The sequence below is a fragment of the Kitasatospora sp. NPDC089797 genome, from assembly GCF_040684795.1.
Classification (GTDB): domain Bacteria; phylum Actinomycetota; class Actinomycetes; order Streptomycetales; family Streptomycetaceae; genus Kitasatospora.
The window spans coordinates 113,912-209,643 of record NZ_JBFBGS010000009.1 but is presented as its reverse complement, the minus strand read 5'-3'; the positions used below and the strand labels follow the sequence as shown (position 1 = coordinate 209,643).

At 73.3% G+C, this 95,732-nt stretch carries 79 protein-coding genes, 2 tRNA genes and 2 pseudogenes (1 of these 83 cut by a window edge); 42 read left to right on the top strand and 41 right to left on the bottom strand.

What is annotated here, in order from left to right:
* Positions 1 to 55: 55 nt before the first annotated feature.
* The 7 genes from trxA to AB0O91_RS09890 all read right to left on the bottom strand — a co-directional run bounded on the left by trxA (position 56) and on the right by AB0O91_RS09890 (position 10,798).
* Positions 56 to 382: a thioredoxin gene (gene trxA / locus AB0O91_RS09920; protein ID WP_363429804.1), complete on the bottom strand. Its 327-nt coding sequence runs from the start codon at positions 380 to 382 to the stop codon at positions 56 to 58.
* Between the two features lie 136 nt (positions 383 to 518).
* Complete coding sequence (gene trxB / locus AB0O91_RS09915; RefSeq protein ID WP_363429802.1) at positions 519 to 1,484, bottom strand: thioredoxin-disulfide reductase; 966 nt, start codon at positions 1,482 to 1,484, stop codon at positions 519 to 521.
* 204 nt (positions 1,485 to 1,688) lie between these two features.
* Positions 1,689 to 2,699, bottom strand: coding sequence for a hypothetical protein (locus tag AB0O91_RS09910; protein WP_363429800.1), 1,011 nt, complete (start codon positions 2,697 to 2,699; stop codon positions 1,689 to 1,691).
* Positions 2,696 to 3,433: an RNA polymerase sigma factor SigM gene (gene sigM / locus AB0O91_RS09905; RefSeq protein WP_363429798.1), complete on the bottom strand. Its 738-nt coding sequence runs from the start codon at positions 3,431 to 3,433 to the stop codon at positions 2,696 to 2,698. Before sigM ends, AB0O91_RS09910 begins: the two co-directional genes overlap by 4 nt.
* A gap of 48 nt (positions 3,434 to 3,481) precedes the next feature.
* Positions 3,482 to 5,458 carry a protein kinase family protein gene (locus AB0O91_RS09900; protein WP_363429796.1) on the bottom strand — a complete coding sequence of 659 codons (1,977 nt, stop codon included), beginning with the start codon at positions 5,456 to 5,458 and terminating at the stop codon, positions 3,482 to 3,484.
* Between the two features lie 308 nt (positions 5,459 to 5,766).
* A complete protein-coding gene (murJ, locus tag AB0O91_RS09895) occupies positions 5,767 to 8,223 on the bottom strand; it encodes a murein biosynthesis integral membrane protein MurJ (protein WP_363429794.1) in 2,457 nt (818 codons plus the stop codon).
* Positions 8,224 to 8,281: 58 nt separating this feature from the next.
* The gene (locus tag AB0O91_RS09890; RefSeq protein ID WP_363429792.1) at positions 8,282 to 10,798 is read right to left on the bottom strand and encodes a DUF6049 family protein; all 2,517 of its coding nucleotides are present in this window, start codon (positions 10,796 to 10,798) and stop codon (positions 8,282 to 8,284) included.
* A 363-nt stretch (positions 10,799 to 11,161) separates the two neighbouring features.
* Between AB0O91_RS09890 and AB0O91_RS09885 the strand changes: the two genes are divergently transcribed.
* Positions 11,162 to 12,589: a CCA tRNA nucleotidyltransferase gene (locus AB0O91_RS09885; RefSeq protein WP_363429824.1), complete on the top strand. Its 1,428-nt coding sequence runs from the start codon at positions 11,162 to 11,164 to the stop codon at positions 12,587 to 12,589.
* A gap of 55 nt (positions 12,590 to 12,644) precedes the next feature.
* On the opposite strand, the gene AB0O91_RS09880 is transcribed toward AB0O91_RS09885, so the two are convergent.
* From AB0O91_RS09880 to AB0O91_RS09860, 5 genes are all read right to left on the bottom strand, one after another.
* On the bottom strand, positions 12,645 to 13,685 hold the full coding sequence (locus AB0O91_RS09880) for a hypothetical protein (RefSeq protein ID WP_363429790.1): 1,041 nt from the start codon (positions 13,683 to 13,685) through the stop codon (positions 12,645 to 12,647).
* Between the two features lie 34 nt (positions 13,686 to 13,719).
* On the bottom strand, positions 13,720 to 14,328 hold the full coding sequence (locus tag AB0O91_RS09875) for a hypothetical protein (protein WP_363429788.1): 609 nt from the start codon (positions 14,326 to 14,328) through the stop codon (positions 13,720 to 13,722).
* Positions 14,329 to 14,462: 134 nt separating this feature from the next.
* Positions 14,463 to 15,797 (bottom strand): MFS transporter, encoded by a 1,335-nt coding sequence (locus AB0O91_RS09870; protein ID WP_363429786.1) that lies wholly within the window; start codon positions 15,795 to 15,797, stop codon positions 14,463 to 14,465.
* Positions 15,798 to 15,930: 133 nt separating this feature from the next.
* Complete coding sequence (locus tag AB0O91_RS09865) at positions 15,931 to 17,013, bottom strand: inositol-3-phosphate synthase (protein ID WP_363429784.1); 1,083 nt, start codon at positions 17,011 to 17,013, stop codon at positions 15,931 to 15,933.
* Positions 17,014 to 17,142: 129 nt separating this feature from the next.
* The gene (locus tag AB0O91_RS09860; protein ID WP_363429782.1) at positions 17,143 to 17,838 is read right to left on the bottom strand and encodes a helix-turn-helix transcriptional regulator; all 696 of its coding nucleotides are present in this window, start codon (positions 17,836 to 17,838) and stop codon (positions 17,143 to 17,145) included.
* A gap of 353 nt (positions 17,839 to 18,191) precedes the next feature.
* On the opposite strand from AB0O91_RS09860, the gene AB0O91_RS09855 reads away from it, so the two are divergent.
* Both AB0O91_RS09855 and AB0O91_RS09850 read left to right on the top strand, forming a co-directional pair.
* On the top strand, positions 18,192 to 20,924 hold the full coding sequence (locus AB0O91_RS09855) for a transglycosylase domain-containing protein (RefSeq protein ID WP_363429780.1): 2,733 nt from the start codon (positions 18,192 to 18,194) through the stop codon (positions 20,922 to 20,924).
* A 174-nt stretch (positions 20,925 to 21,098) separates the two neighbouring features.
* Positions 21,099 to 22,679 carry a glycosyltransferase 87 family protein gene (locus AB0O91_RS09850; protein ID WP_363429778.1) on the top strand — a complete coding sequence of 527 codons (1,581 nt, stop codon included), beginning with the start codon at positions 21,099 to 21,101 and terminating at the stop codon, positions 22,677 to 22,679.
* A 10-nt stretch (positions 22,680 to 22,689) separates the two neighbouring features.
* On the opposite strand, the gene AB0O91_RS09845 is transcribed toward AB0O91_RS09850, so the two are convergent.
* From AB0O91_RS09845 to AB0O91_RS09835, 3 genes are all read right to left on the bottom strand, one after another.
* Positions 22,690 to 23,724, bottom strand: coding sequence for an alanine racemase (locus AB0O91_RS09845; RefSeq protein ID WP_363429776.1), 1,035 nt, complete (start codon positions 23,722 to 23,724; stop codon positions 22,690 to 22,692).
* A gap of 13 nt (positions 23,725 to 23,737) precedes the next feature.
* Entirely contained in the window at positions 23,738 to 24,856 is a 1,119-nt protein-coding gene (locus AB0O91_RS09840) for a peptidoglycan bridge formation glycyltransferase FemA/FemB family protein (protein WP_363429774.1), read from the bottom strand.
* Positions 24,857 to 25,024: 168 nt separating this feature from the next.
* The gene (locus AB0O91_RS09835; RefSeq protein ID WP_350506555.1) at positions 25,025 to 25,324 is read right to left on the bottom strand and encodes a hypothetical protein; all 300 of its coding nucleotides are present in this window, start codon (positions 25,322 to 25,324) and stop codon (positions 25,025 to 25,027) included.
* Between the two features lie 320 nt (positions 25,325 to 25,644).
* Here AB0O91_RS09835 and rpsF point away from each other — a divergent pair, with 320 nt between their 5' ends.
* From rpsF to rplI, 4 genes are all read left to right on the top strand, one after another.
* Positions 25,645 to 25,935: a 30S ribosomal protein S6 gene (gene rpsF, locus AB0O91_RS09830; RefSeq protein ID WP_188302420.1), complete on the top strand. Its 291-nt coding sequence runs from the start codon at positions 25,645 to 25,647 to the stop codon at positions 25,933 to 25,935.
* 96 nt (positions 25,936 to 26,031) lie between these two features.
* The gene (locus tag AB0O91_RS09825; protein ID WP_363429771.1) at positions 26,032 to 26,643 is read left to right on the top strand and encodes a single-stranded DNA-binding protein; all 612 of its coding nucleotides are present in this window, start codon (positions 26,032 to 26,034) and stop codon (positions 26,641 to 26,643) included.
* Positions 26,644 to 26,722: 79 nt separating this feature from the next.
* Positions 26,723 to 26,959, top strand: a complete 237-nt coding sequence (rpsR, locus tag AB0O91_RS09820) for a 30S ribosomal protein S18 (RefSeq protein ID WP_030059640.1) — start codon at positions 26,723 to 26,725, stop codon at positions 26,957 to 26,959.
* 17 nt (positions 26,960 to 26,976) lie between these two features.
* Positions 26,977 to 27,423, top strand: coding sequence for a 50S ribosomal protein L9 (gene rplI, locus AB0O91_RS09815; protein ID WP_363429769.1), 447 nt, complete (start codon positions 26,977 to 26,979; stop codon positions 27,421 to 27,423).
* Between the two features lie 129 nt (positions 27,424 to 27,552).
* On the opposite strand, the gene AB0O91_RS09810 is transcribed toward rplI, so the two are convergent.
* Positions 27,553 to 28,953 carry an MATE family efflux transporter gene (locus AB0O91_RS09810; protein WP_363429767.1) on the bottom strand — a complete coding sequence of 467 codons (1,401 nt, stop codon included), beginning with the start codon at positions 28,951 to 28,953 and terminating at the stop codon, positions 27,553 to 27,555.
* A 453-nt stretch (positions 28,954 to 29,406) separates the two neighbouring features.
* Between AB0O91_RS09810 and dnaB the strand changes: the two genes are divergently transcribed.
* Together dnaB and AB0O91_RS09800 are read left to right on the top strand one after the other, a co-directional pair.
* Positions 29,407 to 31,020, top strand: a complete 1,614-nt coding sequence (gene dnaB / locus AB0O91_RS09805) for a replicative DNA helicase (protein ID WP_363429765.1) — start codon at positions 29,407 to 29,409, stop codon at positions 31,018 to 31,020.
* A gap of 154 nt (positions 31,021 to 31,174) precedes the next feature.
* On the top strand, positions 31,175 to 32,605 hold the full coding sequence (locus AB0O91_RS09800) for an acyltransferase (protein WP_363429763.1): 1,431 nt from the start codon (positions 31,175 to 31,177) through the stop codon (positions 32,603 to 32,605).
* A gap of 82 nt (positions 32,606 to 32,687) precedes the next feature.
* Here the strand turns inward: AB0O91_RS09800 and manA are convergent, their stop codons facing one another.
* Positions 32,688 to 33,866: a mannose-6-phosphate isomerase, class I gene (gene manA / locus AB0O91_RS09795; RefSeq protein ID WP_363429761.1), complete on the bottom strand. Its 1,179-nt coding sequence runs from the start codon at positions 33,864 to 33,866 to the stop codon at positions 32,688 to 32,690.
* Between the two features lie 341 nt (positions 33,867 to 34,207).
* Here manA and AB0O91_RS09790 point away from each other — a divergent pair, with 341 nt between their 5' ends.
* From AB0O91_RS09790 to AB0O91_RS09740, 11 genes and pseudogenes are all read left to right on the top strand, one after another.
* Complete coding sequence (locus tag AB0O91_RS09790) at positions 34,208 to 34,975, top strand: polyprenol monophosphomannose synthase (protein WP_363429759.1); 768 nt, start codon at positions 34,208 to 34,210, stop codon at positions 34,973 to 34,975.
* Positions 34,976 to 35,135: 160 nt separating this feature from the next.
* Positions 35,136 to 36,152 carry an MBL fold metallo-hydrolase gene (locus AB0O91_RS09785; protein ID WP_363429757.1) on the top strand — a complete coding sequence of 339 codons (1,017 nt, stop codon included), beginning with the start codon at positions 35,136 to 35,138 and terminating at the stop codon, positions 36,150 to 36,152.
* Positions 36,153 to 36,169: 17 nt separating this feature from the next.
* Positions 36,170 to 36,742, top strand: a pseudogene (locus AB0O91_RS09780) (NTP transferase domain-containing protein); the annotation flags it as partial.
* A gap of 116 nt (positions 36,743 to 36,858) precedes the next feature.
* Positions 36,859 to 37,158, top strand: a pseudogene (locus tag AB0O91_RS09775) (DUF6457 domain-containing protein); the annotation flags it as partial.
* Positions 37,155 to 38,363: a molybdopterin molybdotransferase MoeA gene (locus AB0O91_RS09770; protein ID WP_363429755.1), complete on the top strand. Its 1,209-nt coding sequence runs from the start codon at positions 37,155 to 37,157 to the stop codon at positions 38,361 to 38,363. The pseudogene AB0O91_RS09775 and the gene AB0O91_RS09770, both read left to right, overlap by 4 nt.
* 22 nt (positions 38,364 to 38,385) lie before the next feature.
* A complete protein-coding gene (locus tag AB0O91_RS09765; protein ID WP_363429753.1) occupies positions 38,386 to 39,444 on the top strand; it encodes a potassium channel family protein in 1,059 nt (352 codons plus the stop codon).
* 36 nt (positions 39,445 to 39,480) lie between these two features.
* Complete coding sequence (locus AB0O91_RS09760) at positions 39,481 to 40,458, top strand: NAD(P)H-quinone oxidoreductase (protein ID WP_363429751.1); 978 nt, start codon at positions 39,481 to 39,483, stop codon at positions 40,456 to 40,458.
* A 159-nt stretch (positions 40,459 to 40,617) separates the two neighbouring features.
* Positions 40,618 to 41,466: a hypothetical protein gene (locus AB0O91_RS09755; RefSeq protein WP_363429749.1), complete on the top strand. Its 849-nt coding sequence runs from the start codon at positions 40,618 to 40,620 to the stop codon at positions 41,464 to 41,466.
* A gap of 309 nt (positions 41,467 to 41,775) precedes the next feature.
* Positions 41,776 to 42,390 carry a bacterial proteasome activator family protein gene (locus AB0O91_RS09750; protein WP_363429747.1) on the top strand — a complete coding sequence of 205 codons (615 nt, stop codon included), beginning with the start codon at positions 41,776 to 41,778 and terminating at the stop codon, positions 42,388 to 42,390.
* A 266-nt stretch (positions 42,391 to 42,656) separates the two neighbouring features.
* Positions 42,657 to 44,093: a protein kinase gene (locus AB0O91_RS09745; protein ID WP_363429745.1), complete on the top strand. Its 1,437-nt coding sequence runs from the start codon at positions 42,657 to 42,659 to the stop codon at positions 44,091 to 44,093.
* Between the two features lie 275 nt (positions 44,094 to 44,368).
* Entirely contained in the window at positions 44,369 to 45,997 is a 1,629-nt protein-coding gene (locus tag AB0O91_RS09740) for a protein kinase (RefSeq protein WP_363429822.1), read from the top strand.
* Positions 45,998 to 46,001: 4 nt separating this feature from the next.
* Here the strand turns inward: AB0O91_RS09740 and AB0O91_RS09735 are convergent, their stop codons facing one another.
* On the bottom strand, positions 46,002 to 47,102 hold the full coding sequence (locus AB0O91_RS09735; protein WP_363429743.1) for a phosphotransferase: 1,101 nt from the start codon (positions 47,100 to 47,102) through the stop codon (positions 46,002 to 46,004).
* A 64-nt stretch (positions 47,103 to 47,166) separates the two neighbouring features.
* Positions 47,167 to 47,826, bottom strand: coding sequence for a response regulator transcription factor (locus AB0O91_RS09730; RefSeq protein WP_363429741.1), 660 nt, complete (start codon positions 47,824 to 47,826; stop codon positions 47,167 to 47,169).
* Positions 47,827 to 48,246: 420 nt separating this feature from the next.
* Here AB0O91_RS09730 and pdhA point away from each other — a divergent pair, with 420 nt between their 5' ends.
* From pdhA to AB0O91_RS09715, 3 genes are read left to right on the top strand one after another with little or no spacing between them, the layout of a single operon-like run.
* Positions 48,247 to 49,407 carry a pyruvate dehydrogenase (acetyl-transferring) E1 component subunit alpha gene (gene pdhA, locus AB0O91_RS09725; RefSeq protein ID WP_363429739.1) on the top strand — a complete coding sequence of 387 codons (1,161 nt, stop codon included), beginning with the start codon at positions 48,247 to 48,249 and terminating at the stop codon, positions 49,405 to 49,407.
* Positions 49,404 to 50,381 (top strand): alpha-ketoacid dehydrogenase subunit beta, encoded by a 978-nt coding sequence (locus tag AB0O91_RS09720; RefSeq protein ID WP_363429820.1) that lies wholly within the window; start codon positions 49,404 to 49,406, stop codon positions 50,379 to 50,381. Before pdhA ends, AB0O91_RS09720 begins: the two co-directional genes overlap by 4 nt.
* A 15-nt stretch (positions 50,382 to 50,396) precedes the next feature.
* Positions 50,397 to 51,821, top strand: coding sequence for a dihydrolipoamide acetyltransferase family protein (locus tag AB0O91_RS09715; RefSeq protein ID WP_363429737.1), 1,425 nt, complete (start codon positions 50,397 to 50,399; stop codon positions 51,819 to 51,821).
* 87 nt (positions 51,822 to 51,908) lie between these two features.
* On the opposite strand, the gene AB0O91_RS09710 is transcribed toward AB0O91_RS09715, so the two are convergent.
* A complete protein-coding gene (locus AB0O91_RS09710; RefSeq protein ID WP_363429735.1) occupies positions 51,909 to 52,820 on the bottom strand; it encodes a hypothetical protein in 912 nt (303 codons plus the stop codon).
* Between the two features lie 200 nt (positions 52,821 to 53,020).
* Here AB0O91_RS09710 and AB0O91_RS09705 point away from each other — a divergent pair, with 200 nt between their 5' ends.
* The 3 genes from AB0O91_RS09705 to AB0O91_RS09695 all read left to right on the top strand — a co-directional run bounded on the left by AB0O91_RS09705 (position 53,021) and on the right by AB0O91_RS09695 (position 57,144).
* Complete coding sequence (locus tag AB0O91_RS09705; RefSeq protein WP_363429733.1) at positions 53,021 to 54,253, top strand: benzoate/H(+) symporter BenE family transporter; 1,233 nt, start codon at positions 53,021 to 53,023, stop codon at positions 54,251 to 54,253.
* 158 nt (positions 54,254 to 54,411) lie between these two features.
* Positions 54,412 to 55,644 carry a M64 family metallopeptidase gene (locus tag AB0O91_RS09700; protein WP_363429731.1) on the top strand — a complete coding sequence of 411 codons (1,233 nt, stop codon included), beginning with the start codon at positions 54,412 to 54,414 and terminating at the stop codon, positions 55,642 to 55,644.
* Between the two features lie 117 nt (positions 55,645 to 55,761).
* Positions 55,762 to 57,144 (top strand): MFS transporter, encoded by a 1,383-nt coding sequence (locus AB0O91_RS09695; protein ID WP_363429729.1) that lies wholly within the window; start codon positions 55,762 to 55,764, stop codon positions 57,142 to 57,144.
* Between the two features lie 59 nt (positions 57,145 to 57,203).
* Here the strand turns inward: AB0O91_RS09695 and AB0O91_RS09690 are convergent, their stop codons facing one another.
* The gene (locus tag AB0O91_RS09690; RefSeq protein ID WP_363429727.1) at positions 57,204 to 58,052 is read right to left on the bottom strand and encodes a Bro-N domain-containing protein; all 849 of its coding nucleotides are present in this window, start codon (positions 58,050 to 58,052) and stop codon (positions 57,204 to 57,206) included.
* 158 nt (positions 58,053 to 58,210) lie between these two features.
* Positions 58,211 to 59,032, bottom strand: coding sequence for a maleylpyruvate isomerase family mycothiol-dependent enzyme (locus AB0O91_RS09685; RefSeq protein WP_363429725.1), 822 nt, complete (start codon positions 59,030 to 59,032; stop codon positions 58,211 to 58,213).
* A gap of 173 nt (positions 59,033 to 59,205) precedes the next feature.
* Between AB0O91_RS09685 and AB0O91_RS09680 the strand changes: the two genes are divergently transcribed.
* From AB0O91_RS09680 to AB0O91_RS09670, 3 genes are all read left to right on the top strand, one after another.
* The gene (locus tag AB0O91_RS09680; protein ID WP_363429723.1) at positions 59,206 to 60,003 is read left to right on the top strand and encodes a carbon-nitrogen family hydrolase; all 798 of its coding nucleotides are present in this window, start codon (positions 59,206 to 59,208) and stop codon (positions 60,001 to 60,003) included.
* A gap of 136 nt (positions 60,004 to 60,139) precedes the next feature.
* Positions 60,140 to 61,207, top strand: a complete 1,068-nt coding sequence (locus AB0O91_RS09675; RefSeq protein ID WP_363429721.1) for a GntR family transcriptional regulator — start codon at positions 60,140 to 60,142, stop codon at positions 61,205 to 61,207.
* A 112-nt stretch (positions 61,208 to 61,319) separates the two neighbouring features.
* Positions 61,320 to 61,967, top strand: coding sequence for a hypothetical protein (locus AB0O91_RS09670; protein WP_363429719.1), 648 nt, complete (start codon positions 61,320 to 61,322; stop codon positions 61,965 to 61,967).
* A gap of 66 nt (positions 61,968 to 62,033) precedes the next feature.
* Here the strand turns inward: AB0O91_RS09670 and AB0O91_RS09665 are convergent, their stop codons facing one another.
* Complete coding sequence (locus tag AB0O91_RS09665; RefSeq protein ID WP_363429717.1) at positions 62,034 to 62,819, bottom strand: SLATT domain-containing protein; 786 nt, start codon at positions 62,817 to 62,819, stop codon at positions 62,034 to 62,036.
* Positions 62,820 to 63,185: 366 nt separating this feature from the next.
* Between AB0O91_RS09665 and purD the strand changes: the two genes are divergently transcribed.
* From purD to AB0O91_RS09645, 4 genes are all read left to right on the top strand, one after another.
* Complete coding sequence (purD, locus tag AB0O91_RS09660) at positions 63,186 to 64,433, top strand: phosphoribosylamine--glycine ligase (RefSeq protein WP_363429715.1); 1,248 nt, start codon at positions 63,186 to 63,188, stop codon at positions 64,431 to 64,433.
* A 687-nt stretch (positions 64,434 to 65,120) separates the two neighbouring features.
* The gene (locus AB0O91_RS09655) at positions 65,121 to 66,701 is read left to right on the top strand and encodes a hypothetical protein (RefSeq protein ID WP_363429713.1); all 1,581 of its coding nucleotides are present in this window, start codon (positions 65,121 to 65,123) and stop codon (positions 66,699 to 66,701) included.
* A 282-nt stretch (positions 66,702 to 66,983) separates the two neighbouring features.
* On the top strand, positions 66,984 to 68,522 hold the full coding sequence (locus AB0O91_RS09650; RefSeq protein ID WP_363429711.1) for a N,N-dimethylformamidase beta subunit family domain-containing protein: 1,539 nt from the start codon (positions 66,984 to 66,986) through the stop codon (positions 68,520 to 68,522).
* A gap of 132 nt (positions 68,523 to 68,654) precedes the next feature.
* Positions 68,655 to 69,554 carry a phosphoribosylaminoimidazolesuccinocarboxamide synthase gene (locus AB0O91_RS09645; RefSeq protein WP_363429709.1) on the top strand — a complete coding sequence of 300 codons (900 nt, stop codon included), beginning with the start codon at positions 68,655 to 68,657 and terminating at the stop codon, positions 69,552 to 69,554.
* A 25-nt stretch (positions 69,555 to 69,579) separates the two neighbouring features.
* Here AB0O91_RS09645 and AB0O91_RS09640 read toward each other — a convergent pair whose 3' ends face one another.
* The 7 genes from AB0O91_RS09640 to AB0O91_RS09610 all read right to left on the bottom strand — a co-directional run bounded on the left by AB0O91_RS09640 (position 69,580) and on the right by AB0O91_RS09610 (position 74,194).
* The gene (locus AB0O91_RS09640; protein ID WP_363429707.1) at positions 69,580 to 70,203 is read right to left on the bottom strand and encodes a response regulator transcription factor; all 624 of its coding nucleotides are present in this window, start codon (positions 70,201 to 70,203) and stop codon (positions 69,580 to 69,582) included.
* 14 nt (positions 70,204 to 70,217) lie between these two features.
* Entirely contained in the window at positions 70,218 to 71,447 is a 1,230-nt protein-coding gene (locus AB0O91_RS09635; RefSeq protein ID WP_363429705.1) for a histidine kinase, read from the bottom strand.
* Positions 71,448 to 71,539: 92 nt separating this feature from the next.
* Positions 71,540 to 72,379 carry an ABC transporter permease gene (locus AB0O91_RS09630; RefSeq protein ID WP_363429703.1) on the bottom strand — a complete coding sequence of 280 codons (840 nt, stop codon included), beginning with the start codon at positions 72,377 to 72,379 and terminating at the stop codon, positions 71,540 to 71,542.
* Entirely contained in the window at positions 72,376 to 73,377 is a 1,002-nt protein-coding gene (locus tag AB0O91_RS09625; protein ID WP_363429701.1) for an ABC transporter ATP-binding protein, read from the bottom strand. Before AB0O91_RS09625 ends, AB0O91_RS09630 begins: the two co-directional genes overlap by 4 nt.
* Positions 73,378 to 73,547: 170 nt before the next feature.
* Positions 73,548 to 73,623: transfer RNA gene (locus tag AB0O91_RS09620), tRNA-Gly, on the bottom strand.
* Positions 73,624 to 73,663: 40 nt separating this feature from the next.
* A tRNA-Gly gene (locus AB0O91_RS09615) sits at positions 73,664 to 73,736 on the bottom strand.
* A 140-nt stretch (positions 73,737 to 73,876) separates the two neighbouring features.
* Complete coding sequence (locus tag AB0O91_RS09610; RefSeq protein ID WP_030056585.1) at positions 73,877 to 74,194, bottom strand: Lsr2 family protein; 318 nt, start codon at positions 74,192 to 74,194, stop codon at positions 73,877 to 73,879.
* Between the two features lie 468 nt (positions 74,195 to 74,662).
* Between AB0O91_RS09610 and purS the strand changes: the two genes are divergently transcribed.
* The 4 genes from purS to AB0O91_RS09590 all read left to right on the top strand — a co-directional run bounded on the left by purS (position 74,663) and on the right by AB0O91_RS09590 (position 78,753).
* Entirely contained in the window at positions 74,663 to 74,947 is a 285-nt protein-coding gene (purS, locus tag AB0O91_RS09605) for a phosphoribosylformylglycinamidine synthase subunit PurS (RefSeq protein ID WP_363429699.1), read from the top strand.
* Positions 74,944 to 75,621 (top strand): phosphoribosylformylglycinamidine synthase subunit PurQ, encoded by a 678-nt coding sequence (gene purQ, locus AB0O91_RS09600; RefSeq protein ID WP_363429697.1) that lies wholly within the window; start codon positions 74,944 to 74,946, stop codon positions 75,619 to 75,621. The genes purS and purQ overlap by 4 nt, the downstream gene beginning before the upstream one ends.
* Positions 75,621 to 77,876: a phosphoribosylformylglycinamidine synthase subunit PurL gene (purL, locus tag AB0O91_RS09595; RefSeq protein ID WP_363429694.1), complete on the top strand. Its 2,256-nt coding sequence runs from the start codon at positions 75,621 to 75,623 to the stop codon at positions 77,874 to 77,876. Before purQ ends, purL begins: the two co-directional genes overlap by 1 nt.
* Before the next feature lie 64 nt (positions 77,877 to 77,940).
* On the top strand, positions 77,941 to 78,753 hold the full coding sequence (locus AB0O91_RS09590; RefSeq protein WP_363429692.1) for a sterol carrier family protein: 813 nt from the start codon (positions 77,941 to 77,943) through the stop codon (positions 78,751 to 78,753).
* Between the two features lie 5 nt (positions 78,754 to 78,758).
* Here AB0O91_RS09590 and AB0O91_RS09585 read toward each other — a convergent pair whose 3' ends face one another.
* Entirely contained in the window at positions 78,759 to 79,466 is a 708-nt protein-coding gene (locus AB0O91_RS09585; RefSeq protein WP_363429690.1) for a hypothetical protein, read from the bottom strand.
* 69 nt (positions 79,467 to 79,535) lie between these two features.
* Positions 79,536 to 80,327, bottom strand: a complete 792-nt coding sequence (locus AB0O91_RS09580) for a DUF3152 domain-containing protein (RefSeq protein WP_363429688.1) — start codon at positions 80,325 to 80,327, stop codon at positions 79,536 to 79,538.
* Between the two features lie 241 nt (positions 80,328 to 80,568).
* Here AB0O91_RS09580 and AB0O91_RS09575 point away from each other — a divergent pair, with 241 nt between their 5' ends.
* Positions 80,569 to 81,000, top strand: coding sequence for a DUF3151 domain-containing protein (locus tag AB0O91_RS09575; protein ID WP_363429686.1), 432 nt, complete (start codon positions 80,569 to 80,571; stop codon positions 80,998 to 81,000).
* Between the two features lie 151 nt (positions 81,001 to 81,151).
* Here AB0O91_RS09575 and fbaA read toward each other — a convergent pair whose 3' ends face one another.
* Positions 81,152 to 82,174: a class II fructose-bisphosphate aldolase gene (fbaA, locus tag AB0O91_RS09570; protein WP_363429684.1), complete on the bottom strand. Its 1,023-nt coding sequence runs from the start codon at positions 82,172 to 82,174 to the stop codon at positions 81,152 to 81,154.
* A 374-nt stretch (positions 82,175 to 82,548) separates the two neighbouring features.
* Here fbaA and AB0O91_RS09565 point away from each other — a divergent pair, with 374 nt between their 5' ends.
* Positions 82,549 to 83,268 carry a VTT domain-containing protein gene (locus AB0O91_RS09565; RefSeq protein ID WP_363429682.1) on the top strand — a complete coding sequence of 240 codons (720 nt, stop codon included), beginning with the start codon at positions 82,549 to 82,551 and terminating at the stop codon, positions 83,266 to 83,268.
* Positions 83,269 to 83,432: 164 nt separating this feature from the next.
* On the opposite strand, the gene pyrE is transcribed toward AB0O91_RS09565, so the two are convergent.
* From pyrE to AB0O91_RS09545, 4 genes are all read right to left on the bottom strand, one after another.
* Positions 83,433 to 83,969 (bottom strand): orotate phosphoribosyltransferase, encoded by a 537-nt coding sequence (gene pyrE / locus AB0O91_RS09560; protein ID WP_363429680.1) that lies wholly within the window; start codon positions 83,967 to 83,969, stop codon positions 83,433 to 83,435.
* Positions 83,970 to 84,012: 43 nt separating this feature from the next.
* Complete coding sequence (locus AB0O91_RS09555; protein WP_363429678.1) at positions 84,013 to 85,161, bottom strand: hypothetical protein; 1,149 nt, start codon at positions 85,159 to 85,161, stop codon at positions 84,013 to 84,015.
* Positions 85,162 to 85,239: 78 nt separating this feature from the next.
* Entirely contained in the window at positions 85,240 to 86,832 is a 1,593-nt protein-coding gene (locus AB0O91_RS09550) for a polyamine aminopropyltransferase (protein WP_363429818.1), read from the bottom strand.
* Positions 86,833 to 87,130: 298 nt separating this feature from the next.
* The gene (locus AB0O91_RS09545; protein ID WP_363429676.1) at positions 87,131 to 87,658 is read right to left on the bottom strand and encodes a DUF2617 family protein; all 528 of its coding nucleotides are present in this window, start codon (positions 87,656 to 87,658) and stop codon (positions 87,131 to 87,133) included.
* A 723-nt stretch (positions 87,659 to 88,381) separates the two neighbouring features.
* Between AB0O91_RS09545 and AB0O91_RS09540 the strand changes: the two genes are divergently transcribed.
* Positions 88,382 to 88,636 (top strand): hypothetical protein, encoded by a 255-nt coding sequence (locus AB0O91_RS09540; RefSeq protein WP_363429674.1) that lies wholly within the window; start codon positions 88,382 to 88,384, stop codon positions 88,634 to 88,636.
* Between the two features lie 71 nt (positions 88,637 to 88,707).
* On the opposite strand, the gene AB0O91_RS09535 is transcribed toward AB0O91_RS09540, so the two are convergent.
* A complete protein-coding gene (locus AB0O91_RS09535; RefSeq protein WP_363429672.1) occupies positions 88,708 to 89,871 on the bottom strand; it encodes a pyridoxal phosphate-dependent aminotransferase in 1,164 nt (387 codons plus the stop codon).
* A 204-nt stretch (positions 89,872 to 90,075) separates the two neighbouring features.
* Positions 90,076 to 90,630, bottom strand: a complete 555-nt coding sequence (locus tag AB0O91_RS09530) for a YbjN domain-containing protein (RefSeq protein ID WP_363429670.1) — start codon at positions 90,628 to 90,630, stop codon at positions 90,076 to 90,078.
* Positions 90,631 to 91,073: 443 nt separating this feature from the next.
* On the opposite strand from AB0O91_RS09530, the gene AB0O91_RS09525 reads away from it, so the two are divergent.
* On the top strand, positions 91,074 to 91,340 hold the full coding sequence (locus AB0O91_RS09525; protein WP_363429668.1) for a helix-turn-helix transcriptional regulator: 267 nt from the start codon (positions 91,074 to 91,076) through the stop codon (positions 91,338 to 91,340).
* Between the two features lie 161 nt (positions 91,341 to 91,501).
* On the opposite strand, the gene clpB is transcribed toward AB0O91_RS09525, so the two are convergent.
* Complete coding sequence (gene clpB / locus AB0O91_RS09520; protein ID WP_363429666.1) at positions 91,502 to 94,108, bottom strand: ATP-dependent chaperone ClpB; 2,607 nt, start codon at positions 94,106 to 94,108, stop codon at positions 91,502 to 91,504.
* 144 nt (positions 94,109 to 94,252) lie between these two features.
* Positions 94,253 to 95,293, bottom strand: coding sequence for a LysR family transcriptional regulator (locus AB0O91_RS09515; protein WP_363429664.1), 1,041 nt, complete (start codon positions 95,291 to 95,293; stop codon positions 94,253 to 94,255).
* Between the two features lie 70 nt (positions 95,294 to 95,363).
* Here AB0O91_RS09515 and AB0O91_RS09510 point away from each other — a divergent pair, with 70 nt between their 5' ends.
* On the top strand, positions 95,364 to 95,732 hold the 5' portion of the coding sequence (locus AB0O91_RS09510) for a TDT family transporter (RefSeq protein ID WP_363429662.1). It continues 846 nt past the right edge of the window; 369 of the gene's 1,215 nt are visible here — the first part of the coding sequence; its start codon is at positions 95,364 to 95,366; its stop codon lies off the right edge, out of view.

Below are 95,732 nucleotides of genomic sequence, written 5' to 3'. Positions count from 1 at the left end.
GGCGGGGCTCCCCCGTCGGGGAGCCCCGCCGTCGACCGGCCGATGAGCGGAGGACCTAGATCAGGCCGTCCAGCTCGCGCAGCAGCGCGGCCTTCGGACGGGCACCGGTGATCTGCTTCACCGGCTGGCCGCCCTTGTACAGGATCAGGGTCGGGATCGAGATGACGTTGTACTCGGCGGCGGTCACCTGGTTGGCGTCCACGTCGAGCTTGGCGATGGTCAGCTTGTCGCCGTGCTCGTCCGCGATCTCCTCCAGGATCGGGGCGACCTGGCGGCACGGGCCGCACCAGGTGGCCCAGAAGTCGACCAGTACGGGCTTGTCGCTCTCCAGGACGTCGGACTTGAACGTCGCGTCGGTGACGGTGGTGGTGGCGCCGGCCACGGGAACTCCTCGGGTTCGGACGGAGGGGGCTGCTGCCAGGTGAACAACGGGCGGGCCCGTTCTGTTTCTGCCTGGCCGGGGCGGGGGTGTTTCACGTGGAACACCCCCGCGGGGAGGGTCGGTCGGTGCGGGGAGGTCAGACCGCGACGGCGGCGGTCTTGTGCTCCGCGTCGTCCAGCGCGGCCAGGTAGCGCTCGGCGTCCAGCGCGGCGGAGCAGCCGGTGCCGGAGGCGGTGATCGCCTGGCGGTAGGTGTGGTCGACGACGTCGCCGGCGCCGAACACGCCCTCGAGGTTGGTCCGGGTCGAGGGGGACTCGACCTTCAGGTAGCCCTCGGCGTCGAGCTCCAGCTGGCCCTTGAACAGGTCGGTGCGCGGGTCGTGGCCGATCGCGATGAACAGGCCGGTGACGGCCAGCTCGCGGGTCTCGCCGTTGGTGGTGTCGCGCAGGGTGACGCCGGTCAGCTTCGGGTCGCCGTGGATGGCCTCGACCGCGCTGTCCCACTCGAAGCGGATCTTCGGGTCGGCGAAGGCACGCTCCTGCATCGCCTTGGAGGCGCGCAGGCTGTCGCGGCGGTGGATGATCGTGACGCTCTTGGCGAAGCGGGAGAGGAAGGTCGCCTCCTCCAGGGCGGTGTCGCCGCCGCCGACCACCGCGATGTCCTGGTCGCGGAAGAAGAAGCCGTCGCAGGTCGCGCACCAGGAGACGCCGCGACCGGAGAGCTTGTCCTCGTTCGGCAGGCCGAGCTTGCGGTGCTGGGAGCCGGTGGTGACGATCACGGCACGGGCCTTGTGCACGTTGCCCTCGGAGTCCGTGACGGTCTTGATGTCACCGGTGAGGTCGACCGCGACGATGTCGTCCGGGATCAGCTCGGCGCCGAAGCGCTCGGCCTGCGCCCGCATGTTGTCCATCAGCTCGGGGCCCATGATGCCGTCCCGGAAGCCGGGGAAGTTCTCCACCTCGGTGGTGTTCATCAGCGCACCACCGGCGGTGACGGCTCCCTCGAAGACCAGCGGCTTGAGGGAGGCACGGGCCGTGTAGAGCGCAGCCGTGTACCCGGCCGGGCCGGAACCGATGATGATCACGTTACGGACGTCGCTCACTGCTTCTCCTGGTTCGCATCGCGACCCGCGTTTGCTGCGGGGAGGGCGGTCCTGCTCCGCCGCCCGGGACAACGACTGACCAGTCTCTCGCATTCCCAGGCGGATCAGTACCAGGTGCCCGGACTCCGGAAGCGGCGTGGCGTCCTGGTCGTCGATCGCATGGGAACGGCTGCTCGGCTTCCGGGGTCGCTCGGCCGGGGGCGTTCAGTTTCCGGGGACGGTCCGGTGCAGGAGGACCGGGCCGCAGTCGGGGGAGCGCAGGTACACGTCCACGAAACCGGGCCGGCCGGGGGCCGGGTAGACCAGGACGTCGACCGGGGAGCCCTGGTAGCTGCCCCGGTCGGTGGCCAGCGGGGTGCCCGGGGCGGGGGCGCCGCAGGCCGGTGGCGGGGTGCCGGGGGTGCTCGCAGGGGTGCCCGGGCCGGAGAACTCCGGGCGGGCGCCGTCGGCCGGGGCGGCGTCGGACTTGGCGGGGCCGGTGGCGCGCAGTCCGGGTTCGGCACCGGCCCGGGTCAGCAGCTGCCGGACCTGTGCGGCGAGCCGGTCCTCCTGGTAGACGGTGCCGGGGCCGGCCGACTGCGGGGCGCGAACGTCCGGGGCACCGGTGGCGGAGGCGGTCGAGACGGCCGAGGCCGTGGCGGAGCCGGAGTCGTCGGACCGGTTCAGCAGCAGCGCGCCGCCGAGGCCGACGGCGGCCAGCGCGGCGGCGGTGCCGAGCAGCAGGGCGAACCGCCGGCGGCGGGGCCGGGCCCGACCGGGGCCGGAGGCCGCGGCGGGGCGGGACGGCGGCGCGGAGGGGGTGGAAGGGGCCTGGAGGCTCCGGGCGGCCGGGCCCGGGGTGGCCGACCGGTGGGCGGCGGCGGGGGCGCCTCGGGGGCCCTCCGGCGCGTTCTCGGGGGCGTGCTCCTCGGCGTGGCTCTCGGCGTGCTCCGCGGTGTGGTCCGCGGTGGCGTGGGCTTCCTCGGCCAGGGCGGCGGTCAGCCGGGCGGCGATGTCGGCGGGCATCGGTTCGGGCTCGACGGCGCCGAGCAGCGCCTGCACCTCGGCCAGGGCGTCGACGGTCTCGCGGCACTCGGCGCAGCCGGCCAGGTGCCGGTGCAGGGCGTCGGCGGCCGCGGCGGGCTCGACCAGGCCCTCGGCGAGGTCGGCGAGCTTCTCGACGGTGGGGTGGGCGTGGGCGCGGCCGGGTTCGGGGGAGGAGAGGGGGGCGGTCATCGCGTGCTCGCGTCTCCTTCCAACATCGTGCGGCCGGTGCTCGGGCCTGTCCCTGTGACGGTGCGGGGGCCGGTCGGGTTCCCCCGGGTGTCCCGGTGCGGCGGTGGCGCCCCGCGTCCGGAGGCCCCGCGCGCCGGTGTTTCACGTGAAACGTCCCGTCCGTCGGGCGCTTCGCCGCTCTCGCGCAGGTGCCGGACCAGGGGGAGCAGCCGGGCCCGGCCCCGGGCGCAGCGGCTCTTCACCGTGCCCACCGGTACGCCCAGCAGTTCGGCGGCCTCGGCGACCGGGTAGCCCTGCATGTCGACCAGGACCAGCGCGGCCCGCTGCTCGGCGGGCAGTTCGGCGAGCGCCGCGGCGAGTTCTCGGTGCAGTTCGGCCCGGACGACCGGGGAGTCGGCCGGCTCGGCGGCGCCGACCAGGCCGTCCAGCCGCTGCGGGTCCTCGTCCAGCGGGGTGGTGCGCCGGGTGGCACCGCGCCGGGCGCGGTCCAGGCAGGCGTTGACCACGATCCGGTGCAGCCAGGTGGTCACCGCCGAGCGTCCTTGGAAGCCGGCGGCGCCGCGGAAGGCGGAGACCAGGGCGTCCTGGAGGGCGTCGGCGGCCTCCTCGCGGTCGCCCAGGGTGCGCAGGGCGACCGCCCAGAGCCGGTCGCGGTGGCGGTTCACCAGCAGGCCGAAGGCCTCCCGGTCACCGGCGACGTGCCGGGCCAGCAGGGTCGCGTCGTCGTCCGTCACTGTCACCCCTCGGGCCCTTGCCGTCGTTCCGGTGCGCGGATCGTGCGGTCAGCCGGAGACCTTGACCTCGGCGACGTGGCCGCGGTACTTGCCGTCGGGATCCTTGTTCAGAGAGGTCAGCCAGATCAAGAGGTAGCGCGTGGTGACCGGTGAGTCGAGGGTGTAGTCGACGTTGGTCCCGGAGCGGTTCTTGCCGACGACGGTGAAGCCCTCCGGCCTGGCGCTCATCGGGCTGCCGGCGGCGGCACCGGTGGGCACCCGCACCTCCGCGGCCTGCTCCCCGCCCTGGAACAGGACGTTGACGGAGGAGACCGACTGGGGGGAGCCGAGGTCGATCATCAGCCCGGTGCCCGACTTGAGGGCGGGCGGCTTGGGACCGAGCTGGTCCACGTACCAGCCGGTGGTCCAGGCGGTGTTCGGGTCGCCGTCGATGGCGTTCTTCACCGAGTCGGTGCCCTCGGGCCCGTCGCCCAGCGGGTTGTACGACTCCGCGCCCTTGATGGTGAGCGGCACCGGGGTGTGGGCCGTCGAGTGCGCGCTCGGCGCGGTGGAGCTGACGGAGGTCTGCGGGGTGGCGGCGGCCTGCCCGTTGTTGCGCAGGCTGCCGACGAACTGCCAGGAGGCGACGCCGATCGCGCCCAGCGCGACCGTCCAGGCGGTGGCCTTGACCACCCGGCGCAGTCGGCGCTTGGTGCGCCGTGCGGCGGTCGGCCGGGAGGACGGCGGCAGCGGGGCGACGGTGGTGTCGGCGACCCGGGTGGGGTTGGGCGCGGTGGGCAGGGCGTGGGTGTTGTGCCGGGGCGGGGCCTGGAAGACCGGCAGCGCCGGTTCGGGCTGGCGGATCCGGGGCATGGCGGCGATCGCCCGGACCAGCTCCTCCGGGGTGGTGATCGGCTCCGCGTGGTGCGGCGGGTGGTCGGACAGGGCGCGCGCCGCGAGCTCGGACAGGCCCTTGTGGACGCCCGCGCGGACCTGGTCCGGGGCGGCGTTCTGCAGGCCCTTGGGCAGGCCCTTGAGGTCGTAGCGGTCCTCGGGGTACGGCCAGCGGTGGGTGAGTGCGGCGAACAGCAGGGCGCCGATCGCCCGGGTGTCGGTGCGCTGGGCGTCCTCGGTGGAGTCCTCCGGGGGCAGCCCGCGCAGGGCGGCGTCCACCGCGATGCCGTTGATCCGGTACTGGCCGCTGTCGGTGCGCAGCACGCAGCGCGGGGTGAGCCGCAGGTGGGCCTGGCCGCGCCGGTGGGCGGCGGCGACCGCGTCGGCGACCTGGCGGACCATCTGGTACGCCTCGTGCGGCTCCATCGGGCCGTCGGCGAGCAGCTTGGCGAGGTCGGAGGCGTGCGGCAGCCACTCCCGCACGACGAAGACCAGCTCGTTCTCCTGGACGGCGTCCAGCACCTGGACGAAGCGCGGGTCGCCGAGCAGGGCCGCGGACTTGGCGGCGGCCAGCACCTTGCGGGCCCGCTGGTGGCCGGAGGCCATCAGGTGGACGCCGACGGCCCGGCGCAGCTTCTCGTCGACGGCGCGCCAGCTGCTGAAGGTCTCGGTCTGGGAGATGCACTCCTCCAGCCGGTACCGGTTGCCGACCTTGTCGCCGCTGTGCCGCATCGGCGCGGGGAGGGTGCGCGGGAGGGTGGCGGTGTCGCGCGGGTCGACGGTGGGCTGGGGGTCGGTCGGGCGGCGCCGGTCGGGCGCGGCCTCCGGCGCGGGCTTGCGGCCGGCCTTCTTCCCGGCGGAGCCGGCCGCCAGTTCGGCGGCGATCTCCTGGACCGAGAGCGGGGCGGTGATCTCCGAGGTCTCCTCGCTGACGGGGCCCTCCGGGCCGGGCTCCGCAGGAGCGTCCCCGGGGGTGTCCTCGTCGGCGGCCGCGGGAGGGTCTGCGGGGGTGTCCGGGGCGGGCGCGTCGGCGGAGCCCGCCGGGGCGGTCCTCCTGCCCCCGAGCTCGTCGATCGCCGCGGCCAGTGCGGCCTCGTCCGCCGCCGCGTCAGCTGCTGACGTGTCGACGACCGCCTTGGTGCCATCAGCCACCGTGGTCCTGCCTCCCCTTGTGTCGCCCCGGCCTGAGAGAGTCGCTGGAGCGCGCGGATCGGCCGCCCTGTGCTCCAGGACAATTGTGCCCACTCTTCTCCACCGGGTACGACCGCTGAAGGGTCCGCTCGGTTGCACGCGGGTGGAGAGATGTGGTGCAGATCCGACACCGGGCCGCCACCTGGTGGTCCGGGGGGCGGCCCGGCCGCCGGTGGCGGCCCGGAATCCGGCCGGACGGGCCGGGGCGGAGTCCGCCCCGGTTGACGCCCGTTCAGGGCGCCCGCCCGTCCGGCCGGTTGGTCGGTCGGTCAGCGGCCGAGTCGGCCGCGGACCATGCCCAGCATGGCGTTCAGTTCCTCGATCCGCAGGCGCTTCGCGATGAACACGAACACCAGCAGCTGGAGGCCGCCGGCCAGCAGCACCGACAGGACGCTGCCCGCCCAGCCGGCCAGCACCTGCTGGACCGCCAGGCTGACGCCCAGACCGACCACCGCGGCCGGGACGGAGGCGGCGGCCAGCCGGCTGTAGGTCTTGGTGATCCGCTTGGTGTCCAGCCCGCCGATCTTCTTCTTCAGCTTCGGCACCGCGACCATCACTCCGACGGCGTAGGCGAGGCCGTAGCCGAGGGCCATGCCGGTCACGGTCCACTGCGCGGGCAGCGCGACCCAGCAGACCAGTGAGAAGCCCGCCTGGCAGACGGCCACCCAGACGGTGTTGGAGAACGGCGTCCGGGTGTCCTCGTAGGCGTAGAAGCCGCGCAGCATCACGTACTGGGCCGAGTACGGGATCAGCCCGAGCGCGAAGGCCGAGAGCATCAGGCCGACGTTGGTCGCGTTGTCCAGGGCCGTCCCGCCGCCGCCGACCGCGTAGATCGAGCGGCCGATCGCCGGGCCGAGCGCCAGGAACAGGAAGGCCGCCGGGACGACCGCCACGGCCGTGGTGCGCAGCCCGTACGACAGGTCGTCCCGGACCGCTCCGGCGTCCTCGTCGGCCGCCGACCGGGAGAGCCGGGGGAGCACCGCGCTCATGATCGAGACGGTGATGACGGCCTGCGGGAGCTGCCAGATCAGCAGGGCGTTGGAGAAGGCCGACAGGCCGACACCGCCGTGACCGCCCTGCTCGGCGGCGCTGCCGGCGGCGGTGGCCAGCTGGGTGATGACCAGGTAGCCGGCCTGGTTGGCGAGCACGAAGAAGAAGGTCCACTTGGCGAGCCGGGCGGCCTTGCCCAGGCCGTGGCCGCGCCAGTCGAAGCGCGGCCGGAAGTGGAAGTCCGCGGCCCGCAGGTACGGGATCATCGCCAGCGACTGGACCACCAGGCCGAGCAGGGTGCCCAGGCCGAGCAGCCGGACGCCCTCCGGGGAGATGGTCTCCGGGGTGATCTGGGTGCCGTTGTAGCCCCCGTAGACCCAGATGTACGCGCCGAAGGTGAAGATCACCACGATGTTGTTGAGGACCGGGGTCCACATCATCGCGCCGAACCGGCCGCGGGCGTTGAGGATCTGGCCCATCACCACATGGACGCCCATGAAGAAGATGGTCGGCAGGCAGTACCGGGCCAGTGCGACCGTGGTGTCGGCGCGGGCCGGGTTGGTCATCATCGGGTGCGCGATCAGCTGGACCAGCAGGGGCGCCCCGAGCACGGCCAGGAACACCACGCCGCCGAGGCCGACCATCACCAGGGTGAGCAGCCGGTTGGCGTAGGCGGTGCCGCCGTCGTCGTCGTTCTTCATGCTGCGCACCAGCTGCGGCACGAAGACCGCGTTCAGCGCGCCGCCGCCGATCAGGATGTACAGCAGGGTCGGCAGGGTGTTCGCCGCGTTGTACGAGTCACCCATGACCGCGATGCCGATCGCGCCGGCGATGACCATGGTGCGCAGGAAGCCGGTGCCGCGGGAGACCAGGGTGCCGGCCGCCATGATCGCGCTGGAGTTCAGCAGGCTGGCGACCTTGCCACCGCCGGCGGCCGGGGCGGCCTCGGGTGCGGCCGCCGGCCGGGCGGCCTGCTCCTCGGCGAGGTCCGCCAGCGGCTCGACCGCCGGGGGCACCGCCACGGCGGCCACCTGCATGGTGGCCTCCTCCTCGGAGAGCGGCGGGTCGAACTCGATCGGCGGGACGAAGGGGCGCTGCCCGTCCGGGCCGCCGTGCTGCGGGTGCCCCGGGTAGCCGCCCGTCGGCGGGTACGGAGCGGGGGCGACCGGCGGCACCGGAGCGGCCGGGGGCGTCTGCCCGGCCGGCTGGGCCGGGGCGGGCTGGGGCACCGGCGGCTGGGCCGCGGCCTCGGCCGGGCGGCCGCCGAACAGCGCGTCCACGCCGACGTACTCGGTGGTCTCGGTGTCCCACGCGGAGTGCGCCGGGCCCGGCTGCCACTGCGGCTGGGGCTGGCTCCACGGGCCGGGGGCCTGGACGGGCGCCGGGGCCGGGGCGGCCTGCTGCGGCCAGCCGGTCTGCACCGGGGTGTCCCAGCCGGGCTGCACCGGCGGCACCGGGGGCGTGAAGGGCTCGGCCGGCACCGGCGTCGGGTAGCCGCCGCCCTGCGGCGGCAGCTGCGGCGGCACGTCGTACGCGGTGACCGGCGGCGGCGCCGCGGCGGGCCGCCCGGTCTGGAGGCCGTACGGGTCCTGGCCGTCCTGCGCGGTCCGGTACGCCTCCGCGGCGTACGGGTCCTGGGCGTAGGTGTCGGCCACGTACCAGTCGCCGGACGGCGACTCGGCGCCCGGCCGGCTCTCACCGCGGCCCGGCGGCCGCTCCTCGCTGCGCCCGGTCATGTCACCTCTTCGCTGTCGTGGGGGGTGGCCGGCCCGGCGTTGTGGGGGGTCGGCGGTATCAAGGACCAACCTTCTCATCACCGGCGGTCCGATCCCGGCCATCCGGGCTGCTGGCGCGCGGTGTCTGCGCGGGATCGCCGTCCGTGCCGCCGTCCCCGGCGGCCGGCCCGGCGTCGCCGCCCGGGGTGTCCGCGGTGTCGGGGGCCTCCGGCTCCGCGGCGGCGGCGCCCTGCGGGCCGTCCGTCGCCGGGCCGTCGCCGATCGGCTGGTCGCCGTCCTCGTGCGGCTGCCCGCCGTGCCGCTTGCGCTGGCGGACGAAGCGCAGGGCGGCCAGCAGGAGCAGCACGGCGGCGCCGGCGAAGACGTACAGCACCCCGTTGGTCACCGAGGTGACCTCGACGGTGAAGATCTGCGGCTCGCCGTAGGGCCGGGAGTCGGGGCCGGTGGTGTACAGCTGGGCGGTCATCTGGACCGGGCCGTTGCTGCGGGCCTCGGCGTTGAACCGCAGGGTGACGCTCTGCGAGGCCGGCAGGACGAGGGACGCCTCGTCGCCCACCCGCAGTCTGTTCGGCTGGTTCGAGGTGAGCCGCAGTTTCAGGTTGGTGACCGTCTGGGTGAGGTCGTTGCGCACGCTGACCTGCAGCTGGCCGGTGTCCCCGGCCAGGGTGACCACGTTCTTCTTGGGCACCTGGACGGCGTCCCGGAGCTCTATCAGGTACTTGCCGACCCCCGCGCGGTAGGCGTCGCCGGCCGGGGCCTGGGCGCGCCACTCGGTGGACAGCGAGCGGACCATGGCGGCGCTGAACGGGCCGCGCACCCGCTGCGGCAGGGTGAGCACCCGCATCAGGGTGTCCAGGTCGTCCTGGATCTTGTCGGTGCTGCTCAGGGCGGCGGCCGGCAGCTCGGAGGCCCGGACCTGGGTCGGGTAGTCGGCGGGCGACGGGACGGTGGTGTTGGCCTTCGGGTCCGGAGCGGACTGGGCCAGCGCGTCCAGCTTCACCGGGGTCAGCCACCTGTCGGGCGCGGTCGCCGTCTGGAGCGCGTCGGCCAGCACCTTGGCGGTGTTGGCGGTCATCTCGCGGGCCGGCATGACCAGCAGGCCGCGCTGGTTCTGCGGCTGCTCGTGGGTGATCGCGTAGGTCTCGGCGAGGAAGCGCTGGGCCGCCTCGGACTGGTCCTTCGGGGTGTTGAGGTCCTTCTGGAACAGCGCGGAGACCGTGTCGTCGGCGACCACGGCGGTCTGGCCGTTGCCGATCGGGCGCACCGCGGTCAGGGTGTAGTTGACCGAGTCCGGGTCGGGCATGCTCGTGCCGTTGGCCAGCACCAGGCTGCTGCCCGCCAGCCGGGCGATGCCGGTGATCTGCTGGTCGAGGTAGCCCTGGTACGGCCAGGCGACGTCGGAGCGGGTGTCCACGGAGAGCCGGCCCTCGACGGTCAGCCGCCCGGCCGTGGCGGCCTTGTTCAGGGCGGTGCCCATGCCGGCCAGGTCCGAGCCGTTGTGGGCGATCGAGGCGAGGTCCGGGTCGGCGTACGGCAGCGCGATGACCTGGTCGGCCGGCTTGGCGACGGCCGCCCGCAGCTTGGTCAGCCAGGCCTCGGCGGCGGCCGAGGGCTGGCGCTGGACGGTGTTGTCCTCCTTGGCGGGCTTGCCGGAGGCCTCGCTGCCCGGCTTCTGCACCCGGTACTGCTTGGTCATCGCGAACGCGGCGTCCAGCAGGTCCGGGTCGACCACCCAGGTCAGCCCGTTCAGCTTGGAGCCGGTGTCGACCAGCTCGTACAGCCGGCCGCCGGGCGCGAGCTCGGTGGCCAGGCTGTCGTCGCGCAGCACCGGGACGGTCTGGTCGTTCTCGGCGTAGGTCTGTGCGGCCAGCACCGGCGCGTGCACCAGCGGCCAGAGCGTGGTGACCTTCGTCGGCTGGGCCCCGTTGGTGCCCTGGACGTACGGCAGGAAGGTGCGGGCGATGCCCAGCGGCCGGTCGCGCGGGTTGTCGGCGGTCGAACCCCAGGCGTCCACCGCGAGTTCGTAGACGCCGCTGTCGGACAGCCCGAGGTCGCTGACCGCGACGCTGAGGGTGTACGGCTGGCTCTGACCCGGGTTCAGCTCCGGCAGGGCGTACTGCGGGCTGTCCAGCTCCGTCCCGTCCTCGCCCTTCGGGGTGGTCCGGGAGGCGACGCCCTGGAGCTCGCTGCGCCGCTGGAGGGGCTTGCTGGAGACCGGCTTGCGGACCGCCGCGTGGGCGCCCTTGAGCGCCGACTTGCCGGAGTTGGTGACGTGCCCGGTGATGGACACCGTCCCGTTCTGCGCGGCCAGCTGCGGGCTGACCGTGTCGATGGTCACCACCACCGGGTACTCCGCGGTGGCCGCGACGTCGGTGGCCGGGCGGATGTTGCCGCCGGCCGGCAGCGCCATCGCGGGAGCGGCCGTGAACAGGGTCAGGGCGGCCGCGCAGACGGCGGCGAAGCGGCGGGCGCGGCCGCGACGGCGCCGTCCGTCGATGGGGTGCCCGGTGGGATCCGTGGTGCGTCCAGGCTGTCGGTGCGCCCCCAGGCCCGAGTGCCGTGCCGGCTCACTCACTCGATTTCGCCCTCGCCGTTCTGTTCGATCGCTCGCTGCTGATGCTGTCCGCCCGGCGCTGGCGCCCGACGTTCCCCGCTCGACGTTCTTCGCTCGACGCCGTACGCCACCCTGCTGCCGCGGAGGGTTCCGTCGGCACGGCGGTACGCGACACCGCATCCCCGGCTCCGGTGTCCGCGACTCGTCCACCGGCATGGTAACGATCCAGCCAGGCGCGCAGTGTTGCGGGCTCTGGGGTGAGACGCCCAAAACGCGCGGGCGGTTGACCTTCCGGGGCACGTACCCTTGTGAGCCGTGTCCACTGCCAATGAGCCCACCGCGCGCACCGACCGTTCCAGCACCCCCGGACAGGTCGTCCCAGGCCTGAGCGAGGCCCAGACCCTGGGGTTGCAAGAGCTGCTGCGGGTGTCGCCGGTGGCCGACGAGATCGCCCGCCGGTTCCAGGCGGCCGGTCACCGGCTGGCGCTGGTCGGCGGCTCGGTGCGGGACGCGCTGCTCGGCCGGCTCGGCAACGACCTGGACTTCACCACGGACGCCCGGCCGCAGCAGGTGCTCAAGCTGGTCAAGGGCTGGGCGGACGCGGTCTGGGACGTCGGCATCGCCTTCGGCACCGTCGGCGCCCGCAAGGACACCCCCGAGGGGTCCTTCCTGATCGAGATCACCACCTACCGCTCCGAGGCGTACGACCGCACCTCGCGCAAGCCCGAGGTGAGCTACGGCGACACCATCGAGCAGGACCTCGTCCGCCGGGACTTCACGGTCAACGCGATGGCCGTCGACCTGCCCGGCCGCGGCTTCGTCGACCCCCACCACGGCCTGGAGGACCTCGAGGCCCGGGTGCTGCGCACCCCGGCCACCCCCGAGGAGTCCTTCTCCGACGACCCGCTGCGGATGATGCGGGCCGCCCGCTTCGCCGCCCAGCTGGACTTCGAGCCGGCGCCCGAGGTGGTCGCGGCGATGGCCGCGATGGCCGAGCGGATCACCATCGTCTCGGCCGAGCGGGTGCAGGCCGAGCTGAACAAGCTGCTGCTGGCCGAGCACCCGGTGAAGGGCCTGCGGCTGCTGGTCGACACCGGCCTGGCCGGGTACGTGCTGCCGGAGCTGCCCGCGCTGCGGCTGGAGCGCGACGAGCACCACCGGCACAAGGACGTCTACGAGCACTCGCTGACCGTCCTGGAGCAGGCCATCGACCTGGAGCAGGACGGCCCGGACCTCACCCTGCGACTGGCCGCGCTGCTGCACGACATCGGCAAGCCGCGCACCCGCCGCTTCGAGTCGGACGGCCGGGTCTCCTTCCACCACCACGAGGTGGTCGGCGCCAAGATGACCCGCAAGCGGATGCGCGAGCTCAAGTACTCCAAGGAGCTCACCGAGGACGTCTCGCGCCTGGTCGAGCTGCACCTGCGCTTCCACGGCTACGGCGGCGGCGAGTGGACCGACTCCGCGGTGCGCCGCTACGTCGCGGACGCCGGGCCGCTGCTGGTGCGCCTGCACGCGCTGACCCGCTCCGACTGCACCACCCGCAACCGGAAGAAGGCGGCCGCGCTCTCGCGCACCTACGACGGCCTGGAGGAGCGGATCGGCCAGCTGGCCGCACAGGAGGAGCTGGACGCCATCCGCCCGGCGCTGGACGGCAACCAGATCATGGAGCTGCTCGGGCTGAAGCCGGGCCCGCAGGTCGGCAAGGCCTACAAGCACATGCTCGAACTGCGGCTGGAGAACGGGCCGATGGAGCACGAGGACGCGGTCGCGGCGCTGCGGGCCTGGTGGGCCGAGCAGCCGCAGGGCTGACCGTCGCGCGGCGGCCGCCCCCTGCCGGGGAGGCGGCCGCCGCGGGCGTTCCGGCTCAGTTGTTGATGTGCTTCAGGCAGAGCACGTAGTCCAGCGAGGGGAACTTGGTGTAGGTGCGGGTGTAGGTGCTGTCCGACTTCGGCTGCTTCTCGCAGACCTTCTCGTCCGAGGTGGCGAGGTACTTGAAGACCACCTTGTACTGGGCCTTGGGGTCGGTGCAGGCCAGCACGGTGATCTTCGGGTGGTCGTCGGCGGTCGCGCCGCTGCTGTTCTCGTTGCGCAGGCAGTCGCCGACGGCGGCGCTGTCCACGTCGTTCCTGGGAGTGGACGGCGGCACGGTGATGCTCGGCAGCGTGAAGGACGGCACCGGCAGCGGGGTGTGGCTGTAGGTGGGCATCGGCCGGGGCGACGGCGAGAAGACGACGGTGTCGGCCGGTGTCGGCGAGGCGACCGGGGTGCCCGGGTCGTTCTTCGGGCCGATCACACCGGTGACGACCAGGATCCCGGTGGTCAGCATCGCCACCGGCACCAGCAGCATCGCCAGCTGGGGGCGGGCGGTGAGCGGCCGGCCCGGGTCGAGCTGCGGACCGTGGCTGCCCGGGACGGGCGGCGGCAGCCGCTTGATCCGGTGGTGGGCGCCGAGGTTGAGCAGCAGCGTGATCAGGGTCAGCAGTGGCGAGACCCAGCTCCACCAGCCCTGGACGAGCGTCCGGGCGGACATGTCGCGGACGGTGGCCGTCCCGCAGGTGTGGCAGTACGGGCCGTGCATCCGCAGCATCCGCCAGGCGACGATCAGGCCCTGGTGGCCGCGGACGGTGGCGCGCACGGCCGGGAAGCCGCCGCAGAAGCGGCAGTGCTCGCCCTCCGTCGGGGCCGGCGGCGGGTAGCCGTAACCGTAGCCGGGCGGCTGGGCGCCGTAGGGCTGGGCGCCGTACGGCTGGGCCGGCGGCGGGGGGCCCGGGTAGCCGTACCCGGGCGGCGGCGGGGGCGGTGCGCTGTACGGGCCGCCGGCGTACGGGGTGTCGGCGTACGGGTTGCCCTCGCCGGGGGGTGGGCCGTAGGGCTGCTGGGGTGGAGGCGGAGGCGGAACGGACAAGGGATCCCCCGGGGAAACGATGATGGCGGAAGGGTCAGGACTTCTTCACCGGCGGATAGCCGGTGGTGGGGGTCAGGGGGCCGAGGCAGAGCACGTACCGCGTCTTGTTCCAGCGGCGGCCGCTCTTGCCCGAGACGGCGCTGGTGGTCTGCGGGGTCTGCCGGCAGCGGGCCACGTCGGTGGTGCCGGTGAACTTCGACAGGACCTTGTAATTCGCCTTGCTGTCAGTGCAGTTGACGACCTCGACGGCGCGCGGGCCGGTCACCCGGACGCAGTCGCCGGGTTTGGCGCTGTTGACGCTCGGGCCGCTCAGGAAGTAGCCGACCGCGAGCGCGACGCAGCCGCCGACCACGCCGGCGATCCGCAGCTTGGCGCGGGCGCCGCGCTTGGCCGGCGGCTGCGCCGCCGCGGCGGGCCGGGGGTAGCCGTACGGCCCGGTGGGCTCCTGCTGGCCGTACGGTGCCTGGCCGTAAGGGGCCTGGCCGTAGGGCTGCTGGGGGTACGGCACCTGGGGCGGTGCTCCGTACGGCGGCGGGGCGGTCTGCTGCCGGCCGTACGGCGGCTGGGCGTAGTCGGCCGGGGGCGGGCCGAAGCCGGGCGCCGCGGGTGGCGGCGGTCCGTACGGGCCGGTCGGTGTGCTCATCAGATCGTCCCCCGAGGCCGAGTGCTGTCGTTCCGACAGGTTTACGTACCTTAGCGACCCGGTCGGACGCAATCAGTCGGTTCGTCGTACGGGATTTCGGGACGAGGCGGTGGCGATTCCGGTGCCGTCCGGGCTCACCGGGCGTCGCCGGGGAGCGGACCGGACCGCCGGGCCGCCCGGAGGTAGAGCACCGCGGTCAGCGCGTAGACCACGGCCACCCCGACGACCACCGTGACGGAGCGGCCGGACAGCGGCAGCACCAGGGCGGTGACCAGGGCGGCGGCCACGAAGGCGACGTTGAACAGCACGTCGTAGATGGCGAAGACCCGGCCGCGGAACTCGTCCTCGACCGACTCCTGCACCACGGTGTCGGCGCAGATCTTGGTGCCCTGGGTGACCACCCCGAGCAGCAGCGCGGCGAGCAGCGTGGGGACCGGGGCGAAGAACAGGCCCAGCGCCGGGACGAAGACCACCGGGGCGAGCAGGCAGACCGTCATCCAGCCGGCCAGACCGAGCCGGCGGGTGCACCACGGGCTGACCAGCGCGGCGACGAAGAACCCGGCGGCCGACAGACCGACGGCCTGGCCGAGGGTGGCGAGGCCGGCCGCGCTGTCGGTCGGGTCGTTGAAGGTGTACCGGGCGAGCATCACCACCACCACGATCAGCACCCCGTAGCAGAACCGGGCCGCGGTGACGGCGGCCAGCGCGTGCACCGCGGGGCGGCAGTCCCGGACCAGGTGGCGGACGGCGGCGCCGAGTTCGACCGCGGCCCGCACCAGCGCCTGGCCGAGCGCGGGGCGCTCGGCGTGCCGGTCCGGGCCGAGCAGGTCGCGGTCCATCCGGCGGGCGGCCAGCGCCGCCGACAGGTAGAGCAGCGAGGCGACGGTGACCAGCGCGGCGTCCGCCTTCGGCCCGGGGGCCATCAGCTGGTGCAGCAGGAAGCCCAGGCCGCCGCCGGTGGCCGCGGCGACCGTCCCGAGGGTGGGGGAGAGGGCGTTGGCGGTGACCAGCCGGTCCTGCTCGACCACTCGGGGCAGGGCGGCCGAGAGGCCGGCCAGGATGAACCGGTTGAGCGCGGTGACCAGCAGCGCCGAGGCGAAGAACAGCCAGGTCGGCGCCTGGGCCAGGAGCAGCGCGCCGGTGCCCAGCCCCAGCCCGAAGCGGGCCAGGTTGCCGAAGTAGAGCACCTGGCGACGGCGCCAGCGGTCCAGCAGCACCCCGGCGAACGGGCCGATCACCGAGAACGGCAGCAGCATCACGGCCAGCACCGAGGCGATGTCGGCGGGGGAGGACTGCTTCTCGGGGGAGAAGACCACGTAGGCGGCGAGCGAGACCTGGAAGACGCCGTCCGAGAGCTGGGAGAGGACCCGGGCGGTGAGCAGTCGGCGGAAGTCCCGGCCGCGGAGCAGACCGAGGAGCGTGGCGCGGTGCGCGGACTGGTGGGTGCTGCCGTTCTCGGTGATCGCCACCCGCCCAGAGTGCCATGGAACCGGTCGCCGTTTCACGTGAAACATTCGCTGCGGGAACGTGAAGGGCCCACGATCAGGTGATCGTGGGCCCTTCCGGGGAGCTACCGGCTCCGACCGGACGTCAACGCCGTGTTCAGCGCTCGACCTCGCCGCGGATGAACTTCTCGACGTTCTCCTTGGCCTCGTCGTCGAAGTACTGGACCGGCGGGGACTTCATGAAGTACGAGGAGGCCGACAGGATCGGGCCGCCGATGCCGCGGTCCTTGGCGATCTTCGCGGCGCGGACGGCGTCGATGATGACACCGGCGGAGTTCGGGGAGTCCCAGACCTCGAGCTTGTACTCCAGGTTCAGCGGGACGTCGCCGAACGCGCGACCCTCCAGACGGACGTAGGCCCACTTGCGGTCGTCCAGCCAGGCCACGTAGTCCGAGGGACCGATGTGGACGTTCTTGGCGCCCAGCTCGCGGTCGCGGATCTGCGAGGTGACGGCCTGGGTCTTGGAGATCTTCTTGGACTCCAGGCGCTCGCGCTCGAGCATGTTCTTGAAGTCCATGTTGCCGCCGACGTTCAGCTGCATGGTGCGCTCGAGGATGACACCGCGGTCCTCGAACAGCTTGGCCATCACGCGGTGCGTGATGGTCGCGCCGACCTGGGACTTGATGTCGTCACCGACGATCGGCACGCCGGCCTCGGTGAACTTGTCCGCCCACTCCTTGGTGCCCGCGATGAACACCGGCAGGGCGTTCACGAAGGCGACCTTGGCGTCGATGGCGCACTGGGCGTAGAACTTGGCCGCGGCCTCGGAACCGACGGGCAGGTAGCAGACCAGGACGTCGACCTGCTTGTCCTTGAGGACCTGGACGACGTCGGCCGGGGTCTCGTCCGACTCCTCGATGGTCTCCCGGTAGTACTTACCCAGGCCGTCGAGGGTGTGGCCGCGCTGGACGGTCACGCCGGTCGGCGGGACGTCGCAGATCTTGATGGTGTTGTTCTCGCTGTTGCCGATGGCGTCGGCCAGGTCGAAGCCGACCTTCTTGGCGTCGACGTCGAAGGCGGCGACGAACTCCACGTCACGTACGTGGTAGTCACCGAACTGGACGTGCATCAGGCCGGGGACCTTGCCGGCCGGGTCGGCGTCCTTGTAGTACTCGACACCCTGCACCAGCGACGCGGCGCAGTTGCCCACGCCCACGATGGCTACGCGAACCGAACCCATTCCGGTTGCTCCCTGTGATCTCATGAGGGCCGTCGGGGCCGACGGCACTCGTCCTGCTTCTTCGAATGACTGCTTGTACGGGCGCGCGGGGCGCCCACTCCTGCCGCGCGGCACGGGGCTGGCGCGGTGTCAGCGCTCCTGGGCGGAGCGCCCCGGGCGGTCGTACGGTGGCCCGGACGGGTCGGCGGACCCGGTCTCCCGGCCACGGCCGTCCGAAGTCGTGGGGGGTACGGCGGTGTTGCTCCCGCCGACGGAGGGCCGGCCGGTGCGGTTGGCCCGCTCGGTCTCGATCAGCTCGTTGAGCCACCGGACCTCGCGCTCCACCGACTCCAGGCCGTGCCGCTGGAGTTCGACGGTGTAGTCGTCGAACCGCTCGCGGGCCCGGGCCAGTGAACTGCGCATCCGCTCCAGGCGCTCCTCCAGCCGGCTGCGGCGGCCTTCCAGGACGCGCATCCGCACGGCCCGGTCGGTCTGGCCGAAGAAGGCGAAGTGGACGCCGAAGCGCTCGTCCTCCCAGGCGTCCGGACCGGAGTCGGCGAGCAGTTCCTCGAACCGCTGCTTGCCCTCGGGGGAGAGCCGGTAGACGATCTTCGACCGCTTGCCGTTGAGCGCGGTGGCCGGGACGTACTCGACGTCCGGGTTGTCCTCGACCAGGAAACCCTGGGCGACCAGGCTCTTCAGGCACGGGTAGAGCGTTCCGTAGGAGAGCGCCCGCAACGCTCCGAGCAGGATGTTGAGCCGCTTGCGCAGCTCGTAGCCGTGCATCGGGGCGTCGTGGAGCAGCCCGAGAACGGCGAACTCCAACACTCCTGAGCGCCTGCCCACTGTCGTCGTCCTCCTCCCGCTCGGCCACCGGTCCGGCCGCTGCATCGGCGGTATACCGCTTCGATGTATCGGCTCGATATATCGAGAACAGTAAACCCGACCTCCGGAAGGGGCAAGGGGGGCACGCGTGAATGTGATCACAAGCCGACGCGCGGGTGGGGTTGGCAACGGGCGTGTAATGATCTGACGCCGTTTTGCGGTCATTGGCGACTGATGCCCGATTAGGTGGGATTCACCGCTGCGTACGCTGTCGCGTGTGCACGAGGACCAACCTCCGGGGTTAGGGCGGTCCGAGCATCGGACAGGAACCCTGCCTTCAGGCCGACCGGGCCTGGCGAGGAGCGGCTGGAAACATGAGTGAGCGACGGCGAAGGACGCCCAACCCGGGCGGTGACGGGCAGCAGCCCCCGGGAGGCGGCGGCCGTCGGGGAGGCCCCGGCCCCGACGAGCTGGGCTCGGACGGGATGGGCCGTCGACGCCAGCCGGGTGTCCGGGAGACCGCCCAGCAGCCCCGGATGGGCCGTGCCGAGATGCGCAAGGCCGCGCAGAAGAAGGGCAAGGGGGGTGGCCGGCGCGGTGCCGCGGCCGCTTCCGCCGCCGCGGCGGCCGGCCCCGGCAAGAAGCGCTTCATCGACTACCCGCGCTGGGGCAAGACGGGTGTCCGGCGCTGGGTACCGTCCTGGAAGCAGTGGCTGAGCGCCTTCCTGCTGTTCTTCGCCACCGGCGTGGCCGTGGTGTTCTACCTGTACCAGACCACCACCGTCCCGCAGCTCAAGGACCTGGTGCGGGACCAGAACACCATCTACTACTGGGCCGACGGTTCGGAGATGACCCGCAAGGGCGAGACCAACCGGCAGATCGTCGAGCTCAACGACATCAGCCCCAACCTGCAGAACGCCGTCATCTCGGCCGAGAACGAGACCTTCCGCACCGACAGCGGCATCGACCCCAAGGGCATGCTGCGCGCCGTCTACAACATGGCGAAGGGCGGTGAGACCCAGGGCGCCTCGACGATCACCCAGCAGTACGTGAAGAACGCCTACCTGAGCCAGGAGCAGACCCTCAGTCGCAAGCTGAAGGAGTTCTTCATCACGCTGAAGGTCAATCAGACCACCAGCAAGGAGGACATCCTCAAGGGCTACCTCAACACCAGCTGGTTCGGTCGCAACGCCAACGGCGCCCAGGCCGCCGCCCAGGCGTACTACGGGGTCAACGCCAAGGACCTGAACCTCTGCCAGAGCGCCATGCTGGCCGGGCTGTTGAAGGGGGCCAACTACTACGACCCCTCCAAGCCCGCCAACCACGACCGGGCCGTTGATCGCTGGAAGTGGATCCTGGACCGGATGGTGACCACCCACAACACCACGCCGGAGGAGCGGGCGAAGTGCACCACCTTCCCCGAGCCGATCGCGCCGAAGTCCAGCTCCAACATGAACGGTGAGATCAGCTACCTGGTCGACACCGCCAACCAGTACGTGATGACCACCGACAAGTCGATCACCCAGCAGATGATCGACAAGGGCGGTCTGAAGGTCTACACCACCTTCGAGAAGGACAAGGTCGACGCCCTGAAGAAGGCCGTCGACGACGTCAAGGCCGAGAACCTCGACCCGCAGAAGCGTCCCAACAACGACACCTTCGTCCAGTTCGGCGCCGCCAGCATCAAGCCCGGTGACGGCGCGATGGTCGCCATCTACGGCGGTGACGGCGTGGAGAACGGCCACTTCGACAACAACGCCAACGCCGGCGGTGTGCAGGTCGGCTCGACCTTCAAGCCCTTCGTGCTGGCCACCGCGATGCAGACCGGGGTGCTGACCGCGAAGGACGCCGACGGCAAGCCGAAGCGGATCAACGCCGACAGCCGCTACCTCGCCGACGACATGTCCGAGATCCGCAAGCCGGACGGCTCGCTGGTGATCGGCGACGACGGCAAGCCCTACCGGCAGAAGAACGAGGACTCCGGCAAGCGCGGCTACGTCTCCCTGCGGCAGGCCATGCAGTACTCGTACAACGTGCCCTTCGTCCAGCTGAACCAGGACGTCGGCGGCCCGGCGGTGGCCGACATGGCCGTGCAGATGGGCATCAAGCGGGAGAGCCTGGCCGACCCGAAGACCGCGACCTTCCCGCTCGGCACTTCCACCATCAGCCCGATCCGGATGGCCACCGGCTACGGCACCCTGGCCGCCAGCGGCAAGGAGGCCGAGCCCTACTCGGTCACCAAGGTCGAGGTGGACGGCAGGGAGCGCCCAGGCTTCGGCAAGAAGGACGTCAAGGTCGCGCTGGAGCCGGCCGTCGCGGACAACGTCACCGACGTGCTGGTGAACGTGGCCAAGAACGGTACCGGTAGCAAGACCAATACCCTGGGCCGTCCGGTGGCCGGCAAGACCGGTACCACCGACCAGAACAAGTCGGCCTGGTGGGTCGGCTACACCCCGCAGCTGGTGACCAGCGTCGCGATGTGGCGCGAGGACCCGAGCAAGCACGACCGGGAGTCGCTCAACGGCACCGGCGGCATGGAGTCCATCCACGGTGGTGCCATCCCCACCGACATCTTCACCCGGTACATGAAGGCCGCCCTGGCCAACGAGAAGAAGATGGACTTCCCGACCCCCCAGCCGGTCGGCACCGAGGTGGACTCCTCCGGCGCGCCGTCCACGGCCTCCGCGTCGGCCAGCCAGAGCCCGAGCCCCACGGCTACCACCCAGGAGCCCCAGCAGCCGACCCAGGCGCCCAACCAGCCGCAGCCGCCGCAGCCCACCCACGACGGGGGCTGTGTGCCGGGCGTCGACTGCCAGCCGACCGCACCGCCGAGCTCCAGCACCCACAAGCCGAGGCCGTCGGACACCTGCGGCGGCGTCCTGGGCGGCCTCACCTGCCCGTCGACGCCGCCGCCCGGCGGCACCGGGAACGGTGGTACCGGCAACGGCGGTACCGGCAACGGTGGCACGGGCAACGGTGGTACCGGCAACGGTGGTACCGGCAACGGTGGCACGGGCAACGGTGGCACCGGGAACGGCGGGACCGGGGGCAAGCAGACCCCGGGCAGCGCCGGCGGCAGCCTCCAGGGCGGCGGCGCGGCAGGATAGCGGCCCGGTCCGGCCGCTGACGCGGTTCGGACACCCGGAACGGCGGTGGCGGTCCTCCTCGGAGGGCCGCCACCGCCGTTTCGTCACGTTTCGCCGCCGACGCCCCACCGGCACCGCCGGACCACCGTGGGGTCCTCCTCGTCCCGGCGCACCCGGTGCGGCAGGATGTCCGGCATGACGTCGAGCGATCGTGACGAAACCGCGGGCCCGCACGGGCCCGGTGGCGCCGCAGGGCCCACCCCGGCAGCCGTCGCCACGGCCGCGCCACCGGCCGACACCGTGGTCGTCCCGGCCGACGAGGACCGGGTGGCGGCGGCCGGCAGCGAGGTGATCGGCGGCCCGCCCGGCCGCCGGGCGCTGCTCGGCGTCTCCTGGTGGATCCCGGTGCGGGTGCTGGCGCTGGTGGTGATCGTGGTCTCGGCGCTCGGCATGGTGCACAACCTGCCCTGCTACCAGCAGGCCTGGTTCCAGCCGGGGTCGCCGCAGTACATCCACGCCTGCTACAGCGACGTCCCGCACCTGTTCTCCGGCCGCGGCTTCGCGGCCGGGCTGCACCCGTACGTGGACCGGATCCCGGGGACGACGGGGGACCTCCAGTACCTGGAGTACCCGGTGCTGACCGGCCTGTTCATGCAGGTCGCGGCCTGGTTGACGCCCGGCGGCGGCACCGGGCAGGACCAGGAGCAGTGGTTCTGGGCGATCAACGCCGGGATGCTGATGGCCTGCGCGGTGGTCGCCGCGGTCGCGCTCTCGCGCACCCACCGCCGCCGCCCCTGGGACGCGATGCTGTTCGCGCTCTCGCCGATCCTGCTGCTCAACGGCACGATCAACTGGGACCTGCTCGCGGTCGCGCTGGCCGCCGTGGCGACGGCCTGCTGGGCCCGCTCCCGGCCGCTCTGGGCCGGCGTCTTCATCGGCCTGGCCACCGCCGCCAAGCTCTACCCCGTCCTGCTGATCGGCCCGCTGCTGGTGCTCTGCTGGCGGGCCGGGAAGTGGCGCGAGTTCCGGGTGATGCTCGGCGGCGCGGTCGGCTCCTGGCTGCTGGTCAACCTGCCGATCATGCTGGCCAACTGGCAGGGCTGGTCGACGTTCTACGTCTTCAGCAAGCACCGCGGCGAGGACTACGGCTCGTTCTGGCTGATCCTGATGCAGAACCGCGGTGTGGCGCTGGCCGACCTCGACGTCTACATCGGCGTGCTGATGGTGCTGGGCTGCGCGGCCATAGCGTGGCTCGGCCTCTCGGCGCCCCGCCGGCCGCGGTTCGCCCAGCTGGCCTTCCTGGTCGTCGCCCTGTTCGTGCTGGTCAACAAGGTGTACTCGCCGCAGTACGCGCTCTGGCTGCTGCCGCTGGCGGCGCTGGCCCGGCCGCGCTGGCGCGACCTGCTGATCTGGCAGGCCTGCGAGGTGCTCTACACCCTGGGGATCTGGTCCCACCTGGGCTTCGTCACCGGGCCCAAGCAGCACGGGATCGGCGAGCCCTGGTACCACTTCGCGATCGTGCTGCACCTGCTCGGCACGCTCTACCTGGTCGTGCTGGTGGTCCGGGACGCCCTGCACCCGGACCGCGACCCGGTCCGCTGGGACGGCAGCGACGACCCCTCCGGCGGGGTGCTCGACCACGCCCCCGACGTGGTCACGCTGGGCGCCGCCCGGGACCTGCACGAGGAGGAGAGCTACGCCGGATACGCGCCGGCCGGCTCCGAGCAGTGGCTCGACGAGCCACGCGTGCCGGAGCCGGCCGAGAAGACGCCGTAGCGGCCTTCGCCTAGCGGTCCACCACCCGGTCGAAGTGGGTGGTGGTGTGCCGGACCTGGAGGCCCAGCTCCTCGCCGATCGCGGGGGGCGCGGTCTCCCCGTCCAGGAACAGCAGCGAGACCTGCATGTGCGGCGGTTCGGCGAACCAGAGCTGCTTGCCCGCCCAGTGGAACGGCGACTTGGTCTTGTTCACGGTCGCCAGGCCGGCCCGGGCGATGCCCTTGGCGCGGGCGCCCATGCTCGCCACGTACTTGGGCGCCTCCAGGCCGATGCCGTGCGCGGTGCCGCCGGCGACCACCAGGAGGTGGCCGTCGGAGGGCGCCGGGTGCTGGCGGTAGCCGTAGCGGTCGCCCTTGCGGACCGGGGTGGCGTCCAGCACCGTGGCCCGGACCTCCAGCGCGCCGTGGTCGCCCAGCCAGAGCCGGGTGCCGATCCGGGACCGGAAGACGGTGCCCGGGTAGCGCTGGGTCAGCTGGTCCATGCCGGCCGCGCCCAGGTGGCTGACGAAGACGGTGTGCACCGGGATGCCGGCCGCCTTCGCGGTGTCCACCCAGTAGGCGACCTCCTCGACCGGGCTGGAGCCGTCCGGCCGGTCCATCGGCAGGTGCAGGGCCAGGCCCTCGAAGGAGACGCCGTCCAGTTCGGCGGCGACGGTGCGCAGGTCCGCGGCGCTCACGCCGTGCCGGCGCATGGTGGTCATGCACTCCAGCACCACCCGGGCACCGTGCAGCGAGCGCAGCGCGTCCACGCCGGCCACCGTCCGGATCACCCGGGCGTGCGGCAGCGGGAGCACCTCCTCGCCGACCCGGTAGGGGGTGAGCACCAGCAGCTCGCCGCCGTACCACTCGGCGACGTCGGCCGCCTCGTACGCGGTGCCGACGGCCAGCACACCGGTGCCCAGCAGCGTCGCCTCCTCGGCCAGCCGGTGGTTGCCCAGGCCGTAGCCGTTCCCCTTGGCGACCGGCACCAGGCCGGGGAACTCGGCCAGGACGGAGCGCTGGTGGGTCCGCCAGCGTTCGGTGTCGAGGTAGAGCGACAGCGTCATCGGGGCAGCCTCCTCAGCGGCGGGACATGTAGAGGTCGAGGGCCTTGTGCAGCAGCTTGTTCAGCGGGAAGTCCCACTCGCCCAGGTACTCGGCCGCCTGGCCGCCGGTGCCGACCTTGAACTGGATCAGACCGAACAGGTGGTCGTTCTCGTCCAGGGTGTCGCTGATGCCGCGCAGGTCGTACACGCCGCCGCCGAGGGCGTAGGCGTCGCGCATCATCCGCCACTGGATCGCGTTGGAGGGCTTGACCTCGCGCTTGTGGTTGGCCGAGGCGCCGTAGGAGTACCAGACGTGCTCGCCGACCACCAGCATCGTGGTCGCGGCCAGCGGCTCGCCCTCGTGGTAGGCGATGTAGAGCCGCATCCGGTTCTGGTCCTCGGCGGTGAGGGCCTGCCACATCCGCTGGAAGTAGGACAGCGGGCGCGGGGTGAACTTGTCGCGCTCGGCGGTGACCAGGTAGAGCTGGTGGAAGATCGGCAGCTCGTCGTAGCCGCCCTGGTACACCTCGACGCCGCTCTTCTCGGCCTTCTTGATGTTGCGGCGCCAGAGCTGGTTGAAGTTCTTGTGGATGTCGTCCAGCGAGCGGTTGGCCAGCGGCACCTGGAAGACGTAGCGCGGCTGGACGTCGCCGAAGCCGGCGCCGCCGTCCTCGCCCTGCAGCCAGCCGGCCTTGCGCAGCCGGTCCGCGACCTCGAAGGCGCGCGCCTCGTACCAGTCGGCCTCGATGTCGCGCAGGCGCTTGGCCTGCTTGCCGGCGATGGCCTCCTTGATGGTGGGGGCGTTCCACCGGCGGATGACGATCGGCGGGCCCATCTTCACCGAGAAGGCGCCCTGCGACTTGAGGTGGGCGAGCATCGGGGAGAGCCAGCGGTCCAGGTCCCGGTCGAACCAGTCGATCACCGGGCCCTCGGGCAGGTAGGCCAGGTAGCGCTTGACCTTCGGCAGCTGGCGGTACAGGACCAGACCGGCACCGACCAGCTGGTCGGCGTCGTCGAACCAGCCGATCGACTCCGAGCGCCACTCGGCCTTCACGTCGCCCCAGGACGGCACCTGCATGTGGCTGGCCGAGGCGCGGCTCCTGATGAAGGCGAGGTGCTCCTCGCGGGTGATCGTCCTCAGGCGCAGGCTCATTGCTCGGTGCTCCTCGTCGGTCGGGCTGCAGTGGCCCCAGGTTCTCGGGCTGACCCTATCGTCCGGGGCCCCGGCGCCCGCCGCTGCGGGCACGACGGCGCCCCCGTCGGGTACCTGTCTCCTCTGCAGATACGCGACGGGGGCGCCGAGGGTTCCTGGGCGGGGCGTTCAGCCCCAGAGACCGCCCCGGGCGATGCCGAGGTAGAAGCCGATCGCGGAGGCGCCGAGCGTGATCATCAGGACGAAGCGCTCGGCCGTGGTGACCGAGACGAACATGCCCCACAGGCCGGTGACGATCCCGGCCAGGCCGGTCCACGAGCTCAGCAGGTGCAGGTTGTGGAAGAACGAGGTGGTGAAGGCGATCACGCCCAGGACGGCGGTCAGGGCCACCAGGGTGTTCTCGCGGGGGTGCGGGTGGCCGTCGGTGTTCAGCGTGAGCGCGGGCATGCGGTGGACGGACTGGGCCATGAGTCCCACCTCCTGGCGTGGAGACGAACGGGCAGGAATCCCGTTCCGTCCAGATTGCGGCGGTTGGGTCCGTCTCACAACCCCTATGCGTTTTGTTCGGCCGTCCGGGTGCAGGTAGGCTGTGCCGTCTGCACTGGTGTAGTTGTGCCCCCTTGCGCCCTCTTCCGGGTGACGCCCTCGTTCGGGTGGTCGGGGCCCGACTGTCCGACCCGGCCGCTACGGTGGGCCCGGAATCGTCACCGCACCGGTGCCGACGCTACGCACAACCCTCCTGCCACGGAGAGACCGTGGCCGCTGAGTCCAAAGGAGGTGGGTTACTCATGCGTCACTACGAGCTGATGGTCATCCTCGACCCCTCGGTCGAGGAGCGCGCTGTCTCCCCCCTGATCGAGAACTTCCTCACCGTCGTCCGCAACGGCGGCGGCAAGGTCGAGAAGGTCGACACCTGGGGTCGTCGCCGTCTGGCTTACGAGATCAACAAGCAGTCCGAGGGCATCTACTCGGTCATCGACCTCAAGGCCACGCCTGAGGTCGTCAAGGAGCTCGACCGCCAGATGGGCCTGAGCGAGTCGGTTCTGCGGACCAAGGTCCTGCGCCCGGACACCCACTGAGCCACCTCTGAGGCCTTCGGGTCTCGGGTAGCTCGCGTCCGCTGTTTCACGTGAAACAGCGGTGAACGGACATCTTCCCGAGAGGTCATCACCACCATGGCAGGCGAGACCGTCATCACCCTCGTCGGCAATCTCGTCGACGACCCCGAGCTGCGCTTCACCCCGTCGGGTGCGGCGGTCGCGAAGTTCCGCATCGCGTCCACTCCCCGCACCTTCGACCGTCAGACGAACGAGTGGAAGGACGGCGAGAGCCTCTTCCTCACGTGCAACGTCTGGCGTCAGCCGGCGGAGAACGTGGCCGAGTCGCTGCAGCGCGGCATGCGCGTCATCGTGCAGGGCCGACTGCGCCAGCGGTCTTACGAGACCAAGGAAGGCGAGAAGCGGACGGTCTTCGAGGTCGAGGTCGACGAGGTCGGCCCGAGCCTGCGCTCGGCGACCGCCAAGGTCACCCGGGCGAACCGGTCCGGTGGCCCGGGCGGCGGCTCCGGTGGCGGCTTCGGCGGCCAGCAGGGTGGCGGCCAGGGCGGCTGGGGCGGCGGTGGCGGCCAGCAGGGTGGCGGCAACTGGGGTGGCAACTCCGGTGGCGGCCAGTCCGGCCCCTCCGACGACCCGTGGGCGTCCAGCGCTCCGTCCGGTGGAAACCAGGGCGGCGGCGGCTGGGGCGGCGCGCCGTCCGGTGGCGGCTACTCGGAAGAGCCTCCGTTCTAAGAGCTGACAGATTTCGTGCGGCCCGGCCGCAGGCGTCCCCGGACGCCGGTCGGGCCGTGAACCCCAAATGGAGCACACCATGGCGAAGCCGCCTGCTCGCAAGCCGAAGAAGAAGGTTTGCGTCTTCTGCAAGGACAAGGTCAACTACGTTGACTACAAGGACACGAACCTGCTGCGGAAGTACATCTCCGACCGCGGAAAGATCCGTGCCCGCCGGGTCACCGGCAACTGCACCCAGCACCAGCGTGACGTCGCCACGGCCGTGAAGAACAGCCGTGAGATGGCGCTGCTGCCCTACACCAGCACCGCGCGCTAAGAGAGGGTGACCGAGTAATGAAGATCATCCTCACGCACGAGGTGCCGGGTCTCGGCTCCGCCGGCGAGGTCGTCGAGGTCAAGGACGGCTACGCCCGCAACTTCCTGGTTCCGCGTGGCTTCGCCATCCGCTGGACCAAGGGCGGCCAGAAGGACGTCGACGCGATCCGTCGCGCCCGCAAGATCCACGAGATCCAGACCCTCGACGCCGCCAACGACGTCAAGGGCAAGCTCGAGGGCGTCCAGGTCAAGCTGGCCGTTCGCTCGGGCGACGCCGGCCGTCTGTTCGGCTCGGTGACCCAGTCCGACGTCGTCGAGGCCATCAAGGCCGCCGGCGGCCCGGCCGTGGACAAGCGCGCCGTCGCGATCGCCTCGCCGATCAAGACCGTGGGCACCCACAAGGTCTCGGTCAAGCTGCACTCGGACGTCGTGGCCAACCTCGACGTCGCCGTCGTGGCTGCCTGAGTCCCACCAGCAGTGGCCTGAGGGCCGGACTCCCCCCGGGGAGTCCGGCCCTCGGTCGTTCCCGGGCGCCCGGGCCGGGCGGTGCTCGGCGGGCGGTTCGGCCCCGGGCGGTGCTCGGCCCCGGGTGGTTCAGCCCCGGACGGCGCCGGTGACCAGCCAGCGGCCGCCGCGGGCGCGGCCGACCAGGAACACCGCGCGGAGCAGCATGAACAGGTTCATCGCCCACCAGAGGCCGGCCAGCCCGGTGCCGGTGGCGGGCACCGCGAGGGCCACCGGGGCGAACACCGCCAGGGTGGCGAGCGCCGCCCGGGCGAGGTAGGGGCCGTCCCCGGCGCCCATCAGCACGCCGTCCAGCACGAAGACCAGGCCGGCCACCGGCTGGCAGAGCGCGACCAGCAGCAGGGCCGTGTGCAGCTGCCCCTGGACCACCGGGTCCGCGGTGAAGAGCGGGACGAACAGCGGCCGGGCGAGCACCACCAGCAGGCCGAGCACCACCCCCGCGCCCACGCCCCACTCGACCATCCGCCGGGTGGCCGCGCGGGCGCCCGGGGCGTCCGAGGCGCCCAGGTGGCGGCCGATGATGGCCTGCCCGGCGATCGCGATGGCGTCCAGCGCGAAGGCCAGGAAGCCGAACAGCGTCATGGCGATCTGGTGCGCCGCGACCTGGTCGTCGCCGAGCCGGGCGGCCACCGCGGTGGCGAGCATCAGCACCGCGCGCAGGCTGACCGTGCGCACCAGCAGCGGGCCGCCCGCCCGGGCACCGGCCCGGATGCCCGCCGGGTCCGGCCGCAGCGAGGCCCGCTCCCGGCGGGCGCCGCGGACCACGACGACCAGGTAGACGGCCGCCATCCCGGTCTGGGCCAGCACGGTGCCCCAGGCCGAGCCGGCCACCCCGAGCCCGGCGCCGTACACCAGGCCGACGTTCAGGCCGATGTTGGCGGTGAACCCCGCGACGGCGACCAGCAGCGGTGTGCGGGTGTCCTGGAGGCCGCGCAGCACGCCGGTGGCGGCCAGCACCAGGAGCATCGCCGGGATGCCCAGCGAGCTGATCCGCAGGTAGGTCACGGCGTACGGCGCCGCGGTCGGCGAGGCGCCCAGCACCCCGGCTGCCCAGGGGGCCAGCAGCAGGGTGAGCAGGACCACCGGGACGGCCAGGCCGAGGGCCAGCCAGAGGCCGTCGACGCCCTGCTGGACGGCGCCCCGGCGGTCCCCGGCGCCGATCCGGCGGGCCACCGCGGCGGTGGTGGCGTAGGCGAGGAAGACGAACACCCCGGTCGCGGTGGTGAGCGCGGCGGAGGCGACGCCGACGCCGGCGAGCTGGGGGGTGCCGAGGTGGCCGACGATCGCGGAGTCGGCCATCAGGAACAGCGGTTCGGCGACCAGGGCGCCGAAGGCGGGCACCGCCAGGGCGAGGATCTCGCGGTCGTGCCGGCGTCCGGACCGGCGCAGGGGCCCGGGCTCGGGGCCGGAGCCGGGCGCAGGGCCGGGCTCGGTGCCGGGTCTGGGAGGTTCGTCGGTGGCGGCGCTCATGCGCTCCAGGGTACTCATCCACAGGTAATAGCCAAATCCGATGTTCAGCCATTACTCGAATCTGTGAGCGGCGCACTCCGCCCGGTGCGCGCCCACAGCCGTTCGGCGGTGTGTGAAGAATTTCTCATGCACAGGCCCCGTACGAGGTAATCGCAGGTCAATGGATTGACGGTGGACCGATCGTCCGGTTATCCACAGGACCTTCCACAGGGGTGTCCACAGCTTTGCGGCAGTTCTCCACAGCCCGGGGCCGCTCGTCCACACCCCCTGTGGATAACCGCCTTGGCGCAAGGGCGTCCGGCGCCTTAGCGTGGGCGCTTCGCCCGACACTCCCACCCGCCCCGGCGTCCGATTTGTCGGGGCCGTGGCGTACAAAGAGGAGCGGATCCGCTCCACCCAGCCACCGGCAAGGCCCGCTCCAACTTCGCACCACTCGCTGATCGGGGAACACGCGTGACCGGCCCCCAGTACGACGACCACGACGCCCCGCCGCCGGAGGAGGACTGGCAGACCGCCGAGGACCCCTTCCCGGCCGGCGCCTTCGACGACGCCCCGTTCCCGGACGGTCCCGGCGACCGGCTCCCGGTCTCCCGCAACCGCGACGGCCAGGGCGGCGGCGGTCAGGGCAACGGCCAGGGCGGCGGTCGCGGCGAGGGCTTCCGCAAGGGCGGCTTCGGGAAGAACGGCAAGGGCCGGGACGACCGGGACCGCCGGGACGACGAGGGCCGGGGCGGCGTCGACGGCTTCGAGCGGGTCCCCCCGCAGGACCTCGCCGCCGAGCAGTCCGTACTGGGCGGCATGCTGCTGTCCAAGGACGCCATCGCCGACGTGGTCGAGGTGCTCAAGCCGGCCGACTACTACCGGCCCGCGCACGAGATGATCCACGGCGCGATCCTCGACCTGTACGCCCGCGGCGAGCCGGCCGACCCGATCACCGTGGCCGGCGAGCTCACCAAGCGCGGCGAGCTCCAGCGCGTCGGCGGCGCCTCCTACCTGCACACCCTGGTCAACTCCGTCCCGACCGCGGCCAACGCCGAGTACTACGCCCAGATCGTCGCCGAGCGCGGGGTGCTGCGCCGCCTGGTCGAGGCCGGCACCCGGATCGCCGGCATGGGCTACGCGGCCGAGGGCGACGTGGACGAGATCGTCAACGCCGCCCAGGCGGAGATCTACGCCGTCACCGAGCAGCGCACCAACGAGGACTACGCGCCGCTGGCCGACATCATGGAGGGCGCCCTCGACGAGATCGAGGCGATCGGCTCCCGGAACGGCCAGATGTCCGGCGTGCCGACCGGCTTCGCCGACTTCGACGCGCTCACCAACGGGCTGCACCCCGGCCAGATGATCGTCATCGCGGCCCGCCCCGCCATGGGTAAGTCCACCCTCGCGCTGGACTTCGCCCGGGCCTGCTCGATCCACCACAAGCTGCCCAGCGTGATCTTCTCGCTCGAAATGGGCCGCAACGAGATCGCCATGCGCCTGCTGTCCGCCGAGGCCCGGGTCGCGCTGCACCACATGCGCTCCGGCAACATGACGGACGACGACTGGACGCGGGTCGCCCGCCGGATGCCCGACGTCAGCGAGGCGCCGCTGTTCATCGACGACTCGCCGAACCTGTCGATGATGGAGATCCGCGCCAAGTGCCGCCGGCTCAAGCAGCGCAACGACATCAAGCTGATCGTCATCGACTACCTCCAGCTGATGCAGTCCGGCGGCTCCCGCCGGGCCGAGAACCGCCAGCAGGAGGTCTCGGACATGTCCCGGAACCTCAAGCTGCTGGCCAAGGAGCTGGAAGTCCCGGTCATCGCGCTGTCCCAGCTGAACCGTGGTCCCGAGCAGCGCACCGACAAGCGTCCGATGGTCTCCGACCTGCGTGAGTCCGGCTCGATCGAGCAGGACGCCGACATGGTCATCCTGCTGCACCGCGAGGACGCGTACGAGAAGGAGTCCCCGCGCGCGGGCGAGGCCGACCTGATCGTGGCCAAGCACCGTAACGGTCCGACCGCCACCATCACGGTGGCCTTCCAGGGCCACTACTCGCGCTTCGTCGACATGACCAGGGACTGACGGTCCCGCGGCCGCTTCCCCCGGGCGCGGGGCTCCACCGGTCGGTGGCCCCGCGACGGTCCGGCGGCGGTGCCGGGCGGGGCCGACCGGGTGACGGCCGGTCGGGTCGGGCACGGGGAACGGCGGTTCGAGGCGATGGACTACTGTCCCTGCCGTGAAGACGATACGACAGCTGTCCGCCCGCAAGGCCGGGGGAAGCGCGAAGGCCCAGGCCGGCGGGGCGGCCGCCCGGTTGGGCTGGCTCGACGCGCTGCGCGGCGTGGCCGCCCTGGTGGTCGCCCTGCACCACTTCGACGTGCTGAAGCTGCTGCCGGACCGGCTGGCCGCCTTCATCTGGTGGCACGGGGACCTCGGCCTCTACGGCGTGATGCTGTTCTTCCTGGTCAGCGGCTACATCATCCCGGCCTCGCTGGAGCGCCGCGGGAACGTGCGGACGTTCTGGATCGGACGGATCTTCCGGCTCTGGCCGCCGGTGATCATCGGCATAGCGGTGGCGCTGGCCATCATCCCGAAGAACGACGGTTCGGTCGCGCTCTTCGCCACCGGCCACAACTACGTGGCCGTGGCCGCCAACGCGACCATGCTGCAGGACTTCATGGGCGTCTGGAACGGCCTGGGCGTGATGTGGACGCTCAGCTACGAGATGGCGTTCTACTACATGGTCACCGCGCTCTTCGCGGTCGGCCAGCACCGCCGCAGTGGCCCGATCGCGGTGGCCTTCGCCGCCGTGGCGCTGATCTTCGGCACCACGATCGCCTCCCACACGATGACCGTCGACGCGGCCTCGACCCACAACCTGGTCTGGGGCGTCGTGCTGATCGTGCTCTTCGCCTTCGGCTGCGTGCTGAGCGGCCGGGCGAACCTGACCCGGATCGGGGCGATCACGCTCGGCGTACTGGCCTTCGTGCTGATGTACAACAACAGCCGGGCGCCGATGTTCGAGACCCTGATGATCTTCGCGACGATGTTCGCGGGCACCGTCATCTACCGCGCCGAGCGGGGCCAGATCGACCGGCTCCAGGCCCTGATGTGCTGCGGCTTCGTGATCGCCGCCGGTGTGGCGATCGGCTTCTTCTACAACCACAGCGGCATGGAGAACAACACCTGGACCGCCGGGCCGCGGGCCTGGGTCGGTTCCTACCTCGGGGCCTGGATCACCTTCGGCATCGGCTTCGCGCTGCGCAAGCGCCGCTTCCCGAAGCCGCTGACCTGGCTCGGCGGGATCAGCTTCTCGCTCTACCTGCTGCACGTCCCGCTGCTGCACACCCTGCACTACCAGCTGAACGTGCCCAAGGTGCCCGAGACGACCGGCGGGAAGGTGCTCTGGACGGCCGAGTACCTCGCCGTGATCATGGTCGCGAGCTGGCTGATGTACAAGCTGGTGGAGCTCCCGGTGCAGAAGCTGGGCCGCAAGGTGGGCAAGTGGGCCGACCGCCGCTGGCCGGGCGGCGAGCTGCCGCCGCTGGCCTTCGGGACGCCGCCCGCTCCGGCGGTGGCGGCCGGGGCGTCGGTGGGTACCCAGGGCCGGGCCCGGGCCGAGGAGCCGGTGCCGGTCGAGGCCGGCGCGGGGTCGTCGGGCCGCTGACCCGCCGGGCCGGAGAGTCGGGAAGGGCGCACCCCCGCCGGGGGTGCGCCCTTCGTCGTGCGTACGGCCGGTACGGCCGGGGTCAGACCGTGACGGTGGCGCGGAACAGCGTGCCGACCGGGCCGGAGAGGCGGGTCGGGGTGCCGGTGGCGGGGAGGAAGGCGGACTGGCCGCGGTCGAGGTCCAGGACGGTGCCGTCGGCGGCGGTGAGCCGGACGGTGCCCCCGGTGCAGAGCAGGATCTGCGGGGTGCGGCCGTCGATCTGCCGCTCGACGCCGTCCAGCTCGAAGCGGGAGAGCCGGAACTCGTCGATCGGCACGGGGTAGAGCTGCTCGCCGGGGGTGCCGTCGACCCCGACGGGGCGGACCACCCCGGGGGCGCCGGGCTCGAAGAGCACCACCTTCAGCAGCTCCGGCACGTCGATGTGCTTGGGGGTGAGGCCGGCCCGCAGCACGTTGTCCGAGTTGGCCTGCAGCTCCACGCAGACGCCGGAGAGGTAGGCGTGCGGCACCCCGGCGCCCAGGTAGAGCGCCTCGCCGGCCCGCAGCCGGACGTGGTTGAGCAGCAGGCCGGCGATCACGCCGCGGTCGTCCGGGAAGTCCTCGGCGATCCGGGCGTAGGGGGCGAACTCCCCGTCCGGATCGGTGCCGGCCAGCACCTCGACGGTCTGCCGGACGGTCTCCCCGTCCAGGGTGAGGACGGCGGCCAGGGCGCCGCGCAGCGCCTCGGCCTCGTCCTCGACGGACAGCAGGTCGATCACCGGGGCCAGCCCGGGCACCCCGAGGGCGGTCAGCAGCGCGGCCGCGTCGGCGGGCCGGCGGAAACCGCACAGGCCCTCGAACTCGCCCAGGGCGCAGACCATTTCGGGCTTGTGGCTGTCGTCGCGGTAGCTCCGCCCGGGGGCGTCCAGCGGGATGCCGAGGGCGTTCTCGGCGGCGAAGCCGGCCCGGGCCTGGTCGAGCGTGGGGTGGGCCTGGATGGACAGCGGGATGCCCGCGGCGAGCACCTTGAACAGGAACGGCAGGCCCGGGCCGAAGCGGGCCACGCTGGCCGCGCCGAGTTCGCCCTCGGGGTCGGCCGCGATCAGCTCGTCCAGCCGGCGCGGGCCCTCGCCGCGGTCGACGCGGGACGGGTCGCCGGGGTGGGCGCCCATCCACAGTTCGGCCTGCGGTTCGCCGGTGGGTTCCTGGCCCAGCAGCTCGGGCAGGGCCGTGAGCGACCCCCAGGCGTACGGGCGGACGGTGTTGACGAGCCTGTCCATGCGCGCGGTCCTACTCCTTCGCTGACGGGGCGGCCCCGGACGTCCCGGGGTCCGGTTCTCCGGGGCGGGCCCGGCGGTGCGGGCGGTCCGGGCACGGGCAAGGGCATCGACCCTAGCTGACCTGGGTCGCGCGCGGGGAAACGGTGGGCAACAGTGGGGAGTGCCGTGGTCCTACCGGTGGTTCCCGGGCGCGGTAGTAGAATGCCAGGACGCAGTAGTATCCGCCCTCCGCAGCATTCTCCACCGTGGTCATCCCGTCGGCGGGCTGTCGGCCGGGCCGCGTTCCAGAGTGCGGGCGACGGTGTTCTGACACTCCCCGCCATCGGCCGAGAGGTTTGTACGTGACCGTGAACCAGCAGAGTTTTGCTGATCTCGGCAGGGTCCTGGTGATCATCCCGACCTACAACGAGGCGGAGAACGTCGAGCGGATCGTCGGTCGGGTCCGTGTCTCGGTGCCCGAGGCACACGTGCTGGTCGCCGACGACAACAGCCCCGACGGCACCGGTGAGCTGGCCGACAAGCTGGCCGCCGAGGACGTGAACGTCCACGTCATGCACCGCAAGGGCAAGGAGGGCCTGGGCGCCGCCTACCTGGCCGGCTTCCGCTGGGGCATCGACCACGGCTACGACGTCCTGGTCGAGATGGACGCGGACGGCTCGCACCAGCCCGAGGAGCTGGACCGGCTGCTGGGCGCGCTGCGCGGCGCCGACCTGGTGCTCGGCTCGCGCTGGGTGCCGGGCGGCCGGGTGGTGAACTGGCCAAAGTCGCGGCTGCTGCTCTCGCGCGGCGGCTCGACCTACTCGCGGCTGATGCTGGGCGTGCCGATCCGGGACGTCACCGGCGGCTACCGGGCCTTCCGCAAGGAGACCCTGCTGGGCCTGGGCATGGACGAGGTGGCCTCGGCCGGGTACTGCTTCCAGGTCGACCTGGCCTGGCGCACGGTGAAGGCGGGCTTCAAGGTCGCCGAGGTGCCGATCACCTTCGTGGAGCGCGAGCTCGGCGCCTCCAAGATGAGCCGCACCATCGTCGTCGAGGCGCTCTGGCGGGTGACCTCCTGGGGCATCACCGACCGGGTGGCCCGGCTGCGCGGCGGTTCCCGCCGGCCCTGAGCCACGGCCCCGGTGCGCCGGGGGGCCGACCGCCGACCGGGCGGTGTGACCTGTGCCCGAAGGCGCGCCCCGCCGGGCGCGCCTTCCGCGCAATCGGCCGCCGGTGCTCCCATGCTGTAGGGCGCAAGCAGTCCGACCGCCGAACCAGAGGGAGCACCCCGTGACGTCGTCCCCGCCCGAGGAGAGCGCCGGCGCGGAACGGGCGGACGCCGAGCCCGTCGCGGCCGGGAGTGCCGCCGACGCCGGGCGGCCGGCCCGCCCGCTGGAGGTCGCGGTCTTCACCGGGCCCGAGTCGGCCTTCTTCACCACCTCCACGCTGATCCTCGGCGAGCGGACCGCGATCCTGGTCGACGCCCAGCTCACCCGCAGCGCCGGGCGCGAACTGGCCGAGTGGGTGGCGGGCAAGGGCCGCCGGCTGCTCGCCGTCGTGGTCACCCACCAGCACCCGGACCACTACTTCGGCGCGGAGGAGGTGCTCAGGCTCTTCCCGGACGCCCGGCTGCTGGCCGCGCCGGCGGTGGTCGAGGGCATCCGGCGCACCGTCGCGGCGAAGGTCGCCCAGTGGAAGCCGGTCTACGGCGACGACATCCCCGACCACCCGCTGGTCCCCGCCCCGCTGCTGCCGCAGCCGCTGATGCTCGACCAGCAGGTGATCCCGGTGCTGCTGCTCGGGCAGGCCGACTGCGGGGAGTCCACCGTCGTCCACGTGCCGAGCGCCCGGACCGTGATCGCCGGGGACTTCGTCTGCAACGGCACCCACGTGTGGACCGCCGACACCACCCCGGCCCAGCGCACCACCTGGGGCCACAACCTCGGCCGGATCGCCGACCTCGGCGTGGACCGGGTGATCGCCGGGCACCGCGCCCCCGAACAGGGCGACGACGCGGCCCGGGTGCTCGCCTTCACCGGGGAGTACCTCCAGGACTTCGACCGGCTGCTGGCCGAGCACCCGGACGATCCGGAGGCGCTGGTCACGGCGATGAACGAGCGGTACGGGGAGCTGACCCTGCCGTCCTTCCTGGAGCTGGGCGCGGCCGCCAACACCGCCCGGGAGGCCGCCCCGGCGGAGTCCGAGCCGGCCGAGGGGTCCGAGCAGGCCGGGGAATCCGAGGAATCCGGGGAGGACGAGGGGCCCGAGCAGGGCGCGGAAGACGGGACCGACCGGGCGGACGGCTAGCGCGGGATACTGGCCGCATGACGACGCCGTACGACGTGATCGTGCCGGCCGGCGGCGCGGCCCGGAGGCTCGGCGGGGTCGACAAACCCGGCCTCACCGTGGGGGAGACCAGCCTGCTGGACCGGGTGCTCGCCGCCTGCGGGGGCGCCCGGACCACCGTCGTGGTCGGACCGGCCCGGCCGACCGCGCGCCCGGGCGTCCACTGGACCAGGGAGCAGCCGCCCGGCGGCGGACCGGTCGCCGCCGTCGCGGCCGGGCTCGACCTGGTCACCGCCGACCTGGTGCTGCTGCTCGCCGCCGACCTGCCCTTCCTGGACCGGCGCACCGTCGACCGGCTGGCCGCCGCCCTCGACCGGGCCGGGGCCGACGCGGACACCGCCCTGCTGGTCGACGCGGGCGGCCGGGACCAGCCGCTCGCCGCCGCCTACCGCACCGCCCCGCTGCGCGCCGCGCTCGCCGGACTCGGCGACCCGGCCGGACAGCCGCTGCGCCGCCTGGTCGGCGGGCTGGCCGGGCTGCGGGTGGCCGACACGGACAACGTCGCCTACGACTGCGACACCTGGGAGGACCTGGAGCAGGCCCGGCGGCGCGACGGCGGCTGAACCGCCCGGGGCCCGGGGCGGCGGGGCCGACGGACGCCCGGCCTCACCGGGGCGGCCACCGGCCCGTGCGGGAAACGACGCGCCCCGCACACGGGGCGAACACCTCGGCGAAACCGCCGATCAGGCAGCATGGGCGCATGGAGCGCACGCTGGAAGACTGGATCGCCGAGGTCAAGGCCGACCTGGGCATCGACCTGGACGTGGACGTCCGGGGACTGCTCGACCTGGCCCGGGTGGTCGCGCACGGGGTGGCCCGGCCGGCCGCACCGCTGACCGCCTTCCTGATCGGCTACGCGGCCGCGCAGCAGGGCGGCGGCCCGGAGGCCGTCGCCGAGGCGGCCCGGCGCACCGCGGCGCTCGCCGAGCGGTGGACCCCGGCCGACGACGGCCCGGGGGAGCGGTGAGCACGGTCGGGCAGAGCACCGTGACCGCCCCCGCCACCGCGCCCGGCGTGCTGACCTGGCCGCAGGCCCGGGAGCGTGCGCGCCGGGCCGGGCTGCGCCCGCTGCCGGCGGTCGGGCTGCCGCTGGCCGAGACGCTCGGACACGTCCTGGCCGAACCGCTCGCCGCGCTCACCGACCTGCCGGCCTTCGACACCTCCGCGATGGACGGCTGGGCGGTGGCCGGACCGGGCCCGTGGCGGATCTCCGGCCGGGTGCTGGCCGGGCGCACCGAGGTCGGGCCGCTGGCCGACGGCGACGCCGTCGAGATCGCCACCGGCGCCCAACTGCCGCCCGGGGCGACCGCCGTGCTGCGCCGTGAGCACGGTCGCACCGACGGCACCCTGCTGCGCGAGCGCGGTCCGGAGCAGCTGACCACCGGCCAGGACGTCCGCCCGCGCGGCCAGGAGTGCCGCCGGGGCGAGGAGTTGCTGCCCACCGGCACGGTGGTCGGGCCGGCCGTGCTCGGCCTGGCCGCCGCCTGCGGCCACGACCGGCTCGCCGTGCGCCGCCGTCCGGTGGTCCAACTGCTGGTGCTGGGCGATGAGTTGATCGACACCGGAATCCCCGGGCCGGGGGTGGTCCGGGACGCCCTCGGGCCGCTGCTGCCGCCCTGGCTGCGCTCGTCCGGGGCCGAGGTGGCGGAAGTCCGCTGCGTGCGGGACGACTTCGGGCTGCTGCGGGACGCCCTGCGGCACTCCACCGCCGACGTGGTGGTCACCACCGGCGCCACGGCCGCCGGCCCGGTGGACTTCCTGCACCGGGCGCTCGCCGAGGCCGGTGCCCGGCTGCTGGTGGACGGCGTCGCCGTCCGGCCCGGACACCCCATGCTGCTGGCCGAACTCCCGGGCGGGCGCCACCTGGTGGGCCTGCCCGGCAACCCGCTGGCCGCCGTCGCGGCCATGGTCACGCTCGCCCTGCCGCTGCTGCACGCCCGCACCGGACGGGCCGCGACCGCCCCCGCGCCCGCCCCGGCGGCCGTCCCGCTGCCCGGGCACCCCACCGACACCCGCCTCCAGCCGGTGCGGCGCACCGCGGCGGGCGTCGTGCCGCTCGCCTTCGACGGGCCCGCCATGCTGCGCGGTCTCGCCCGGGCCGAGGCGCTGGCCGTGGTCCCGCCCGGCGGGGCGGACCGGGGCGAGACCGTCGAACTGGTGGAGGCACCGTGAACCGGGACCGGGAGGTGGCCGCATGAGCCGGCTGAGGCGGATCGCGGCGCCGGGCACCGAGCCGTGGGCGGACGCCGGGATCGTGCTGCCCGCCCGGCGCACGGCGCCCGCAGTGGCGCAGGTCGGCTCGCGGCTGCTGCTCGCGCTCGCCGTGCTGGTCGCCACCTCGGTGATCGTGTACCTCGACCGGAGCGGCTACCACGACAACGCGGGCGGCGAACTGAGCTTCCTGGACGCGGCGTACTACGCCACCGTGACGCTCTCCACCACCGGCTACGGGGACATCACCCCGTACAGCGACGGCGCCCGGCTCACCAACATCCTGGTGGTCACCCCGCTGCGCGTGCTGTTCCTGATCATCCTGGTCGGCACCACGCTGGAGGTGCTCACCGAACGGACCCGCCTGCAATGGCGGTTGAACCGCTGGAGGTCCACCGTGCGCGAGCACACCGTCGTCATCGGGTTCGGGACGAAGGGGCGCAGCGCCGTCGACACCCTGCTCGGACAGGGCGTGAAGGCGGAGGAGATCGTCGTCGTCGACCCGCAGCGCAAGGTGATCGAGAGCGCCTCGCAGCACGGCCTGGTCGGGGTGGTCGGCGACGCCACCCGCACCGACACCCTGGTGCGGGCGGCCGTTCCCGCCGCGGCCCGGATCGTGGTCGCCCCGGAGCGGGACGACACGGCGGTGCTGGTCACCCTGACGGCGCGCCAGCTAAACAAGGCCGCCACCGTGGTCGCGGCCGTGCGGGAGGACGAGAACGCGCCGCTGCTGCGGCAGAGCGGCGCCGACGTCGTGGTCACCAGCTCCAGTTCGGCCGGGCGGCTGCTCGGGCTGTCGATGCTCAGCCCGCACGCCGGGGCGGTGATGGAGGACCTGCTGACCTACGGGAACGGGCTGGACGTGGTGGAGCGGCCGGTGACCCGGGCCGAGGCCGGGCACAGCCCGCGCGAGTGCGCGGAGTTGGTGGTCGCGGTGGTGCGCGGTCGGCGGGTGCTCAACTACACCGAGCCGGAGGCCGCCGTGCTCCAGCTCACCGACCGGGTGATCGTCATCAAGTCCTCCGGGCCGGGCGGGGCCTGAGCTCCGAACCGCCGTACGGCGCAGTAGGTTCGGGGCATGCATGCGATGACGATTCCCGTACCCGGCGGCCCCGAGGCGCTGGTGTGGACCGAGGTCCCCGATCCGGTGCCCGGTGAGGGCGAGGTCCTGGTCGAGGTGGCGGCCACCGCCGTCAACCGCGCCGACCTGCTCCAGCGGCAGGGCTTCTACAACCCGCCGCCCGGCGCCCCGCCCTACCCGGGGCTGGAGTGCGCCGGGCGGATCGTCGCGCTCGGTCCGGGCGTGGCCGGCTGGGCGGTCGGTGACGAGGTGTGCGCGCTGCTGGCCGGCGGCGGCTACGCGGAGAAGGTGGCGGTGCCGAGCGGGCAGCTGCTGCCGCTGCCGGAAGGGCTGAGCCCGGAGCAGGCCGCGGCGCTGCCGGAGGTGGCCTGCACGGTGTGGTCCAACGTCTTCCTCACCGCGCACCTGCGGCCGGGCGAGACGGTGCTGCTGCACGGCGGTGCCAGCGGGATCGGGACGATGGCGATCCAGCTGGCCAAGGCGGTCGGTGCGCGGGTCGCGGTGACGGCGGGCAGTGCGGAGAAGCTGGCCCGGTGCACCGAGCTGGGTGCGGACATCGTGATCGACTACCGCGAGCAGGACTTCGTCGAGGTGCTCCGGGAGGCCACCGGCGGCGCCGGGGCGGACGTGATCCTGGACATCATGGGCGCCAAGTACCTGCAGCGGAACGTGGACGCGCTGGCGGTCAACGGGCGGCTGGTGGTCATCGGGCTGCAGGGCGGGGCGAAGGGCGAGCTGGACCTCAACGCGCTGCTGCGCAAGCGGGCGGCGGTGATCGCCACCAATCTGCGCGGGCGGCCGCTGGCGGAGAAGGCGGCGATCGTGGCGGCGGTGCGGGAGCACGTGTGGCCGCTGGTCGAGTCCGGGGTGGTGAAGCCGGTGGTGGACCGGGTGCTGCCGCTGACCTCGGCGGGCGACGCGCACCGGGTGCTGGAGGCGGGGGAGCAGGTGGGGAAGGTCGTGCTGACGGCCTGAGTGGTGCCGGACGGGGCCTGAGCGGGGCCGGACAGGGTCTGAGCGGGGCGGCCGGTGGTCCGACGTGCCCGGTCGGTCGGATTGTGTGAGGCTGGTCGGGAGCTGTCCCACCGCCGAACCCGCCCCCGGGCGTGGTCGGCCGTCGGAAGGACTCCGACCGTGGCCGCACCGCTGCACGCCGTCCTCGGGCCGCTGCCCGCCGCGCCGTACCACCGTCGTGACCGCTGTGACCGCTGTGCTGAGCGCCGTGCCCGTGGGGCCCGTCCGGGCGGTCGGGCCCGGACGGTGTTCGCGGCGGCCGTGCTGGGGCTGACGCTCCCGCTGGCCGCCGCCACCCTCGCGGCGGCGGAGCCCGCGCCGAGCGTCTCGGCCCAGGCGGGCGAGCGCCCGGCCCGGGGCGGCGACGAGGCTGCGGACGAGGCCGTGGGCGCGGACGAGTCCGCGGGCCGGGACCGGATCCAGGACGACTCCCAGGGCGTCGACGGGGCCTGGGTCGACGACGGTGCCGACGGCACCGACGGGAGCTGGGACGGCGCCGGGCCGCCCGGGCAGTCGCCCCGGGCCGCGCCGCCGCAGTACCCGGTGCCCGAGCGGTCCCGCCCGGACTTCGCCGAGTTCCGGGCGCACCGCCATCGTCCCGCTTCGGCGCCGGACCAGGCACCGGACCAGGTGCCGGACCAGGCGCCCGGGCAGACGGCGGAGCAGGCGCCGGACCAGGCACCGGACCGGTCCGTCGGGCAGGCCCCCGACCAGCCCCAGGACCAGGCCCAGGACCAGGCCCAGGACCAGGGCGCCGCGGTCGACGGCTCGGACCCGGACGCGTCCGCCCCGGCCGCCGATCCGGACACCGCCGCGGTGGCCGCCGGCCGGCCCGAGGCCGCGATCGTCCCCGCCGTGCTCCCGGCCCGCTGGCAGGACCCCTCCACCCTCCAGCTCCCGCTGGGCGTGGGGCTGGGGCTGATCGGCTGCGGCCTGGGCCTGGTCGGCGTGCGGCTGCGGAAGGGCTGAGGCGCGGGTGCGGGGGTCCGCGGTGCGGGTGTCCGGGGCACGGCGTGGAGATTCGGTGCGGGTTCCCGGCGACCTGCCCGGGGCGCGGGCCGGATTTCGCGGGGTGGTGGGGGAGCCGCCGGGGGCGACCGGGGCGACGGGCGCGACGCGGGGCGGGCGGGGGCGATCGGTCGTGCCGGGCCGGGAACTGAGTATCCGTACGGATTCCCGGGCGGGTGGCGGGGGCGTACCGTCGTCACGGGTGGCGCAGGACGGCGGGACGCACGGGGGCTTCCGCCCGACCAACCCCAGTGAGAGAGAATGTTGTTCATGACGAATCCGATGAACGAGCGCTCGTCGCAGGAGCCCTTCCGGGCCGCCGGCGGGCAGTCGCAGGACGGCCAGAAGGTGCTGATCGTCGGACCGGACGGCCTGCCCGTGGGCCAAGGGTTCGCCGGGGCGCCGATGGACGGGGACGACGACGCGGACGTGCCGCGCGAGCTCCCGGTGACCGAGATGGTCGAGCAGCCCGCGAAGGTCATGCGCATCGGCAGCATGATCAAGCAGCTGCTGGAGGAGGTCCGGGCGGCGCCCCTCGACGAGGCGAGCAGGGTCCGGTTGAAGGACATCCACGCCAGTTCGATCAAGGAGCTGGAGCTCGGGCTGGCCCCGGAGCTGGTGGCCGAGCTGGAGCGGCTCTCGCTGCCGTTCACCGACGACACCATCCCGACCGAGGCCGAGCTGCGGATCGCCCAGGCCCAGCTGGTGGGCTGGCTGGAGGGGCTGTTCCACGGCATCCAGACCGCCCTGTTCGCCCAGCAGATGGCCGCCCGGGCGCAGCTGGAGCAGATGCGGCGCGCGCTGCCGCCCGGTCTGCACGGCGGCGAGCCGGACGAGGAGGACCCGGGGCAGGGCCGCGGCATCCGTTCCGGCCCGTATCTGTAGGTCCGCCGGTCCCGTCGGGGGCGGGACGCACCACGACGATCCGCCCCGGACGGCCGGCCCGCAGCGCGGTGCCGGCGGTCCGGGGGCAGGGGTCGGCCCTGGACCGATCACCGTCGGCGGAAGCCGATACCCTGACCCCTGTCGCTGGCCGGTCGAGCCGCCGCGACAGGGGTTCGCCGGGCCAGCGGGCCGGGCCCACCACGCACGGACGAGACCGAACGTCACGGTTGCGGCAGCACCACCGCGCCGAGGGGGAGCAGAGCACCATGAGCGAGCACGGCAACGCGGCGGTCGAGGGCTCCTCCCTGGGCAACGGCCGCTACGTCCTGCAGCGGCTGCTGGGCGAGGGCGGCATGGCCTCCGTGCACCTCGCCCACGACAGCGTGCTGGACCGGCAGGTCGCGCTGAAGAGCATGCACAGCGAGCTGGGCCGGGACGACTCGTTCAAGGAGCGGTTCCGCCGCGAGGCCCAGGCCGTGGCCCGGCTGGAGCACCCGAACATCGTCACGGTGTACGACAGCGGCGAGGACGTCGCCCCGGACGGTTCCAGCACGCCGTACATCGTCATGCAGCTGATCGACGGCAAGGGCCTGCGCGAGGCGATCAACGAGGCGGTCGTGCAGTACGGCGCGATGCCGACCGAGGAGGCCCTGCGGGTCATCGTCGGGGTGCTGAACGCGCTGGAGGCCTCGCACGACATGGGCCTGGTGCACCGCGACATCAAGCCCGGCAACGTCATGTTCGACCGCAAGGGCAACGTCAAGGTCATGGACTTCGGCATCGCCCGGGCGCTGGAGTCGGGCGTCACCTCGATGACCCAGACCGGCATGGTGGTCGGCACCCCGCAGTACCTGTCGCCCGAGCAGGCGCTCGGCAAGCCGGTGGACGCCCGCTCCGACCTGTACTCGGTCGGCGTGATGCTCTTCGAGATGCTCACCGGCCAGCTGGTCTTCGACGGCGACTCGGCCTTCTCGATCGCCTACAAGCACGTCCAGGAGGAGCCGCCGGCCCCGTCCAGCCTGAACCGCTCGATCACCCCGGTGGTGGACGGGTTCGTGGCCCAGGCGCTGCGCAAGGACCCGGCGCACCGGTTCCAGAGCGCGGCCGCGATGCGGGACGAGGCGGAGCGGCTGATCGCGGAGCTCAGGGGCGGCGGCGCCGGGCACGCGCTGCACGCGAGCTCCCCGCTGGTGATCAAGGAGGGTCCGCGCTCGGTGCACGCGACGCCGCCGCCCCCGCAGGCGCCGCAGACCCCGCACCCGCAGTTCCTCCAGCAGGGGGGAGCGCCGCAGCACCCCCAGCACCCGCAGTACCGGACCCCGCCGCCCGCGTACCGGACCCCGCCGCCCGCCTACCAGCAGCAGCCGCAGTACCGGACGCCGCCGCCGGCCTACCAGACCCCGCGCCCGCAGGCCCCGCAGACGCCGCAGCCGCAGTACCTCCAGTCCGGGGGGCAGCGGCCGATGCACGCGCCCGGGCCGCAGCCGATGCCGCCGTACCAGCAGCCGAAGCCCAGCGGCGGCGGCTGCTCGACGGCCTTCGTGGTGATCGCGATCATCGTCGGCGTGCTGGTGCTGGCCGGCATCATCATCGCGATCGTGGTCAACAAGGCGCAGACCACGACCAACGGCAGGTTCCACTCCGAGCGCCCGGCGGCGGTCGTGCTGGTGGGTCCGCAGGCCGACCGGAACGGGCTGGTCTGACCGTTTCCCGCCGCTTCGCGCGTGTCACGGGTGCGCGTCGGAAGCGGTAGCGTTCGGGGATACGTAGGCGACAGGGCACCGCGATTCCGAGCGACCGCCCGGGGCGAGGAGCGATGGCACAGACGCAGCAGCCGGACGACGAGGCGGGTGCCCGCGCGAACGGACCGACCGGCGGTACGCCGCGGATCCCCGAGCCGGGCAGTGAAGCCGCGACCTCCGCGCTGCCGCCGTTCGGCGGGGTCGGCGGGCTGCACACCCCTGGCCGCGGGGTCCCGATGGGCACGGTCGGGGACGGCCGCTACCGGCTGACCCACCGGCTCGGCCGCGGCGGCATGGCCGAGGTGTTCGCGGCCGAGGACGTGCGGCTGGGCCGCACCGTCGCGGTGAAGCTGCTGCGCGGCGAGCTGGCGCAGGACGAGGTCGCCCGGGTGCGCTTCACCCGTGAGGCGCACGCCGTCGCGGCGCTGAACCACCACTCGATCGTCGCGGTCTACGACACCGGCGAGGAGTACGTCGGGGACGAGTCCACGCCGTACATCGTGATGGAGCTGGTCGAGGGCCGCACCGTCCGCGAGCTGCTGGTGGACGAGGACGCGCCGCCGGTCGACCAGGCGCTGATCATCATCGCGGGGGTGCTGGAGGCGCTGGCCTACAGCCACCGCAACGGCATCGTGCACCGCGACATCAAGCCCGCCAACGTGAGCATCACCAACGCCGGTGCGGTCAAGGTGATGGACTTCGGCATCGCCCGGGCGCTGACCGGCGGGGCCACCACGATGACCCAGACCGGCATGGTCATGGGCACCCCGCAGTACCTGTCGCCGGAGCAGGCGCTGGGCAAGGCGGTCGACCACCGCTCCGACCTGTACGCGGCCGGCTGCATGCTCTACGAACTGCTCACGCTGCGCCCGCCGTTCACCGGCGACACCCCGCTGTCGGTGGTCTACCAGCACGTCCAGGACCCGCCGGTGCCGCCGTCGCAGGCCAACAGCCGGGTGCCGCTCGGCCTGGACCCGCTGGTGCTGCGCTCGCTGGCCAAGAACCCGGACGACCGCTTCCAGGACGCCGACGAGTTCCGCGCCCACGTGCAGCACGCGCTGCGCGAGATGCACGGCGCGGCCGGGGCCGGCTGGGTCGGCACGGCCGCCGGGATGCCCGGCGACACCGGGGCCACCCAGGTGCTCCGGCCGGACCAGGCGGCGGCCACCCAGGCCTTCGGCGCGGTCGGGGCCGGCGACCAGACCTCGGTCATGCCGTACCCGGGGGCCGCGCACACCCCCGCGCCCTACCCGGGGGCGGGCGGCCCGTACGGCGGCCATGACGACCACGACGACCATGACGACCACGGTGACCACGGCGGGCGGCGGCGCGGGCCGTGGGCCTGGGTGGCCGGCGGGGTCGCCGTGCTGGTCGCGGCCGGGGCCGGGATCGCCTTCGCGCTCAGCGGCGGCGACGGGAAGGCGCCCGTCCTGCCCAGCACGCCGGAGCCGGCGGTCAGCGCCCTCGAACCGACCACGCCGGCCCAGAACGGCCAGTCGACCCAGCCGCCGTCGACCTCCGGCAGCCGGCGGCCCTCGCAGCCGGCCGACACCGGGACGTACGGCAGCAGCGGTGGCAACAACGGCGGCAACAACATGTCGCCGTCGCCGAATTCGGGCAAGCACTCGACCTCGCCGTCCCCGACGCCGAGCCACTCGGCCACCGCCAGCACCACGCCGACCGGCGGGACGAGCCCCTCGCCGTCCACGTCGACCGGCGAGGGCACCGGCTCGACCGCGCCGAAGCCGCCGCAGCCGTCGACGACGAAGTCGGCCGGTGGCAGCGGCGGCGGTGGCGCCGCGGGTGGCGCCGCGGGTGGTGCCGGTGGTGCCGGCGGCGGGGGCCCGCAGTCGGCCAACGGCTGACGGATCAGTTGGCGAAGGCGTCCAGGACCTGCTCGTACTCCTGGCACCACCACGCCAACTGGCCCGCGGAGGCGGGGTAGAGCGGGTCGGCCCGGTGGTCGGCCCGCTGGTAGCGCCACTGGAGCATCCAGAAGTCGTTCAGCCGCTCCCACCAGACCCGGTGGACGGCGGCGGCCACCTGCTCGGCGGTGGCGGCGCCGGACGCCCGGTAGGCCTGGGAGTAGCGGCGGACCCGGACCAGGTCCAGGGTGCCGGTGGTGCGGTCGTTGAAGAGCAGGGTGGCGGCCCGGACGGCCTCCTCGGCGCGTGGCTGCGGGCCCAGCTTGTCCCAGTCGAGCACGGCCGCGACCTGCTCGCCGTCCGGCTCCCCCGCGTACAGCAGGTTGAGGCCGTGGAAGTCGCCGTGGGTCCAGCCGGTGGGCGGGGTGGCGAGCGGATCGGGCCGGCGGTGGGCGTGTTCGGCGAGCAGTTCCAGCCGTTCGTCGAGCCGTTGCACCACCAGGGCGTCCAGCGCGCCGTACGGGCGGTGCTCGTGGGCGCGGCGCCGCAGGTCGCGGGCGAGTTCGGCGCTGTCCAGGGGGTCGGCGCTGCGGTAGCCGGCGGGTTGGTCGAGGGGGGCGCAGACCTCGTCGAGTGCGCCGTGCAGTCGGCCGAGCAGCGCGCCGAGTGCGTCGCACTGCGAGGGTTCGAGCTCCGTACCGTGCCGGTGTCGGCCATCGGTCCAGGGGAACAGCGCGAACAGCCGGCCGTCCAGGCCGGCCACCGTCCCGCCGCGTCCGGAGCAGCTCAGCGGGGGTGCCACGGGCAGTCCCAGGGCGTGCAGGTCGGTCATCGCGCGGTGGTGGGCGAGGATCTTCGGACGGTTGGCGGTGGCGGCGTCGACGTAGCACTTCAGGAAGTACGTTCCGGCCTCGGCGGTGACCCGGTAACCCCGGTTCAGCAGGCCTTCGGCGACCGGTTCGGCGGTCAGCAGCCGTCCCACCCGGAAGCGGGCCAGGACCTCGGTGAGTGCGCTGCGCGGGACCGGTGGACTGAGGGTCCCTATCGGCGGGGCGGAGACGTCGGGGCGGGCCGGGGCGCAGGCGAGGGTCTGGCTGAAAGTCACGTGCAGAGGTTATGGCCCCCTGGTGGGGGCCCTTGACAAACCGTCACATGTGTGAAGTGCCGTATCAGTACTGATGATCGGCTTGGTGCCGCGCCACGTACGCCGCCGCCTGGGTGCGTCGCTCCATGCCCATCTTGGCGAGCAGACTGGAGACGTAGTTCTTCACCGTCTTCTCGGCCAGGTGCAACTCGTTGCCGATCTGACGGTTGGTCATCCCCTCGCCGATCAGATCGAGGATCCGTCGTTCCTGCTTGGTGAGTTGGGACAGCCGTTCGTCCTCCTTCTCGCCACCGTCGCGCAGCCGGGCGAGCACCCGGCTGGTGGCGACCGGGTCGAGCAGCGAGCGGCCGGCCGCGACGTCCCGCACGGCGGTGATCAGGTCGGTGCCGCGGATCGCCTTCAGGACGTAGCCGGAGGCGCCCGCCATGATCGAGTCGAACAGCGCCTCGTCGTCCGAGAACGAGGTCAGCATCAGGCACTTGATCCCGGGCAGCCGGGACCGGATCTCCCGGCAGACCTCGACCCCGTTGCCGTCCGGCAGCCGGACGTCGAGCACCGCGACGTCGGGGTGGACCGCCGGGATCCGGGTGAGCGCCTCGGCGGCCGTGCCGGCCTCGCCGACGATCTCGATGTCGTCCTCGACGGAGAGCAGGTCGTGCACGCCCCGTCGGACGACCTCGTGGTCGTCGAGCAGGAACACCCTGATTTGTCCGTTATCAGTCACGTGCAAAGCCTCCCATATCACCCTACATAAGGCCTATCGTGCCCAGCAGGGGGGTGGTGGGTTCCGGCCACACCCGACCGAAACCGATACCGAGAACCCCCTTACGCACGGGCGTCCGCCCGGATAACGTGCGCTGGTGTCCTGAAGGCGCTCGAATTGAGAGCTGCGTCACGCCGACCGTCACCCCCACCCTTCCGACGGCGAGCCGGACGCGGCACCCTCGGGGTTGTCGGCCCTGAACAAGTAGGACGTCCTAGCGCAGGCGCGCCAAGGGCGGACGCTGGGTAACGTTCTCGTGAGGGACGCCGTCGGAACAGGATCACCACCTGCCACGCAGTAGGTGCGCACACCCACGCGCGCCCCGCGAGGCGGTGACCGGACCGGTCACCGGCGACCCCGGGCGGCCGGACAGACCGAGGAGTGAACGTGACCGTCAAAAGCACGGCGAGGGCTCGCAAGAAGGCGGCCCCCGCTGTTCCTGACACCCTCCGCGCCACGGGGACGGACGCCCAGCCGGAGCTCGTCCAGCTGCTCACGCCGGAAGGCGAGCGGGTCGAGCACCCGGACTACCCCCTCACCACCACTCCCGAGGAGCTGCGCTCCCTCTACCGCGACCTGGTGCTGGTGCGCCGGTTCGACGGCGAGGCGACCTCGCTCCAGCGCCAGGGCGAGCTGGGCCTGTGGGCCTCGCTGCTCGGCCAGGAGGCCGCCCAGGTCGGCTCCGGCCGGGCCATGCGCGCCGGCGACTACGCCTTCCCCACCTACCGCGAGCACGGCGTGGCCTGGTGCCGCGACGTCGACCCGCTGAACCTGCTCGGCATGTTCCGCGGTGTGAACCACGGCGGTTGGGACCCGAACGAGAAGAACTTCCACCTGTACACCATCGTGATCGGCGCGCAGACCCTGCACGCCACCGGTTACGCGATGGGCATCACCAAGGACGGCACCGACGACGCGGTGATCGCGTACTTCGGCGACGGCGCCTCCAGTCAGGGCGACGTCAACGAGGCCTTCACCTTCGCCTCGGTCTACAACTCCCCGGTGGTGTTCTTCTGCCAGAACAACCAGTGGGCGATCTCCGAGCCCACCACCACCCAGACCAGGATCCCGCTGTACCGCCGCGCCTCCGGCTTCGGCTTCCCCGGCGTCCGGGTCGACGGCAACGACGTGCTGGCCTGCCTCGCGGTCACCCGCTGGGCGCTCGACCACGCCCGCAACGGCAACGGCCCGGTGCTGATCGAGGCCTTCACCTACCGGATGGGCGCGCACACCACCTCCGACGACCCCACCCGCTACCGGGCCACCGAGGAGACCGAGGCCTGGAAGGCCAAGGACCCGATCCTGCGGCTGCGCACCCTCCTGGAGAAGGAGGGCCTGGCGGACGAGGAGTTCTTCGCCGCCGTCGACGCCGAGAGCGAGCAGCTGGGCCTGCGGGTGCGCGAGGGCGTGCGCAGCATGCCGGACCCGGACCCGACGCTGATCTTCGACCACGTGTACAGCGAGCCGCACGCGCTGGTCGATGAGGAACGGGCCGAGTACGTCGAGTACGCGGCCTCCTTCGAGGCGGGGGAGAACCACTGATGGCCGGTCAGCTGAGCATCGCCAAGGCGCTCAACGAGGCGCTGCGCAAGTCGCTGGAGAACGACCCGAAGACCGTCCTGATGGGCGAGGACATCGGCAAGCTCGGCGGCGTCTTCCGGATCACCGACGGCCTCCAGAAGGACTTCGGCGAGGGCCGGGTGATCGACACCCCGCTCGCCGAGTCCGGCATCCTGGGCACCGCGATCGGCCTCGCGCTGCGCGGCTACCGCCCGGTGGTGGAGATCCAGTTCGACGGTTTCGTCTACCCGGCCTTCGACCAGATCGTCTCCCAGCTGGCCAAGATGCACGCCCGCGCGCTCGGGCACGTCAAGATGCCGGTCACCGTCCGCATCCCGTACGCGGGCGGCATCGGCGCGGTCGAGCACCACAGCGAGTCGCACGAGGCGTACTTCGCGCACACCGCCGGTCTGCGGGTGGTCACCCCGTCCAGCGCGCACGACGCGCACTGGATGCTGCGGCAGGCCGTCGAGTCCGACGACCCGGTCATCTTCCTGGAGCCCAAGCGGCGTTACTGGGACAAGGGCGAGGTCGGGGACGCCCCCGACCTGGGACTGCACCAGGCCCGGATCGTCCGGCCCGGCACCGACGCGACGCTGATCGCCTACGGTCCGATGGTCAAGGTCTGCCTGGAGGCCGCCGCGGCCGCCGAGGAGGACGGCCGCCGGCTGGAGGTCGTCGACCTGCGCTCGCTCTCCCCGGTCGACTTCGCCACCCTGGAGGAGTCCGTGAAGCGCACCGGGCGGGCCGTCGTGGTGCACGAGGCGCCGGTCTTCCTGGGCATGGGCGCCGAACTGGCTGCCCGGCTCACCGAGAAGTGCTTCTACCACCTGGAAGCACCGGTGCTGCGGGTCGGCGGCTACCACTCGCCGTACCCGCCGTCCCGGGTCGAGGAGGCCTTCCTGCCCGACCTGGACCGCGTGCTCGACGCCGTCGACCGCGCGCTCGCGTACTGATACCGGGGAGCGAAGATGACCACCGAAGTTCGCTCGCTCCGCGAGTTCAAGATGCCCGACGTGGGCGAGGGCCTCACCGAGGCCGAGATCCTCAGCTGGTACGTCAAGCCCGGTGACACCGTCACCGACGGGCAGGTCGTCTGCGAGGTGGAGACCGCCAAGGCGGCGGTGGAGCTGCCGATCCCGTTCAACGGGGTCGTCGAGCAGCTCTTCTTCCCGGCGGGTGCGACCGTCGACGTCGGCACCGTGATCATCACGGTGGCGGTCGCGGGGGAGGCGGGGGCCGCGCCGGTCGCCGCTGCCGCGCCCGTCGCCGCCGTGCCGGCTCCGGCGCCGGCCGCCGAGGCGGAGCCGGAGCGGCGGGAGGTGCTGGTCGGGTACGGACCGCGCACCGGCACCGCCCAGCGCCGGGCCCGCCGGACCACCACCAGGACCGTCACCGCGGCCGCGCCGGCCCCGGTCGCGCCGGTGGCCCCGGTCGCCGTACCGGTCGTTCCGCCGGTGGCCGAACCCGCCTCCGATGAGCGGCCGTTGGCCAAGCCGCCGGTGCGCAAGCTGGCCAAGGACCTGGGCATCGACCTGCGGGCCGTCACCCCGACCGGCCGGGACGGTGTGATCACCCGCGAGGACCTGCACGCCTTCGCCGCGGCCCGGTCCACCGCTGCGGCCCCGGCCGTCGAGCCGGTCGCGGTCGAGGCGCCGGAGGCCGTCGTGGCGCCGCTGCCGGTGTCCACCGCGGGTGACGTCCGGGTGCCGATCAAGGGCGTCCGCAAGGCGACCGCACAGGCGATGGTGGCCTCGGCCTTCACCGCCCCGCACGTCACCGAGTTCGTCCAGGTCGACGTGACCCGCACCATGAAGTTCGTCCGCAGGCTCAAGGAGAGCGGCGAACTGGGCCGGGACGTCCGGGTCAGCCCGCTGCTGCTGGTCGCCAAGGCGCTGCTGGTGGCGATCAAGCGGCACCCCGAGATCAACGCCCAGTGGGACGAGGCGGCCCAGGAGATCGTGGTCAAGGGGCAGGTGAACCTCGGCATCGCCGCGGCCACCCCGCGCGGCCTGATCGTCCCGAACATCAAGGACGCCGGGTCCAGGACCCTGTCCGGGCTGGCCACTTCGCTCGGCGAGCTGGTCGAGACCGCCCGGCAGGGCAAGACCTCGCCGGCCGACATGCAGGGCGGCACGGTCACCATCACCAACGTCGGCGTCTTCGGCGTCGACACCGGCACCCCGATCCTCAACCCGGGCGAGGCGGCCATCCTCGCCTTCGGCGCGGTCCGGGAACTGCCGTGGGTGCACAAGGGCAAGGTCGTCCCGCGCCAGGTCACCACGCTCGCGCTCTCCTTCGACCACCGGCTGGTGGACGGGGAGTTGGGCTCCCGGGTGCTGGCCGACGTGGCCGGGCTGCTGGAGTTCCCGAAGCGCCTGATCACCTGGGGCTGACGACCCGCCGGACAGCCGGACACGACGAGGGGCCCTGTTCCGTACCGCCGTACGGAACAGGGCCCCTCCGTCGTACCCGTCGGCCGACTAGCGCTGACGGCGCAGGCGACGGACGGCGAGCAGCACGCCGGCCCCGAGCGCGAGCAGCACGGCGGAGGAGGTGGCGAGGAAGGTGTCGGTCCCGGCGGCGCCGGTGTGGGCGAGCTCCGGGGTGCCGGCCGGGGCGGTGGTCGCGGGGGCGGCGGTCGCGGGGGCGGTGGGGGCGGTGGGGGCGGCCTCGGCGGCGGTCTTCTCGGCGGTGGCGGTCTTCTCGGCGGCGGGCTTGGCCGGCGCGGGCTTGCCGGCCGGAGCCTGCCGGTCCGCGGCGTCGGCGGCGGGCGCGCTCCTGGGGTGGGTGACCTTCATGGTGTGGAGGTCCCAGGACTCCAGCGCGGACTTGTCGTTGGTGGCGTTGGTCACCAGCTTCAGCCCGGTCAGGTCCTTGGACGCGGTGGGGGCGAGGGAGATCCGGAACCAGACGTCCCTGCTCTGGTGGTCGGCCAGCGGCTGCGCCAGCCCGTCGGTCTCGGCGTCGATCCCGATGCAGCCCGCGTCGAGCTTGAGCGGCTCCCAGGCACCGTTCTGCTTGACCTCGATCCGCACGTCCTTGGTGTGCAGGGGGGTGCCGAAGGTGGTGGGGGCGAGGCCCAGCGCCGGGGCGGTCCTGGCGACGTCGGCTCCGGTGCCGTTGGACATCGACAGGCCGAACTCGGTCCAGCTGCCGTCCGTGGCGACGCTCTTGTCGTGGCCGAAGGAGAGGAAGTCCGAGAACGGCTCGGTCGGCTTGGTGGCCGTCTGGGTGCCGTCGTAGCGCTGGTCGCCGCAGGCCCAGCCGGTGTCGGCGGCGATGACCTGGACGCCGCCGGCGAGGACGGTGGCGGCGGCGAGGACGGCGATGCGGCGGCGGCCGGAGAAGGCGCGGTCGTTCTTCGCAAAACGGTTGATAACGGACGTGCGCATGGCGTGACTCCCCAGGGTCATGGCTCTGACGGTGTGGTGAAGACGACCGGCTCCACTCCTGTGAGTGGAAGCGCCCCCCGGCTCCGCCGGTCTCGCTCTCCGTGCCTTCACCCTGATAGACGTCCATCCCCGCAGGGGGTTGCAGGTGGATCGAAAAGTTTTTTCGGGAGCCCCCGCACGGGGTTCGGGATACTGCCGGAATGACGGATGAACTGACGATCAGCCCGGCAACGCGGTCGGGCGAGGGCGGGGAGTGTCGGTCGCTGCGGCGGGACCTCTCGGCGCCGGCACTGCTGGCCGGACTGGTCTGCGTCGCGGTGTCGTTCTCCGGGCCGCTGGTGGTGGTGCTCGCGGCGGCGGCCGCCGGGCGGCTGGACGCGCCGCACACGGCGTCCTGGATCTGGGCGGTGGCGATCGGCAGCGGGGTGAGCGGCTTCGCCCTCAGCTGGTGGACCCGGACGCCGGTGATCACCGCCTGGTCCACCCCGGGCGCCGCGCTGCTGGTGACCAGCCTGGGCGACTACCCGTACCGGGAGGCGGTCGGCGCGTTCCTGGTGAGCGCCGTGGTGGTGACGCTGTTCGGGGTGACCGGCTGGTTCGGCCGGCTGATCGCGGCGGTGCCGGTGGGGATCGTGAACGCGATGCTGGCGGGCATCCTGTTCTCCTTCGGCGCCGGGATCTTCGGCGCCGTGCACAGCGCGCCGGTGCTGGTGGTGGGCAGCTTCGCGGCCTTCCTGCTGGCCAAGCGGTTCGCGCCCCGGTACGCCGTGCCGGTCGCGCTGGTGGTCGGCGGGGTGCTCGCGGCGGTCACCGTCGGGCTGCCGCTGCACCCGGGCGCCGGCGGGCCGACCGTGCCGGTGTTCACGGCGCCGGCGTTCTCCTGGGCCGCGGTGGTGGGCCTGGCGCTGCCGCTGACGATCGTGGTGCTGGCCTCGCAGAACGCGCCGGGCCTCGGGGTGATGCGGGCCTTCGGCTACCGGGCGGACGACCGGCTGCTGATCGGGGCCACCGGCGCGATGTCACTGCTGGTGGCGCCGTTCGGCTCGCCGGGGGTGAACCTGGCGGCGATCACCGCGGCGATCTGCTCGGGCCCGGAGGCCCACCCGGACCCGCGCCGCCGGTACGTCGCCGGGATGTCCTCGGGCGTCCTGTACGTGCTGGTGGGCAGCTTCGGCGGGGTGCTGGTGAGCCTGTTCACCGGGCTGCCGAAGGAACTGATCGCGGTGATCGCCGGGGTCGCGCTGCTGGCCTCGCTGCAGGGCAGCCTGGCGGCGGCGGTGGCCGAGGAGCGCGGGCGGGACGCGGCGGTGGTGACCTTCCTGGCGAGCGCCTCGGGGATGAGCCTGTTCGGCATCGGCTCGGCCTTCTGGGGACTGCTCTTCGGGCTGGGCACCCACCTGCTGCTGGACCGGGGGTGGAGGCGGCGGAGCTGAGCCCCCGTAATTGATTGGTATGACTGGAACGATATGGATCGTTCGGCCAGGTCGGTGACATTTTCGTCCGTTGGTGGGGGCGACACGCCGGTCCGGGTACGTCTCCGCTCCACCACCCGGGCGACACCGGGTGACCGGAGCCCCGAGGACGCACCCGAATGCCTGCTGGCAACCCTGGCCGTCTCGTCCGGAGTCTGGCCGCCCTCGTGCTGGTGTCCACCGCCGTACTCCCGGCCGCCCTGGAACTGGTCGGCCCCTCGCCGTTCGGCGCGATCGGGGCCGGCGTCCCCGCCGACCGGGCGCTGCCGCCGCACACCGCGCTCCGCGCCGACCAGCGGACGGTCGCGGCCGCGCCGACCTTCGACATACGCCGGACCGGGGACCCGACCAACCGGATCACCCTGGTCCTGCTCGGCGACGGCTACACCGCGGACGAACAGGAGGTGTTCCGGCAGCAGGCCGACAAGGCCTGGCACTCGCTGATGGACATCGAGCCGTTCCGCACCTACCAGGGCTTCTTCAACATACGGCGGGTCGAGGTGGTCTCCCCGGTCTCCGGGATAGCCGAGTCCGAGGGCCGCGGCCGCCACCCCGCCACCCCGCTGGGCATGCACTTCTGGTGCGAGGGCACCGCCCGGCTGCTCTGCGCCGACGAGGGCGCCACCGCCCGCTACGCCGGGGACGGCGCCGGGCCGCAGTACCTGATCGCGCTGGCCAACTCGGCCGAGTACGGCGGCGCCGGGGGCACCGGGGTGACCACCCTGGCCGGGGGCAGCCCGGACGCCGGGCGGATCATCCAGCACGAGATCGGCCACACCGTGGGGGACCTCGGCGACGAGTACGACAGCGCCCCGGACGACGCCGACTACCCGAACCTCTCCACCCTCAACGCCGACGACATGCGCAAGAAGCAGACCAAGTGGTGGCGCTGGCTGGGCGCGGTCTCGCCGGACGGCGCCGGCACCGTCGGGGCGTACCGCAGCACCAACGGCCTCTACCGGCCCACCCCCGACTCGGTGATGCGCACCCTGGGCAGTGCCTACAACCTGCCCTCCCGCGAGGCGATCATCGAGGAGCTGTACCGCAAGGTCCGGCCGACCGACGCGCCGTCACCGCCGCCCGGCGAGGTCACCGGACGCCCCCGGCTGGACGTCCGGCCGCTGCCGCTGACCGGCACCCGGCAGCTCGCGGTGGACTGGAAGGTGGACGGCGTCCCGGTCACCCCGCCGCCCGCGGACACCGGCCGGCTGGACACCGCACTGCTGGACCTGGCCCCGGGCCGGACGGCGACGGTGACGGCGACCGTCCGGGACACCACCGACTGGGTGCGGGACGAGGCCTTCCGGGACCGCTACATGACGCGGTCGGTGTCCTGGACGGTCACCGGCTGAGACCGGGCGTCGGTTGGGGGCCGGGCGTCGGCGGGGAATCGGGCGTCGGCGGCGTTCGCGAGCTCACACCCCCGGGATCTGGGCCTCCCATCATGGGATGACTAACCTGGACGGACTATGACCGTGGAGCCCGCTCGTTCAGCCCCGCCCCTGTCCGTTCCCGCTCCCCGAGCCACCACCGAGCCCCCGGCGGCCGGTGCCCCCGCCGCGCCCGCGCCGCCCGGCGTTCCCGCGCCGCCCGGCGTTCCCGCGCCGCCCGGCGGGCGCGCGGCCTGGCTGGCCTGGTCCGTCGGCGCCAGCGTCTACATCCTGGCCGTCATCCACCGCACCAGCCTCGGCGTGGCCGGGCTGGACGCCGCTGAACGCTTCGGCATCGGCGCCTCGGCGCTGTCCACCTTCTCGATCCTCCAGGTGCTGGTCTACGCGGCCATGCAGGTCCCGGTCGGCCTGCTGGTCGACCGGTTCGGGCCGCGCCGGGTGCTGCTGCTCGGCGTGCTGCTGCTGAGCACCGGTCAGCTGGCCTTCGCCTTCAGCTCCTCCTTCGCCCCCGCGCTGGCCTCCCGGGCGGTGCTCGGCTGCGGCGACGCGATGACCTTCATCAGCGTGCTGCGGATAGCCGCCCGCTGGTTCCCGGCCGCGCAGAACCCCTTCGTCGCCCAACTGACCGGCCTGGCCGGGATGGGCGGCAACCTGGTCACCACCGTGGTGCTCGCCCAGGCGCTGCACAGCGAGGGCTGGACCCCGACCTTCACCGCGATCGCGCTGCTCGGCGTGGCGGTGTTCGCGCTGGTCGCGCTGCTCCTCAAGGACGCCCCGGAGGCCGTCCGACCGGTCGACCCGCCGACCGTCCGCCCGAAGATCGGCCGCCAGGTCCGCGACTGCTGGCGGGAGCCGGGCACCCGGCTGGGCCTCTGGGTGCACTTCACCACCCAGTTCCCCGGCAACACCTTCGCCCTGCTCTGGGGCCTGCCCTACCTGGTCCAGGCGCAGGGGATGTCCCGGGCCGAGGCCGGCGGGCTGCTCACCCTGCTGGTGCTCTCCAACATGGCCTGCGGATTCGTCTTCGGCCGACTGCTCTCCCGGAGCGCCCGGACCCGGATGCCGATCGTCTTCGGCGTCCTCGTGTCCACCGCGCTCGGCTGGGCGCTGGTGCTGGCCTGGCCGGGCGGCCACCCGCCGTTCTGGCTGCTGGTCGGGATCATCCTGGTGATGGGCGGCAACGGCCCGGCCTCGCTGGTCGGCCTGGAGTACGCGCGCGCCCGCAACCCGGTGGAACGGCTGGGCACCGCCTCCGGGATCGTCAACATGGGCGGCTTCATCGGCACGATGATCACCCTGCTCGGCGTGGGCGTGCTGCTGGACGGGCTCTCCCCGGTCGGCGCCGGCGAGTACTCGGCCGACGCCTTCCGATGGGCCTTCTGCTGGCAGTACGTGCCGTTGGTGGTGGGGACGCTGATGATCCTGCGGCTGCGGCGGAAGGTGCTTGCGGCCCATCCGTAGGGTTTCCGACCTGCAGAAACATCGAATGCATCACTTTTAATGATGGTTAACGGCCGTTGTCAGCCAAGGCGGCGCAGGACGTCGGCGACCTCCGTCGGGCGACCGTAGAGGCGGGCCCGGTCGATGATGCAGAGGACCGTGCCCTTCGGCGGCACGGTCGGCGACGGAGCCGGGTCGGCCGCCGGGGAGCGCTCCGTCGCGGCGTTCCGGAGCCGGATCAGGTCCACCAGCTTCAGCTTCGGGCACCCCGGAACGATCCGGCTGCCCCGGATCCCGACCCGTTCCCCGCCCGGGCAGGAGAAGTACGCGCCGAACGGCGGCCCGCCGTCCTCCTCCCGGCTCGGCAGGTGGAGGACCATCTCGCCGTGCCGGCAGTGGACCGTCCCGTCCGAGCGGACGGTCAGGCCGGGCCAGTCCTCGTGGTCGATCTCCGCCACGATCTGGACCTGCTGCCCGATCGCGTCGGCCAGGGTCTCCGCCATCCGCCGTTGCTGGGTCGGGACGTCGGTGTCGCCGCGGCGGACGGACGGGAGGAGGTCGCGGGTGACCCACTCCTGGAAGGGGCGTGCACCCGGTTTCCGCGACCGCATGACCAGCGTGTAGAGGCCGGCCTCACTGAGCACGTTGAGATGCGGATTGCCGCGCTCGTAGGGCTTCTCACCTGCAGAAACGTCTTTAGCCTTCGTAGTGGGAAGGCTAAAGAAGCGCGAGTTGACGACCCGTGCCTGGCCCTCGCCGACCACCTGGCGGACGCGGCTGGGGTTGATCCGCCCGAGCACCGCACACACGTCCGCCGTGACGAACCACGGCTCCCCGTCGATCATCACGACGCGGATCGGCTGCCCCGTGACCGGGAAGCTCGACCGCACCAGCACCATCCGTTCCTGCTGTCCCTGTTCGTCGTCCATCAGGACGCTCCTCCTTCTTCCGGGTGACGGTTGGACTACCCGGAGCAACGAGGCCGAACAGGTGAGGTGGCTGGTGCGAGGTTGACGCATGGATGCACGAGTGGTGCCGACCCGGCGCGCGGTCGTGCGTGTACGCCGGGTGGTGCGCGCCGTGGAGGTCAGATGGTGACGGCGAAGTTGGCCAGCACCCGTTCGGCCAGCTCCTGGTCGCCCTCGACGCCCACCGGGCCGGGCCGGCCGCGGCCGCAGGCCAGCCGGACGTACGTCTCCCAGTCCATCGTGAGCTGGACGTCGGGGGCCAGGGAGATCGACTCGTCCACGCTGCCGCGGCCGGCCGCGTCCACCCGCACGGTGCGCAGGAACTCGACCGGGCCGGTCACGTCCACCACCAGGGCCGTCCCGGCCGGGGCGCCGGCGGCGTGGGCGACGGCCTTCGGCAGGGACTGCAGCAGGAAGTCCCGGGCGACCAGGGCGCCGGGGGAGTCCAGGTTGCCCGGGGTCTCCAGGGCCCGGCGCAGGTCCTGCTCGTGCACCCAGACGTCGAAGGCCCGCACCCGGAGCAACTCGTGGTACGGGACGTCCCTGGCCAGCGGACCGGCCGGGAAGCGGGCCGGCTCCAGCGGGGTCTGCTTGGCGTTCCGCAGCGCCCGGGAGCGCCGGATGATCGTGTACTCCAGCTCGCTGGTCATCTCCAGCGCGGTGTGGCAGCGGCGCTTGTCGACCGGCAGCTCGACGTAGCGGGCGAACTCGGTGGTCACGTGGCGAAGGTCACGCGGCAGTGAGTGGATCGGACGGGGGTCGCCGAGCAGCTCGGACTCCACCGCGATCACGTGCGAGACGACGTCCCGGACCGACCAGCCGGAGCACTCGGTGGCCCGGTTCCAGGAGCCTTCGGGGAGGGGGGCCACCAGCTCCGATATGGACTCGATGCTCTGCGTCCACGCCTCCGTGTAAGCCTGCACGGTCTGGTTGTCCGTCACGGGAATCTCCGGCCCTCCGTCAGCTTTCCTACGCTCCGCGCCCGGCCGTCGCGGTCGGCCGGGATGGTCCGGCTTCCGGGCGCGCACGCTAACCGCACGTTACGCTGCCGGAAGACAGCTGGGCAGCGCTTTCGGGTGACGATCGTAGGTCTCTTGCCGTGGACGGTGGTACTGTGCGCGCTTCATTGATCCAACTCGCGGTCTCGGACGCCGAGCCGCCCGCCGAGCGGCGGGCCAGGGTCGCGGCGCTGGTCCGGGCGCAGCAGGGCGCCGATCTGGTGGTGCTGCCGGAGCTGTGGCCGCTCGGCGGCTTCGCCTACGACCTCTGGTCGGACGGCGCCGAGACGTTGGACGGGCCCACCTCGGACGCGATGGCCTCGGCCGCCCGTGCCGCCGGGGTCTGGTTGCACGCCGGTTCGATCGTCGAACGCGACCCGGACGGACCGATCTACAACACCTCGATGCTGTTCGCGCCGGACGGCGAGCTGGTGCACACCTACCGCAAGATCCACCGCTTCGGGTTCGACAGCGGTGAGGCGGTGGTGATGGGCGCCGGGCAGGAGATCGTCACCGCGCCCACCGAGTTCGGCACCCTGGGCCTGGCCACCTGCTACGACCTGCGCTTCCCGGAGCTGTTCCGGGCGCTGCTGGACGCCGGGTCCCAACTGCTGGTGGTCCCGGCGGCCTGGCCGGCCAAGCGGCGCGAGCACTGGACGCTGCTGGCCCGGGCCCGGGCGGTGGAGGAGCAGGCCTTCGTGCTGGCCTGCAACACCGCCGGGACGCACGCCGGGGTCGAGCAGGCCGGGTACAGCATCGTGGTGGACCCGTGGGGCCGGGTGCTGGCCGAGGCGGGGGCGGACGAGGAGGTGCTGACCGTCGAGTTCGACCCGGCCGAGGTGGGCCGGGCGCGGGAGGACTTCCCGGTGCTGCGGGACCGCCTGCTGGGCATTCCGGCGCCCGTCCAGCGGTAGCGGGGGCTTCTTCGGAGGGTTGGTTCGTACCTACGCCGGGCCGGTTTGAGAAGATGAGCACTCGTCGTGTTCCCTGCCGCTGGTCGGCCGGTCCGTCGCGGGTCGGTTCGGCGGCCCGCCCGAGGAGGTCGCGCGCATGTCCGGCACCGGCGCCGGCGACGCCCCCCGCCCCGTCATCCACCGCAACAGCCTGCGCGAGCAGATCGCCGGTGCGCTCCGCGAGGAGATGATGGCCGGCCGGTTGGCGGCCGGCCGCAACTTCACCGTCAAGGAGATCGCCGAGCTCTACGGCGTCTCCGCGACCCCGGCCCGGGAGGCCCTGGTCGACCTGGGCGCGCAGGGGCTGCTGCGGGCCGAGCACCACCGCGGCTTCACCGTGCCGGAGCTGGGGTGGGAGGACTTCCTGGAGATCTTCGAGTCCCGGGTGCTGCTCACCGACAGCTTCTACCGCCAGTTCGCCACCCGCCGGGCGCTGCCCGACCTGACCCGGCTGCCCTCGCTGCACCGCCGGGCCGACGCGGCGGTGCGGGCCGCCCGGGCCGGGAACCTGGACGTGATGGTGGGCTGCGACCGCCGGTTCTGGCAGGAGGTCTCCGCCCTGCTCGGCAACCGCCGGATCGGGCACTACCTGGACTGGCTGCGGGTGCAGTCCTGGATGTTCGCCGCGCCCTACCTGCGCGCGCTGCCCACCCTGGCCGGGGTCTGCTGGGACCGCCACCCCGACCTGGTCGGGGCGATCGGGGACCGCGACCTGGTCGGCGCGCACCGGATCATCTGCGAGTACAACCTGTTCACCGCCCGGCTGCTGGCCGGGCTGGCCGGGCAGCCGCTGGAGTCGGTGACGGTGCTCGGGCTGCTCACCGAGTCCGCCGCCGGGGAGCCGCTGCCGGTCCCGGTCGAGCCGCCGCCGGGCCCGTCGGCCCCGGTCCGGCCGACCGCCGGAGCGGGCCCCGGGGCCGTGCCGGAGTCCGGCTCCGGACCGGAGCCCGGGGCGGCGCCCGGAACCGCTGCGGCGGCCCGTTCGGCACGGCCCGGGCGGGGCGACGAGGTCGGCCGGGAGCTGGGCCGTGAACTGGGCCTCGGCCTCGGTCTGGTGCCGCAACCGCGCTTCGTGCCGCACACCAGGTTCGGCCGGCGGCTGTCCGAACCGCCCCCCGAGACCCCGCAGGGGCGGCCCGATCCGCACCCGGCTCCGGGCCGGTAGGGTGGCGGGCGTCGAACCCGGGGCCCGCACGGACCGTCCGGGTACCGACCCCACCCCCCGTCGTCGTCCCGCCCCGCGGGCGATCCCGCCGTCCGGAGAGGAACTGCCGGCCATGGCCTGCGACCTCTGGCTCGTCCCGTTGGTGGACGTGCTGAGCCACAGCCCCGACAACCCCTTCCGGGACGACCTCGCGCTCTACAACGCGGTGCTGACCTCGCGCGGCCTGCCCGAGGTGCCGGTCTACCACTTCGTCCCCGGGCTGAGCGGGGCGGTCGAGCCGATAGCCGCGTTCGACTACGACTCGCTGCACTTCCTGCGCCGCGCCTACCTGTTGGGCCTCACCGGCCTGGACATCACCCCGGTGGACGCGCTCGGCGGCGACTACGAGCAGCTGCTGGAGATGTTCGAGAGCAGCGCCGAACAGTCCCACCTGGTCTGGCACTTCGACCACGCCGGGGCGTACGTGCCGATCGAGTTCCCGGCCCCGCTGGTGGACGACACGCTGCTCGCCTCCGGCGGTCCGCTCGGCTCCAGCCACGGGCTGCTGCGCGAACTGCAGGCCGTGGCACCGGCCCTGGGCCTCGATCCGGCCAACCCGCCGGCCCCGACCCGGCCGCTCGGCCCGACCGGCCTGGAGCAGCCGTTCGGGCCGCCGATCGACGACCTGCACCCCTTCGCCCGCGAGCGGCACGCCTGGTCGGGCCTGTACGCGGCGGCGACCCGGAGCCTGCAGCAGGGCTCGATGATCGTCTTCGCGTAGCGCCCGGGCCCCGTCCGGCCGCTGTCGCGCCGCCGTCCCGCCGAGGCCGTTCCCACGGCGGCAGTCCTACCGCAGCGGCCCCTCCGGCGGCCGCTGACGCGGCATGGTCGGCCTGGTCCCGGGCGGCGGCAGCACCCGCACCTGGGCGCCCACCCCGGGCTCGGTGCGCCCGCCCCAGGTCCCCGCGGACTGGGTGGGCAGCTGGGTCATCGACGCGCGGAACTCCAGCATCCACTCCGAGGTCTCGGTGCGGACCATGTCCGAGACGTCCTCGCAGAACCGGCGCAGCACCCCGAGACAGCGCTCGGCGGCCTCGCCCGCGGTGCCCTCGGTCGGGCCGAGCACCTCGCGCACGCACTCCGACGCCCAGTCGAACTGGAAGGCCTCCAGCCGTCGTTGCAGCGCCTGCGCGGTGGAGACGTCCCGCATCCAGCCGGAGGTGAGCCCGAAGGCCCGGTCGGTGCCGTAGCAGGCGGCGGAGAGTGCGAGGCCGACGTAGCCCCAACTGGTGCCGTGGGCGAGGGTGCCGGTGAGGTCCACCAGCGGGGCGGTCACCCCGCCGACCGCGAAGCCGGCCGAGCCGAAGCGCAGCAGGCGCGCCCAGCGGCGCTTCCAGATCCGGTCCCGGCGGTACCACTCGATCGCCTCGACCGCCCGCTCCTCGGACCAGCGGTAGAGCTCCTCCAGCCGCTCGGCGGGCTCGCCCCAGTCCCCGAGCGGGAACTGGCGCGCGCTCAGGTCGGTCCGGCGGCGGGTGGAGGCCCGCCGGGCCACGGCTGCGGCGGGCTGGTCCTCCTCACCGATCTCCTTGCCCCAGGCACTCTCCTCGGGCTGCATTTCCGGCTGGCTCACCTGTGGGGCTCCCTGTGGCGGGCGGGCGGCTGGGTCTGTCGGCGCCTCGGCTGACACGACGTCTGCCGGTGGTTGTCCAACAGCACTTCTTACCGCCAAATGGCTGACCGCGGGGCGCTTCCCCCGTGATCGTTACCGGTTTCGGCCACCGGAACCCGAGGTGGGGCGGTTGCGGCGGGCGGCGAGATTTCACCCGTCCGAGCGAGGGCCCGGTGACCCGCCGTCCTGACCCGGGCACCCGCCGCACATCCGGCCCGGTCCGGCTTGGAGGAACCTCCGATGTCGTCGGCGTACGGAGCGCTCCGACTGGAGGATCGGACGGGACCGGAGAGCGGCCGGAACAGGCCACCGACTACGCTGCCTGGCGTGAAGGTCCTCGTCATCGGCGGCGGCGCCCGCGAACACGCCCTGTGCCGCTCCTTGTCCCAAGATCCCTCCGTGACCGAGTTGCACTGTGCCCCGGGCAACGCCGGGATCGCCCAGGTGGCGACGGTCCACCCGGTCGACCAGCTGGACGGCGGCCAGGTGGTCGACCAGGCCGCGAAGCTCGGTGCCGACCTGGTCGTCGTCGGCCCGGAGGCCCCGCTGGTGGCCGGCGTCGCCGACGCCGTGCGCGCGGCCGGCATCCCGGTCTTCGGCCCGTCCGGCGCGGCCGCGCAACTGGAAGGCTCCAAGGCCTTCGCCAAGGACGTGATGGCCGGCGCCGGCGTGCCCACCGCCCGCTCCTACGTCTGCACCACGGCCGAGGAGGCCGCCGAGGCGCTGGACGCCTTCGGCGCCCCGTACGTGGTCAAGGACGACGGCCTGGCGGCCGGCAAGGGCGTCGTGGTCACCTCCGACCGCGCCGCCGCGCTGGCCCACGCCGCCTCCTGCGACCGCGTGGTCATCGAGGAGTATCTGGACGGCCCCGAGGTCTCGCTGTTCGCGATCACCGACGGCACCACCGTGCTGCCGCTCCAGCCCGCGCAGGACTTCAAGCGCGCGCTGGACGGCGACGAGGGCCCCAACACCGGCGGCATGGGCGCCTACTCGCCGCTGCCCTGGGCCCCGGCCGGGCTGGTCCAGGAGGTGCTGGACACCGTCCTGCAGCCGACCGTGGACGAGCTGCGCCGCCGCGGCACCGAGTTCTCCGGCCTGCTGTACGCGGGCCTGGCGCTCACCTCGCGCGGCACCCGGGTGATCGAGTTCAACGCCCGCTTCGGGGACCCGGAGACCCAGGTCGTGCTGGCCCGGCTGCGCACCCCGCTGGCCGGCGTGCTGCTCGCCTCCGCCACCGGCACCCTGGACCAGCTGGAGCCGCTGCGCTGGGACGAGGGGGCGGCCGTCACCGTGGTCGTCGCCTCCGAGGGCTACCCGGCCGCGCCGCGCACCGGCGACCCGATCGAGGGCCTGGCCGAGGCCGAGGCGGACGGCACCGCGTACGTGCTGCACGCCGGCACGGCGGCGGACGGGGACGGCCGGGTGCTCAGTGCCGGCGGCCGCGTCCTGTCCGTCACCGCGACCGGCGCCGACCTGGCCGAGGCGCGCGACCGCGCGTACGCGGCCGTGGACCGGATCTCCCTCAAGGGCGGCCAGCACCGCACCGACATCGCGCTGAAGGCGGCCACCGCCTGAGGCACCCGTGCCCCCGCGGCCCCCGTGCGAACCGCTCGCACGGGGGCCGCACCGCGTCCGGCGGCCCGCACGGGGCGGGCGGGCCCGGAGAGGCTGCGGGGGCGGCGGAGCGACTCCCGGGGGGCCGGAGCAGCGGCCGGGGCACCGGAACGATCCGCAGCGCCCGGGAACAACCCGCAGGGCGCAGCGCCCGCGGCGTTTCCGGGGCGGGGGCGGTTCCCGGCGCCGACGCACCGTTCGGCGGGTGGAATCCAGCCCATCGGGTGATAGCACCCGCATCCGGCTGACGTAACCGGGCGCCCGGCCTTATGGTGCGCTGGATCGCCGTGCGACGGTGCCGTGCGCCGGGGTCGCCGCCGGGTAGCGGCGCGCCCGCGGGGGGATGCTGGACGGCGATCGGCCGGGTGACCGCCCGGTGCTTCGCACCGGACCGGTCGCGGGCGCCGACGGCGTCACCGAACGACCCGTGGCGTCACCGGAACAACCGGGCGGTGTCACCGGGACGAGTGGAAACCGGGCCGATCCGGAACACCCGCCCGGACCGGGGCGTCGAAAATGCCAGTAGCGCCACACAGCATGAACTACCGGGGATCGGACGCCTCCGCTTCCCGGTCGGAACTGATCGTTTCGAGTCGGCTCAGGGCCCGTCGCGGGCGCCCGAGGGCTCCGAAGGGGGTGCCGCACCGTATGGCCGTCGACACCGCGCGCGCTCATGCCCAAGCGGTCCTGCGGATCCGGGGCCTCGCTCTGGCCGCCGCCGTCCTGCCCGCCGCCGTCGCGGTGGTCCTGCTCGCGGGCCGGTTCACCGGCCGGATCGGGGCCCCGGGCTCCTCCGACGGGGCCGGCTGGGACATCGCCCGCTGGGTGGTCTGCGCGGTCGCCGCGCTGACCCTGCTGGTGGCCTGGCTGACCGCCCGCGCCCTGCGCCGGGCCGTCCCGCCGCGGACCCCCGCCGTCCCGGTCGAGCGGGCCGGGGCTCCCGAGCTGTACCGGCTGATCGACGAACTGGCCGACCGGCTGGACGTCCCCGCCCCCTCGGCGGTGGCCCTCACCCCGGACTGCGACAGCTGGCTGGAGGACGTCCCCCCGGCCCGGCGCCCCGGTTCGCGGCGGCCGCACCACCCGCCGACCGCACCGGTGCTGGTGATCGGCTCGCCCTTCCTCTGGTGGATGCGGGCGGGCGAACTGCGCGCCCTGCTCGCCCCCGTGGTGGCCGGCACCGCCGCCTCCGCCGACCCGGAGATCGCCGCCGCCCGCCGCTTCCTGCGCAGCCTGGACGCCTGCCTGGACTCCGGTGCGGGCACCGCGCCCGGCCTCGGCGGCGGCACCCTGGCGGCGCCGCCCGCCCCGCCCCGGCGCGGCCCGGCCGGGCTCGCCGACCGGATCACCCGGCGGATCACCCGCCGGTTGCTGGGCGCCTGCCGCGGCCACTCCGCCGAACTGGAACGCTCCGTCGCGGGCTGGGCCTCCGAACAGGCCCGGACGGTCGACTACGGCCTGCGGATCGCCGCCCAGGAGCAGGTCGGCCTGGCCTACGCCGGCTGGGACCGGCTGCTCACCCGGGTCGCGCTGCCCGCCTGGCGGCTCGGCCGCCACCCCGCGCACCTGAACGCCGGCGTGGTCTCCGCGCTCACCGAGCTGTCCCGCCGGGACCGGCTGGCCGACGGCTACGGCAGCCGGCTCGGCGACCGCCCCGCCTGCGACCTGCTGGAGGAGCCCGGCGCGGTGGACCGGGCGGTCTCCCGGCTCGCCGCCGAGCTGTTCTTCGGCCGCCCGGCCGCCGGTGCCTGGCACGAGCTGGAGTGGGCCGACTACCCGGCCGAGGTGGTGGACGCCGGCTGGCGGGCCCGCGCCGCCGCGCTGCAGGCCGCGCTGGACCGGCCGGCCCCGCAGGCCCGCCCCGGCGCCCCGACCCTGACCCGGCTGCTGGTCCGGCTGGCCGAGGGCGACGGCGAGCAGCTGGCCGCCGCGCTGGCCGCCCAACTGGCCCGCACCACCACCCCGGCCCCGCTGCTGGAGCCCGACCGCACCGGCCGGGACCTGCTGGTCGACCACGTCACCGCGATGGTCTGCTGCGCCGCGGTGGACACCGCCGGGGGCACCCCGGGGCTGGACTGGCTGGACGGCCCGGTGCTGCTGCTCGGCGGCGTCCGCCGCACCGACCTGGCCGCCCCGGTCGCCCAGGCGGTGGAGCAGGCGCAGGACGGCCCGCTGCGGGCCTGGCTGGACGCCGCCGACGTCCGGCTGGAGAAGCCCGTCCGGCTCTGACCTCCTGGTCCGGACGCCCCGGGCCGGACGCCCCGCCGTTGCGCTCCGGACACTCGCGGCGCTGCCGTCCCGGGCGGCGCTCGGCTCCCCGCACGCGCCCCCTGACATCCGGGCCGTCGGTCGTCTCCGCAGGCCGGAGGCGCCGTCCCGGAGGCCCGCGAGATTCCCGACACCAATTGCTACCGTGGGGTGACGGAGCGCCAGCACTGTGTGGTGTATTAGACCGCACGCACATCCGGGGGGCACGTGCCAGCCGGACGGAAGTGCACCTGGGAGGGGCGCGTGGGGACCGAACTCAACCGCCGCTGGGAGTCGGGCACGCACGCCTACAGCGTCTCCGACCCCTTCGGGCAGGGCCCGCTGCCCTGGCTGCGCAGCCCGGACCAGTACCTGGCCGGGGCGGAGGGCGACGTGCCCTGGTACGTCTCGGTGGACGCGCCCGGCCAGCAGCCGCTGGCGGCGGGCGTGCGGTGCAAGCCGCCGGTCGGCACCCCGCAGAGCTCCAACGACGTGGACCAGCAGATCAAGGGCTTCGCCTCGGCCGGGGTGATCCGCCCCGGCGGCTCGGTGGACTTCCGGGTCACCGTCAACCCGCCCCGCGAGTTCACCGTGAGCGTCTACCGGATCGGCCACTACGGGGGCGACGGCGCGCGCCACATGACGGACAGTCCGCTGGTGGCCGGCCTCGCCCAGCCCGCCCCGCTGGTGGTCGACCGGACGGTCTCCTGCCACCACTGGTGGCACTCCTGGCGGTTGCAGATCCCGACGCACTGGAAGCCCGGCGCGTACGTCGCCGTGCTGACCACCGCGGACATGCTGCACCGCAGTCACATCCCGTTCACCGTCAGGGACTTCGTCGACCAGGGGCGCCGGGCCGAGCTGCTCCTGGTGCTCCCGGACGTGACCTGGCAGGCGTACAACCTGTTCCCCGAGGACGGCCGCACCGGCGCCAGCCTCTACCACGCCTGGGACGGCCGGGGCGGGTTGGTCGGCGAGCCCGAGGCCGCCGTCACGGTCTCCTTCGACCGCCCGCACGCCACCGCCGGACTGCCGCTGCACGTCGGCCACGCCTACGACTTCATCCGCTGGGCCGAGCGCTACGGCTACGACCTCTCCTACGCCACCGCCACCGACCTGCACGCCGGCCTGGTGGACCCGTCCGAGCACCGCGCGCTGGTCTTCCCGGGCCACGACGAGTACTGGTCCGAACCGATGCGCCGGGCCGCCGAGCGGGCCCGGGACGGCGGCACCTCGCTGGTCTTCCTGTCCGCCAACACCATGTACTGGCGGGTCGAGTTGACCGCCGCCGCCTCCGGCGAACCGCACCGGCTGCTGAACTGCCGCAAGCGGCAGAAGGCCGGCCCGGGCAGTCCGGCCACCGGGGTGCCGGGCGCGGCCAGCGCGCTCTGGCGGGACGCCGGCGAGCCCGAGCAGCACCTGCTCGGCGTGCAGTACTCGGGCCGGGTCGCCGCGCCCGTCCCGCTGGTCGCCCGGCACACCGCGCACTGGCTCTGGGACGGCACCGGACTGCAGGAGGGGGACGAACTGCCCGGGCTGGTCGCCGGGGAGGCCGACCGGTACTACCCCAAGGTGGCGCTGCCCGAGCACACCGAGCGGGTGCTGCTGGCCCACTCGCCGTACCGGGATCCGGCCGGCCGCACCCGCTACCAGGAGACCTCGCTGTACCGGGCGCCCAGCGGTGCGTACGTCTTCGCGGCCGGCACCTTCGCCTGGTCGCCCGCCCTCGGCCGTCCCGGGCTCACCGACGAGCGGATCCAGCGGGCCACCGCCAATCTGCTGGACCGCCTCTGCAAGAACTGAGTCCGGGCCGCGCGGGAACGGGCCCCGGCTCCCCGGGGACCGGCCCGGGGCGGGCGTGAAAGACTGCGGGGGCAGTGACCTCCCCTTTCGTGGTGCCCCACGCCCGCGAACGACCCCTGAGGACTGAACACCTTGAGCGGATTTGTCACCAAGCCCGAGCCGATCCAGGTACCCGGCCTGGTCCACCTGCACACCGGCAAGGTGCGCGACCTGTACCGCACCGGATCGGGCGAGCTGGTGATGGTGGCCAGCGACCGGATGTCCGCCCACGACTGGGTGCTGCCGAACGAGATCCCGGACAAGGGCCGGGTGCTCACCCAGCTCTCGCTGTGGTGGTTCGAGCGGATCGCCGACATCGTCCCCAACCACGTGATCTCCACCGAGGTCCCGGCCGGTGCCCCCGCCGACTGGAAGGGCCGCACGCTGGTCTGCAAGAGCCTGGACATGATCCCGGTCGAGGCGGTCGCCCGCGGCTACCTGGCCGGCTCCGGCCTCACCGAGTACCAGGAGAGCCGCACGGTCTGCGGCATCGCCCTGCCGGAGGGCCTGGAGAACAGCTCCGAGCTGCCCGCCCCGATCTACACCCCGGCCCTCAAGGCCGAGGTCGGCGAGCACGACGAGAACGTCCCGTACGAGGAGACCGCCCGCCGGATCGGCGCCGAGCTGGCCAACCAGGTCCGGCGCACCACCCTGGACGTCTACGCCCGGGCCCGGGACATCGCCCGCGACCGCGGCATCATCCTGGCCGACACCAAGTTCGAGTTCGGCCTGCTGGACGGCGAGCTGATCATCGGCGACGAGGTGCTCACCCCGGACTCCTCCCGCTACTGGCCGGCCGACGAGTACCGGGCGGGCCGCTCGCAGTCCTCCTTCGACAAGCAGCTGATCCGCGACTGGCTGGTCTCCCCGGCCTCCGGCTGGGACCGCCACGGCGAGCAGCCGCCGCCGGAGCTGCCGGCCGAGGTGGTCGAGCGGACCCGGGCCAAGTACATCGAGGTCTACGAGCGGCTGACCGGCACCAGCTGGGCCTGAGCCGCCGCCGCCCGCGGGTACGGCGTCAGATCCAGCCGTGCTCGCGGGCGATCCGCACCGCCGCGTGCCGGTTCTCCGCGCCCAGCTTGGTGGCGGCCGAGGACAGGTAGTTGCGCACGGTGCCCTGGGACAGCCCGGCCCGATCGGCGATCTCCGCGATCGGGGTGCCGTCCGCGGCCAGCTCCAGGACGTCGGTCTCGCGCGGGGTCAGCGGGGTCTCCCCGGCGCTGATCGCGTCCGCCGCCAGTTCCGGGTCCACGTACCGGCCGCCGGAGCGCACGGTGCGGATGATCCCGGCCAGGTCGGCCGCCGAGACGGTCTTCGGCAGGAAGCCGCGCACCCCGACCTCCAGCGCCCGCTTGAGGTAGCCCGGGCGGCCGTGGCCGGTGACGATCATGCAGCGGCAGTCCGGCAGCAGCCCGCGCAGCTCGGTGGCCACCTCGATGCCGTCCTTGCCCGGCATCTGGAGGTCCAGCACCGCGATGTCCGGCCGGTGGGTCCGGGCCATCGCCAGCGCCTCCGGGCCGGAGCCGGCCTGGGCGACCACCTCGATGTCGTCCTCCAGCGAGAGCAGCGCGGCCAGCGCGCCGCGGATCAGGTGCTCGTCGTCGGCGAGCAGCACGCGGACGGGCGCGGTGTTCTCGGTCATCGGGGGTCCTCTTCTCAGCCCGGCAGCGGGACGGTGGCGAGCATCCGGAAGGTACCGGGTGCGGGGGGCGGGACGGCCAGCTCGCCGTCGTGGGCGGCCAGCCGCTCGCGCAGGCCGCGCAGCCCGGTGCCGCCGCCCTGGGAGGGGAGCGGCGCGGCGGGCACCCCGTCGTTCTCCAGCTCCAGCACCACCCGGCCCGGCTCCCGGCGCAGCCGGATCAGGCAGCGGGCGGCCTCGCTGTGCCGCAGCACGTTGGTGGTGGCCTCCCGGATCACCCAGCCGAGCACCGACTGCACGGGCCGCGGCAGGTCGTCGGCGTCCTCGCCGAGGTCGATCTCGCAGGCGATGTCGGCGGAGCGCAGCACGGCCCGGGCGCCGATCGCCTCGGCGTGCAGGTCGGCGGTGCGGTAGCCGCGGATGACGTCCCGGACCTCGCGCTGCGACTCCTGGGCGATCTTCTGCACCTCGGCCATCTGCTCGGCGGCCTCCGGGCGTCCGCGCTTGGCGAGCTGGACGGCGAGTTCGCTCTTCAGCGCGATGGTGGTGAGGTTGCGGCCCATCACGTCGTGCAGGTCGCGGGAGAACCGCAGCCGTTCCTCGGCGACGGCCAGCCGGGACTGCGCCTCCCGGGCGGCGTCCAGCTCCCAGACGATCGCGGTGATCCAGGCGAAGCTGCGGCAGCTGGCCCCGAGGAAGGCCATCCCGCCCGCCATCACCGTCAGGAATCCGGCCGCCGTGGCCGGGCTGATCCCGGCCGGCACCATCGCCGGGACGACCGCCAGCACCATGCCGAGCCCGACGGGTGCGGACCAGCGCGGGGCCAGTCCCACGCACACCGGGCTGAAACCGAAGACCAGCAGGTAGCCGGCGACGAGTGCGGTGAACGGGAGCTGCACCGGCGTCGCCGTCATGTCGCCGGCCGGTCCCATCAGCAGGACCGTCCAGCAACCGGCCACCACCAGGGCGACGGTGAGGGCGATCCAGCGCCGGTGGTCGGTGGGGCGCCGCAGGTAGTGGTCGAAGGTCACCCGGAAGGTCCGCAGCAGCACCAGGGTGGTGGCGAGGCCGATCAGGAGGGACACCCGGACCGCGGGGCCGTGCCCGGTCGGGCCGGCACCGCCGCCGACCGCGAACAGCACCCCGGGCAGCAGGAACAGGGCCATCAGGTAGAGGCACCAGCGGAGGTAGAACTCGGTGCGCTGAGGCTTGCTCAGCCGTCGCCAGCCGCCGAGCGGTGACCGCATCCTCAACTCTTCCGCCCCCCGTTCGGCCACGATCAGTGCTCCGCCTTCATACCAGAGGCCGTCCGGGGTGGGTCTTCCGGAGTCCGCCCCGGTCAGCGGCGCGGCTCCCAGCGGAAGTAGCGCACCGCGCCCCAGACCGCCAGACCCAGCCAGATGGACCCGGTGACCAGGTGCGGGGCGGCCGCGCCCCAGCTGCCGAGGAAGTCGGTCGGGGCGGCCGAGCCGTCGGTGCCGAACCAGCCGACCCGGATCAGCTGGAAGGCCGGGGTGGTCGGCAGCAGTCGGCAGACGTCGGCCAGCTGCGCTGGCATGACCTCCAGCGGGACGAACAGGCCGGAGCCGAACTGCATGACCAGCAGGACCGGCAGGGTGGTGATGCCCGCGCTCTCGACGGTCCTGGTGAAGGCGCTGGACAGCGCGGCCAGCGCGATCATGGTGGCCAGTGCCAGCAGCAGGCCGAGCAGCATCAGCAGCGGGTTCACCGGCACCGCCAGGTGCAGGCCGAGGCTGCCGCCGACGCCGATCAGGGCGGCCATGGACAGCCCGAGGGTGAGCGAGGGGACGGCGGTGCCGAGCAGGATCTCCAGGTCCCGGGCCTCGCCGGTGCGCAGCCGCTTGAGCACCAGTTCGCCGCGCCGCCCGACGTACGAGGCGGTCAGGTTGTAGTAGACGACGAAGGCCAGGACCATCCCGACCGACCCGTAGACCAGCATCGAGTGGACGTCCAGCCCGGGGTTGGTGTCGGCCTGCTGCTTGAGCACGCCGTGGAGGCTGCCGATCAGCACCACGGGCAGCAGCACGGCGGTGAAGAGCGCGGTGCGGTTGCGCAGCAGCAGGGTGGCCTCGGCGCGGCCGAGGGCGAGCAGGCGGCGGGCGGTGGTGCTCTGCGGGCCGGTGGTGGTGGAACCCTTGACGGGGGCGGCGGTGGTCATCGGGCGGATCCGATCAGGCGGCGGCGGGCGGGACGGACGGGGGCCCGGGGCGGGGCCTGGTGGGCGGCCTCGGCGGCGATGGCGAGGAAGGCCTCCTCCAGCGAGGCGCTGCGGGCGTCCAGGGCGCCGAGCGCGATCCCGTGGTGGCGGGCCCAGCCGAGCAGGTCGGTGAGGGTGTCCTGGAGGCCGGTGCTCTGCACGGTGACCTTGCGGCCGTCGACGGTGAACTCGGCCCCCGCCAGGACGGGCAGCGGGGCCCCGGCGAACTCGGGCAGTTCGAAGGTGATCCGGGAGGGCCGGCCGGCGATCACCTCGGCGACGGTGCCGGTGGTGACGATCCGGCCGCCGTGCATGATGGCCAGCCGGTCGGCGAGCTCCTCGGCCTCCTCCAGGTAGTGGGTGGTGAGCAGCACCGTGGTGCCCTGGGCGCGCAGTTCGCGGACCAGTCGCCAGACGGCGGCGCGCGCCTCCGGGTCGAGGCCGGTGCTGGGCTCGTCCAGGAACAGCACCTCGGGGCGGCCGAGCAGGGCCATCGCGAGGTCGAGCCGGCGCCGTTCGCCGCCGGACAGCTGCTTGACCCGGACGTCGGCGCGGTGGCCGAGCCCGACCAGGTCCAGCGCCTCGGCGACCGGGCGGGCGCCGCTGGTCAGCCCGGCCCAGGCGCGGCCGGTCTCGGCGGCGGTGAGCTCGCCGGGGAAGCCGCCCTCCTGGAGCATGATGCCGATCCGCGGGCGGACGGCGGCGCGCTCCCGGTGGGGGTCGTGGCCGAGCACCCGGACGCTGCCGGCGCCGGGCGCGGCCAGGCCCTCGATGACCTCCATGGTGGAGGTCTTGCCGGCGCCGTTGGTGCCCAGCAGGGCGAACAGCTCGCCGCGGCCGACGGTGAGGTCGACACCGCGGACGGCCTGGTACTCGGTGGCACCGGTGCCGTAGTGGCGGTGCAGGTCGGTGACCTCGATCACGTGGTCGCCGGGGCGGGCGGGCTGGCTCGTTTCCATGTCCCCAAGCCTTCCGCCGCCGGGGCGGTCCGGGCAGTGCGCGCCGTCATCAACGGGCGGTGCGGATCCACGGGTCGGCGATGACAAATGTCATGGGGGGAATGGGCGGGAATGGCGGGGAAGTCACCGGAATACGCAGAAGGCCCCCTCGATCGAGGGGGCCTTCGTACTGGAGCGGACGACGAGATTCGAACTCGCGACCCTCACCTTGGCAAGGTGATGCTCTACCAACTGAGCTACGTCCGCATGGTCAAACTATTGAGTTGTACGGTGCTCGCGCACTGCGAGCGGACGACGAGATTCGAACTCGCGACCCTCACCTTGGCAAGGTGATGCTCTACCAACTGAGCTACGTCCGCATGGTGCTTGATGAGGCACCCGCCGCCTCTTGGGATCTCCCGTTGCGGCGACGAGGAATACTCTACAGCATCGTTCGGGGTGGTCGCCCCACCCTTTCGGTCCAGGCGGGCGGGGCGACCGGGGCACTGCCCCGACGGGATCAGTTCGCCTCGGCGAACGCCTCGTACACGTGCTTGGGGATGCGGCCGCGGGCCGGAAGTTCCATGCCGCGGGACAGGGCCCAGGCGCGCACGGCGGCCGGGTCCGGAGTGAGTGCGGTGCGGCGGAAGGACTTTCCGGTGCGGCTCTGGCGACGGCCGGCGGCGACGAACGGAGCGAGGGCCTCCCGCAGCTTTTCCGCGTTGTCCACGGACAGGTCGATCTCGTACGACTTCCCGTCGACGCCGAAGTGGACGGTTTCCGCGGCGGCGCCGCCGTCCAGGTCGTCGGAGAGCGTGACAACTACACGCTGAGCCATGGGTGTCAATCCTCTCGGGCAATTCGGCAGCCGGTTCGCGGAGTGCGAAGGGCGGCCTGATGTGCACCACGTCGCGCAAGCGCACACGGGCAGGCCTGGTGGCCTGCCGGATACGCGGCACTTACCGCGACAGGTGGCCCTATTCTGCACCCGAAGGGGGTCGAAATCGAAGAGTCCGGCATTCTTTTCCGGATATTCACGAGTCTTCGTGTGACTGTCGGATACCCGAGTGCGGGACGGGAGGATCCGTCCCCAAGTGCCGTATTCGGGTGTTCTTCGGGCATCCCCGTTCGGGGCCCCGAATCCCGGGAAACGGACCGGCCCGGGCGGGGGGTCGGGGGGCCGGATCCCTTGTGGCGTAAGGGTCCTGGGTCTACGCGCGTCACCCGCCCCGGCCAGCAATCCTCCCCCGAACGGCCGGTAGTCTGGAGTTCCCCCGCCTCACCGAAGACACCACCGGGAGTGCCAGTGGCACGCGTCGTAGTCGACGTCATGCTCAAGCCGGAGATCCTCGACCCCCAGGGACAGGCGGTGCAGCGTGCACTGCCCCGTCTCGGATTCACCGGGATCGCCGACGTCCGCCAGGGCAAGCGTTTCGAGCTGGAGCTGGAGGGTCCGGTCGATGACGCCGCGCTCGCCCGTATCCGCGAAGCCGCCGAGACCTTTCTCGCCAACACCGTGATCGAGGACTTCACCGTCCGGGTCGAGGAGACCGAGGTTTCGGCCTCCTCCGTCGCCGGGGGCGTGAAGTGACCACCCGCGTAGGCGTCGTCACTTTCCCTGGATCCCTCGACGACCGCGACGCCCAGCGCGCGGTCCGCCTGGCCGGCGCGGAGCCGGTCGCCCTCTGGCACCGTGACAAGGATCTCCACCAGGTCGACGCCGTCGTCCTGCCCGGCGGATTCAGTTACGGCGACTATCTGCGCTGCGGCGCGATCTCCCGGTTCTCGCCGGTCATGGAGACCGTCATCGAGCAGGCGCGGCTCGGAATGCCGGTGCTGGGTATCTGCAACGGCTTCCAGGTGCTCTGCGAATCGCACCTGCTGCCGGGCGCGCTCACCCGGAACGACTCGCTGCACTTCATCTGCCGCGACCAGAAGCTGCGGATCGAGAACGCGGACACCGCCTGGACCGGGGATTACTCGGTCGGCCAGGAAATCGTCGTCCCGCTGAAGAACGGCGAGGGCCGCTTCGTCGCCGACGCGCACGTCCTGGACGAGCTGGAGGCGGAGGGCCGGGTCGTGGCCCGTTACCTCGACGTCAACCCGAACGGTTCGTACCGCGACATCGCCGGCATCAGCAACGCCGCCGGCAATGTCGTCGGCCTGATGCCGCACCCGGAGCACGCCGTGGAGCCGCTCACCGGTCCGAGCACCGAGGGCCTGGGCTTCTTCACTTCCGTCCTGAAGCAGCTGGTGAACGCCTGATGAGCCTCGACACCGTCAAGAACGCCGAGCAGACCCCGGACGCGGCCCAGCCCTGGGCCGAACTCGGCCTCAAGGAGGACGAGTACGCGCGCATCCGGGAGATTCTCGGCCGCCGCCCGACCGGCGCCGAACTCGCGATGTACTCGGTCATGTGGTCCGAGCACTGTTCGTACAAGAGCAGCAAGGTCCACCTGAAGCAGTTCGGCGAGAAGAAGCCCGATTCGGACGCGATGCTCGTCGGCATCGGCGAGAACGCCGGCGTGGTCGACGTCGGCCAGGGCTACGCGGTGACCTTCAAGGTCGAGTCGCACAACCACCCGTCGTACATCGAGCCCTACCAGGGCGCGGCCACCGGCATCGGCGGCATCGTGCGCGACATCCTGGCGATGGGCGCCCGCCCGGTCGCCGTGATGGACCCGCTGCGCTTCGGTGCGGCCGACCACCCGGACACCCGTCGGGTGCTGCCCGGGATCGTCGCGGGCATCGGCGGCTACGGCAACTGCCTGGGCCTGCCGAACATCGGCGGCGAGGTCGTCTTCGACTCCTGCTACCAGGGCAACCCGCTGGTCAACGCGCTGTGCGTGGGCGTCATGAAGCACGAGGACATCCACCTCGCGCAGGCCTCCGGGGCCGGCAACAAGGTCATCCTGTACGGCGCCCGCACCGGCGGTGACGGCATCGGCGGCGTCTCGGTGCTGGCCTCCGAGACCTTCGACGACACCAAGCCGGCCAAGCGCCCGGCCGTCCAGGTCGGCGACCCGTTCCAGGAGAAGCTCCTGATCGAGTGCACCCTGGAGATCTTCCGGGAGAAGCTCGTCAAGGGCATCCAGGACCTCGGTGGCGCCGGTCTGTCCTGCGCCACCAGCGAGCTGGCCTCGGCCGGGTCCGGCGGCATGCGGATCGACCTGGACACCGTGCACCTGCGCGACCACACGCTCTCGCCGGAGGAGATCCTCATGAGCGAGTCGCAGGAGCGCATGTGCGCGATCGTCGAGCCCGACAAGGTCGCCCGCTTCCTGGAGATCTGCGAGAAGTGGGACGTCATCGCCAACGTCATCGGCGAGGTGACCGACGGCGAGCGCCTGGAGATCTTCTGGCACGGCGAGCTCGTGGTGGACGTGCCCCCGCGCACCGTCGCCCACGACGGCCCGGTCTACCAGCGCCCGTACGCCCGTCCGAGCTGGCAGGACGCGCTCCAGGCCGACGCCCCCACTGCCGAGCGGCTGGCCCGCCCGACCACCGGCGAGGGCCTCAAGGCCGACCTGCTGAAGGTCGCGAGCCACCCGAACCAGGCCTCCAAGTCCTGGATCACGGACCAGTACGACCGCTACGTGCTCGGCAACACCGTGCTCTCGCACGGCGAGGACTCGGGCATGATCCGGATCGACGACGAGACCAACCTCGGCGTCTCGGTCGCCACCGACGGCAACGGCCGCTACGCCAAGCTGGACCCGTACACCGGCGCCCAGCTGGCCCTGGTCGAGGCCTACCGCAACGTCGCGGCCGGCGGCGCCAAGCCGCTCGCCGTCTCCGACTGCCTCAACTTCGGTTCCCCCGAGGATCCGGATGTGATGTGGCAGTTCGCCGAGGCGACCCGCGGTCTGGCCGACGCCTGCCTGGTGCTCGGCACCCCGGTCACCGGCGGCAACGTCTCGCTGTACAACCAGACCGGCGAGGTCGCCATCCACCCGACCCCGGTGGTCGCGGTGCTCGGCGTCATCGACGACGTCACCCGGCGCACCCCGGTCGCCTTCGCCGAGGAGGGGCAGCTGCTCTACCTGCTCGGCGACACGGCGGACGAGCTCGGCGGCTCGGCCTGGTCGCAGGTCGTCCACGACCACCTCGGCGGCCTGCCGCCCGTGGTGGACCTGGAGCGTGAGCGGCTGCTCGGCGACATCCTGATCGCCGCCTCGCGCGACGGCATGATCGACGCCGCGCACGACCTCTCCGACGGCGGTCTCGGCCAGGCGCTCGTGGAGAGCTGCCTCAAGGGCGGCCACGGCGCGCGGATCGTCGTGCCCGAGGGCACCGACCCGTTCGTCCTGCTGTTCTCGGAGTCGGCCGGCCGCGCCGTCGTGGCGGTGCCGCGCAGCGAGGAGCTCCGCTTCAACGACATGTGCACCGCGCGTGGCCTGCCGGCCGCCCGGATCGGTGTCGTGGACGGCGACAGCATCGACGTCCAGGGGCAGTTCAGCGTCACGCTGGCCGAGCTGAAGGACGCCCACACCGGCGTCATCGAGGCCCTGCTCGCCTGATCCCGCTACCCGAGGGGCGGACGGTTCCGGTGAACCGTCCGCCCCTCGGCGTATGTTGGGCCCCATGCCTGCCAAGTCCCGTACGTACCAGCCGCAGAAGGTCCGCGCCGCGCTGGCCGCCCAGACCGGGGCGCTGCGCGCCGCCGTGGCGGGCCTCACCGACGCGCAGCTGGACCTGCCGACCAGGCTGGGGGAGTGGAGCGTCCGGGAGCTGCTGGCGCACCTGGCCGTCCAGTTGGACTTCGTTCCCGCGCACCTGGACGATCCGCTGCAGGGGCGTCCGCCGCTCGGCCTGCCGGGCTGGGTGGCCGCGGTCGGCACGGTGGCGCCGCTGTTGGACGAGCAGGCCCGGGAGCGGTCCGCAGCGGACTTCGCCGGGGACGCGGCCGCGGTGGCGGCGGCCTTCGGGCGGGCCGCCGACGCGCTGACCGGGCTGCTGGAGCGGCCCGAAGCCGCCGACTCGGTGCGGCGGTTCGAGATCCGGCTCGGCTCGATGACGCTCGCCGACCTGTTGGTCACCCGGCTGGTGGAGACGGTGGTGCACGCCGACGACCTGGCCGCCGCCCTCGGCCCGGAGGCCTTCCCGCACGACCGGCAGGCCGTCGCCGCCGTCACCCGGCTGCTGGCGGACGCCTTCGCCGAGCAGGTGCCCGGCGGCGCGGTCGAGCTGCGGGTCCCGCCGTACGCGGTGGTCCAGGCCGTACCGGGCCCCAAGCACACCCGGGGCACCCCGCCGAACGTGGTCGAGACCGACCCGCTGACCTGGATCCGGCTGGCCACCGGCCGGCTCCCCTGGGCGGCGGCGGTGGCGGACCACGGGGTGTCCGCCTCGGGGGAGCGCAGCGACCTGGGGGAGTACCTGCCGGTCCTGGGCTGAGTGCCTCAGTGGACCTGCCCGGCCAGGGACTCGGCGGCCTTGCGCAGCGGTTCGCCGGCGAGTTCCCCGTTCACGACCGGGCTGTCGGGGGCCTCGGAGAGCAGCAGCATCAGGTCGCCCTCGCCCTTGAGCGCGATCCGGGCGACCGCGACGGTGCCCCCGTCCGAGGCGAGCGCGGTCCGACCGACGGCGGGCCGGTTCTGGGCGAACCGGGTCAGCTGGTCCACACTGAGCCGCCCGTTGCGCTGGATCAGCGGCAGCGCCAGGCTGACCGCGGCGTCGTTCCTCGAGCTGGCCAGCAGGTCGACCTCGACGGTGGATCCGCCGAGGCGGTAGGAGCAGGTGATGTCGGCGCTCGGGGGAGTGGCGGGCATCTCGGTCATCGTCGGCGGATGGGTGACCCCGGACGGCCAGGGCGCGGCCGGGACGCCGTCGCCCGCGTTGCCCGTGACGGAGCGTCCGTCCGTCACGGCCGGGGTGACGGTGCCGCCGATCCCGGCGACGGCCGCGGCCTTCGCGAGGTCGAGGCCGAACGGGCAGTCGGTGGACTTGTTCCTGACCAGGTCCAGGGCGGTCGACCGGACGCGGTCGTAGCTGAGTCCGGTGCCGGTGGTGGTGCCGATGGAAGGTGCGGACGAGCAGGCGGCGGCGCCGAGGGAGATTCCGGCGGCGGCGAACACGGCGGTGAGCCTTCGGCGTTGGGCGGCGGTCATGCTCGCAGGGTAGGCGGCCGCGGTGCCGGGGGTTCGCCGGTCAGGTCTCAACTCCGTTGCGGTACAGAGCTACGGGACGGCCGGGCCGCTCAGGTAGGTGCCGTCCGCCGTGTACGGCCAGGCGTTCGGGGTGCAGCCCTTGAGGCCGTAGATCTGCTGCATCATCGCGGGCGCCGGCTTGCCCGGGCCGGGGCAGGTCTCGTGGCCGTGGCCGATCCGGTGGCCGACCTCGTGGTTGACGATGAGCGCCCGGTAGTCGTCCAACGGGCCGCTGAACTGGGGTGAACCGGTGTTCCAGCGTTTGGAGTTGACGAGCACCTGGTTGCCGACGTTGCAGTTCACCTCGCCGTGGGTGTCCAGGCCGGAGGCGCCGCAGATCTTGTCCACGGTGGCGGGCGAGGCGATCTTCACGGTGAAGTCGTAGGAGCCGCCGGCGACCAGCTGGAAGCCGTTCCTGCGGTCGTTGGTCCAGCCGCGGCGGTCGCCGAGGATGCCGTGGATCTGTGCGGCGGCGGCCGGGGCGTCGATGCCGATGCCGTCCTCGACCTCCACCCGGTAGCGGCGTACGGTGCCGCGGCCCACCGGCTTGGCGCTGGCGGGGGCGATGCTGAAGGTGCCCGTGCCCTTGGCGGGGCCGGGGTCGGGCCCGGTGGGGGTGGCGGACGCCGTCGGGGTCGGGGTGGGCGTGGGGGTGGGCGCGGGGGTCCCGGTCGGCGTCGCCTCCGGTGACGGGGCGGCCGGTGGCTCGGCGGGCGGGGCGATCCGGGCCTGGGCGGCCGGGGCGGGCCGGTCCGGGGTGTCGGTCAGCACGAGGACCGCGGCGCCCAGGACCGCCAGGGCGGCCAGCAGTGCCGTGAGCATGCCAGGGCCGATCCGGCGGCGTGCTCGGCGGCGGCGTCGGCGGCCGCTGCGGGCCTTCCCGGGCGGGTCGGTCCGTCTGCGGGCGGGTCTTGCGGCGGGCACGGCGACACCTTGGCATGCGAACGGGTGAATGTCTACATACGTGGTATGCAGACATCGGTTCGACCGCCGCCCCCGGCGGAGCCCGCCGATCACGACCGGGGCGGTTGACCCCTGCGTCGCGGATGGCAGACTGCACTGCATGGCGATTCACAGGAATCTTCTCGACGGCCCCGAACCGACTCTCCTTCCGGAGGACGAGCAGCCCTACCGGATGCTGGCGGAGGAGTCGGCCTCACCGACCCAGGTGGTCGCCGAGTTCCCGGCCTTCTGCCTAGGCTGGGCCATGCTCGCCGACGACGCCTTCGCGGCCGGCCGCCCCGTCGAGTCCTACGCCTACGCCCGGACCGGCTACCACCGCGGCCTGGACGCGCTGCGCCGCGCCGGCTGGAAGGGCCACGGGCCGGTGCCGTGGGAGCACCGCGGCAACCGCGGCTTCCTGCGCTGCCTGGCGGCGCTCGCCCGGGCGGCCGGCGCGATCAAGGAGACCGAGGAGGAGGCCCGCTGCTGGCAGTTCCTGAAGGACAGCAGCGCGGAGGCGTACACCGAGCTCAAGCCGTCGTCCGTGCTGTAGGGACGGGCTGCGGCCCCGAGCTGTAGGGACGGGCTGTGGGTCCGGGCCGTGGCTCCGAGTCGTGGGAACGCCCAGGACGTGACCGTGCCCCCGGTGGATCGATCCACCGGGGGCACTCGTCGTCACCGGCGCCCGTGACGCCGGACGACCGTTACTTCAGGCGCTTGCCGGCCGAACGCAGCTGCTCGGCGGCCTCGCGCACGCGGGCGGCCATGCCGGCCTCGGCCAGCTTGCCCCAGGTGCGCGGGTCGTAGGTGTTCTTCTTGCCGACCTCGCCGTCGACCTTCAGCACGCCGTCGTAGTTGGCGAACATGTGGCCGGCCACCGGGCGGGTGAAGGCGTACTGGGTGTCGGTGTCCAGGTTCATCTTCACGACGCCGTTCTCCAGCGCGGTGGCGATCTCCTCGGCGGTGGAGCCCGAGCCGCCGTGGAAGACGAAGTCGAACGGGTCGGTCTTGCCGTACTGCTTGCCGATCGCGTCCTGCAGCTCGCGCAGCAGCTCGGGCTTCAGCACGACGTTGCCCGGCTTGTAGACGCCGTGCACGTTGCCGAAGGAGGCGGCCAGCAGGTAGCGGCCCTGCTCGCCCAGGCCCAGCGCCTCGGCGGTGCGCACGGCGTCGTTGACGGTGGTGTACAGCTCGTCGTTGATCTCGTGGGTGACGCCGTCCTCCTCGCCACCGGTCGGGGTGATCTCGACCTCGAGGATGATCTTGGCGGCGGCGGCCTGGGCCAGCAGCTCCCGGGCGATGGCCAGGTTGTCCGAGAGGGTCTCGGCCGAGCCGTCCCACATGTGCGACTGGAACAGCGGGTTCTCGCCCTTGGCCACGCGCTCGGCGGAGACTGCCAGCAGCGGGCGGACGTAGCCGTCCAGCTTGTCCTTCGGGCAGTGGTCGGTGTGCAGCGCGACGGTGATGTCGTACTTGGCGGCGACGATGTGCGCGAACTCGGCGAGCGCGACGGCGCCGGTCACCATGTCCTTGTTGTGCTGGCCGCCCAGGAACTCCGCGCCACCGGTCGAGATCTGGATGATGCCGTCGCTCTCGGCCTCGGCGAAACCACGCAGCGCGGCGTGCAGGGTCTGCGACGAGGTGACGTTGATGGCCGGGTAGGCGAACTTGCCCGCCTTGGCCCGGTCCAGCATCTCGTTGTAGACCTCGGGAGTTGCGATGGGCATGCGATCCGCTCCTGTCGGGTTGCGGCGTACGGACGGTGCTGTCCGACGCTGTGTACGCCTTCGTGACGACTCCGTGCCGGCCCGCCGACGCGCGGCGCTGCGGTGTGGCTCTCCGGCACCAAGGTTCGAGGCGACCTCCGCGGTACGGCCATGAGGGTGGTGGGCCGCTGCGGACCGGACGCCGGTGCCATCCTCCCAGACTCGTGCCCGCAGGTCAGCAGGAGCCCGCCTGTCGGGACGTCGCGGCGGGTGGCCCGGCCGGAACCCGCCGGTGCTCCCGGGACGGGGCCGGCGGGCGCCGACGGGCCCCGGCCGGACGTCGGCCGGACGTCTGCCGGACGTCGCCGGAAAGGTACGACCGCTATCCTGCGCCCGTGGACTACAACCAGCTGGCCGTCAATCTGCTCGACGCCAAATCCCTGATCTCGTCCGTCGGCGCCATCGGGCTGATCGCGATCATCTTCGCGGAGACCGGCCTGCTGGTCGGCTTCTTCTTCCCGGGCGACTCGCTGCTGATCATCGGTGGTGTCGCCGCCTCGAACGCCGCCTCCTCGGTGCTCGGCGACGGCGCCAAGCTGCCGATCGCCGTGCTGCTGATCGGCTGCCCGGTCGCCGCGATCGCCGGCGCCCAGCTCGGGCACCTGCTCGGGGCCAAGGTCGGACCGAGGATGTTCGACAAGCCGGACTCGAAGATCTTCCGCCGCGAGTACGTGCTGAAGGCGGAGGAGTACTTCAACAAGTTCGGTTCGGGCAAGGCCGTGGTGCTGGCCCGCTTCATGCCGATCGTCCGGACCTTCCTCAACCCGGTCGCCGGCACCCTGGAGATGCCGGCCAGGACCTTCTTCGTGTGGAACGTCATCGGCGGCGTGCTCTGGACCGAGTCCATGCTGCTGATCGGGTACTTCTTCGGCGACGCGCTCGCCCCGGTGATCGACAAGTACCTGATCCCGGCGGTGCTGCTGATCGTGCTGCTGTCGATCTCGCCGATCCTGATCGAGGTCGTGCGGGAGCGCAAGAAGAAGAAGGCCGGCCTCGTCGAGACCCCGGCCGCCGACACCGTGCAGAGCGCCGGCGGGCGGCACCGGCGCGGCTGACGCCCACGGCCACGCCTTCGTTCACGGCGCGTACGACGGAGGGCCGGGTCCTGTTCCACGTGTTTCACGTGAAACAGGACCCGGCCCTCCGTGGTGTTCGGGGTCTCCGTGCTGCTCGGGGTCCCGCCGTCGAACGGGTCCGTCGAACGGGCTCGTCGATCGGGTCAGAGGCCCAGGTCGTCCAGGGTGTACGCGGTCACGTACTCCAGGCCCTGCTCCTGGACGGCGCCCGCGCCACCGCGCTCGACGATCACCGCGACGCCGACCACCTCGGCGCCCGCCTCGCGCAGCGCCTCGACGGCGGTCAGCACCGAGCCGCCGGTGGTGGAGGTGTCCTCGACGGCCAGCACCCGGCGGCCCTTGACCTCCGGGCCCTCGATCCGCCGCTGGAGGCCGTGCGCCTTGCCCGCCTTGCGGACCACGAAGGCGTCCAGCGTGCGCCCGCGGGCGGCGGCGGCGTGCAGCATCGAGGCCGCCACCGGGTCGGCGCCCAGGGTCAGCCCGCCGACGGCGTCGTACTCCAGGTGCGAGGTCGCGTCCAGCATCACCCGGCCGACCAGCGGGGCGGCCTCGCCGTCCAGCGTGATCCGGCGCAGGTCGACGTAGTAGTCGGCCTCCTTGCCGGAGGAAAGGGTGACCTTGCCGTGCACGACGGCCTTGTCCTTGATCTGTGCCAGCAGGGCGTCGCGGTCGTTGCTCATGAGCGTTCAGTCTAGGCCCTGAACGCCCACCCGGCGCCCGCGACTAGCGCCGACGCAGCGCCCTGACCAGCACCACGGCACCGCCCAGCAGGGCCACCGAGCCGCCGATCACCCACGGCACCGCGCTGCGGCCGCCGGTGCCGGGCACCACGATGCCGCCGGCCTCGCCACCCCAGCGGGACGCCGCCCGGGCCCGCGCGCTGCGGGCCGGCAGCGCCGGGGCGTACCGGCCGCGCGGCGGGGCGTGGTCCACCTCCTCGGCCGAGCGGCCGACGATGCTGCGGCGCACCGGGCCGCTGAGCTCCGGCTCGTCCTCGTAGGCGAACAGCGGCTCGACGGGGAGCTCCTCGGCGACGCCGTCCCGGGGGTCGGCCTCGTCGTGCTCGTCGACGTCGTCGGCATCGGCGTCGGAGTCGGGACCGCCGGCCGCGGCTGCCGGGGAGTCGTCGTCGCTGTCGTCGTCGACGGAGCCGGTGGGGAGGCCGAAGCGCTCGGCGTCGGCGTCGGAGAAGGCGATCAGGTCGGAGAGGTCGTCGTCGAGGTCGTCGCCGGGCTGGTCCTGGCGGTCCTCGATGAAGACCACCTCGGCGCCGGGGCCGTCCTCGTCCGTGTCGTCGTCCTCGTCCTCGTCCTCGTTCTTGTCCGCGTTCTCGGCGGTCCCGTGGTCGTGCTCGGTGGGCTCGGCGGCCGCGGTGGGCTCGGTGGTCCCCGCCTCGTCGGTGCCCTCCTCGTCGACCTCCGCAGGGGCGTCCGGTGAGGTCAGCGCGGTGGCGAAGCGCTCCAGCAGCCGACGTCCGGTGGCGTCGAGGGTCTCGGCGTCGAACTCGGTCAGCCGGCCGGTGGCGCTCAGGTCCCCGGTGAAACGGACGGTCGCGGTGCCGTCCTCGGCGCCGTCCACGACACTGACCCGGACGGTGGCGGTCGCCTCACCGTCGCCCCGGGCCTCCTGCCCCTCGGCGAGCACGGTCAGCACGCCGCCCCGGCCCTCGATCAGCGACAGCACGCCCTTGTAGGTGATCGTGGAGCCGCCGATCCGCACCTTCAGCCGTCCGCCGATCTCCTCGGCCGGCCCGGCCCCGACCGCGGCCGGCTCGGTGCTCAGCCCCGGCACGCTCCGCGCCAGCAGCGCGGGATCCTGCAAGGCCTGCTGCACCAGCTCTGCGGACATCGGGACGACAACCTCATGCTCCATGCCACGGAGCCTACCGACTGGGCCGGGCCCGGTCCCTACCCACCACCGCCCGACTTTCCCCGCAGCCCTCTCCCCGTCTCAGCGCGGCCCCAGGAGGGTGAGCGGGGCCGGGGGGTGCGCCGGGCGGCGGGCGGTGAGGCGGTCGGCGGAGCTGCGCAGGGTCTCGGTGGTGAGCGCGCGGGGCGGTGGGGCGTCGGGGGCGAGGGCGAGCGGGGGCGGGGCTGCGGCGGCGAGCAGGAAGTCCTGGGCCCGGTCCGGTGGCCCGGGGCGGCAGGAGGCGGTGGCGCTGCCCCGGACCGCGTACGGGGTGGTCTGCAGTCCGACGGCCCGCAGCCCCGACTCGATCCGCCAGAGGCCGCTCCCGCCGTCGTTCCCGTCGCCGCTGCCGTCCCCGTGGCCCTGGCCGCCGCCCCCGCCGCCCCCGCCGCCCCCGCCTTCGTCCTGGCCGGCCCGGACGGCGATCCGGCCGCCGGGGGCCAGCAGGCGGGCGGCGAGGCCGTAGAACTCCTGGGAGTGGAACTTGACCGGGCCGCCGTCCGAGGGGGCGGGCAGGTCGGCGAGCACCACGTCGTACTCCTCGTCGGGTGCGCCGCGCAGCCAGGCCATCGGGTCGGCCGCGGTGGTGCGGACCCGGGGGTCGTCCATCGCGTGGTCACCGAGGGCGGCGAGCCCGGGGTCGGTGCGGGCGAGCCGGGGGAGCGCCGGGTCGGCGTCGACCAGCCGGACGGAGCGGACGCCCCGGTGCCGCAGCACCTCCCGCAGGGCGAGGCCGTCCCCGCCGCCGAGCAGCAGGACCCGGGTGTCCGCCCCGGCGCCCATCGCGGGGTGGACGAGCGCCTCGTCGCCCCGGTAGGCGTCCGGCCCGCAGACCGTGAGCCGTCCGTCGAGGTAGAGCCGGAGCGGGCCTTCGGCGGGGCCGGTGAGCACGATCTCCTGGAACCGGCTGCGGGCGGCGTAGCGGACCTGGTCCCCGTAGAGGGCGTGCCGGGCGGCGCGTTCGACCGCGTCGGAGCCCACCGCGGCGGCCGCCAGCACGGCGAGGACGAGCGTGCAGCCGGCCCAGAGCAGCCGTCGTATCCGGGGCGCGGGCTCCTCCCGGAACAGCCAGAGCACCACGGCGGACCCGGCGACGGCGTTGACCGCCCCGGTGAGCAGCGCACCGTCACCGGGGCCGAGGAGGGGGAGGATCAGGAACGGGAAGGCGAGGCCGCCGATCAGCGCGCCCACGTAGTCGGCGGCGAACAGGTCGGCGACCGCGCGTCCGGCGTCCTCCCGCCGGATCCGTTGGATGAGGGTCATCAACAGGGGGATCTCGGCGCCGATCAGGATGCCGATCAGGCAGGTGAGGCCGACCATCGCGGCCTGGTAGTGACCGATCCACGCCCAGCAGGAGTACAGCGCGAGGACGGAGAGTCCGCCGGTGACCGCGAGCGCGCACTCGACCAGGGCGAAGGCGGTCGCCGGTCGGCGGGTGAGGCGTTTGGCGAGCAGCGAGCCGAGGCCCATCGCGAACACCATGACGGAGAGCACGACCGAGGTCTGGGTGACGGTGTCGCCGAGCAGGTAGTCGCCGAGCGCCACGAGTTCGAGTTCGTAGACGAGTCCGCAGGCCGCGCAGACGAAGGCGGCCAGCAGGACGGTCAGCCGGGCGAGCCGGGGGCGGTCGCGCAACCGGGAGCGACGGCGGGCGGGCAGCGGGGTGAGGCTGCGCCCGGGCCGGGGTGGGGCGCCGTCGTCGAGGTCCACTCGCGGGCGTGCGGGCGGACCGGCCGGATGATTGATCACGAACAAACGCTAGGGGACGTGCGGGACGGACCGCTGCGCCCATCCGACGGACAGCGAGAGCCTTTGGATTGACGAATCGTTCCTGCGTACGATTGACAGTTTTGTACTGGGTACCGTACGCCCGGATCGGCGCTGCCGTCCGGGCTCTGGGCGCCCGGGCCCCGGCCGCCCGGGTCGTGCGAGGTCACGCCGCCGACACCACCAGCGAGGACCGGGTGCAGACCAGCTGCCCCTCCTGCGGGTAGGCGTGCCAGGTCCGCCAGAGCAGGCGGTCCGTGCCGCCCTGGGTGACCAGCGCGGTGAACGCGCTCGGATCGCCCGGGAAGACCCCGGCGAGGCCGCGCGGGTGCCCGTCGACCAGCGCCAGCAGCTCCTGGGCGCGGGCCGCGAAGTCGTGCGGCGGCAGCGCCTCGATCCGGGCGGCGAACTCGTACTCCCAGCCGCCGACCTGCTTGGCCACCCGGGCCGGCAGCGGGGTGCGGCGGCCGGGCAGGCAGGCGACGGTCTCCAGGCATTCGCCGGGGCGGGCCGAGATCACCACCTGGTGCGAAGCGCCCAGCAGCCGCAGCTGGAGGGTGCCGGAGGTGCCGGGGCGACCGCCGTCGAGTCTCAGGTCGCGAACCGCGAGAGCGGGCAGCGGTTCGCCGCCGAGGCACCAGGCCAGGTCACCGGCGCGGGTGTCCGTGTAGGAGGTCTGCAGTGTGGTGAGCATGCTCGGCTCCGCGTTTCAGCTCCGTGCGCGCCCGCCGAGCAGCAGCGACTAGGCCTAGGCGATGGCGAGGCTGTTCGTGGCTGTGCGGCCCTGGGCGCGGCCGACCGTGGAAGGAAGGATTCCGGCTGGAGATTCAGCAGCAGAGAAGCACGAATACGCCGGGTCCGTCGGTGATTTACCCAACTTTGTCAAGCATTCACCGTTTCGAGCACACCTGCTTCCCGGCTCTGATCGACCCGGTGTGCGACTTTGCACAGCGCGCGCCCCTGCCACCGGCCCATGCGCCGTGTGCGCCGGTAGTGCGCTCTTCGCGCGCATCATGCGCCGCCGCCCTTCGGGACAGGGGTGGAGAGGCCGCCCGGAGGTGCCGGACAGGCCGCCGGAATTGCCTCACCGGCAGTAAAGGAGCATGCCATCCAGGGGAGTTGAGGGCGAACCGGAGCCCGTGCCGGGCCAGAATTGGTCCCGCCCAAGGGGGCGCGCAAAACCCGCTCGCACGCCCCTTTCCTGCATCGCACCCCCGGATGGCCGCGCTCCCCTTGCACAAAGCGACCCGCTACGGGCTACGGCGCGGCGCGGCCCACGGTTCGAGCCGCCGGGCGAGCCGGGGCATGCCGCCAACTCACGTGAAACACCGACTCGTTGGGCCCCTGCCCGCCGCTCCGCCGATGCCGCGGCCGCTCGAAGCGCGCCGGTAGCCGGTCGCAACCGCGCGGAGGGGCGATGCGCCCCTCCGGCGGGGTGGCGGCCGGTTCGAACATCAAGGGGTGGGCGTTGTCGACCGCGGAGGTGTACCGTCCGCTGCTGACCTCGGCCGGGACGGTGACGGCGGTCGGGATCGGCCCGGCGGAACCGTACGGCGCCGACGGTGAGACCAACCGCGTCCACGCCGGCTTCCTCAAGACCGGCTCGGTGTACGGCGCTTACCGTCCCGCGGGTGACGTCGGCCGCTGTCCCCGGAGCAGTGGTACGGCCTGACGCACGTGGCGTTCCCCGACCGGCAGGAGCTGATGGTCAGTCTTGTCCGGGTCCACGCCCACAGCCGCCGGTCAGAGCTGCCGGAGGCGGGTCACCGCCTCGGCCAGGACCTCGTCCTTCTTGCAGAAGGTGAACCGGACCAGGCTCTGGCCGGCCTCGGCGTTGTCGTAGAAGACCGCGTTCGGGATGGCGACGACGCCGCAGCGCCCGGGCAGGGAACGGCAGAACTCCATGCCGTCCTTCTCCCCGAGCGGAGTGATGTCGGTGGTGATGAAGTACGTGCCCTCGGGGGTGAACACCCGGAAGCCGGCCGCCGAGAGTCCGTCGACCAGCAGGTCCCGCTTCCGGAGCAGGTCGGCCCGGAACGTGTCGAAGTAGCTGTCGGGGAGGCGGAGCGCCTCGGCGACGGCGTACTGGAAGGGGCCAGCGCTCACGTAGGTGAGGTACTGCTTGGCGGTGCGGACGGCCGCGACCAGGGCGGGGGCGGCGGTGACCCAGCCGACCTTCCAGCCGGTGAAGGAGAAGGTCTTGCCGGCGGAGGAGATGGAGACGGTGCGTTCGCGCATGCCGGGGAGGGCGGCGATGGGGTGGTGGGCGGCGGTGCCGAAGACGAGGTGTTCGTAGACCTCGTCGGTGATCACCAGGAGGTCGTGCTCGACGGCGAGTTCGGCGATGCCGCGCAGTTCGTCGGCGGTGAGGACGGTGCCGGTGGGGTTGTGCGGGGTGTTGATCAGCAGGAGGCGGGTGCGCGGGGTGATCAGGGCCCGCAGTTCGTCCAGGTCGGGGCGGAAGTGCGGGGCCCGGAGGGTGAGCGGGACGCGGTCGGCGCCGGCCATGGCGATGCAGGCGGCGTAGGAGTCGTAGAAGGGCTCGAAGGCGATCACCTCGTCGCCGGGTTCCAGCAGGGCGAGCAGGGCCGCCGCGATGGCCTCGGTGGCGCCGGCGGTGACCAGCACCTCGGTGTCCGGGTCGTAGGTCAGGCCGTGGAAGCGCTGCTGGTGCTCGGCGACGGCCTGCCGCAGCTCGGGGATGCCGGGGCCGGGCGGGTACTGGTTGCCGCGGCCCTCGCGCAGCGCCCGGACGGCCGCTTCGCGGACCTCGTCGGGCCCGTCGGTGTCCGGGAAGCCCTGGCCGAGGTTGATCGAGCCGGTGGCCGTGGCCAGGGCGGACATCTCGGCGAAGATCGTCGTTCCCATCCCGGCCAGTCGGCGGTTCAGCAGCGGCCTGGTACCCATCGGTGGCTCCTCACGGCTCGTCGTCAGGGCCATCCTGGGCCAGCCGGGGGCCGGGGACAAGGACGACGGGTGCGAGGGCGGTGCCCGGGACGAGGGGCGCACGGGAGAGGGAACGGGAGCGGGAGAGGGAACGGGAACGGGAACGGCCCGGCCGCCCGGCGGGTGCCGGGCGGCCGGGCCGCGGGGTGCGTGCCGGGGCCTGGGTCAGGCCTCCTCGCCGCCCTCACCCTCGCCGTCCTCGCCCTCGATCTCGTTCTGCAGGCCGAGGCGCTCGACGATCCACTGCTCGAAGCCGACCGCGGCCTGGGTCCAGTTCGCGGTGGTGGTGACGAAGTAGTCCAGGTTGACGCCGGTGCCGACGATCATCTGGGCCTCGCCGATCAGGCGGACCACGCCGTCCTCGTGGGTGTGGGTGTACACCTTGGGCCAGAGGGTCTCGCGGTTCCACTCGTCGATCAGGTCGAGGATCTCGCCCTTCTTCTCCAGCGGGTACGCGCGGTCGTAGAAGGCGCGCACCGCGAAGAGCTCCTTCTGCTCGCCGCGGAACATGTAGTAGACGCGGAAGCCCTCCCAGGGGGCGGTGAGGTCGCCCTCCTCGTCCACGACGTGCTTGAGCTGCATCTGGTCGAGCAGCTGGGTGACCAGGGCCTGGTCCGGGACGACGATCGGCGGAGGGCCGGCCGGCCGGCCGCCCTGGCCGCCGGGCTGGCCGCCCTGGGGCGCGCCGAACGACGGGATGGACGACGGGTCGATGCTCATGGGGGTCCTCTTCCTCAGTGCACGTGGTGGCCGGCAATGAGAGGCCGCCCTTTCCACCTCCCATCCTGCCTCATTCGGGGCTCCGCTCACAGGGGCGGCGGGGGGCGCGTCGATCTTCGTCCCGGGGCCGGCGGAGGGGTGTGCGAAGGGGTGTCGGGAGGGGTGGGCGGAGGGTCCGGAGGCATGCCCGGGGGAGTACCCGGGGAGGGCGGCGGGAGGGGTGCCGGGCGCCGGCTGCCGTCACGCACGGTGGCCGGGGCTGCGCCGGACGTCCGCACGCCGGGCGCGTGCGTGAGCCAAGTCACGCGCCCGGCGCCCGGGTTCGGCTGCCGTACGGGCCGGATGCGGTTAGCGTGCGACGAAACTCGTCTGACGCAAAGTCCTTGCGAACAGGGTGAGTTGAGGTGATCGGGCTGAAGGGGGGAGCAGGGATGGAGCGTACGGTGACCGGGGAGGGTGGCCGGCTCGGGACGTTGCTGCGGGACATCCGACTGGACCGGGGGATGACGCAGGAGCAGTTGGGCGAGGCGTCCGGACTGAGCGTGCGGTCGATCCGCGACCTGGAGCGGGGGGTGTCCTGCCCCCGGGTGTCCACCCTGCGGCTGCTCACCCAGACCTGGGGCCTGCCGGAGTCGCAGGGGGCCGAGCTGTACCGGCTGGCACGCGCCTGGCGCGACCGCTCGCGGCGGCAGCGGGGCGCCGGGGACTAGGGAGCGGGGGCCTGGCGCGGCGAGGGCGGTCAAGGGGGCCCGGTCCGGTCCTGGGGAACGGGGCCTGGCGCGGCCAAGGGGGCCGGTCGGGGCGGGCCGCCACCGCACGCAGGGCGGGCCGCCCCCTCGTCGGTGCGAGGGAGCGGCCCGCCCCGGTGCCGCTACTTCTCCAGCGGCCCCCGGCCGCGGACGGTGAGCCGGTCGCCCTCCTCGTCCCGCTCGACCAGGACGGTGTCCCCGTCGTGCACCTGGCCGGACAGGATCGCCCGGGCCAGCTGGTCGCCGATCGCGGACTGCACCAGCCGGCGCAGCGGGCGGGCGCCGTACGCCGGGTCGTACCCGGTGAGTGCCAGCCAGTCGCGGGCGGCCGCGGAGACGTCCAGGGTGAGCCGCCGCTCGCGCAGCCGCTCGCCGAGGCGGGCCACCTGGAGGTCGACGATCCGGCTGAGCTCGGCGGTGCCCAGTGGGTCGAAGACCACGATGTCGTCCAGCCGGTTGAGGAACTCGGGCTTGAACGCCGCCCGGACGGTGTCCAGGACCAGCTGCTTCTTCTTGTCCTCCGGGGTGCTCTGGTCGACCAGGAACTGGCTGCCCAGGTTGGAGGTGAGGATCAGGATGGCGTTGCGGAAGTCCACCGTGCGGCCCTGGCCGTCGGTGAGCCGGCCGTCGTCCAGCACCTGGAGCAGTACGTCGAAGACCTCCGGGTGGGCCTTCTCGACCTCGTCCAGCAGCACCACGCTGTACGGGCGGCGGCGGACCGCCTCGGTGAGCTGGCCGCCCTCCTCGTAGCCGATGTACCCGGGCGGGGCGCCGACCAGCCGGGAGACCGAGTGCTTCTCGCCGTACTCGCTCATGTCGATCCGGACCATCGCCCGCTCGTCGTCGAACAGGAAGTCGGCCAGGGCCTTGGCGAGTTCGGTCTTGCCGACGCCCGTCGGGCCGAGGAACAGGAAGGATCCGGTCGGGCGGTCCGGGTCGGCGATGCCCGAACGGGTGCGCCGCACCGCGTCCGAGACGGCCTGCACGGCCTCCGCCTGACCGATCAGACGGCGGCCCAACTCCTCCTCCATGCGCAGGAGTTTGGCGCTCTCGCCCTCCAGCAGCCGACCGGCCGGGATGCCCGTCCAGGAGGCGACCACGTCGGCCACGTCGTCCGGGCCGACCTCCTCCTTGACCATCGAGGCGGAGGCGTCCTGGTCGGCGGCGCGCTCCTGGGCCTCGGCCAGCTCCGTCTCGGCGGCCGGGATCTCCGCGTACATCAGCTTGGAGGCCCGCTCGAAGTCACCGTCGCGCTGGGCCCGTTCGAGCGCGCCGTGCAGGTCGTCCAGCCGCTCCTTGAGCTCGCCGACCCGGTTGAGGCTCTTCTTCTCCTGCTCCCAGCGTGCCGTCAGCACGCTCAACTGCTCGTTCTTGTCGGCGAGATCGCGCCGCAGCCGGGCCAGCCGGTCGACCGAGGCCGGGTCCGACTCCTTCTCCAGGGCCAGCTCCTCCATCCGCAACCGGTCGACGGCGCGCTGGAGTTCGTCGATCTCGACCGGGGAGGAGTCGATCTCCATCCGCAGCCGGGAGGCCGCCTCGTCGACCAGGTCGATCGCCTTGTCGGGCAGGAACCGGGAGGTGATGTAGCGGTTGGACAGGGTGGCCGCGGCGACCAGGGCGGCGTCCGAGATCTGCACCTTGTGGTGCGCCTCGTACCGGCCCTTGAGGCCGCGCAGGATGGCGATCGAGTCCTCCACGCTGGGCTCGCCGACCAGCACCTGCTGGAAGCGGCGCTCCAGGGCCGGGTCCTTCTCGATCCGCTCGCGGTACTCGTCCAGCGTGGTGGCGCCGACCATCCGCAGCTCGCCGCGGGCCAGCATCGGCTTGAGCATGTTGCCGGCGTCCATCGCGGAGTCGCCGCCGGCGCCCGCGCCGACCATGGTGTGCAGTTCGTCGATGAAGGTGACGACCTGGCCGTCGGAGGCCTTGATGTCGTTCAGGACGGCCTTCAGCCGCTCCTCGAACTCGCCGCGGAACTTGGCGCCCGCGACCATCGCGCCGAGGTCCAGCGCGACCAGCCGCTTGCCGCGCAGCGACTCCGGAACGTCACCGGCCACGATCCGCTGGGCCAGGCCCTCGACCACGGCCGTCTTGCCGACGCCCGGCTCGCCGATCAGCACCGGGTTGTTCTTCGTCCGGCGGGAGAGCACCTGGACCACCCGGCGGATCTCGACGTCCCGGCCGATCACCGGGTCGAGCTTGCCGTCCCGGGCGGCCTGGGTGAGGTCGGTGCCGTACTTCTCCAGGGCCTTGTAGGTGCCCTCCGGATCCGGCGAGGTGACCCGGCCGCTGCCCCGGACGTCCTTGAAGGCGGCGAGCAGGGCCTTGGGCGTGGCGCCCTGCTGCACCAGCAGCTCGGCGACCGGACCGCCCTCGGCGGCCAGGCCGACCATCAGGTGCTCGGTGGAGACGTACTGGTCGTCCAGGTCGTCCGCGCGCTTGCCGGCCTCGGTGAGCACGGCGAGGGTGTCCCGGGCGAGCTGCGGGGCGGCGACCGTGGAGCCCATCGCGCTGGGCAGGGCCGTCAGCTGGCGGCGGGCCTCGGCGTCGATCCGGGCCGCGTTCGCCCCGACCGCCTCCAGCAGGGGCCGGGCGATGCCCTCGGGCTGCTCCAGCAGGGCGATCAGGATGTGCACCGGCTTGACGTCCGGGTTGCCGACCGAGCCCGCCTGCCGGATCGCGGCGGACAGGGCGTCCTGCGTCTTGGTGGTGAACTTGCTCGCGTCCACTGCTGGGGGATCCTCCCTCGTCGTCCTTCACTACTGCTACGTACAGCATGCACTAAGTTGAGTGTATTCCGCTCAACTTTTTCCCGGGGCCGCGCGGCGGGCCGGTGGGGGCGCACGGTCGCGAGGGTCGGTCGCCCGTGAGCCTCAGGCCGTCGCGGGCTTCGCGGGCTTCACGGCCTTCACCGTCTTGGCGGGCTTCACGGCCTTCGTGGCGTTCGCGGGCTTCACGGGCTTCACGGCCTTCACCGGCCGCCCGGGCCGTCCGGGTCTCACGGGCTTGGCGGACCGCCGGGTCAGCCCCAGCAGCTCCCGGGCCGGCCCGCCCGGCCGCTGCCCGGCCGGCCACACCGCGCGCAGCGGCCGCCGCAGGTCCAGCTCCTCCGCCAGCGGCACCTCGACCAGCCGCCGGGTGGCCAGTTCCTCCACCACCGCCAGCTCGCTCAGGCAGACCGGCCCCGCCCCGGTCATCGCCGCCGCCTTCAGCGCCGTCGACGAGGCCAGCTCCATCCGGGGCCGCGCCGGACCCCCGTACGGCGCCAGCGCCATCTCCAGCACCTCCCGGGTGCCCGACCCCGGCTCGCGCAGCACCAGCGCGGTGCCCGCCAGCTCCGGCCCGGTCAGCGGGGTGCGGCGGCGCGCCCAGCGGTGGCCGGGCGGCACCACGACCACCAGCCGGTCCGCCGCCACCACCGCGCCGGTCAGCCCGGGCGGGGTGGACGGCCCCTCGACGAAGCCGAGGTCGGCGTCCCCGGCCAGCACGTGCCCGGCGACCTCCGCCGAGTTCGCCGTCCGCAGCGTCACCGCCGTCCCCGGGCTGGCCTCGGCGAGCGCCAGCAGCCAGCCCGGCATCAGGTACTCGGCGACGGTCAGGCTGGACACCACGCGCAGCTTGGCGTCCCGCCGCTCGCGCAGCGCGTCGATCCCGGCGTCCAGGGCCTGCGCCGCCTCCACCACCTGCCGGGCCCACTCGACCACCAGCCGGCCCGCCTCGGTCGGCCGGCTGCCCCGCGGCGAGCGCTCCAGCAGCGGGACCCCGATCTGCCGCTCCATGCCCTTGATCCGGGCGCTCGCGGTCGGCTGGCTGACGCCCAGCTCGGCCGCCGCCCGGCCGACGCTGCCCAGCCGGGCCACCGCGAGCAGCAGTTCCAGGGCGCCCAGTTCGGGGACGTGCGGGGAGAGAGCCATAGGTTCAGGCTATGCCCTCATAGACTCCGCGGCGCTACCGGAGGCCGGACCGCGGGGCGACGGTGGAACCATGTCCACCTCGGCCGATCTCCAACCGCTCACCCGTTCCGCCGCCGTCGCCGGTCCCTCCCCGGCCGCCGGTGGCGCCGCCGGTCCGTCCCCGGCCCCGGCCGCCGGTGCCGCTCCCGGGGCCGCCGCCACCCCGGCCGCCGGCTCCCGCCGCCCCCGTCTCGACCTCGCCCAGCTCGGCCCGAACTGGTACGCCGCCGTGATGGGCACCGCGATCGTGGCCAACGGCGCCGCGTCCCTGCCGGTGCGGGTGCCCGGCCTGATCGGCTTCGGCGAGGTGATGTGGGCGCTCGGCGCGACCGCCCTGCTGGTGCTGGCCGGAGCCCGGCTGGTGCACCTCACCCGGCACCGCGAGGCGGCCCGTGCCCAG

Coding starts and splice junctions, on each gene's coding strand:
- AB0O91_RS09910 (WP_363429800.1), bottom strand. CDS start 2,699: ATGACCGCCCCCCTCTCCTCCCCCGAACCCGGCCGCGCCCACGCCCAC.
- murJ (WP_363429794.1), bottom strand. CDS start 8,223: ATGACCGGGCGCAGCGAGGAGCGGCCGCCGGGCCGCGGTGAGAGCCGG.
- AB0O91_RS09875 (WP_363429788.1), bottom strand. CDS start 14,328: ATGAGCACACCGACCGGCCCGTACGGACCGCCGCCACCCGCGGCGCCC.
- AB0O91_RS09865 (WP_363429784.1), bottom strand. CDS start 17,013: ATGGGTTCGGTTCGCGTAGCCATCGTGGGCGTGGGCAACTGCGCCGCG.
- AB0O91_RS09855 (WP_363429780.1), top strand. CDS start 18,192: ATGAGTGAGCGACGGCGAAGGACGCCCAACCCGGGCGGTGACGGGCAG.
- AB0O91_RS09850 (WP_363429778.1), top strand. CDS start 21,099: ATGACGTCGAGCGATCGTGACGAAACCGCGGGCCCGCACGGGCCCGGT.
- AB0O91_RS09845 (WP_363429776.1), bottom strand. CDS start 23,724: ATGACGCTGTCGCTCTACCTCGACACCGAACGCTGGCGGACCCACCAG.
- AB0O91_RS09840 (WP_363429774.1), bottom strand. CDS start 24,856: ATGAGCCTGCGCCTGAGGACGATCACCCGCGAGGAGCACCTCGCCTTC.
- AB0O91_RS09835 (WP_350506555.1), bottom strand. CDS start 25,324: ATGGCCCAGTCCGTCCACCGCATGCCCGCGCTCACGCTGAACACCGAC.
- rpsF (WP_188302420.1), top strand. CDS start 25,645: ATGCGTCACTACGAGCTGATGGTCATCCTCGACCCCTCGGTCGAGGAG.
- AB0O91_RS09825 (WP_363429771.1), top strand. CDS start 26,032: ATGGCAGGCGAGACCGTCATCACCCTCGTCGGCAATCTCGTCGACGAC.
- rpsR (WP_030059640.1), top strand. CDS start 26,723: ATGGCGAAGCCGCCTGCTCGCAAGCCGAAGAAGAAGGTTTGCGTCTTC.
- rplI (WP_363429769.1), top strand. CDS start 26,977: ATGAAGATCATCCTCACGCACGAGGTGCCGGGTCTCGGCTCCGCCGGC.
- AB0O91_RS09810 (WP_363429767.1), bottom strand. CDS start 28,953: ATGAGCGCCGCCACCGACGAACCTCCCAGACCCGGCACCGAGCCCGGC.
- manA (WP_363429761.1), bottom strand. CDS start 33,866: ATGGACAGGCTCGTCAACACCGTCCGCCCGTACGCCTGGGGGTCGCTC.
- AB0O91_RS09765 (WP_363429753.1), top strand. CDS start 38,386: ATGAGCCGGCTGAGGCGGATCGCGGCGCCGGGCACCGAGCCGTGGGCG.
- AB0O91_RS09760 (WP_363429751.1), top strand. CDS start 39,481: ATGCATGCGATGACGATTCCCGTACCCGGCGGCCCCGAGGCGCTGGTG.
- AB0O91_RS09750 (WP_363429747.1), top strand. CDS start 41,776: ATGACGAATCCGATGAACGAGCGCTCGTCGCAGGAGCCCTTCCGGGCC.
- AB0O91_RS09745 (WP_363429745.1), top strand. CDS start 42,657: ATGAGCGAGCACGGCAACGCGGCGGTCGAGGGCTCCTCCCTGGGCAAC.
- AB0O91_RS09740 (WP_363429822.1), top strand. CDS start 44,369: ATGGGCACGGTCGGGGACGGCCGCTACCGGCTGACCCACCGGCTCGGC.
- AB0O91_RS09715 (WP_363429737.1), top strand. CDS start 50,397: ATGACCACCGAAGTTCGCTCGCTCCGCGAGTTCAAGATGCCCGACGTG.
- AB0O91_RS09710 (WP_363429735.1), bottom strand. CDS start 52,820: ATGCGCACGTCCGTTATCAACCGTTTTGCGAAGAACGACCGCGCCTTC.
- AB0O91_RS09705 (WP_363429733.1), top strand. CDS start 53,021: ATGACGGATGAACTGACGATCAGCCCGGCAACGCGGTCGGGCGAGGGC.
- AB0O91_RS09700 (WP_363429731.1), top strand. CDS start 54,412: ATGCCTGCTGGCAACCCTGGCCGTCTCGTCCGGAGTCTGGCCGCCCTC.
- AB0O91_RS09695 (WP_363429729.1), top strand. CDS start 55,762: ATGACCGTGGAGCCCGCTCGTTCAGCCCCGCCCCTGTCCGTTCCCGCT.
- AB0O91_RS09690 (WP_363429727.1), bottom strand. CDS start 58,052: ATGGACGACGAACAGGGACAGCAGGAACGGATGGTGCTGGTGCGGTCG.
- AB0O91_RS09675 (WP_363429721.1), top strand. CDS start 60,140: ATGTCCGGCACCGGCGCCGGCGACGCCCCCCGCCCCGTCATCCACCGC.
- AB0O91_RS09670 (WP_363429719.1), top strand. CDS start 61,320: ATGGCCTGCGACCTCTGGCTCGTCCCGTTGGTGGACGTGCTGAGCCAC.
- AB0O91_RS09655 (WP_363429713.1), top strand. CDS start 65,121: ATGGCCGTCGACACCGCGCGCGCTCATGCCCAAGCGGTCCTGCGGATC.
- AB0O91_RS09640 (WP_363429707.1), bottom strand. CDS start 70,203: ATGACCGAGAACACCGCGCCCGTCCGCGTGCTGCTCGCCGACGACGAG.
- AB0O91_RS09635 (WP_363429705.1), bottom strand. CDS start 71,447: ATGCGGTCACCGCTCGGCGGCTGGCGACGGCTGAGCAAGCCTCAGCGC.
- AB0O91_RS09630 (WP_363429703.1), bottom strand. CDS start 72,379: ATGACCACCGCCGCCCCCGTCAAGGGTTCCACCACCACCGGCCCGCAG.
- AB0O91_RS09625 (WP_363429701.1), bottom strand. CDS start 73,377: ATGGAAACGAGCCAGCCCGCCCGCCCCGGCGACCACGTGATCGAGGTC.
- AB0O91_RS09610 (WP_030056585.1), bottom strand. CDS start 74,194: ATGGCTCAGCGTGTAGTTGTCACGCTCTCCGACGACCTGGACGGCGGC.
- purL (WP_363429694.1), top strand. CDS start 75,621: ATGAGCCTCGACACCGTCAAGAACGCCGAGCAGACCCCGGACGCGGCC.
- AB0O91_RS09590 (WP_363429692.1), top strand. CDS start 77,941: ATGCCTGCCAAGTCCCGTACGTACCAGCCGCAGAAGGTCCGCGCCGCG.
- AB0O91_RS09585 (WP_363429690.1), bottom strand. CDS start 79,466: ATGACCGCCGCCCAACGCCGAAGGCTCACCGCCGTGTTCGCCGCCGCC.
- AB0O91_RS09580 (WP_363429688.1), bottom strand. CDS start 80,327: ATGCTCACGGCACTGCTGGCCGCCCTGGCGGTCCTGGGCGCCGCGGTC.
- AB0O91_RS09575 (WP_363429686.1), top strand. CDS start 80,569: ATGGCGATTCACAGGAATCTTCTCGACGGCCCCGAACCGACTCTCCTT.
- fbaA (WP_363429684.1), bottom strand. CDS start 82,174: ATGCCCATCGCAACTCCCGAGGTCTACAACGAGATGCTGGACCGGGCC.
- pyrE (WP_363429680.1), bottom strand. CDS start 83,969: ATGAGCAACGACCGCGACGCCCTGCTGGCACAGATCAAGGACAAGGCC.
- AB0O91_RS09555 (WP_363429678.1), bottom strand. CDS start 85,161: ATGGAGCATGAGGTTGTCGTCCCGATGTCCGCAGAGCTGGTGCAGCAG.
- AB0O91_RS09545 (WP_363429676.1), bottom strand. CDS start 87,658: ATGCTCACCACACTGCAGACCTCCTACACGGACACCCGCGCCGGTGAC.
- AB0O91_RS09540 (WP_363429674.1), top strand. CDS start 88,382: ATGCGCCCCTCCGGCGGGGTGGCGGCCGGTTCGAACATCAAGGGGTGG.
- AB0O91_RS09535 (WP_363429672.1), bottom strand. CDS start 89,871: ATGGGTACCAGGCCGCTGCTGAACCGCCGACTGGCCGGGATGGGAACG.
- AB0O91_RS09530 (WP_363429670.1), bottom strand. CDS start 90,630: ATGAGCATCGACCCGTCGTCCATCCCGTCGTTCGGCGCGCCCCAGGGC.
- AB0O91_RS09515 (WP_363429664.1), bottom strand. CDS start 95,293: ATGGCTCTCTCCCCGCACGTCCCCGAACTGGGCGCCCTGGAACTGCTG.